At 65.2% G+C, this 115,343-nt stretch carries 85 protein-coding genes and 4 pseudogenes (2 of these 89 only partly in view); 38 read left to right on the top strand and 51 right to left on the bottom strand.

Annotated elements, in window-relative coordinates:
* From RX327_RS12780 to RX327_RS12760, 5 genes are all read right to left on the bottom strand, one after another.
* A protein-coding gene (locus tag RX327_RS12780; RefSeq protein ID WP_317250441.1) for an ABC transporter ATP-binding protein crosses the window boundary here: on the bottom strand, nucleotides 1–741 show its 5' portion. It extends 246 nt beyond the left edge of the window; 741 of the gene's 987 nt are visible here — the first part of the coding sequence; its start codon is at nucleotides 739–741; its stop codon lies off the left edge, out of view.
* Nucleotides 738–1,610: an ABC transporter permease gene (locus RX327_RS12775; RefSeq protein WP_317250440.1), complete on the bottom strand. Its 873-nt coding sequence runs from the start codon at nucleotides 1,608–1,610 to the stop codon at nucleotides 738–740. The genes RX327_RS12780 and RX327_RS12775 overlap by 4 nt, the downstream gene beginning before the upstream one ends.
* Entirely contained in the window at nucleotides 1,597–2,547 is a 951-nt protein-coding gene (locus RX327_RS12770) for an ABC transporter permease (RefSeq protein ID WP_317250439.1), read from the bottom strand. The genes RX327_RS12775 and RX327_RS12770 overlap by 14 nt, the downstream gene beginning before the upstream one ends.
* 6 nt (nucleotides 2,548–2,553) lie before the next feature.
* The gene (locus RX327_RS12765) at nucleotides 2,554–4,095 is read right to left on the bottom strand and encodes an ABC transporter substrate-binding protein (RefSeq protein WP_317250438.1); all 1,542 of its coding nucleotides are present in this window, start codon (nucleotides 4,093–4,095) and stop codon (nucleotides 2,554–2,556) included.
* Between the two features lie 118 nt (nucleotides 4,096–4,213).
* On the bottom strand, nucleotides 4,214–5,446 hold the full coding sequence (locus tag RX327_RS12760; protein WP_317250437.1) for a CoA transferase: 1,233 nt from the start codon (nucleotides 5,444–5,446) through the stop codon (nucleotides 4,214–4,216).
* 153 nt (nucleotides 5,447–5,599) lie between these two features.
* Between RX327_RS12760 and glgA the strand changes: the two genes are divergently transcribed.
* A complete protein-coding gene (gene glgA, locus RX327_RS12755; protein ID WP_317250436.1) occupies nucleotides 5,600–7,027 on the top strand; it encodes a glycogen synthase GlgA in 1,428 nt (475 codons plus the stop codon).
* Nucleotides 7,028–7,207: 180 nt separating this feature from the next.
* A complete protein-coding gene (locus RX327_RS12750; RefSeq protein WP_050385117.1) occupies nucleotides 7,208–8,266 on the top strand; it encodes a class I SAM-dependent methyltransferase in 1,059 nt (352 codons plus the stop codon).
* 109 nt (nucleotides 8,267–8,375) lie between these two features.
* Here the strand turns inward: RX327_RS12750 and RX327_RS12745 are convergent.
* From RX327_RS12745 to RX327_RS12725, 5 genes and pseudogenes are all read right to left on the bottom strand, one after another.
* A pseudogene (locus RX327_RS12745) lies at nucleotides 8,376–9,993 on the bottom strand (L,D-transpeptidase).
* A 264-nt stretch (nucleotides 9,994–10,257) separates the two neighbouring features.
* On the bottom strand, nucleotides 10,258–11,496 hold the full coding sequence (locus tag RX327_RS12740) for an MFS transporter (protein ID WP_317250435.1): 1,239 nt from the start codon (nucleotides 11,494–11,496) through the stop codon (nucleotides 10,258–10,260).
* Nucleotides 11,497–11,584: 88 nt separating this feature from the next.
* On the bottom strand, nucleotides 11,585–12,127 hold the full coding sequence (locus RX327_RS12735) for a PRC-barrel domain-containing protein (RefSeq protein ID WP_317250434.1): 543 nt from the start codon (nucleotides 12,125–12,127) through the stop codon (nucleotides 11,585–11,587).
* A gap of 49 nt (nucleotides 12,128–12,176) precedes the next feature.
* Nucleotides 12,177–14,378 carry an amylo-alpha-1,6-glucosidase gene (locus RX327_RS12730; RefSeq protein WP_317250433.1) on the bottom strand — a complete coding sequence of 734 codons (2,202 nt, stop codon included), beginning with the start codon at nucleotides 14,376–14,378 and terminating at the stop codon, nucleotides 12,177–12,179.
* Between the two features lie 83 nt (nucleotides 14,379–14,461).
* Complete coding sequence (locus RX327_RS12725) at nucleotides 14,462–16,225, bottom strand: ABC transporter ATP-binding protein (protein ID WP_317250432.1); 1,764 nt, start codon at nucleotides 16,223–16,225, stop codon at nucleotides 14,462–14,464.
* Nucleotides 16,226–16,538: 313 nt separating this feature from the next.
* Here RX327_RS12725 and RX327_RS12720 point away from each other — a divergent pair, with 313 nt between their 5' ends.
* The 6 genes from RX327_RS12720 (at nucleotide 16,539) to RX327_RS12695 (ending at nucleotide 22,493) form a co-directional block, all read left to right on the top strand.
* A complete protein-coding gene (locus RX327_RS12720; protein ID WP_317250431.1) occupies nucleotides 16,539–17,606 on the top strand; it encodes a glycosyltransferase family 4 protein in 1,068 nt (355 codons plus the stop codon).
* A 304-nt stretch (nucleotides 17,607–17,910) separates the two neighbouring features.
* Entirely contained in the window at nucleotides 17,911–19,164 is a 1,254-nt protein-coding gene (locus RX327_RS12715) for an ABC transporter substrate-binding protein (RefSeq protein ID WP_050385120.1), read from the top strand.
* A gap of 16 nt (nucleotides 19,165–19,180) precedes the next feature.
* Nucleotides 19,181–20,050 (top strand): branched-chain amino acid ABC transporter permease, encoded by an 870-nt coding sequence (locus tag RX327_RS12710; protein WP_028334343.1) that lies wholly within the window; start codon nucleotides 19,181–19,183, stop codon nucleotides 20,048–20,050.
* Nucleotides 20,050–21,036 carry a branched-chain amino acid ABC transporter permease gene (locus RX327_RS12705; protein ID WP_050385121.1) on the top strand — a complete coding sequence of 329 codons (987 nt, stop codon included), beginning with the start codon at nucleotides 20,050–20,052 and terminating at the stop codon, nucleotides 21,034–21,036. Before RX327_RS12710 ends, RX327_RS12705 begins: the two co-directional genes overlap by 1 nt.
* Nucleotides 21,037–21,046: 10 nt before the next feature.
* A complete protein-coding gene (locus RX327_RS12700) occupies nucleotides 21,047–21,796 on the top strand; it encodes an ABC transporter ATP-binding protein (RefSeq protein ID WP_050385122.1) in 750 nt (249 codons plus the stop codon).
* Nucleotides 21,789–22,493 carry an ABC transporter ATP-binding protein gene (locus RX327_RS12695; protein WP_317250430.1) on the top strand — a complete coding sequence of 235 codons (705 nt, stop codon included), beginning with the start codon at nucleotides 21,789–21,791 and terminating at the stop codon, nucleotides 22,491–22,493. Before RX327_RS12700 ends, RX327_RS12695 begins: the two co-directional genes overlap by 8 nt.
* 226 nt (nucleotides 22,494–22,719) lie before the next feature.
* Here RX327_RS12695 and RX327_RS12690 read toward each other — a convergent pair whose 3' ends face one another.
* Together RX327_RS12690 and RX327_RS12685 are read right to left on the bottom strand one after the other, a co-directional pair.
* On the bottom strand, nucleotides 22,720–24,663 hold the full coding sequence (locus RX327_RS12690) for an alkyl/aryl-sulfatase (protein WP_317250429.1): 1,944 nt from the start codon (nucleotides 24,661–24,663) through the stop codon (nucleotides 22,720–22,722).
* 49 nt (nucleotides 24,664–24,712) lie between these two features.
* A complete protein-coding gene (locus RX327_RS12685) occupies nucleotides 24,713–26,533 on the bottom strand; it encodes an NAD(P)/FAD-dependent oxidoreductase (RefSeq protein WP_317250428.1) in 1,821 nt (606 codons plus the stop codon).
* Nucleotides 26,534–26,655: 122 nt separating this feature from the next.
* On the opposite strand from RX327_RS12685, the gene RX327_RS12680 reads away from it, so the two are divergent.
* Nucleotides 26,656–27,444, top strand: coding sequence for an IclR family transcriptional regulator (locus RX327_RS12680; protein WP_050385125.1), 789 nt, complete (start codon nucleotides 26,656–26,658; stop codon nucleotides 27,442–27,444).
* A gap of 62 nt (nucleotides 27,445–27,506) precedes the next feature.
* Here RX327_RS12680 and RX327_RS12675 read toward each other — a convergent pair whose 3' ends face one another.
* From RX327_RS12675 to RX327_RS12660, 4 genes are all read right to left on the bottom strand, one after another.
* Nucleotides 27,507–28,610 carry an ABC transporter ATP-binding protein gene (locus tag RX327_RS12675; protein WP_050385126.1) on the bottom strand — a complete coding sequence of 368 codons (1,104 nt, stop codon included), beginning with the start codon at nucleotides 28,608–28,610 and terminating at the stop codon, nucleotides 27,507–27,509.
* Nucleotides 28,611–28,625: 15 nt separating this feature from the next.
* Entirely contained in the window at nucleotides 28,626–29,651 is a 1,026-nt protein-coding gene (locus tag RX327_RS12670) for an ABC transporter substrate-binding protein (RefSeq protein ID WP_244482154.1), read from the bottom strand.
* A gap of 23 nt (nucleotides 29,652–29,674) precedes the next feature.
* Entirely contained in the window at nucleotides 29,675–31,417 is a 1,743-nt protein-coding gene (locus RX327_RS12665; protein WP_050385128.1) for an ABC transporter permease, read from the bottom strand.
* Between the two features lie 554 nt (nucleotides 31,418–31,971).
* Nucleotides 31,972–32,334 carry a darcynin family protein gene (locus tag RX327_RS12660; protein ID WP_016846500.1) on the bottom strand — a complete coding sequence of 121 codons (363 nt, stop codon included), beginning with the start codon at nucleotides 32,332–32,334 and terminating at the stop codon, nucleotides 31,972–31,974.
* Nucleotides 32,335–32,411: 77 nt separating this feature from the next.
* Here RX327_RS12660 and RX327_RS12655 point away from each other — a divergent pair, with 77 nt between their 5' ends.
* From RX327_RS12655 to soxA, 9 genes are all read left to right on the top strand, one after another.
* Nucleotides 32,412–33,035, top strand: a complete 624-nt coding sequence (locus RX327_RS12655) for a TetR/AcrR family transcriptional regulator (protein WP_283090103.1) — start codon at nucleotides 32,412–32,414, stop codon at nucleotides 33,033–33,035.
* Nucleotides 33,036–33,135: 100 nt separating this feature from the next.
* The gene (locus tag RX327_RS12650; RefSeq protein ID WP_317250427.1) at nucleotides 33,136–34,545 is read left to right on the top strand and encodes an MFS transporter; all 1,410 of its coding nucleotides are present in this window, start codon (nucleotides 33,136–33,138) and stop codon (nucleotides 34,543–34,545) included.
* Nucleotides 34,546–34,698: 153 nt separating this feature from the next.
* Nucleotides 34,699–35,148, top strand: a complete 450-nt coding sequence (locus RX327_RS12645) for a (2Fe-2S)-binding protein (RefSeq protein ID WP_317250426.1) — start codon at nucleotides 34,699–34,701, stop codon at nucleotides 35,146–35,148.
* Between the two features lie 10 nt (nucleotides 35,149–35,158).
* Complete coding sequence (locus RX327_RS12640) at nucleotides 35,159–37,345, top strand: xanthine dehydrogenase family protein molybdopterin-binding subunit (protein ID WP_317250425.1); 2,187 nt, start codon at nucleotides 35,159–35,161, stop codon at nucleotides 37,343–37,345.
* Nucleotides 37,346–37,401: 56 nt separating this feature from the next.
* The gene (locus RX327_RS12635; RefSeq protein WP_317250424.1) at nucleotides 37,402–38,673 is read left to right on the top strand and encodes an NAD(P)/FAD-dependent oxidoreductase; all 1,272 of its coding nucleotides are present in this window, start codon (nucleotides 37,402–37,404) and stop codon (nucleotides 38,671–38,673) included.
* Between the two features lie 13 nt (nucleotides 38,674–38,686).
* Nucleotides 38,687–39,115 (top strand): sulfur oxidation c-type cytochrome SoxX, encoded by a 429-nt coding sequence (soxX, locus tag RX327_RS12630; protein ID WP_050385133.1) that lies wholly within the window; start codon nucleotides 38,687–38,689, stop codon nucleotides 39,113–39,115.
* A 9-nt stretch (nucleotides 39,116–39,124) separates the two neighbouring features.
* On the top strand, nucleotides 39,125–39,589 hold the full coding sequence (locus tag RX327_RS12625; protein ID WP_317250423.1) for a SoxY-related AACIE arm protein: 465 nt from the start codon (nucleotides 39,125–39,127) through the stop codon (nucleotides 39,587–39,589).
* Entirely contained in the window at nucleotides 39,589–39,909 is a 321-nt protein-coding gene (gene soxZ, locus RX327_RS12620) for a thiosulfate oxidation carrier complex protein SoxZ (RefSeq protein WP_028334359.1), read from the top strand. Before RX327_RS12625 ends, soxZ begins: the two co-directional genes overlap by 1 nt.
* A complete protein-coding gene (soxA, locus tag RX327_RS12615; RefSeq protein WP_317250422.1) occupies nucleotides 39,906–40,679 on the top strand; it encodes a sulfur oxidation c-type cytochrome SoxA in 774 nt (257 codons plus the stop codon). The genes soxZ and soxA overlap by 4 nt, the downstream gene beginning before the upstream one ends.
* Before the next feature lie 127 nt (nucleotides 40,680–40,806).
* On the opposite strand, the gene RX327_RS12610 is transcribed toward soxA, so the two are convergent.
* Nucleotides 40,807–41,580, bottom strand: a complete 774-nt coding sequence (locus RX327_RS12610; RefSeq protein WP_317250421.1) for a ferredoxin--NADP reductase — start codon at nucleotides 41,578–41,580, stop codon at nucleotides 40,807–40,809.
* A gap of 145 nt (nucleotides 41,581–41,725) precedes the next feature.
* Here RX327_RS12610 and RX327_RS12605 point away from each other — a divergent pair, with 145 nt between their 5' ends.
* From RX327_RS12605 to RX327_RS12595, 3 genes are all read left to right on the top strand, one after another.
* Complete coding sequence (locus tag RX327_RS12605) at nucleotides 41,726–42,922, top strand: amidohydrolase family protein (protein ID WP_317250420.1); 1,197 nt, start codon at nucleotides 41,726–41,728, stop codon at nucleotides 42,920–42,922.
* 392 nt (nucleotides 42,923–43,314) lie between these two features.
* On the top strand, nucleotides 43,315–44,715 hold the full coding sequence (locus RX327_RS12600; protein WP_317250419.1) for a selenium-binding protein SBP56-related protein: 1,401 nt from the start codon (nucleotides 43,315–43,317) through the stop codon (nucleotides 44,713–44,715).
* A gap of 102 nt (nucleotides 44,716–44,817) precedes the next feature.
* Nucleotides 44,818–45,486, top strand: a complete 669-nt coding sequence (locus RX327_RS12595; protein WP_050385139.1) for a hypothetical protein — start codon at nucleotides 44,818–44,820, stop codon at nucleotides 45,484–45,486.
* A 113-nt stretch (nucleotides 45,487–45,599) separates the two neighbouring features.
* Here RX327_RS12595 and RX327_RS12590 read toward each other — a convergent pair whose 3' ends face one another.
* From RX327_RS12590 to RX327_RS12555, 8 genes are all read right to left on the bottom strand, one after another.
* Nucleotides 45,600–46,055, bottom strand: a complete 456-nt coding sequence (locus tag RX327_RS12590; RefSeq protein ID WP_317250418.1) for a MarR family winged helix-turn-helix transcriptional regulator — start codon at nucleotides 46,053–46,055, stop codon at nucleotides 45,600–45,602.
* A 14-nt stretch (nucleotides 46,056–46,069) separates the two neighbouring features.
* Nucleotides 46,070–46,774 carry an ABC transporter ATP-binding protein gene (locus RX327_RS12585; RefSeq protein WP_317250417.1) on the bottom strand — a complete coding sequence of 235 codons (705 nt, stop codon included), beginning with the start codon at nucleotides 46,772–46,774 and terminating at the stop codon, nucleotides 46,070–46,072.
* Complete coding sequence (locus RX327_RS12580) at nucleotides 46,771–47,562, bottom strand: ABC transporter ATP-binding protein (protein ID WP_317250416.1); 792 nt, start codon at nucleotides 47,560–47,562, stop codon at nucleotides 46,771–46,773. The genes RX327_RS12585 and RX327_RS12580 overlap by 4 nt, the downstream gene beginning before the upstream one ends.
* Nucleotides 47,559–49,448: an ABC transporter permease gene (locus tag RX327_RS12575; RefSeq protein WP_317250415.1), complete on the bottom strand. Its 1,890-nt coding sequence runs from the start codon at nucleotides 49,446–49,448 to the stop codon at nucleotides 47,559–47,561. Before RX327_RS12575 ends, RX327_RS12580 begins: the two co-directional genes overlap by 4 nt.
* A 198-nt stretch (nucleotides 49,449–49,646) precedes the next feature.
* Nucleotides 49,647–50,858 carry an ABC transporter substrate-binding protein gene (locus RX327_RS12570; RefSeq protein WP_410712157.1) on the bottom strand — a complete coding sequence of 404 codons (1,212 nt, stop codon included), beginning with the start codon at nucleotides 50,856–50,858 and terminating at the stop codon, nucleotides 49,647–49,649.
* A gap of 28 nt (nucleotides 50,859–50,886) precedes the next feature.
* On the bottom strand, nucleotides 50,887–51,471 hold the full coding sequence (locus tag RX327_RS12565; protein ID WP_317250414.1) for an amino acid synthesis family protein: 585 nt from the start codon (nucleotides 51,469–51,471) through the stop codon (nucleotides 50,887–50,889).
* A 16-nt stretch (nucleotides 51,472–51,487) separates the two neighbouring features.
* Nucleotides 51,488–52,498 (bottom strand): UPF0280 family protein, encoded by a 1,011-nt coding sequence (locus tag RX327_RS12560; RefSeq protein ID WP_317250412.1) that lies wholly within the window; start codon nucleotides 52,496–52,498, stop codon nucleotides 51,488–51,490.
* On the bottom strand, nucleotides 52,495–53,943 hold the full coding sequence (locus RX327_RS12555) for a 6-hydroxynicotinate reductase (RefSeq protein WP_317250411.1): 1,449 nt from the start codon (nucleotides 53,941–53,943) through the stop codon (nucleotides 52,495–52,497). The genes RX327_RS12560 and RX327_RS12555 overlap by 4 nt, the downstream gene beginning before the upstream one ends.
* Before the next feature lie 275 nt (nucleotides 53,944–54,218).
* Here RX327_RS12555 and RX327_RS12550 point away from each other — a divergent pair, with 275 nt between their 5' ends.
* The 5 genes from RX327_RS12550 (at nucleotide 54,219) to RX327_RS12530 (ending at nucleotide 61,718) form a co-directional block, all read left to right on the top strand.
* On the top strand, nucleotides 54,219–54,686 hold the full coding sequence (locus RX327_RS12550) for a (2Fe-2S)-binding protein (protein ID WP_317250410.1): 468 nt from the start codon (nucleotides 54,219–54,221) through the stop codon (nucleotides 54,684–54,686).
* A complete protein-coding gene (locus RX327_RS12545; RefSeq protein WP_317250409.1) occupies nucleotides 54,686–58,228 on the top strand; it encodes a molybdopterin cofactor-binding domain-containing protein in 3,543 nt (1,180 codons plus the stop codon). The genes RX327_RS12550 and RX327_RS12545 overlap by 1 nt, the downstream gene beginning before the upstream one ends.
* Nucleotides 58,229–58,289: 61 nt before the next feature.
* The gene (gene pncB, locus RX327_RS12540) at nucleotides 58,290–59,594 is read left to right on the top strand and encodes a nicotinate phosphoribosyltransferase (protein ID WP_317250408.1); all 1,305 of its coding nucleotides are present in this window, start codon (nucleotides 58,290–58,292) and stop codon (nucleotides 59,592–59,594) included.
* Nucleotides 59,595–59,638: 44 nt separating this feature from the next.
* Nucleotides 59,639–60,934 (top strand): O-acetylhomoserine aminocarboxypropyltransferase, encoded by a 1,296-nt coding sequence (locus RX327_RS12535; protein ID WP_317250407.1) that lies wholly within the window; start codon nucleotides 59,639–59,641, stop codon nucleotides 60,932–60,934.
* Nucleotides 60,935–60,938: 4 nt separating this feature from the next.
* Complete coding sequence (locus RX327_RS12530) at nucleotides 60,939–61,718, top strand: alpha/beta hydrolase (protein WP_317250406.1); 780 nt, start codon at nucleotides 60,939–60,941, stop codon at nucleotides 61,716–61,718.
* 674 nt (nucleotides 61,719–62,392) lie between these two features.
* On the opposite strand, the gene RX327_RS12525 is transcribed toward RX327_RS12530, so the two are convergent.
* Nucleotides 62,393–66,367: an autotransporter domain-containing protein gene (locus tag RX327_RS12525; RefSeq protein WP_317250405.1), complete on the bottom strand. Its 3,975-nt coding sequence runs from the start codon at nucleotides 66,365–66,367 to the stop codon at nucleotides 62,393–62,395.
* A gap of 457 nt (nucleotides 66,368–66,824) precedes the next feature.
* Between RX327_RS12525 and RX327_RS12520 the strand changes: the two genes are divergently transcribed.
* On the top strand, nucleotides 66,825–67,868 hold the full coding sequence (locus RX327_RS12520) for a helix-turn-helix domain-containing protein (RefSeq protein ID WP_160321761.1): 1,044 nt from the start codon (nucleotides 66,825–66,827) through the stop codon (nucleotides 67,866–67,868).
* A gap of 900 nt (nucleotides 67,869–68,768) precedes the next feature.
* Here RX327_RS12520 and RX327_RS12510 read toward each other — a convergent pair.
* Nucleotides 68,769–69,656 (bottom strand): VOC family protein, encoded by an 888-nt coding sequence (locus RX327_RS12510; protein WP_028334379.1) that lies wholly within the window; start codon nucleotides 69,654–69,656, stop codon nucleotides 68,769–68,771.
* Between the two features lie 984 nt (nucleotides 69,657–70,640).
* Here RX327_RS12510 and RX327_RS12505 point away from each other — a divergent pair.
* Nucleotides 70,641–72,887: a TOMM precursor leader peptide-binding protein gene (locus RX327_RS12505; RefSeq protein WP_317250404.1), complete on the top strand. Its 2,247-nt coding sequence runs from the start codon at nucleotides 70,641–70,643 to the stop codon at nucleotides 72,885–72,887.
* A 93-nt stretch (nucleotides 72,888–72,980) separates the two neighbouring features.
* Nucleotides 72,981–74,357: a SagB family peptide dehydrogenase gene (locus RX327_RS12500; RefSeq protein WP_317251248.1), complete on the top strand. Its 1,377-nt coding sequence runs from the start codon at nucleotides 72,981–72,983 to the stop codon at nucleotides 74,355–74,357.
* A 210-nt stretch (nucleotides 74,358–74,567) separates the two neighbouring features.
* On the opposite strand, the gene RX327_RS12495 is transcribed toward RX327_RS12500, so the two are convergent.
* The 4 genes from RX327_RS12495 to RX327_RS12480 all read right to left on the bottom strand — a co-directional run bounded on the left by RX327_RS12495 (nucleotide 74,568) and on the right by RX327_RS12480 (nucleotide 79,071).
* The gene (locus RX327_RS12495; protein WP_317250403.1) at nucleotides 74,568–75,602 is read right to left on the bottom strand and encodes a S1C family serine protease; all 1,035 of its coding nucleotides are present in this window, start codon (nucleotides 75,600–75,602) and stop codon (nucleotides 74,568–74,570) included.
* Between the two features lie 71 nt (nucleotides 75,603–75,673).
* Entirely contained in the window at nucleotides 75,674–76,123 is a 450-nt protein-coding gene (locus RX327_RS12490) for a hypothetical protein (protein WP_317250402.1), read from the bottom strand.
* 8 nt (nucleotides 76,124–76,131) lie between these two features.
* Nucleotides 76,132–77,730 carry a GMC family oxidoreductase gene (locus tag RX327_RS12485; protein ID WP_317250401.1) on the bottom strand — a complete coding sequence of 533 codons (1,599 nt, stop codon included), beginning with the start codon at nucleotides 77,728–77,730 and terminating at the stop codon, nucleotides 76,132–76,134.
* Nucleotides 77,731–77,847: 117 nt separating this feature from the next.
* Entirely contained in the window at nucleotides 77,848–79,071 is a 1,224-nt protein-coding gene (locus tag RX327_RS12480) for a cytochrome P450 (protein WP_317250400.1), read from the bottom strand.
* A gap of 234 nt (nucleotides 79,072–79,305) precedes the next feature.
* On the opposite strand from RX327_RS12480, the gene RX327_RS12475 reads away from it, so the two are divergent.
* Nucleotides 79,306–80,940, top strand: coding sequence for an NAD(P)/FAD-dependent oxidoreductase (locus tag RX327_RS12475; RefSeq protein WP_317250399.1), 1,635 nt, complete (start codon nucleotides 79,306–79,308; stop codon nucleotides 80,938–80,940).
* A gap of 212 nt (nucleotides 80,941–81,152) precedes the next feature.
* On the opposite strand, the pseudogene RX327_RS12470 reads toward RX327_RS12475, so the two are convergent.
* The 11 genes and pseudogenes from RX327_RS12470 to RX327_RS12420 all read right to left on the bottom strand — a co-directional run bounded on the left by RX327_RS12470 (nucleotide 81,153) and on the right by RX327_RS12420 (nucleotide 97,002).
* Nucleotides 81,153–84,456: pseudogene (locus tag RX327_RS12470) on the bottom strand (carboxyl transferase domain-containing protein).
* A gap of 210 nt (nucleotides 84,457–84,666) precedes the next feature.
* Nucleotides 84,667–85,551, bottom strand: coding sequence for an ABC transporter permease (locus tag RX327_RS12465; protein ID WP_050385158.1), 885 nt, complete (start codon nucleotides 85,549–85,551; stop codon nucleotides 84,667–84,669).
* Complete coding sequence (locus RX327_RS12460; RefSeq protein ID WP_050385159.1) at nucleotides 85,548–86,504, bottom strand: ABC transporter permease; 957 nt, start codon at nucleotides 86,502–86,504, stop codon at nucleotides 85,548–85,550. The genes RX327_RS12465 and RX327_RS12460 overlap by 4 nt, the downstream gene beginning before the upstream one ends.
* 3 nt (nucleotides 86,505–86,507) lie before the next feature.
* A complete protein-coding gene (locus RX327_RS12455; RefSeq protein ID WP_317250398.1) occupies nucleotides 86,508–88,055 on the bottom strand; it encodes an ABC transporter substrate-binding protein in 1,548 nt (515 codons plus the stop codon).
* A gap of 18 nt (nucleotides 88,056–88,073) precedes the next feature.
* A complete protein-coding gene (locus RX327_RS12450; protein WP_050385161.1) occupies nucleotides 88,074–89,078 on the bottom strand; it encodes an ABC transporter ATP-binding protein in 1,005 nt (334 codons plus the stop codon).
* Entirely contained in the window at nucleotides 89,075–90,151 is a 1,077-nt protein-coding gene (locus RX327_RS12445) for an ABC transporter ATP-binding protein (RefSeq protein ID WP_317250397.1), read from the bottom strand. The genes RX327_RS12450 and RX327_RS12445 overlap by 4 nt, the downstream gene beginning before the upstream one ends.
* Nucleotides 90,151–92,580, bottom strand: a complete 2,430-nt coding sequence (locus tag RX327_RS12440) for a CaiB/BaiF CoA transferase family protein (protein ID WP_050387191.1) — start codon at nucleotides 92,578–92,580, stop codon at nucleotides 90,151–90,153. The genes RX327_RS12445 and RX327_RS12440 overlap by 1 nt, the downstream gene beginning before the upstream one ends.
* Nucleotides 92,581–92,752: 172 nt before the next feature.
* A complete protein-coding gene (locus RX327_RS12435) occupies nucleotides 92,753–94,189 on the bottom strand; it encodes an amidohydrolase family protein (RefSeq protein WP_317250396.1) in 1,437 nt (478 codons plus the stop codon).
* Nucleotides 94,190–94,298: 109 nt separating this feature from the next.
* Nucleotides 94,299–95,324 (bottom strand): ABC transporter substrate-binding protein, encoded by a 1,026-nt coding sequence (locus RX327_RS12430; RefSeq protein ID WP_317250395.1) that lies wholly within the window; start codon nucleotides 95,322–95,324, stop codon nucleotides 94,299–94,301.
* Nucleotides 95,325–95,368: 44 nt separating this feature from the next.
* Nucleotides 95,369–96,145 carry an ABC transporter permease gene (locus RX327_RS12425; protein ID WP_317250394.1) on the bottom strand — a complete coding sequence of 259 codons (777 nt, stop codon included), beginning with the start codon at nucleotides 96,143–96,145 and terminating at the stop codon, nucleotides 95,369–95,371.
* 2 nt (nucleotides 96,146–96,147) lie between these two features.
* Entirely contained in the window at nucleotides 96,148–97,002 is an 855-nt protein-coding gene (locus RX327_RS12420; protein WP_317250393.1) for an ABC transporter ATP-binding protein, read from the bottom strand.
* Here RX327_RS12420 and RX327_RS12415 point away from each other — a divergent pair.
* The gene (locus RX327_RS12415; RefSeq protein WP_160321815.1) at nucleotides 97,001–97,162 is read left to right on the top strand and encodes a hypothetical protein; all 162 of its coding nucleotides are present in this window, start codon (nucleotides 97,001–97,003) and stop codon (nucleotides 97,160–97,162) included. The two genes, RX327_RS12420 and RX327_RS12415, sit on opposite strands and share 2 nt — an antisense overlap.
* A gap of 41 nt (nucleotides 97,163–97,203) precedes the next feature.
* Nucleotides 97,204–97,962, top strand: a complete 759-nt coding sequence (locus RX327_RS12410; RefSeq protein ID WP_317250392.1) for a GntR family transcriptional regulator — start codon at nucleotides 97,204–97,206, stop codon at nucleotides 97,960–97,962.
* Nucleotides 97,963–98,148: 186 nt separating this feature from the next.
* Here the strand turns inward: RX327_RS12410 and RX327_RS12405 are convergent, their stop codons facing one another.
* A complete protein-coding gene (locus tag RX327_RS12405; RefSeq protein WP_317250391.1) occupies nucleotides 98,149–98,568 on the bottom strand; it encodes a nuclear transport factor 2 family protein in 420 nt (139 codons plus the stop codon).
* Between the two features lie 153 nt (nucleotides 98,569–98,721).
* Between RX327_RS12405 and RX327_RS12400 the strand changes: the two are divergent.
* Together RX327_RS12400 and RX327_RS12395 are read left to right on the top strand one after the other, a co-directional pair.
* Nucleotides 98,722–99,977, top strand: a pseudogene (locus RX327_RS12400) (amidohydrolase family protein).
* A 264-nt stretch (nucleotides 99,978–100,241) separates the two neighbouring features.
* Complete coding sequence (locus RX327_RS12395) at nucleotides 100,242–101,456, top strand: mandelate racemase/muconate lactonizing enzyme family protein (RefSeq protein ID WP_317250390.1); 1,215 nt, start codon at nucleotides 100,242–100,244, stop codon at nucleotides 101,454–101,456.
* Between the two features lie 174 nt (nucleotides 101,457–101,630).
* On the opposite strand, the gene RX327_RS12390 is transcribed toward RX327_RS12395, so the two are convergent.
* The 3 genes from RX327_RS12390 to RX327_RS12380 form a co-directional block, all read right to left on the bottom strand.
* A complete protein-coding gene (locus RX327_RS12390; protein WP_050387286.1) occupies nucleotides 101,631–102,863 on the bottom strand; it encodes an ABC transporter substrate-binding protein in 1,233 nt (410 codons plus the stop codon).
* Nucleotides 102,864–102,971: 108 nt separating this feature from the next.
* Complete coding sequence (locus RX327_RS12385; protein WP_317250389.1) at nucleotides 102,972–105,011, bottom strand: hydantoinase/oxoprolinase family protein; 2,040 nt, start codon at nucleotides 105,009–105,011, stop codon at nucleotides 102,972–102,974.
* 6 nt (nucleotides 105,012–105,017) lie between these two features.
* The gene (locus RX327_RS12380) at nucleotides 105,018–106,670 is read right to left on the bottom strand and encodes a hydantoinase B/oxoprolinase family protein (RefSeq protein WP_317250388.1); all 1,653 of its coding nucleotides are present in this window, start codon (nucleotides 106,668–106,670) and stop codon (nucleotides 105,018–105,020) included.
* Between the two features lie 270 nt (nucleotides 106,671–106,940).
* Here RX327_RS12380 and RX327_RS12375 point away from each other — a divergent pair, with 270 nt between their 5' ends.
* The 4 genes from RX327_RS12375 to RX327_RS12360 are packed head-to-tail and all read left to right on the top strand — an operon-like array spanning nucleotide 106,941 to nucleotide 110,163.
* The gene (locus RX327_RS12375) at nucleotides 106,941–107,408 is read left to right on the top strand and encodes a DUF305 domain-containing protein (RefSeq protein WP_317250387.1); all 468 of its coding nucleotides are present in this window, start codon (nucleotides 106,941–106,943) and stop codon (nucleotides 107,406–107,408) included.
* Between the two features lie 12 nt (nucleotides 107,409–107,420).
* A complete protein-coding gene (locus RX327_RS12370; RefSeq protein WP_317250386.1) occupies nucleotides 107,421–108,878 on the top strand; it encodes a YncE family protein in 1,458 nt (485 codons plus the stop codon).
* A complete protein-coding gene (locus tag RX327_RS12365; protein WP_157345701.1) occupies nucleotides 108,875–109,402 on the top strand; it encodes an RNA polymerase sigma factor in 528 nt (175 codons plus the stop codon). Before RX327_RS12370 ends, RX327_RS12365 begins: the two co-directional genes overlap by 4 nt.
* Complete coding sequence (locus RX327_RS12360) at nucleotides 109,399–110,163, top strand: anti-sigma factor family protein (RefSeq protein ID WP_050387184.1); 765 nt, start codon at nucleotides 109,399–109,401, stop codon at nucleotides 110,161–110,163. Before RX327_RS12365 ends, RX327_RS12360 begins: the two co-directional genes overlap by 4 nt.
* Here RX327_RS12360 and RX327_RS12355 read toward each other — a convergent pair.
* From RX327_RS12355 to RX327_RS12335, 5 genes and pseudogenes are all read right to left on the bottom strand, one after another.
* Nucleotides 110,160–111,398, bottom strand: a pseudogene (locus RX327_RS12355) (MFS transporter). The gene RX327_RS12360 and the pseudogene RX327_RS12355 overlap by 4 nt on opposite strands.
* 218 nt (nucleotides 111,399–111,616) lie before the next feature.
* On the bottom strand, nucleotides 111,617–112,462 hold the full coding sequence (locus RX327_RS12350) for a CmcJ/NvfI family oxidoreductase (protein ID WP_050387183.1): 846 nt from the start codon (nucleotides 112,460–112,462) through the stop codon (nucleotides 111,617–111,619).
* Nucleotides 112,463–112,982: 520 nt separating this feature from the next.
* Complete coding sequence (locus RX327_RS12345; protein ID WP_317250385.1) at nucleotides 112,983–113,924, bottom strand: ABC transporter substrate-binding protein; 942 nt, start codon at nucleotides 113,922–113,924, stop codon at nucleotides 112,983–112,985.
* Complete coding sequence (locus RX327_RS12340) at nucleotides 113,921–115,015, bottom strand: LLM class flavin-dependent oxidoreductase (RefSeq protein WP_317250384.1); 1,095 nt, start codon at nucleotides 115,013–115,015, stop codon at nucleotides 113,921–113,923. Before RX327_RS12340 ends, RX327_RS12345 begins: the two co-directional genes overlap by 4 nt.
* A gap of 32 nt (nucleotides 115,016–115,047) precedes the next feature.
* On the bottom strand, nucleotides 115,048–115,343 hold the final stretch of the coding sequence (locus RX327_RS12335; RefSeq protein ID WP_317250383.1) for an acyl-CoA dehydrogenase family protein. It continues 877 nt past the right edge of the window; only the last 296 of its 1,173 coding nucleotides appear in the window; its start codon lies off the right edge, out of view; it ends in the stop codon at nucleotides 115,048–115,050.

Raw genomic sequence — 115,343 nt, 5'->3', positions numbered from 1 at the left:
CCGCATCTGCTTGAACAAGGCAGGCGTCGACGCGCGTTCGACGACGCGCCCGGCATACATCACGGCGACCTCGTCGGCACGGCCGGCGACGACACCGAGATCGTGGGTGATGATGATCATCGCCATGTGCCGGCGGCGCTGCTCGCGCGCCAGCAGATCGAGGATCTGCGCCTGGATCGTGACGTCGAGCGCGGTGGTCGGCTCGTCCGCGATCAGGAGCTTCGGCTCGCAAGATAATGCGATCGCGATCGCGACGCGCTGGCGCATGCCGCCGGAGAGCTGGTGCGGATATTGCGCGAGCCGCTGCTCCGGCGCGGGAATGCCGACGGCCGCCAGCAGCTCGATGCTCCGCTGCCGGGCCTCGGCAAGATCGAGCTCGAGATGTTCCACAATCGTCTCCATCAACTGCGTGCCGATCGTCAGCACCGGATTGAGCGAGGTCATGGGATCCTGGAACACCACCGCGAGGGAGCGGCCGCGCAGCTTGCGCAATTTCTCGGCCGGCAGTTTCGTCAGATCCTGGCCGTCGAACATCACGCGCCCCGTCAGCTTTGCCTTCTTCGGCAGCAGCTGAAGCACCGCGCGCGACAGCATGGTCTTGCCGCAACCGGATTCGCCGACGATGCCGAGCGTGCGGCCGGCCTCCAGCGACAGATCGACATGATCCACGGCGCGCAGATTGCCGCGCGGGGTCGGCAGCTCGACCACCGCACTCTCGACCGATAGCAGCGTCCGGCTCATAGCGCGCCCTGCCTGGGATCGGTCAGCGCACGCATCGTATCGCCGATCAGGTTGAACGAGAGCACGGTCAGGAACATCGCGATCGCCGGAAGGAAGGCGAGCCGCGGCGCGACGTCGAGGCTCTCGCGGCCCTCGCCGATCATGCTGCCCCAGCTCGCCATCGGCGGCGGCACGCCGAGACCGAGGAAGGACAGCGCCCCCTCGACCACGATGGTGACGGCGACGCCGAGCAGGAAGAAGGCGAGCAGCGGCAGGATCACGTTGGGCAGCAGCTCGCGCAGGAGGATACGCGCGTGGCTGGCGCCGAGCGCTTCGGCGGCGATCACGAACTCGCGCCGCGCCAGGGTCAGCGTCGCAGCGCGCGCCACGCGCATGAAGGCGGGAATGCCGAGCACGCCGAGGATCAAGGTGAGATTGGGAATGGACTGGCCGAGATAGGCCGTTACGGCAAGCGCGAAGATCAGCGGCGGAAAGGCGAGCAGCACGTCCATGCTGCCGACCACCAGCGTCTCGAACCTGCCGCGGAAATAGCCGGCGAGCATGCCGAGCGCGCCGCCGATGGTAACCCCGATCATCGGTGCGCAGAGGCCGACGATCAGCGAGATGCGCGCGCCATAGATCAGCCGCGACAGCTCGTCACGGCCGAGACCGTCGGTGCCGAGCCAATGCTCGGCGGAGGTGGGCGCCCGCCGCTCCAGCATGTCCATGTCGGTCGGGCTCGGAAGCGGCAGCAGGTCGGCAAAGATCGCGACCGCGAACACCAGCGTCATCCAGCCGATCGCGATCCAGAACAACATGCCGAGCCCGCGGCGGCGCCGGGCCGGCGTCGCACCGGCCTCTTCCTCGAGGCTGAGCTCAAGCGTGGCCATGGCGAATCCTCGGGTCGAGCACGGCGTAGAGCATGTCGACGATGAAATTGACGATGACGAAGCCGCAGGCGACCAGCAGCACCACGCCCTGGAGGATGACGAGGTCGCGGGTGTAGATCGCGCCGACCAGCAGCCGGCCGATGCCCGGCAAGGCGAAAATCGACTCGACGATGACGGCGCCGCCGAGCAGACGGCCGATATTGATGCCTGTCACCGTCACCAGGGTCAGCGACGAAGGCTTGAGCGCATGCACGAACAGGATGCGGGATGGCTTGAGGCCTTTTGCTTTGGCGAGTGCGATATAGTCCTCCTGCAAGGTCGCGATCATGTCGGAGCGCAGCACCCGCATGATGCCCGGCCATTCCGCGAGCGCGAGCGTCAGGGCCGGCAGCACGAAGAAGCGCAGATTGCTGAGCGGCTCCTCGGAGAACGGCACATAGCCGGTCGCGGGCAACCAGTGCAGCTCGACCGCGAACAGATAGATCAGCAGGATCGCGGTGAGAAAAGACGGCATCGACAGCATGGCGAAGGCGCTGCCGGTCATGAGGCGGTCGAAGGCGCCGCCGGCCTTGGCCGCGCAGGCGATTGCGAGCGGCACGCCGATCGCAAGCCCGATCAGCTCGGCCAGGATCATCAGCTCGAACGAGACCGGGATGCGTTCGCTGACGGCCTGCAACACGGTCTGCCCGGTGCGGAAGGATCGCCCGAAATCGCCCTGCAGGATATGCCACAGCCAGCCGAGATAGCGCAGCCAGAGCGGCTGATCCAGGCCCATGTCACGCCGCAGCGCCGCGACATTCTCCGGCGTCGCCTGATCGCCGAGGATGACGAAGGCGAGATCGCCTGGCAGCAGCGAGGCGATCAGGAAGGTGAGCAGCGAGACCGCGATCAGCACCGGTACCAGGTACAGGAGCCGGCGCGCGACGAAGAACAGCATGAAAGGCTATTCCTTCCAGGCGTAGGAGACGTCGATCACGCCGTTGTAGATCTTCGGAAAGCCCTTCAGCTTCGAGCTTGACAGCGCGTAATACGTGTTCTGGAAGGTCCAGAACCAGATCGCCTCCTTGTTGATCAGGCGGCTGATGGCGCAGTAATCCTCGGTGCGTTTGGCGGTATCGGCGGTGGTTCGCGCATGCTCCAGCAGGCGGTCGAGTTCCGGGTCGGAGAAGTTCGCCAGCGCCAGCGGGCTGCCGCTGCGGAAATTCGCGTACATCTGCGGATCGGGATCGGCGAGATCGACGATGCGCCACGGCGTCAGCTGGAATTGTCGGGTGAAGGCGCGCGACGGAATGGTGGCCTGATCGACCTGCTCGATCTCCATGTTGGCCCCGACGCGCTTCCAGAACTGCTGGAGCACCTGGCCGATGGTACGGCCGCGCGGCGTCGCCGAGACGATCATCTTGAAATCAACCGGCTTGCCGTAGTCCTTGAGCAGCGCCTTGGCCTTCGCAGTGTCCTCCGGCAGCGCGCCGTCGTCCTTGCACTTGACCCAGGAGCCGTCGCCATAAGGATTGCTCGCGGGCCGGCTCAGACCGTTGCTGATCGCCTGCGACATCTTCGGACGATCGATCGCCATCACCAGCGCCTGGCGCACGCGGACGTCGTCGAACGGCGCGACCTTGGTGTTGAAGGCGTAGACCTGCGCGCCGGAGCCGGCATAGGAGTGAACCGTCAGGCTCTTGTCCTTCTGCGCCTTCATGATGTTGTCGGCGTCGTTCTCGTCGTCCCAGATGATGTCGGCCTCGCCCGATTGCAGCGAGGCGAAGCGCGACTGCGCGTCAGGCAGCGGTTTCAGGATGATGCGGTCGAGATAGGGACGGCTCTTGTCCCAGTAATTGGGATTCTTCTCAAGTACCATGCGATCGCCCGCGGTCCAGGATTTCAGGATATAGGGACCGGTGCCCACGGGATTGCGATTGTAGTCGTCACCCCTGGTCTTCCAGGCGGTCGGAGAATGCATAACATTGTTGGAGCTCTGAATGGATTGCGTCGCCGGGAAGTTCACCGCCGGGTCGCTGAAATTATAGCGCACCGTGAGGTCATCGATGACGTCCACGCTCTTGACGTTGGTGATGTAGAACGCACAGCGGCACTTGTTGGCGGGATCCTTCTGCCGGTCGAAGTTCTCCTTGACGGCCTGCGCGTTGAACGGCGTGCCGTCGTGGAATTTCACGCCCTGGCGCAGCTTGAAGGTCCAGCTCTTGTAGTCGTCGGAATGGGTCCAGGACACCGCGAGCTTTGGCGCGGCCTCGCCCTTGTCGTCGAGGGTGGTCAGCGTGTCGAAGATCGCGGCGGCCGCGGTGTTGGCCGAGGTATCGTAAACGCCGACCTTGAGCGGATCGAAGCCCGGAATGTCCAGTTCCTGGCCGACGGTGAGCGTGCCGCCCTGCTTCTGCGCATGGGCCGGTGCAGCGAACGCCGCTGCACCCAATCCCGCCACAAGAAATATGCGCGCAACCGTGTGCGCGCGCCCGACCGGCTTCATCAATGCTCCCTCCCAGGTGGGCGACGTCCGGTGTTCCGGATCGTCGTGTGTTGGGCGGCAGATTGTCCGGAATCGCCGCGCGCGACAAGACCGTAATACGGATGAAAAAGCCGCAGGCTTAATGACGCGCCGTCTTTGCCGGTTGCGCTGCGAAGCCCGCGATCTGATCCTCGGAGAGCCCGATCTCCTTCAGATAGGACAGCGTGTGCTCGCCGAGCGTCGACATCCGCTTGCGCGCACCGACCGTGGCGCCGGACATGCGGAACGGCAGATTGAGCACCTTGAAGCTGCCGCCGCCGTCCGCAACCTCGGCCAGCGCGCCGCGATGGGCGATTTGTGGATCGGCGAGCGCCTCGCGCACAGTGCGATAGGCCGATGACGGCACGCCATACTCGTTGAGCGCGGCAAGGCAGGCCTGCGTGCTGACCGAGCGCGACCACGCCTCAACGCCCTCCATCAGGCCCGCCCAGTTCTCCCGCCGATCGGAATATTTGGCGAAGCGCGGATCGGATACCCAATCGGGACGGCCGATCACCTGCATCAGGTTCTGGAACGTCTTCTCGCTGGCGATCGCCACCATCACGTAGCCGTCGGTGGTTTCGATCGGACCGAACATCGGGCGCTGGGTTTGCTTCACCTCGAATTGCGACCACTGCAACTCGTTCAGGGTCAGGCTGAGCATCGATTCCAGCATCGAGACGTCGATGTGCTGGCCCTTGCCGGTGCGCGTGCGCTGATAGAGCGCCGAGGCGATCGCGCCGAAGCCGTAGACGCCGGTGACGACGTCGGCATGGTAGATGCCGCAATAATCGGGACGGTTGCGGCCCGGCTGGTAGGCCAGATGCGCCATGTCGTAGCCGGAGGCCGCATGGATCACGGGCGCGTAGGCCGGCAGCTCGGCCGAGGGGCCGGTCTGGCCGTAGCCGGAGATCGAGCAGTAGATCAGCCTCGGATTGATGTCGCGGATAGAGGCGTAATCGAGCTTCAGCCGCCGCATCACGCCGGGACGGAAATTCTCCACCAGCACGTCGGCGGTGGCGATCAGCCGGCGCACGGCTTCGACGCCGGCCGGCGACTTCAGGTCGAGCACCAGGCTGTTCTTGCCGATATTGAGCTGGCCGAACGCCGTCGAGCAATTGTTGCGCAGCGGTGGCCGGGTCCGCATCGTCTCTCCGCCGTCCGTCTCGATCTTGATGACCTCGGCGCCCATGTCGGCGAGCATCCGCGTGCAATGGGGGCCGGCGATGGTGGTCGAGAAATCCAGCACACGAAGGCCGTCGAAGCTCCGTGTCAAATTCCCCTCATCGTCAGCGGCTATGGTCGTCGGCAAGGCTTCCTCCACCTTCGTCATTGGTTGTTCGGCGTCGCGTGACCCTAAAGTGAGCCGCCCTGGCAGGAAAGCGTCTCGTCCAGACCGGGAGCGCGGGCCGTCTTGCATTTTACTCAAAGGCAGATTGGACCCGATCTTGCATAGCCATGTCACGGGCTGGAACGAGGGCGCTTGTTGAAGGTCTTATTCGTCACGACGGAGATGGACGATTTCGTCCGCGTGGGCGGGCTCGCCGCCGTTTCCGCTGCCCTTCCGCGGGCGCTCCGCCCCTGGAGCGACGTCCGGATCATGCTTCCCGGCTACCGGGATGTGGTCGAACAGTTCACGCATATTGAAATCGTTGGACAATGCCGAGCGCTCGCGGAGATGCCGGCCTGCTCGCTCGGCCGGGCCGCGACTAAGGACGGCCTGCCGGTCTATGTGCTGTTGTGCTCACAGCTCTACGACCGGCCCGGCAATCCCTATGGCGACGAGGCCGGACGCGACTGGCCCGACAACGACATCCGCTTCGGCCGCTTTGCCTCCGCCGCTGCCGAACTTGCAGCCGGGATGCTGGACAAGAATTGGGCAGCGGACCTCGTACACGCCAACGATTGGCAGGCCGCGCTCACACCGGCCTACCTCGCCTGGCGCAACGCGCGGATTCCGTCGATCCTGACCATTCACAACCTCGCCTATCAGGGCCTCTTCCCGAAGGACTCGCTGCGGCGGATCGGCGCACCGGAGAGCTCCTTCCACATCGACGGCGTCGAGTTCTACGACCAGGTCTCCTTCCTCAAGGCCGGGCTGGTCTACGCCTCGCACCTCACCACGGTAAGCGCGACCTATGCCAGGGAGATCACGACCGCGGAGCTCGGCTGCGGCCTCGAAGGCCTGCTTCGCGTGCGCTCGGATGCAGCCGAGCTCACCGGCATCCTCAACGGCATCGACGAGAGCTGGGACCCGCGCTCCTGCGCCCAGCTCGCCCAGCAGTTCGGCGCCGGCGACTGGAAGGGCAAGCAGGCCAACGCCGACTATGTCCGCCGCCAGTTCGGGCTTGCGGTCTCGCGCGGCCCGATGTTCGGCATCGTCGCGCGGCTCGTGCACCAGAAGGGCATCGACCTCGTGCTGTCCGCGGCCGACGAGATCGTCGACGCCGGCGGGCAGATCGTGGTCACCGGCTCCGGCGAGCCCGCCATCGAGGATGCGCTGGTGGCCGCGCATCGCCGCCGGCCCGATGCGATCGGCGTGATCATCGGCTTCAACGACGCCCAGGCTCGCCGCATCTTCGCCGGCAGCGACTTCACGCTGATGCCGTCGCGCTTCGAGCCGTGCGGCCTCAGCCAGATGTATGCCCAGCGCTTCGGCTCGCTGCCGATCGGGCACCAGACCGGCGGCCTCGCCGAGACCATCACCGACGGCGAGACCGGATTCCTGTTTTCGAAGCCGTCGGCGGAATCCTTCCTTGGCGGCGTCAGGCGCGCCTTCGACGCCTACCGCGCCAAGGACCGGCTCAACGCCATGCGCTCCAGCGCGATGGCCAAATCCTACAGCTGGGACCTGTCGGCCGCCTGCTACGGTACGCTGTACAAACGGCTGGTCATGCCGCGCGTGATGGCGTAGGCGGCCCGCCTCGCGGGCTTGTGAAGCCCGGCGGCTGTGGGATCCCACCGGCCCAGTAACAATCGGGTCATTGCACCGAACCTTTCAGGCGATCACATCGCCCCACGACTGGACGACGACGCATGCGTGAAATTGCGAATGATGACTTTTGGCCAAACGCGATTGCGATGGAGGAACATCATGGACGTCAACGAAGAGCGCCTCAATTCATTCATGGGAAAGATGATCGGCGATGTCGGCGCGGCGATGAACGCCTCGCTGATGCTCCTGGGCGACAAGCTCGGGCTCTACAGGGCTCTCGCGCAGGGCGGGCCGATGAATGCCGCGGCCCTGGCCAAGGCGACGGGAACATCCGAGCGCTACATCCAGGAGTGGCTGTCGGCGCAGGCGGCCTCCGGCTACATCGAGTACGACAAGGCATCCGGAAAATTCTCGATGCTGCCCGAGCAGGCGCTCGCGCTGGCCGACGAGGACAGCCCGGTCTTCCTCGGCGCCGTCGGAAGCCTGGTCGGCGCGACCTTTCTCGATGAGCCAAAGATTACCGACGCCTTCAAGACCGGCAAGGGCGTCGGCTGGAACAGGCGCAGCGAGTGCCTGTTCTGCGGCACCGCCCGCTTCTTCCGTACCAGCTACAAGCACTATCTGGTGCAGGAATGGCTGCCGGCGCTCGAGGGCGTCGTCGACAAGCTGAAGAAAGGCGCTGTCGTCGCCGACGTCGGCTGCGGGCACGGCGTCTCGACGCGATTGATGGCGGAGGCGTTTCCGAAATCAACCTTCTACGGCTTCGACTATCACGACGGATCGATCGAGGCGGCGCGGAAGTCCGCGCGGGAAGCGGGACTGTCGGACCGCGTTCATTTCGAAACGCACTCCGCCAAGACATTCCCGGCCAAGGGCTATGACCTGGTGTGCTTCTTCGACTGCCTGCACGACATGGGCGATCCGGTCGGCGCCCTCAAGCACACCCGCTCCACCCTCGCCGACGACGGCACCTGCATGCTGATCGAGCCGTTCGCCAACGACCGGCTGGAGGACAACCTCAATCCGATCGGGCGCGTCTACTACGCCGCCTCGACGATGATCTGCACGCCGGCGTCGCTGGACCAGGAGGTCGGGCTCGCGCTCGGCGCGCAGGCTGGAGAGGCAAGGCTGCGCGAGGTGGCGCGCCAAGGCGGCTTCTCGCGGTTCCGCCGCGCCGCGGAAACGCCGTTCAACCTGATCTTGGAAGCCCGCCCGTAAGACGTGGCAACCGCGCAATGCGATTGGGCGGCGGCACCACGCCGCCCAACGCTGCAATGCTGATGTGGCCCCGCGGCCGCTCATTGCGGCCTACGTCCTCGCCGCTCTGCTACCAGTCCTGTTGCGATTGCCAGAAGTACTGGCCGCCGCGCCGGCGCGGATTGGCGGCTTGCGGATTACCGTAAATCTGGGGATTGCTGTATTGGGGACTGCCATACGGGGTGCCGTATTGGGTGCCCGACTGGGGATTCCAGCTGCGCTGACTGAAGAAGCCGAAGCCGTCGTCCCCGCTCGCCACCATGTCGTCGTTCATCATGGGCCGGGTCGGCTTGCGCGTGATGAAACCGCCCTGCGGCTCGTTGCTCAGCACCGCGACGAACTCGGTGCGGTAATTGGTCTCGCTGCTCAGGGGCTCATCCGAGACGACGATCGACGAGCGCGGCAACGGCAGTCGGCGCGATGCGATCCAGCACATCCTGCGGGATGGTGACACGGTCGAGCGCATTCCTGGCGTTGTCGCCGTCGTCGATCGACACCTCGGTCCAGCGCAGGCCGCCCGCGTTGTTGCGCGCCATCGCCGTGAAGATATGCGTGCCGAGCGGCTGGTCGGGATTGCGGATCGTGACGGGAACCTCGATGCTGGTGTCGAACACCTCGCCGCCGCCATCGGGCGCCGGCTTGTGCGTGTTCCGCCGCACGTAGAGCTTCTGCGTCGCGCGGCTGATGTAGACCGAGACCGGCTCGCCTGCGAGCTTCGCGTCGGTCGCCGCCTTCTGGCTATCCGCTTTCTTGGTCTCGGCCGCCTTGGCGGCGTCCTTGGCGGCGGCTGCGGCGTCGAGCTTCGGCTTGGCGTCGCCCTGGGCGGCCTCGAACTGCGTGGTCGCTTCCGCGGCCTTGGCCACCGCCTTCTGCTTAAGATCCTCGGCGCGCGCCTTGGCCTGGTCGGTCTTGGCCGCGGCGAGCGTCTTGTCGGCCAACGCAACCGCAGCGTCGGCACGGGTCTTGATCTGTTGCAATTTGCGCAGCGACGCCGGCGTGAACAGTGCGGCTTCCTTGGTCGCGGCCACCGAGGCCTTCTTCGCCTCGTCGGCCGCCTTGGCGGCATCCGCGGCTTCGCGGCTGAGCTTATCGGCGCGCGCCGGCGCGGCCGCGATGGCTTGCGCGTTCGGCACGAACAGCGCCGGATGGGTGAAATCGACCGGGGCCGCGTCGTGCGGCGAGATGATCACACGCATCCCGATATTCGTCTTGTCGAACAGATTCTCGGCAAAGCCGAACGGCATGCGCACGCAGCCGTGCGAGGCGGCATAGCCGGGCAGCGGTCCGCCATGCAGGGCAATGCCGTTCCAGGTGATGCGCAGCATGTTCGGCATCCAGGCATCGTCATACATGGTCGAGCGATGGTCCTTGTCCTTCTCGACGATGGCGAACACGCCGGCCGGCGTCTCGCGGCCCGTGGTGCCGGTCGACACCGGCGCGCGCATGATCCAGCCGTCGGCGTCGTAGAAAGTGACCTGCTGGCTCTTGATCGACACGATCGCCATGATCGGATCGCCGGCGGTGCGCGGCGCGGTCGCCTCGACGGCCGCCGCGGTACGCTGCTCTTTCGCCGCGACGCCACCGGTCAGTGACGCAAGTGTGACCATCGCTGCGAAAGTCACAAAGGCGGGTTGGCCCCAACGCCGCATCGCTCCGGTGGTTTGCGCCGTCGTCGTTCGATGTACCATGCCGCTCCTCGGTCGAAATGCCTGCCCGCGCTCCGTCAATCCCGTACCAGACCGCGATTTTGGATTGATTAATCGCCGCCACGGTCCAACGCGCGAACTCGCTCCTGGGGACCATCGGACTCGTTCCAGCAGCAAATCACTTATGTATTCACTCATATATGACGGCACATGCAGGAGGAAGGGTGCCGCGCAGCAAAACGGGCCCGTAGCCGCATCCCGGGTCTGGTCGGCGGCGGCCAATGGTGCCGCGGTTGCGCCCTGCCATCATGCCGTCCGCCGCGTCTCCGGCATCACCAGCCAGATCACGAACAGCCCGAACGCGGCGATCCCGGCTAGCCCCATGAAGGCCGTGCTGCTGCCGAACTTGTCGCTGACATAGCCGCCGAGCACCGTGCTCAGCGATGCGCCGATGCCGGTCGCAGTCCCCACGATCCCCTGCGCCAGGTTGAAATGACCGCTGCCGAAGGCGACGTCGGCCACGATCAGCGGAACCATTACGCTGAAGATCGCCGCGGTGATGCCGTCGAAAATCTGCACGATGACCAGCAGATAGGGATCACGCACGGTTGCAAACAAAAGGCCGCGGACCGCCAGCGCGACGAATGCGATCAGGAGCAGCGGCCGCCGGCCCCGGATCTGGGCTATGCGGCCGACCGAGGGCGAGGACAAAGCGACGATGGCCTGCGGCACAATGATGCAGGCCGCGATCAGGACCGGCGCCCATTGGCTCGACCGGGTCGTCACCACGCCCGCCATCAAGGGCAGCATCGCGGCATTGGCAAGCTGGAACAGCATCATCGCGCCGGCGAAGATCAGCAGCGGCCGCTGCCGCACCAGCGCGAACACGCTGGTGGCGCGCTTGTCGGGGACTTCCCGTTTCACCTCGCCATGGGCCTGGGCGATGTCGATCTCGCGCTCGCGGATCCGGGCCAGCGACAACAGCGTCGGGATCGCGAGCAGGAAGGTGACCAGGAACACCGAGCGGCTCGACAGGAGATAGCCCGCGGTGCCCATCACCGCCGCCGCGACGCCGTTGCCCAGCGAGGCGAACCGCGCGTTGCGGCCGAGCCGCTCGCCGATCGCGAGCGGGCCGACGAGGCCAAGGCTGATCGCGGCGATCGCCGGCCCGAGCACGCAGCTCGCGAGCGCGTGCAGCGTCGCGGCGAGCGTCACCACGGGAAAGATCGGCCAGAGCGCGTAGGCCAGCGCGCTGGCGCCGATCGCGGCCACCGCGCAGCCCGCGACGACCCGCTCCGAGCGCGCCGCATCGACGATCGCCCCGCCGGGCATCTGGCCCAAGAGGCCGATGATGCCGCCGATTGACAGCACGAGGCCGATCTCGACCTGGGTCCATTTCTGCGTCGTCAGATAGACTGCGATGAAGGGACCGAAGCCGGTCTGCACGTCGGCGAGGAAGAAGATGAACCAGTCGAGGCCGCGCTGACTTTCCCGCGACGGCCCGCGCGATTCCTCCGGAGTGGGCTGATCGGGGACAATTGACACAACGTTGGTGCTGCCGGCTGATCGCTCGCCACGACCGTCGCCAACCGTCTCTAAAGAAGAGTTCGGACGCGCGACCAGCTCTACCCCCCTAATGTTCGTAATCCCATGGATGCAGGCTTCCCGCCGCGCCCAGCACGATCAGCGGCGTATCTTCCTTGTACTCGGGCGCAGCGCTCACCTGCTGCTTGTTGAGGTCCAGCGTGATGCTGTCGCTCTTGCTGGAAACACCGGCGAAGCGCAGCGCGTTCCAGTCCACCACGATCTTGCGGCTGCCGACGCCGAGAAAGCCGCCGAAATCGATCGCCGCGGCCCGCACATGGCCGGTGCGATCGACGATGACGTCGACGATGCGGCCCATGTCCTCGCCGGCGGCGCTGCGAACGTCGCGGCCGAGCACGCCGTGCGCATCGCGCGCGCCGATCACGGTCACCGACGGCGGCGGCGACGGTTCCTTGGACGATTCCTTTGAGGGTTCCTTGGCTTGCTCCTTCGGCGCCGCAGAGGCTGCTGGCGGCGCTTGGGCTGCCGGCGGCGATGGTGCAGGCGCCGGTGCTTCGTCATCGGCGGCACGGACACCAGCGCATGCCAGCAGCGCCGCTGCGACCAGCATCATGATAATCCTCGGACGCATGTTACTCTCCCCGCGATTTCCCTAGCGCACGCATGTCGCGTGACGACGCTCAATGCGTCAGCACGATCGACACCTGGATCTGGCCGCGCGTGCGCAACACTTCCAGCGACACCTCGTCGCCATGGCGGCGCAGCCTCAGATCGACGCTGGAAGCGCCAAGCCTGAGGTCGCGCAGCATCACCTCGTTGAGGAACGCCGGCAGATGCGGATTGCGCAGGCGAATCTCGCCGCGCGCCACGTCGAACTCGAGGCCGAGCGCCGCCTCCAGCAGCGTGAACGGCGTCGCGCTGGCCCAGGCCTGCGGCGCGCAGGCGACCGGATAGAGCGTCGGGCCGCGCCGCTTCTCGCGCCGGAAGCCGCAGAACAATTCGGGCAGCCGGCGCAGATCCATATAGGTCGCGGCATCGAACAGCCCCTTGAAGACATGCGCCACCGAATGCTTGAGGCCGTAGCGCGCGAGCCCGAGCGCAATCAGCGCATTGTCGTGCGGCCAGATCGACCCGTCATGATAGGACATCGGATTGTAGCGCACCTCGCCCTGCGCGACGGTGCGGATGCCCCAGCCGGAAAAGAACTTCTGGCTCATCAGGTCGGCGGCGACCCGTCGCGCGCGGTCTTCCCGCACCATGCCGGAAAATAACGTCTGGCCGGCATTCGAGGTTCGCACCTTGCAGGGCCGCTTCTCGCCGTCCAGCGCAAGCGCATAGGTGCCAAGCTCCTCGCACCAGAATGCTTGCTCGAACCGCTCGCGCAGCCGCTCGGCCTCGGCGTCCAGCTTCGCGGCCTTGTCGGCAAAGCCGAGCTTGCGCGCCGCGCGCGCGGCAAGCTGCTTGGCAGCAAAGACGTAGCCCTGGACTTCCGCAAGCGCGATATTGCCCTCAGCAAGCTGTCCGTCGGCATGGAAGATCGCGTCGTAGGAATCCTTCCAACCCTGGTTCGCCAGCCCCTTCTCGGTCGCGCGCTGATATTCGACGAACCCGTCCTGGTCAGGATCACCAGGGCCGTCGATCCATTGCAAGCCGGCCTCGACCGCGGGCCACAGCTCGCGCAGCGTGTCCAGATCGCCGGTGCGCTCCAGATAGAGCCCGGCGAGCAGCACGAACAGCGCGGTCGAATCGACGCTGCCGTAATAATGCGCGAAGGGCACCTCACCGAGCGCCGCCATCTCGCCGCCCCGCATCTCGTGCAGGATCTTTCCGGGCGCTGCGTCCGCGAGCGGATCGACCGCCGTGGCCTGGAAATGCGCGAGCCGGCGCAGGACGCCCTTGGCGACCCGCGGATCGACCCAGAGCATCTGGAGCGCGGTGATGAGGCCGTCGCGACCGAACGTCGTCGAGTACCAGGGAATGCCGGCATAGGGGTATCGCCCCTGCGGCGTCTCGGTCATCAGCATGTTGAGGTCGGCCATGGCCTGGCACAGCACCTCGTTGAAGATGTTGTTGGAGGTCTCGATGCTGGCCGCGCCCATGGTCAACTGCCGCATCTCGCGGCGGTGCGCCAGCAGCCCCGGGAAGAACCGCACCGGCTTCTGCATGATCGGCTTGTTGCAGGAGACCGCTACGAACAGCGACGTCACCCGTCCGGGCTCGAGATCGAAATGATAGGTCGCCGCGTTGACCGACAACCGTGTCGGCCGCGGATCGAAATGCAGCGCGGTGATCCGCGATTGCTCGTCGAGCCCGACATATTCCAGCACGACGTCGGTCGGGCCGAGCAGCTTGCTCGAGCCGATCCCGCGGCGCGGCCGCCGCTCGCCGCGGACCTCGAACAAGTCGGCGAAGTCGTTGCCGAACAACAGCGTCAGGTCGACGCTGCTGCGCTGGTCGCCATGGTTCTGCACGCCGATGCGCTGATAGGCCGTGCCGCGCCACAGGAAGATCGTGCGCACGATGTGCAGCAGGTCCTTCTGCAGGGTCAGACGGTCGTCGCGATAGATGTCCGGATTGGTGAGATCGACGGTCAACGCCGAATTGTCGTCGCGCAGGTTCGAGCCGAGCAGCAGCGGCTGGAGATCGTCGAGCACGAGTTCGAGTCGCGCGAGGTAGCGCGTATCGTGATGGAACAGGCCGTCCGGCCCGCCGGCGGATGCGCCGATGTCGCCATGGCTGTCGAGCACGATGAAAGTGTCGTCGTGCTTGAGCGAACGCCGTGGCCGCGCCGACGGCCCCGTCATCGGGATATAGAACGGCGATTCGGCGACGTGCTCCGTGATGCGAGCGGTGATGATCTGCGTAACGACGTCAGCTGCCATCTGAACCTCTGGCGACTTGCTTGGCCCGTATCCTGGTTCGAACGAACGCACCGGAACGCACAAACGCACTTGACGACGCGGGGTCAGGCCGCGCTGGTGGAAAGGCGGCCCATCTCACGCGCGACCAGATCGCGGTAGGGGCCCCTTCCCTTCACGAGGATGTCGGGCGGACCGTCCTCGACGATCCGGCCGCCCTGCAGCACAACCACGCGGTCGAAATTGCGCAGCGTCGCCAGCCGATGCGCGATCGCGATCACGGTGCGGCCGCGCATCAGGCGCGACAGCGCCTCGCGGATCGCCTCCTCGGACTCGCTGTCGAGCGCGGCAGTCGCCTCGTCCAGCAGCAGGATCGGCGCATCCTTCAGGAAAGCGCGCGCGATCGCGATGCGCTGGCGCTGGCCGCCGGACATCTTGACACCGCGGTCGCCGACCATGGTGTCGAGGCCGTCAGGCAGGCTCTCGACGAAGTCGCAGCGCGCAGCGATCGCCGCGCGCAGCACCTCGTCGTCGGTCGCGTTCGGCCGGCCGTAGCGGATGTTCTCCAGGATCGAACGGTGGAACAGCGAGATATCCTGCGGCACGACCGAAATTGCCGCGCGCAGGCTCTGCTGGGTGACGCGCGAGATGTCCTGGCCGTCGATGGTGACGCTGCCCTCGTCGACGTCGTAGAAGCGCTGGAGCAGCGTGAACAGCGTCGACTTGCCGCCGCCGGACTGCCCGACGAGGCCGACGCGCTGGCCCGGCTGGAGGCGCAGGCTGAACCGCTCGAAGATCTTCTCGCCGCCGGGATAGCCGAAGGTGACGTTGTTGAAGGCGATCGCGGCGCCGCTCTTCACCAGCGCCTCGGCCTCCGGATGGTCCTTCAGCTCGTGCGGCTGCAGCAGCGTCGCCAGCGCCTCGGTCAGCCGCGCGACATGCTGGGTGACGTCGACCAGCGCGACCGCGAGATCACGGGTGGCGCTGAGGATCGAGATGCCGAGCGTGCAGACCAGCACGACGTCGCCGGTGGTCGCCGCGCCCTGCTGCCAGAGACTGAGCGCCCAGGCCAGCATTGCGATGGTCAGAATCACGGTCACGCCGGCGTGAATGAGACGAAGCTTCTCGAGGTAGCGCAGGGAACGGCCGCGCGCGACGAGTTCCCGATTGACGGTCGCATCGAAGCGTTCGTGCTCATAGCCGAGGCCGCAGAACGCGCGTACCAGCGGCAGGTTGTTGATGACGTCGACCATTTCGCCGTCCACGGCAGCCGCCCTGTTGGCGAAATCGTCATGCAGCGGCCGGCCGGCGGCGGCGATGCGGAACATGGCCACCACCATGGTTCCCGCGATCAGTATCAGCACTGCTGACATTGTCACGCTGACTGTTCCAACCAGGGTGATCGCCGCGAAGGTCGCAATGCAGGGCGGCAACACGTTCCAGACGAACATGTTCTCGACGGTGAACACCGCATTCGACGTCGCCGTGATGCGGCTCGTCAGCATGCCGGGCATCCGGTCCGAGAAGTAGCTCGGCGCATGCCCGGTCAGATGACGAAATATGTCCCGGCGAAGATCGCCGGTGATGCTGACAAAGGTAAAGCTCGCCGTCCAGCTCGCGATCCGCCACAGGAAGTTGTCGGCCGCGATCAGCGACATGAGCAGAATGAATGCCAGCCATACGCCGTTCGCAGCCGACGGCCCCGCCGACAACGCATCGACCAGATTCTTCACGCCGTATTGCGTGCCTACCGAACAGGCAACCGCCGCAACCACGGCTGACAAAATCACAACATGCGACGGCAGACGCCGGCGCAGATAGCGCAACACAAAGGGAAACGGACGATGCGCGTATCCTGACAGATGGTCCATGACGTCCTGCAAAGCTGTTGAAGGTGAACGAGAAAGTTTTAGTCGAAGCTCTCGCGCACGATGACGTGAAGGGCGGCGGTGGGATTCCTTGATGCAGCCATCACTGCGCAACAATTTTGCAACGCTGGCATAGGCAAAAACCTGTTGGAGCGTGATGGCATCAGCAAGACCACAGTGTGATGGAAGAAAGAAGCGACAGATCTCCCACATCTAAGGAACCTCGCACGTGCGAGAACGTTCCCGTCTTTGGCATGTCGGTGCCATCTGAGGGCTGAGGGTAGTTCATTCCACATTACAAAGAGGAGATGGTGAGATGCGCATCGCGCAGGTAGCTCCGTTGACGGAGGCTGTTCCACCCAAGCTGTATGGCGGCACCGAGCGGGTGGTGCATTGGTTGACGGAGGAGCTGGTAGCCCTTGGACACGACGTGACATTGTTTGCCAGCGGCGACTCTCAAACCTCCGCGAAGCTCGATGCGACCTGGCCGAAGGCACTGCGGCTCGACGGCTCGGTCCGCGATCCCAATGCGCTCCACATGGTGCTGCTGGAGCGGGTGCGGCAGAAATGTGACGACGAGGAGTTCGATTTCCTCCACTTCCATCTCGACTATTATCCTTGGTCGCTGTTCCACCGGCAGCCGACGCCATTCGTGACCACGCTGCACGGACGGCTCGACCTGCCGGAGCATCAGCCGGTCTTCAACACCTTCTCCAAGATGCCCGTCATCTCGATCTCCAACGCGCAGCGGCGGCCGGTGCCGCAGGCGAACTGGGTGACGACCATCCATCACGGCCTGCCGGAGACCCTGCTGACGCCGAAGCCGGCGAAACAGGAATATCTCGCCGTGCTCGGCCGCATCGCGCCGGAGAAAGGCGTCGACCGCGCCATCAAGATCGCGACCCATTGCGGCATTCCGCTCAAGATCGCGGCCAAGGTCGATCGCGCCGACCAGGATTATTACGACGAGCTGATCCGGCCGATGATCGAGAACAATCCGCTGGTCGAGTTCATCGGCGAGATCAGCGATCACGAGAAGTCGGACTTCCTCAGCGGCGCGCTGGGCCTCCTGCTGCCGATCGACTGGCCGGAGCCGTTCGGCCTCGTCATGATCGAATCCATGGCCTGTGGGACGCCGGTGGTCGCCTTCAACCGCGGCTCGGTTCCGGAGATCATCGACGATGGGCTGACCGGCTTCATCGTCGAGGACGTGATCAGCGCGATCTCCTCCGTCGGCCGCCTTGGAACGCTCGACCGCGCCGCGATCCGCAAGCAGTTCGAGACGCGCTTCACGGCGCGGCGCATGGCGCTGGACTATCTTGCGGCCTATCGCAGCCTGATGGAAGCCGAGCCGCGCTTCAAGCTGGTGGCCAGCGCGGAGTAGCAGTTGCAGCGGCCGATCGAATGATCCGGCGGGCCGGCCGGCACCATCCGTGCCGGTCCGTCGGGTCGTTCGATTGTCAATAATACCGTCGTGTGCGGCGGCAACTCTCACGCAGCAAAACAATCCGCTTGCGCGCGTCGCGCGATTGCTGCGACGCACCAGCGATGACAAGGATTCCCCATAAGTTCGGCTGATATCGCCTTTGCGAACGCCGAATTACGTGCTCTTATGCGCCGCGCTTGAGCAAAAATAATAAGCGAGCGGACGGAGCAACCGTGCCGTGATCGCGCAGGGGGGGAACGCCATGACAGGGGACCGCAAGCCGTCGGCCATTAATAATGCCGCATCGTCCAAAGCCTCACCAAAGAAGCTGAACCGCCGCAAATTCCTCGCCAAGACCGGCGGCGTGCTGGCGGCAGGCGCGTTCGGCGCCGTTCCGCTGCGCGGCTGGGCGGCCGACCCGATCAACATCGGCGCACTCTATCCGACCACCGGCAGCATGGCGCAGATCGGCGTCGGCTGCGTGGCTGCGGCCAAGCTCGCGGTCGACATGGTCAACGAGGCCGGCGGCATCAAGTCGCTCGGCGGCGCCAAGCTCAACCTCATCGTCTCGGACGTGCAGAGCGACACCACGGTGACGCGCACCGAGACCGACCGCCTGATCACGGGCAACAAGCTGTCGGCGATCCACGGCTGCTATGCCAGCGCGCTGACCTTGATCGCGAGCGAAGTCTGCGAACGGGCGAAGGTCCCGATCATCACCGGATCGAGCTCCGACCAGCTCAACAAGGGGCGCACCTACACCTTCACGCCGTTCGCGCGCGCCTCGCAGTTTGCCAAGGCGCAGCTGCAGATGGCCAAGCTGGTCAGCGAGCAGGCCAAGGTCGCCGTCATTTTCGAGAACACCGCGTTCGGCACCTCGACCTCGAACGGGCTGAAGGAGCTGGCGCCGGGCGAAGGCGTCGAGATCGTGATGTTCGAGCCCTACTCGGCCGGCTTCACCGACGCGAGCCCGCTGATCAACAAGGTCAAGGCCTCCGGCGCCAACACGCTGTTCTCACTGTCCTATCTCAATGACCTCATCCTGATCGTGCGCACCGTGAAGCAGGTCGGGCTCAACATCGCGATCAACGGCGGCTCCGGCGGCTTCGTGATGCCGGACTTCTACAAGAATGTCGGCAATGCCGCCGAGGGCCTGCAGGGCGTCGCGCACTGGAACCACGACGTCAGCGACGACGCGCAGAAGGTGAATGTCGAATTCAAGAAGCGCACCGGCGAGTTCGCGTTCGAATATGCCGGCGGCCTGGTCGCGCAGACCTTCATGCTGGCCGACGCGCTGGAGCGCGCCGCCTCCGCCGACCCCAAGAAGGTGCGCGAGGCGCTCTCGACGCTGGATGTCTCCTCGGGCTTTGCTGCGATGGCGCCGGGCGGCAAGGTGAAGTTCGGGCCGGACGGCAAGAACGTCTACGGCCGCCCGGTCGGCGTGCAGTGGCAGAACACCGATCTCGTCAGCGTCTTCCCGAAGGAAGACGCCCGCGCCCCGCTGATGAAGACCTGAACCGCGGTCGCATCGCATGTGGGAGACACTGGCCCAGGCCGTGATCAACGGCCTGCTCATCGGCGGCATCTACGCGCTTGTCAGCATCGGCGTCACGCTGATCTTCGGCGTGGTCAAGATCGTCAACTTCGCCCAGGGCGAGTTCGTGATGATCGGGATGTATATCTCGTTCTTCCTCGCCACCCAGTTCGGCATCGATCCGCTGGTTTCGCTCGTGGTCTCGATGCCGGTACTGTTCCTCGCCGGCGTCCTGATCCAGCATTTCCTAATCCGCAGGGTGCTGGGGCCGAACGACATGCCGCAGATCTTCCTGACCTTCGCGCTGTCGCTGTTGCTGCTCAATCTCTCGCTGATGTTGTTCAGCGCCAACTACCGCACCGTCCACACGTCTTATTCGGATGCGGCGTGGCACATCGGCGGGCTGTACATACCGGTAGCGAAACTGATCGCCTTCGCGGTCGCAATGGCGCTGAGCGGGCTGCTGTGGGTGTTCCTGCACACCACCGATCTCGGCCGCGCCATGCGCGCCGCATCGCAGAACCGCGACGTCGCGATGCTGATGGGGATCAATCCGAACCGCGTGTTCGCGGTGGCGTTCGGCACCGCGCTGGCGCTCGCGGGCGCCGCCGGCTCGCTGCTGATGCCGTTCTATTCAGCCTATCCATTCGTCGGCCAGGTGTTCGTGCTGATGGCGTTCGTCGCCGTCGTGATGGGCACGCTCGGCAACGTGATGGGCGCGCTGATCGCAAGCCTGATGATGGGCGTCGCGGAATCGCTCGGCATCCAGTTCGTCGGCGCCGATTCCGGCCTGATCGTGGTGTTCGCGCTGCTGCTGCTGACGCTCGCGTTCAGGCCGAGCGGGCTCGGCGCCAGGAGGGGCCGGTGATGCAGACGTCCAGCAACATGAAATGGCTGTGGCTCGCGATCGGGGCCGTCGTCATGCTCGCCATGCCCCAGCTCGTCACCTCATCATTCGCGATCGACATCTTCATCCGCATCCTGCTGTTCTCCTTCATCGGCGTCGCCTGGAACCTGATGGGCGGTTACGCCAAGCAGCTGTCGCTCGGCCACGCCGCCTATTTCGGGCTCGGCGCCTACACCTCGACCATCATGCAGGTGAACTACGGCATCTCGCCCTGGATCGGGATGATCGCGGGCGGCGTGGTCGCGATGCTCGCAAGCCTGCCGATCGGCTGGCTCTGCTTCCGCCTGCGCGGCCCCTATTTCACCATCGCCACCATCGCGACCGCCCAGGTGCTGATGCTGATCTTCCTCAAGTTCCGCGACTTCGCCTGGGGCGCCGAAGGCACCACGATCCCGAACCTCGGCAGCGCGCCGCTGATGATGCAGTTCGAGGAGAAGTCGTCTTACTATTACGTCGTGCTCGGCCTGCTCGTGGTCGGGCTGTGGATCACCCACAGAATCGAGAAATCCTGGATCGGCTACTATCTCGTCGCGATCGGCGAGGATGAGGACGCGGCCGAGGCGATCGGCGTCAACGCGCCGAAGGTCAAGCGCGACATCTACATGATCAGCGCGTTCCTGACCGCGCTCGCCGGCACCTTCTACACGCAATACATCTACTTCATCGATCCTGCGACCGCGTTCAGCTTCAACGTCTCGATCGAGGCGGCGCTGGTGTCGATCGTCGGCGGCATCGGCACGCTGTGGGGTCCGGTGATCGGCACCGTGCTGCTGGAGACCACCTCTGCGCTGCTGCAGAGCTGGCTCGGCAGCTCGGTCGGCGGCATCCAGCTCACGGTCTACAGCCTGATCCTGATGGCTGTCATCCTGTGGCGGCCGACCGGACTGATCGGGTTCGCGACCGACATCTATCACCGCACCGCCCGGCGCAAGCCGGCGCGCGCCTGAGGTCGTCGCGATGGCAGAAGCACTGGTCATCAAGGGTCTCAGCAAGCGCTTCGGCGGCCTGCGCGCCGTGCAGGACGTCAGCTTCACGGTGCAGGAGAACGAGACGGTCGCGCTGATCGGGCCGAACGGCGCCGGCAAGACCACGAGCTTTCATTTGATCACGGGATTTCACCGGCCGGATTCCGGCTCGGTGCTCGCCTTCGGTCACGAGGTCGTGGGGCTCAAGCCGCATGATGTCTGCGCGCTGGGCCTTGCCCGCACCTTCCAGGTGGCAAAGCCGTTCGGCGCGATGACCGTGCTCGCCAATGTGATGACCGGCGCGTTCCTGCGCGACCGGCATATCGCGGCCGCGCGCAACAAGGCGCTCGAGGCGATCGAGTTCGTCGGCCTCTCCGCCAAGGAGCAGACCCCGGCCAAGGACCTCACCACCATCGACCAGCGCCGGCTGGAGATGGCCCGCGCGCTGGCAACGCAGCCCAAGATCCTGCTGCTCGACGAGGTGATGGCCGGACTCAACCCGGCCGAGATCGACCAGGCGGTGGCGCTGGTGAAGAAGCTCTCTGCCAGCGGCCTCACAATCGTGATCGTCGAGCATGTGATGCGCGCGATCATGGCGGTGGCCCGCCACATCGTGGTGCTCGACCACGGCCAGAAGATCGCCGAGGGCGCGCCGAAGGAGATCGTGGAGAATCCGGAAGTGATCCGCGCCTATCTTGGCTCCTATGTGCATCCGCCGGCGCAGGGAGACGCCCATGCTTGAGCTCTCCCGCATCAGCGCCAGCTACGGCTCGGTCCCTGCCATCACCGATGTCAGCATCTCCATTGGCGAAGGCGAAGCCGTCGGCCTGTTAGGCGCCAACGGCGCCGGCAAGAGCACGACGCTGCGCGCGATCTCCGGCCTCGTCAAGCTGTTCGGCGGCAAGGTCACGTTCGACGGCGTCGACCTCGCCACGCTGCCACCCTACCGAATTCCCGAGCTCGGCATCGCGCATGTCCCGGAAGGCCGCCAGGTGTTTCCGGAAATGACGGTGCAGGAGAATCTCGAGATCGGCGCCTACACGCCGAAGGCCAAGGCGGATCGCGGGCGCACGATGGAGCTCGTTTACAGCATCTTCCCGCGGCTCGCCGACCGCAGAAAACAGCTCGCCGGCACCATGAGCGGCGGCGAGCAGCAGATGGTCGCGATCGGCCGCGGGCTGATGCTGAAGCCCCGCCTGCTGATGCTGGACGAGCCCTCGCTCGGCTTAGCTCCCGTGATGACCGACGTGACCTTCGAGAAGATCGGCGAGATCCACAAGATGGGCACCTCGATCCTCTTGGTCGAACAGAACGTCAGCCGCGCGCTGTCGCTGGTGCAGCGCGCCTATGTGCTGGAAAGCGGCAACGTGATCTTGCAGGGCACCAGCGCCGAGCTCGCCAACAATAAGCAAGTGCAGGCGGCGTATCTCGGGATTTGAGACCGCGCCCGAGGGCGCCCCCTCCTGTCATTGCGAGCGAAGCGAAGCAATCTGCTTCGTCGTTCCGCTTCCTCGCAATGACGCAAGCACATCTGGCCATCCCGTCATCCCGAGGTGCGAGCGCGCCTCGAAGGATGCACGGCCACCAGCCGGGCGGTCGATCCTTCGAGACGCGCGCAAGAGCGCGCTCCTCAGGATGAGGGGTGTCGTTCTGAGTATTTGTCCGTTACGTCACCGCCGCCCGCTTCGGCTCCACGATCTCGAACATCCGCGGGAATTCGTCCATCAGTCCCATCAGCTCGGCGAGGCGCATCGGCTCGCCGGCTACCATGATCTCGCCGGCGCCGACGGCGTCCGCGAACGTGGTCAGCTTGGCGATGACCTCATCCAGCACGCTGCGCGCCAGCGTGAAGCTTGCCTGCGCATCGGCCGCCTGCGCACCCCTAACGTAGGTCAGGGCTGAATTCTCCAGATTGAGCACGAACGTCTCGCCGGTGTCGGAAAAGCGCCAGTTCAGGACGATGTGCTTGCCTTCCGCCTTGGGACCGTTGAGGCGGATGCCGAGCACGTCCCAGAGCTGGGAGGTGCGGAGCGCGGCCAGCGTTTCGCGCGGCATCGACGGACGCGCCGGCACCTTCGGCATGCCCTGGCGCAATTCCTGCGCGCCGAACAGATAGGCATTGCGCCAGGTCGCGCTCTCGGCGGCATAACCGAGCTGCTCCAGCGTGTCGGCGAGGAGCGAACGCGCGGCCTGATTATCAGGCTCGGCGAACACGAGATGGCTGACGGCCTGCGCCACGAAGCGGAACTCGCCCTTGGCAAAATCCGCCGCGGCGCGTTTCAGGATCGCGTCCGCGCCGCCCATGTACTCGACATACTTCCTGCCCGACTCGACCGGCGGCAGCGGATCGAGATTGACCGGATTGGCATCGTACCAGCCGAGATATTTCTGGTAGATCGCCTTCACATTGTGCCGGATGTGGCCGTAATAGCCGCGGCCGTGCCAGGCGCCTTCCAGGCTCTTCGGCAGCTGGATCGTCTCGGCGATTTCGGCCGCGGTCAGGCCGTGGTTCATCAGGCGGATGGTCTGGTCATGCGCGAACTTGTAGAGGTCGCGCTGCTGCCGGATCATCGTGCCGATGCGCTCGCGTCCCCACACCGGCCAATGGTGCTGGCCGCACATCGCCTCGGCCTTGCCGTCCCAGAGCCGCAAGGCCTCGCCGAGATATTTCGACCAGGCCAGCGCGTCACGCACGTCGGCGCCGCGGAACGGCAGCAGATTGTGGAAATTGTGCGTGCAGTTCTCGGCGAGGTTCAACAGCCCATAGCGCGGAACGAAGAAGTGCATCTCCGCCGGTGCCTCGCTGTTCGGCGCCATCTGGAATTCGAATGCGACGCCGTCGATCACACGCGTATCGCCGGTCGCCATGATCAGGTCCGTTGGACGCAGCAGCGCGACGGAGCCCGCCGCCATCGACTTGCCGAGGCCGCAATCGACCTGCCCGCGCGCGCCCTTGGCCAGAAGGGGTCCGAACTGATATTGCGCCCGGCGCAGCATCGCAGGTCCTGCGATGATGTTCTCGGAGACGGCGTGCTCCATGAACAGGTTCGGCGCGATGATTGGCACGCTCGCCGCCAGCATGGCGTCGTCCAGCACGCCGCGCGCGCCGCCCCAATGGTCGGTGTGAGTATGGGTGAAGATGATCGCCGCGACCGGCCGCGTGCCGCGGTGCTTGAAGTAGAGATCGAGCGCGGCGCGGGCGCCTTCGATCGAGGTCAGGGTGTCGACGACGATGACGCCGCTGTCGCCCTCGATCAGCGTCATGTTGGCGATGTCGAGCCCGCGTACCTGATAGACGCCGGGCACGACCTCGAACAGGCCGTGCTGCATGTTGAGGCGCGACTGCCGCCACAGGCTCGGATCAACGGTCGCGGGCGCTTTCTCCTCGGACAGGAATCCGTAAGGCTCGAGACTCCAGACCACCCTGCCCTGGGCCGAAGTGACGCGTGCGTTCTCGAGGGTGCCGAGAAAGCCGCGCGCGGCGTCGTCGAAGTCCCTGGTGTCGGCGAACGGCAGCGCCTTCAGCGTCGCCGCGTGCTGCGCGATGACCGGCGCGGATGCCGCCTTCGGACCTTCGTGCGACGTTTCGCTTGCGGTTGTCTGGGCCATACTCAAGCACTCCCTCGATTGGCGGAAATCGGTTCCGATCGCGCTTCCCTCAGCGGAATTGCACGCCCTCGAACTGGCCGCTGCGGCGCCAGCCGTCGATATATTTGAAGTAGGCCAGCGCGCCCGAGGGATGGCCGACATTGAGCTTGGCCGCGGGACCGGGCTCACGGCCCTCATTGTTGTAGTAGCCGGGCGTGCAATCCGGCCCGCCGATCATCCGGCCGACGCCGGTCAGCAGCAGCTCGACCCAGCGATCCTCGGCTTCCCTGCTGACCTCGATTTCCTTGAAGCCGTTGTCCTGCGCGTGGCCGACCATCAGCGCGATGGTGCGCGCCGCTTCGGTCAGATTGTGCGGCACGTTGGAGATCAGATTGGCACCTTGCGTCGGCTGCACGAAGAATACGTTGGGGAAACCGTGCACGTGGATGCCGTGCTTGGTGCGCATGCCCTCGGCCCAATGCTCCGACAGCTTGACGCCATCGCGGCCGTTCAGATCGAAGCCCGCGCGACGCTTGTACTCGGTACCGACCTCGAAGCCGGACGCATAGATGATGCAGTCGAGCGCGTATTCCTTGCCGGCGACGACGATCCCGTTCTCGGTGATCTCCTCGACGCCCTTGCCGTCGGTATCGACCAGATGGGTGCCCGCCGTGTTGAACGCCTGCAGATAGGCGTCGTGGAAGCAAGGGCGCTTGCAGAGCTGGCCGTACCAGGCCTTGAGATTCCTGGCGGTGTCGACGTCGCGGACGATGGTGTCGACCCGGTTGCGGATTTCCTCCATCTTTTCGAAGTCGGAATCCTCAAACGCGGCCCGCATGTTTTCCACGCTGCGCTGCTCGCGCGGCAGCAGCATGATCTTGGCGCGAATCCGCTTCGACAGGTCGGTCCAGCCGTCCTGCACCAGATCTTCCTCGGCCGATCCGCCGGCCTGGTTGGCGGTGAAATTCTCCAGCCAGCGCTGTTGCCAGCCCGGCGTCGCGATCTCGGCAAACCAGTCGGGATCGATCGGCCCGTTGCCGCGCACATCGACCGACGATGGCGTGCGCTGGTATACGTAGAGCTCCTTGCAGGCGCGCGCGAGGTGCGGAATGCACTGCACCGCGGTAGCGCCGGTGCCGATGATGCCGACGCGCTTGTCGGCGAGCTTCTCCATCAGCGCGCCTTTGGGATCGCCGCCGGTGTAGTCGTAATCCCAGCGGCTGGTGTGGAACGAGTGGCCCTTGAAGCGCTCGATACCGGGAATGCCGGGCAGTTTCGGCACGTGCAGCGGGCCGGTACCGATGCCGACATATTGCGCCGTGAACGCGTCGCCCCGCGTGGTGCGGATGATCCAGCGCGATTGCGCGGCGTCCCAATCGAGGCTCGTCACTTCGGTATGGAATAGCGCGTTGTCGTAGAGATTGAATTGCCGGCCGATCCGCTGGCAGTGCGCGAGGATCTCGGGCGCATGCGCGTATTTCTCGGACGGCATGTGGCCGGTCTCTTCGAGCAGCGGCATGTAGACCATCGACGCCGTGTCGCATTGCGCGCCGGGATACCGGTTCCAGTACCAGGTGCCGCCGAAATCGCCGCCCTTCTCGACAATGCGGACGTCCTTGATCCCGGCCTCGGTCAGCCGCGCCGCGGTGGCGAGCCCGGCAAAGCCGCCGCCGATGAAGGCGAAGGTGACGTGATCGGTCTTCGGCGCGCGCTCTGTGACCGGCGTGTAGGGATCATCGAGATAATGCGCGAGCTGGCCCTTGATCTGGAGATACTGGTCGTTGCCGTCGGGACGCAGCCGCTTGTTGCGCTCCTCCTGATACTTCAGGCGCAGCCGCTCCTTGTCGATCGCGGCGGGCTTCGCGTCTCGGGCTTGCTCGGTCATCGTCATCGGAAGGCGCCTCGCTCCAGCGGTTCCTTGTCCTATTCCCGGCAGATAAACCGATATCAACACGATTTGCAAATTCATTCCGATATATTGACAAATATGGCAGTCTGAGACCAATATTCCGTATGACAGCATCTTCCCATGCCGAGGCTCAGGCGGACCCGTCCTTTGCGACCACCCTGGCGCATGGCCTCGACGTGCTGGCGGCGTTTCGCCGTCATCCCGGCTCATTGTCGAACGCCGAACTCGCGTTGCATACCGGCCTGTCGCGGCCGACGGTGTCGCGGCTGACCTACACGCTCGAGCAACTCGGCTATCTCAGGCGCGACAGCAAGGGCCGCTTCGTGCTCGGGCTGGGCGCGCTCGCCGCCGCCTATCCTGTGTTGTCGGCGCTGAAGGTGCGTCAGCTGGCACGTCCGCTGATGCGCGACTTCGCGACCTATGCCGGCGGCACGGTGTCGATCGCGATGCCGTTCGGGATCGACTTCATCTATGTCGAGACGTTGCGCACGACGGATACAGCGCCGCACGTGCCCGACGTCGGCTTTGTCAGCACGCTGGCGCCGACCGCGGTCGGGCGTGCACTGCTGTCGCTGTTCACCGAGGACGAGCTCGGCGCCTATGTCGCGCGCGTCAAGGCCGAGCGCCCCGACGAGTTCGACTACGTGCAGAAGCGCACCTTGCCCGACATCGAATTGTGCCGCGAGCGCGGCTTTGCCGTCTCGCTCGGCGAATGGCGGCGCGAGATATTCGGCGTCGCCGCCCCGCTCTATCGCACGCCGACCGGAGAATGCCTGTCGGTCAATTGCGGCGTTCCCTCCTTCCGCTTCAGCGCCGAGCAGATCGAGCGCGAATGCGGGCCGCGCATCCTCGGACTCGCCCGCAGCATCCGCGCGCTGGTGGAGGAAGGTTAGGCGGCGCGCTGGCGGCACGGGCCGCCTCGCATCATTGCGAACCGACGACGGCCGCGGTCACGCTAATCATGCGATGCCGGCCCGCTGTCGCGATAGGCCCACAGGCATTCGCGCGGCAGCGCGACCTGTGCCTCGACGCCGACCTGATGGCGCGCGGCGGTGCCGAGCTCGATCGCCTCCAGCCGTTTGCCGAACAGCTCGATGCCGTAGGCGGTCTGGGTGCCCTGATATCTGCGGTCGAGCACCTTGGCCGAGAACGTGTTGGCGCCGTCGGGGCGGCCGATCGCGATGTTCTCGGGCCGCAGCGCGATCCGCACTTTCTCGTCGGGCTTGAGCGTCTGGCACAGCGCGACTTCCCCCTGCCGGCCGTTACCGAAGTCGACCACGCCATAGCGGCCGTTGCATGTGACGAGCGTGCCTGCGAGCTCGTTGGTGGCGCCGGTGAAATTGGCGACGAACAGATCGGCCGGACGATTGTAGATCACGTCGGGCGTGTCCATCTGCAACAGCTTGCCGTCGCGCATCACCCCGATCCGGTCGCCGAGCACGACCGCCTCGGCCTGGTCATGGGTGACGTAGAGCGCGGTCATCCCGGTCTGCTTGAGGATGACGCGAAGGTCGTCGCGCAGCCGCAGGCGCAATTTGGCATCGAGGTTCGACAGCGGCTCGTCGAGCAGCAACAGTTGCGGCCGGTACACCATGCTGCGCGCCAGCGCGACGCGCTGCATCTGGCCGCCCGACAACGCCACCACCGGCCGGTCGGCATAGTCGGACAGTCCGACCAGCGCCAGCGCCTCCTCGACCATGCGGGCGGCATCGGTGCGCCCGATCTTGCGGTGCTTCAGCGGATAGATCACGTTCTGCCGCACCGTCATATGCGGCCACACCGCGTAGGACTGGAACACCATGCCGAGATCGCGCGAACGCGGCGGCACGAGGATGCCGCTTGCCGGCGACGAGACCACGCGCCCGGAAATGCTGATCTCGCCGCCGGTCGGATGCTCGAGCCCGGCGACGCAGCGCAGCGTCGTGGTCTTGCCGCAGCCCGACGGCCCCAGCAGCACCACGATCTCCCCGGCCGGCACGCCAAAGCTGACGCCGTCGATGGCCGGGAGGCCGATCGAGAACTGCTTCCTGAGATCGGTGACTTCGAGCGTCGCCGTCATCGCTGCACCATCAGCCTATTGCCGGTAGCCAAACGTCTTGTCCCAGTCCGCGACCCACGCCGCATGCAGCTTCACATACTCGTCGAACTTCGGATACCAGAGCTTGACCACCTTTGGATCGAACCCCTCCGGATATGCCGGCGGCGTCTTCAGGGATGTGAGATTGCCGAGCTCCTTGATCATGAAGGTCTGCCCTTCCTTCGACAGACACCAGTTCAGGAACAGCTTTGCTGCATTGGGATGAGCCGCCGTCTTCGGAATGCCGGTCGCGTAGGGATTGACCGGAGCGCCTTCAGGCGGAAAGAAGATCTCGATCGGCGCGCCGTCCTTCTTCTTTTGGTAGATCACATTGTAGAGCAGCGGCGCGATCGCGATCTCGCCGCGCACCAGCGCATCGGCCGTCGGCGCGCCGGAGGGATACAGCACCGGATGGGTCGCGGCCTGCTTGGCCCAGTAGTCTTCGCCGAGCACCTGGCGCTCGAACATGATCCGCGTCCAGGTGGTGCCGCCGGACTGCGCGAACACCTGCCCGATCAGCTTGTCATATTGCGGCTTGGTCAGGTCCATCCAGGATTTCGGCGGGTCCTTCACCAGCTCGGTATTGTAGGCGATCGACCAGGCGATCGTCGCGCGCGGCCAGTATTTCGGCGAGATCAGCGCGTGCGGATCGTAATCGGCCGCGTTCGGCGGCGCGTAATCCTGGAACAGGTCTTCCAGCGGCTGCATCAGCGCGCGGTCGGAATGGTCGACGACGTCGGCGATCAGCTTGCCGGCCGCGGCCTCCGTCTTGACGCGGGTGATCAGCTGGCCGCCGGGCGCGCGAACCATCTCGACCTTGATCTCGGGGAAGCGCTTGTTGAAGGCCTTGATGACCTGCTGCTCGATCTCGGCGAAGTTCGCGGTGTAGTAAACGAGCTTGCCTTCGGACTTGGCCGCCGCGATCAACTCCGCCGAGCCGAACTCCTGCGCCTGTGCCGCAGGCGCCAATGCAAGCGTCGCCACGCTTGCCAAGGCCAATGTGGTGAAGGTTCGTCTATCCATCGCAATCCTCCCCTTATTCGTTGTTATCCGGTCCGCGCCACGTTGCCCTGCGCTGATCCGCGCGACAGCCAGTTGGCGCCGCCGATCAGGACACCGAGCAGCACCGTCTGCACCAGGCTGAAGGCCGCGGTCTTGCCGATATTGCCGCCTTCGTAATAGTCGAGCAGCAGCACCGACATCACCATGGTGTTGCTGGTGTAGAGGAACAGCGACGAGCCGAGCTCGCGGATCGCCAGCACGAACAGCAGCGTCATCGACGCCAGCACGCCCGGCCGCGCCAGCGGCAAAACGATCGTCCTGATGGTGCCGAGCATGCCCTTGCCGCAGACCCAGGCCGCCTCCTCGAGCTCGCGGTGGATTTGCAGGAACGAGGTCGACAGCGCCTTCACGGTGTCCGGCATGAAGCGCGCAATGAAGGCCAGCGCGAGAATCCAGATCGTGCCGTAGAGCCCGCCCGGCACGCCGATCCAGGCCCAGAGATAGGCGACGCCGACCACCAGCCCGGGAATCGCGACCGGCAGCGTCGAGATCAGGTCGATGGCACCGCGGCCGCTGACGCGGGTGCGATGGATGGTGTAGCCGATCGCAAAGGCAAGCGCGCCGCCGACAACAGCCGTGATCACGCCGACCTCGACCGCATTGTAGATCGACCGCATCGTCAACGGATTGTCGAAGATGCTCTCGAAATGCGTCAGCGAATATTGCCGCATGTCGAACAGGCTCGCGACATCGCGGATGAACATGAACTTGCGGAACGCCGCGACGATCAGCGCCAGCGACGGCAGCACCACGACGATGAGGAGGTAGACGATCCCGATCGCGAAAGTGAGCCAGCGCCATGGACCGAGATCGAGGCTGCGCGGCCGGAACGCCTTGCCCGCGACGGTGGTATAGCTGCGTCCGCTCAGCAATTTCTGCTGCAGATAGACCAAGAGCCCCGTGACCACCATCAGAATGATCGCGACCGCCGCTGCGGTGTTGTAGAGCGGCGGCGACCAGTTGGTGAGCTTGAAGATGTAGGTGGTGAGCACGTTCAGGTTGGTCGGCGCGCCGAGCACGGCCGGGATGCCGTAGATGCCGAGCATCACGATGAACGACAGCAGCATGCCCGAGACAATCGCCGGCATGATCAGCGGGAACGTCACCGTGAACAGGGTCGCGACCGGGCTCGCGCCGGAGATTTCCGCGGCCTCCTCCAGGCTCGGGTCCATGTTGCGCAGCGCCGACGAGGTGAACATGTAGACATAGGGCGCGTAGTAGATGCCGAACACGAACACCAGGCCCCACATCGAATAGAGATCGACGCGCAGGTCGGAGCCCATCCACTTGAACATCGTGTTGATCAAGCCGGTCTTCGGCGAGCCGAGAATGGCCCAGGCCACGCCCGCGACCAGCGGCGGCGCGAACAGCGGCAGGATGCTGGCCGCCGCGATGAAGCCCTTGAATGGCGTGTTGGTGCGCACCACGATCCAGGAGAACAGGAGCCCGATCGCGACCGCGATCACCGTGCCGCCGCCGCAGGCGATCAGCGTGTTGAGCAGCGCTTCGGCGACGTTCGGATTGGCCAGCACGGCGAGGAAATTGGCGATCGACAAATGGCTCAGGCTGAGACGGATACCGTCGACCACCGGATTGGTGTCGGTGAGCGCGCCGAGCAGCAGCATGAAGACGGGATAGATGACCAGGAAGGTCAGGATCGCCAGCAATGCCGCGACCCAGAGGCCGGTGAACGCGCGGCGGCGAGTTCCCTCGCTGGCGCTTCGCATGGCTTCGCTGCGCCGGTCGGCCTGTCCGTGCAATGCGCGTTCCCTCTTGCGGCCCGATCTGACGCCGGGCCTGCTTGTATACCAAGGGTAGTCGATCGGGACTGTGACGCAAGCTATCCGAAAGTCGCTTCCGTGCGATTGTGTGACACACCACGGGAACACGAATTCGGACTGATCGCGCTCGCACGCTGCATCCACCGCCGTCGTCCCGGCGAAGGCCGGGACCCATAGTCCGCGGCGGATGTCTTGAACGGGACTCGTCGTTCCAGCATTGCCCGACAAACAGCATCGGTGATTATGGGTCCGGCCTGCGCCGGGACGACGATGCGGGTGGGCGCAATTCGAGATGCCAAAACAGCCACTCGGTGTCATCACCGCGAAAGCGAAAGCGGGTGATCCAGCATTCCAGAGACGCCAGTGCTTGAGCCGATGGGCCGCGGCGTACTGGATCGCCCGGTCGAGCCGGACGATGACAGATGTGGATGGGAACGCAGTTGCGTCGCCACAGGCTGCCGGAACGCCGGCCCTGAACGATCCGGGCCGGCGTCGGCATCCTAGGCAAGGTAATTGCCTTCGAGTGCCGGCATGATGTCGAGCACTTCGAAATAGTGGTCCCAGAACCTCGTCTCGCGCAGGTGGTCGCAGAACCACGCCCAGGCCGAGAGGTCATCGGTCTCGCAGATCATGACGTCGGTCGCCCTGGTCGAGAAGGCCTCCGGCTCGAACCAGCGCACCTTCAGCTCCGGACGGCGCCGGAGCAAAGGAATGACCTCCTCGTGCAGGAAGGCGAGGCGCTGCTCGGTCTTCAGATCGAGCCAGTGCCGCGTGGTCTTGACCATGACGAAGATATGAAACCTGTGCGGATCGTCCTCGTGCTCGGGAAGCACGGGAGACGAGGTCGTTTGCAGTGTCACCATTGATCGGTTCTCCTTTCACGGCCATAATGTGAGTAATTGCTCATATTCCACAACTCGCGTTTTGGGAGATGCCCGCCATGCCGCCGAAGCGGCGCACAAAGGCCCGCAAACAGCCGCTTCAGCAGCGTTCGCGGGAAACCGTGGCGGTGATTCTGGAAGCGGCGGCTCGCGTTTTGGAAGCGCGCGGGCTCGAGGGATACAACACCAACGCGGTCGCCGAGCGCGGCGGGATCAGCGTCGGCTCGGTGTACCAGTACTTCCCGAACAAGGACGCCCTGACGCTGGCTTTGATCACGAGGTTCGAGGACGCGCTGCTGGCGAAAGTACGAGATGCGGTTGCGGCATCCGAGGGCAAGAGCCTGACGGCGTCGCTCAACCTGATCGTTCGGGCGCAGCTCGAGGCGCATGCCGAGCGGGCCGGGCTCAATCGCATTCTGGAGGCCGAGGAGGATCGCCTGCGCCCGGCGTCATCGGGCACGTCAGCGGCCGGCGAATTGAAGGAACTGGTCGCCGACCTGCTGGCGCGGCATCGTCGTGAGATCGCAAGGCCAGTCGACGACGACGCCGTCGAGGATCTGATCGTGATCAGCCGCGCCATGGTCGACCACGCGCTTCAAAACGACCTCTCGCAGGCTGCGGCCACCCGGCGGGTGCTGCGCGCCATCGAGGGATATCTGTTCGGTCCGCGGCCGGACTCTTGACGCTTCCGGCAAGGCCGCTTCGCATACGCATCATGCAATGCCGCGGCTGGGGAACGGGATGCCGGCGTAGTACATGGCGGTCCCGGAGACATTTTCAGGCATGCTCGAGAAGACCCCGACCACCGCGGCAGCGACGCCGATCACCGATGGACTGCCGGATGGATTGCCTTGGGAACGCCGCCGCTGGGCGGTGGCCGCGATCTTCACCGCGCTGGCGATGGCCTCGCTCGATACCGCGATCGCCAACATCGCCCTGCCCGCGATCGCGAGCGATCTGCATGTCAGCCCTGCGGAAGTGGTCTGGGTGGTCAACGTCTATCAGATCGCGCTGGTAGCGACGCTGCTGCCGCTCGGCGCGCTCGGTGAAATCGTCGGCCATCAGCGGATCTATCTCGGCGGCCTGCTGCTGTTCACATTGGCGTCACTCGGCTGCGCGCTGGCATGGTCGCTGCCGAGCCTCTTGGTCGCACGCACCTTGCAGGGCCTGGGCGCGAGCGGCATCATGAGCGTCAACACCGCGCTGGTGCGCTTCGTCTATCCCGGACGGCTGCAGGGCCGCGGTTTCGGCCACAACGCGCTGGTGGTCGCAACCGCCTTCACCTTCGGTCCCTCGATCGCCTCCGCCATCCTGGCGATCGGCCCGTGGCCCTGGCTGTTCGCCGTCAACATTCCCTTTGGCGTCGTCGCGTTGCTGATCGGCATGAAGACGCTGCCGACGACGCCGCGCGCCACCCACGCTTTCGATTTCACCGGCGCGGCGCTGGCCTGCGCCTGCCTCGGCCTGTTCATCACCGGCATCGGCAGCGCCGCGCACAAGGCCGCGCCGGTGCTTGTCATCGCCGAGCTTGTCGGCGCGCTGGTGATCGGCTGGATACTGACCCGGCGGCACGCCGACCATCCCGCGCCGATGCTGCCGATCGACCTGTTCAGCCGGCCGATGTTCGCGCTGTCGGCGGGGACCGCGGTGTGCTCCTTCGCCGTGCAGGGCCTCGCCTTCGTCTCGCTGCCGTTCTACTTCGAGGATGTGCTCGGCCGCTCTCAGGTCGAGACCGGCTTCTTCATGACGCCCTGGCCGCTGGTGGTCGGCATCATGGCGCCGATCGCCGGCCGGCTGTCGGACCGCTATCCAGCCGGCATCCTCGGCGGCATCGGCATGCTGCTGCTGGGACTTGGTATGGTGCTGCTCGCGACCCTGCCGGCCGAGCCCAGCGTCACCAACATCGTCTGGCGCACGATGATCTGCGGCATCGGCTTCGGCTTCTTCCAGACCCCGAACATGAAGGCGATCATGTCGAGCGCGCCGTCGCATCGCAGCGGCAGCGCCAGCGGCATCGTCGCGACCGCGCGGTTGACCGGGCAGACCACCGGCGCCGCCCTCGCCGCGCTCTGCTTCGCGCTGGCCGATCGTGAGGGCGCCACTGTAGCGCTGGCGCTGGGTGCCGGATTTGCCGCGGTCGGCAGCGTCATGAGCTTCCTGCGTTTGGCGGTCGCTTCGCCGCAAAAGTCATGACAGGTATGCAGCGCGCACAGTCCGCGGCCAAACACCACAGCATCAACTTTCTTTCGCGCTGCGAGCGCATTTTCTTGATTTGAACCGTTCCAGTTTCAAGGCCAACATCGTGCTGCAGTCCGGTCGGAGGATCGGACCATTCAGGGGATCGCGATGGCAAACCTCAAGATTAACGGCAAGACAATCACTGTAGACGTCGAGGACGACACGCCACTGTTGTGGGCTATCAGAGAGAACGTCGGACTGACGGGGACCAAATACGGCTGCGGCATTGCCCAATGCGGCGCCTGCACCGTGCATATCGACGGGGTCGCGATGCGCTCCTGTGGCGTGACGGTGAGCGAAGCGGCGGGCAAGAAGATCACCACGATCGAGGGGCTCGCCTCGGGCGATACGCTGCACAAGGTGCAGGAGGCCTGGATCGCCCAGGACGTGCCGCAATGCGGCTATTGCCAGAGCGGCATGATCATGGCGGTCGCGGCGCTGCTGAACGAGAAGCCGAAGCCGACCGACGCCGACATCGACGAGGCCATCACCAACATCTGCCGCTGCGGCACCTTCCAGCAGGTGCGCGAGGCGATCCACGCTGCCGCGAACGCATAAGGACGCAGCGATGAACCAGCACGTCATGCCAAAGCTCAATCGCCGCGCCTTCGTGATCGGCACCGCAACCGCCAGCGCCGGCCTCGCGCTCGGCCTCGATCTGCCCTTCGGCGGCCCCGCCGTGGTGCGCGCCGCCGACGGCTCGCCCGAGATCGGCGCCTGGGTCGTGGTCAGGCCCGACGACACCGTGGTGATCCGCATCGCCCGCTCCGAGATGGGCCAGGGCTCGCTCACCGGTCTCGCCCAGCTCGTCGCCGAGGAGCTCGAATGCGACTGGACCAAGGTCACGACCGAATACCCGACCCCGGGCCAGAGCGTCGCGCGCAAGCGCGTCTGGGGCGATTTCTCGACCGGCGGCAGCCGCGGCATCCGTTCGTCGCAGGACTATGTCCGCAAGGGCGGCGCCACCGCGCGCGTGATGCTGATCCAGGCGGCCGCCGATGCGTGGAAAGTGCCGGCCACCGAATGCACGGCCGCGAACAGCGTCATCACCCATACACGCTCGGGCCGGACCACGAGCTACGGCAAGGTCGCCGAGGCTGCGGCGAAGCTGACGCCGCCAGCGGACGTCAAGCTGAAGGATCCGAAGGACTGGAAGCTGATCGGCAAGGGCGTGAAGCGGCTCGACACCGTCGACAAGACCACCGGCGCCATGATCTACGGCATCGACGTCAAGCTGCCGGGCATGCTGAACGCCGCGATCAAGGACTGCCCCGTGTTCGGCGGCAAGCTCAAGAGCTTCGACGAAGCCAAGATCGCCGGCATGAAAGGCGTCAAGAAGGTGGTCAAGGTCGGCGACACCGCGGTCGCCGTCGTCGCCGACACCTGGTGGCACGCCAAGACCGCGCTGGAGGCGTTGCCGATCGTCTGGGACGAGGGCGACAATGCCAAGGTCTCCAGTGCGTCGATTGCGAAGTGGCTGGCCGAGGGGCTCGACGACGCGCAGCCGGCCTATGTCGGCAACAAGAACGGCGACGCCAAGGCGGCGATCGCTGGTGCTGCGAAAAAGGTCGAGGCCGTCTACAGCTATCCCTACCAGAACCACGCCACCATGGAGCCGATGAACGCCACCGCGATCTACACGGCGGACAAATGCGAGGTCTGGTGCGGCACGCAGAATGGCGAGGCGGCCTTTGCTGCCGTGCTGGAGGCTTCCGGCCTGCCGGCCGAGAAGTGCGACGTGCACAAGGTGATGCCAGGCGGCGGCTTCGGCCGGCGCGGTCAGACCGACTATGTGCGCCAGGCGGTCATGATCGCCAAGCAGATGCCGGGCACGCCGATCAAGCTGTTGTGGTCGCGCGAAGAGGACATGGCGCAGGGCAGGTATCACCCGATCACCCAGTGCAAGATGACCGGCGCGTTCGATGCCGACAACAATCTGATCGCGCTGCACTACCGCCTGTCCGGCCAGTCGATCCTGTTCTCGCTTCGCCCCGAAGCGCTGCAGAACGGCATGGATCCCGTCGCGTTCCAGGGCGTCGCCCAGTCCGGAGACGCCGCGTTCGGCTATTCGGTGCCGAACCTGTTGATCGAGCATGCGATGCGCAACCCGCACGTTCCGCCGGGCTTCTGGCGCGGCGTCAACGTCAATCACAATGCGATCTACATGGAATGTTTCATGGACGAGCTGGCTCAGGCCGCAGGCCAGGACCCGCTCGAATTCCGTCGCAAGCTGATGGGCAATCACCCCAAGCACCTCGCGGTGCTCAATGCCGTGGCCGAGAAGATCGGCTGGGACACGCCGGCGCCGCAGGGCGTCTATCGCGGCATCGCGCAGGTCATGGGCTACGGCAGCTATGTCGCGGGCGCCGCCGAGATCTCGGTGACCGACGGCAGCAAGATCAAGGTGCATCGCATCGTCGCCTCCACCGATCCCGGCTACATCGTCAATCCGGCGCAGGTGGAGCGGCAGATCGCGGGCTCTTTCGTCTATGGCCTCTCCGCGCTGTTCTATGGCGGCTGCACCGTCAAGGACGGCAAGATCGAGCAGACCAACTTCGACACCTACAACTCGATGCGCATCAACGAGATGCCGAAGGTGGAATCGGTGATGGTGCCGAGCGGCGGGTTCTGGGGCGGCGTCGGCGAGCCGACCATCGGCGTCGCGGCGCCGGCCGTGCTCAATGCGTACTTCGCCGCGACCGGCAAGCGCATCCGCAGCTTCCCGCTGCGCAACCAGAACATCAGCTTCGCCTGATCAAACCGGAAGCGGCGGCCCGACCGGCCGCCGCTTCCCTTTACGGATTCTCGTGCATGGCCGTCACGCGTCATCGGACGCGCAGGGATGTGATCCGTGGCGCCGCTGCCGTCGCAGCGGCTGCCTTGGCGCGTCCGGCGTTGGCGCAGGCGGCGCCGCGCATCGCGGTGATCGGCGGCGGCTTCGGCGGCGCGGCCTGCGCGCGGGCGCTGCGGCGGCTCGACACAAAGCTTCAGGTCACCCTGATCGAGCCGAACAAGACCTACATCTCCTGCCCCTTCAGCAACGAGGTGATCGCAGGCCTGCGCGAGCTTCCCGCACAGCAATTCAGCTATGACAAGGTTGCTGCCGACGGCATCACGGTCGCCGCACAGGCGGCCACTAAGGTCGATGCCCAGGCGCGCAGCATCGCGCTCGCTGACGGCACGACGCTGTCCTATGACCGGCTGGTGCTGGCCCCCGGCATCGACATGCGCTTCGACGCCCTCTCCGGCTATGACGAGGCAGCGGCCGAGAAGATGCCGCACGCCTGGAAGGCCGGCGCGCAAACGCTTTTGCTGCGCAGGCAACTCGAAGCGATGGACGATGGCGGCCTCGTCGTGATCGCGGTGCCGGCTGCGCCGCTGCGCTGCCCGCCCGCGCCTTACGAGCGCGCAGGCCTGATCGCGCATTACCTGAAGACGAAGAAGCCGAAGTCGAAGATCCTGGTGCTCGACGCCAAGGACAATTACTCGCAGCAGAAGCTGTTCGAGAAAGCCTGGGCGGAGCTCTATCCCGGCATGATCGAACGGATCGCGCTGTCGCAAGGCGGACGGGTGACGTCGGTCGATCCGGCGACCAATGAGATCGTCACCGACTTCGGCAACTACACCGCCGCGGTCGCCAATGTGATCCCGCCGCAAAGGGCCGGCCGCATCGCTGACATCGCCGGAGCCGCCGACCACACCGGCTGGTGCCCGATCGATCCCGTCACCTTTGCTTCAAAGCTCGTGCCCAACATCCACGTCATCGGTGATGCCGCGATCGCCGGCGGCATCCCGAAATCCGCCTCCGCGGCGGCGGCGCAAGGCCGCGCCTGCGCGGCGGCGATCGTGAGCGCGCTGGCCGGCAAGGCGCCGGAGACGCCGCGGCTCGATGGTGCCTGTTACAACACGGTCGCGCCGGGCTACGCCTTCTCGTTGAGGGGCATCTATCAGCCCAAGGAAGATCAGTACGCCGAGGCGGAGGTGACCACGAGCCCGGTCGACGCGCCGCGCGAGGTGCGCCAGCAAGAAGCTCACCAAGCGCTCGACTGGTTCAAGAGGATCACGGGAGATGCCTTTGGCTAGGCTCGCCCTCACAATGCTTCTCGCCGCGGGACTGTTCGCGGCGTGCTGGCCCGCCGACGCCGAGGAGCTACGGCCCTACACCGTCGTGGGCGATGCGATTCCAGCCTCGCTGACGGGAACCAAGGGCGATGTCGCGCGCGGCCGCGCGCTGATCGTCGAGCGTTCCTCCACTTGCATCCTCTGTCACAGCGGCCCATTTCCCGAGCAGGCGTTCCAGGGCGACCTCGCGCCGAACCTCGCCGGCAGCGGCAGCCGCTGGTCGGAAGGACAGTTGCGGCTCCGTCTGGTCGATGCGTCGCATCTCAACGCGGCGACGATCATGCCGTCCTACTATCACGTCGAAGGGCTCGTGCGGGTCGGCACCTCCTGGCGCGGCAGGCCGATCCTGTCGGCGGAGCAGATCGAGGATATCGTGGCTTACTTGACGACACTGCGGAACTAGGACCAAGCGATGGCGAATTCGGACCACACCACACGCCGGACGTTTCTGAGCCTGACTAGCGGCGCCGCCGCGCTGGTGATCGTGCGCCCCGTGGACGCAACGCCGGCGATGCTGTCGGCCGCGGTCCGCAATGTCGTCGGCGAGGCCGATGTGCACAGCGGCAGGGTGAAGCTCGACATTCCGCCGCTGGTCGAGAACGGCAACACGGTGCCGATGACGGTGAGCGTTGCAAGCCCGATGACGGCCGACGACCACGTCAAGAGCATCCACGTCTTCAACGAAAAGAACCCGCAGCCGAACATCGGCAATTTCTATCTCGGCCCCTCCTCCGGCCGGGCCCAGGTCTCGACCCGGATCCGGCTCGCCGATACCCAGAAGGTCGTCGCGATCGCGCATCTCTCCGACGACACGTTCTGGTCGGCAACCGCCGACGTCGTGGTGACGCTCGCCGCCTGCACCGAGGAGGCGATCTGATGCCGTCGGCCCTGATCAATGTTCCGGCCAAGGCCAAGCGCGGCAGCGTCATCGAGATCAAGACGCTGATGTCGCACATCATGGAAACCGGCTACCGCCACACGGCCTCAGGCAGCGTTGTGCCGCGCGACATCATCACGAGCTTCATTTGCCGCTTCAATGGCAAGGAAGTGTTCCGCGCCGATCTTTATCCCGCGATCGCGGCCAATCCGTTCATCACCTTCTTCACGACGGTAACCGAGAGCGGCAAGTTCGAATTCGAATGGATCGGCGACAAGGGATTTTCGGAGACCACGCAGGCTTCGATCACGGTCGAATGAAGATTGCCGTCTGCATCGCGCTGCTGACGGCGATGGCGGGCGCCGCGCTCGCGACCGAGATCCCGCGATCCGAACGCCGCTCCGGCTACAGCTTCATGAGCGCGGACAGCAAGGCAATGCAGGACGACGACACCGCCAATCCCGGCATGCTGTTCGTGCTCGACGGCGAAGCGCTGTGGATGCGCAAGGCCGGCGCCGCCAACAAGGCCTGCGCCGACTGCCACAACGACGCCCGCGTCAGCATGAAGGGCGTCGCGGCGCACTATCCGGCCTTCGACAAGGCGCTGGGCAAGCCGGTCGACCTCGAGGGACGGATCAACCTCTGCCGGACCAACCACCAGCAGGCCACGCCCTTCGCCTATGAAAGCCGTGAGCTGCTGGCGCTGACCGCCTATGTCGCACGGCAATCGCGCGGCATGCCGATTACGGCCGGCGGCGATCCGGAGCTCGCGCCCTTCGTCGAACAGGGCCACGCGCTGTTCATGCAACGGCAGGGCCAGCTCAATCTCGGCTGCACCAGTTGCCACGATGATAACTGGGACAAGAAGCTCGCGGGCAGCGCGATCACGCAAGGACAGCCGACCGGCTATCCGCTCTACCGCCTGGAATGGCAGACGCTGGGATCGCTCGAGCGGCGGCTGCGCAGCTGCATGACCGGCGTCCGCGCCCAGGCCTATGACTACGGCTCGCCCGAGCTGGTTGCGCTCGAGCTCTATCTGATGTCGCGGGCGCGTGGCCTGCCGATGGAGACGCCGGCGGTCAGGCCCTAGCGCCAACCCTCAGGGTGAGGAGCGCGAAAGCGCGTCTCGAACCATGAGGCCCCAGTCGGGCCTCGCCCTTCGAGACGCTTGCTGCGCAAGCTCCTCAGGGTGAGGAGATGGAGTTACTGCGTAGCGGTCAGCGCTCGGCGAAGGCCTTTTCGACCACGAACTGGGCCGGCTCGCCATGGTTGCCCTCGGCGAATCCGCGTTCGCCCAGGAGCACGCGGGTGTCCGCGACCAGCGCCGGGCTGCCGCAGATCATGACGCGGTCATGCGCGGCTTCCAGCACCGGCAGGCCGATATCGCTGAACAGCTTGCCTGACGTGATGAGGTCGGTGATGCGGCCGCGGTTGCGGAACGGATCGCGGGTCACGGTCGGGTAGTAGATCAGCTGATTGCGAATGTACTCGCCGAGCAGCTCGTCCTTCGGCAGATGCTCGGTGATCATCTCGCCATAGGCGAGCTCCTTCACGTGCCGGCAGCCGTGCAGCAGCACGACCTTCTCAAACCGCTCATAGGTCTCGGGATCCTTGATCACGCTCAGGAAAGGCGCAAGGCCCGTGCCGGTGCCGATCAGGTAGAGGTTGCGCCCCTCTTCCAGATTGTCGATCACCAGCGTGCCGGTGGCCTTGCGGCTGACGATGATCTCGTCGCCTTCCTTCAAATGCTGGAGACGCGAGGTCAGCGGGCCGTCCGGGACCTTGATCGAGAAGAACTCCAGCGTGTCCTCGTAATTGGCACTGGCGACGCTGTAGGCCCGCAGCAGCGGCTTCTCGCCGACCTTGAGCCCGATCATGGTGAATTCGCCGTTGCGGAAGCGGAAGGTCGGGCTGCGGGTGGTCCTGAACGAGAACAGCGTGTCGGTCCAGTGGTGGACGCTCAAAACGCTTTCCTGATTGAAATTGCTCATCTCAGTTTCCTTGACGCGCGGGCCAGATTGGCAGCAAAATCGTTTGTACACGATCATTCGTATACTAATGAATAATCCTGCTTGATCCCGCGGTCAAGCCACGGGCACAATGGCCGGCGAAGGCGTTGAACCAAAAGGAAAAACCATGGCGCACGATGCACCTCAGGCGACCGGTCCGAGCAAGCTCGTGATCCGGAATATCGGCCTGATCCTGTCCGGCGCCTTGGAAAAGCCGATCCTGGACGGCGACACCATCGTCGCCGAGAACGGCAAGATCACCGCGATCGGCCGCTTCAAGGACGTCAACACCGAGGGCGCGACCACCATCGTCGATGCCCAGGGCACCACGGTCGCGCCGGGCCTGATCGACAGCCACGTCCACCCCGTCGCGGGCGACTGGACGCCGCGCCAGAACCAGACCAACTGGATCGACAGCTACCTCCATGGCGGCGTCACCACCATGATCTCCGCCGGCGAGGTTCACATGCCCGGCCGGCCCCGCGACGTCGTCGGCCTGAAGGCCATGGCGGTGTTCGCCCAGCGCGCGTTCTGGACCTTGCGTCCCGGTGGCGTGAAGGTTCACGCCGGCGCGCCGGTGATCGAATGCGAGATGGTCGAGGAGGATTTCAAGGAGATGGCTGCCAACGGCGTCAAGCTGCTCGGCGAAGTCGGCCTCGGCGGCGTCAAGGACGGCCCGACAGCACGCAAGATGGTCGGCTGGGCCCGCAAATACGGCATTCAGAGCACGATCCACACCGGCGGCCCGTCGATCCCCGGCTCCGGCCTGATCGACAAGGACGTGGTGCTGGAGGCCGACACCGACGTCGTCGGCCATATCAATGGCGGCCATACCGCCCTGCCCGATGACCAGATCCGCTGCATCTGCGAGGGCTGCAAGCGCGGCCTCGAGCTCGTGCACAACGGCAATGAGCGCTCGGCCTTGTTCACGCTGCGCACCGCGCGCGAGATGGGCGATCTGCACCGCGTCATCCTCGGCACCGATGCGCCGGCCGGCTCCGGCGTGCAGCCGCTCGGCATTTTGCGCATGGTCTCGATGCTGTCCTCGCTCGGCGATCTGCCGGCCGAGATCGCGTTCTGCCTTGCCACCGGCAACACTGCGCGGATGCGGCAGCTCGATTGCGGCCTGATCGAGGTCGGCCGTTCCGCCGATTTCGTCATCATGGACAAGGCGCAGCACTCGCCGGGCAAGAACATCCTGGAGAGCGTGCAGCTCGGCGACCTCCCCGGCATCGGCATGACCATCATCGACGGCATCGTGCGAACGCAACGCAGCCGCAATACCCCGCCGGCCGGGAAGGTGCCGGAGTTGGTGGCGAAGTGAGGTGCGCCAAGCCGTTGCGCGCGGGTGACGGGATGAACAGCGGTGCAACATATCCGGTGTCGTCCCGGCGAAAGCCGGGACGACACTGAGTGTTTGGTGCCGCTCGTGGGTCATACGTTCACTTGCTCTCAGGGCGATAAGATAACTGGATCGGTGCTTGCTCAACCCCTTGAGCGGGCTGCCAGATCGCGCGCCCGGCGCCGCGCGGCTTTGCCGCGCCGGCGCCGTCACCGAACCTTGTTTTCAGCTGTCACCGTTGAGGTGTAGTCTGCCCGCAAGCGAACCTTAGCCGGCAGCACTCGCAAGAGGCATTTTTCGATCCGGATTTAAGTTCTTGCTGCTGTATGCCGCCGTGCCGTGTCGATCCACATCACACAATCTGGAGGCAGCCGATGACGATGAGGCCAGATCCTACGTTCCACGCGTCGCCGAAGCTCGCGATGGAAGCACCTGCGGAGAACTTTGCCTACACGTTGCTGCTCAGTCCGGACTTCTCGAAGCCGGATGCTCTCGCGGTCATCGACGTCAAGCCGGGATCGCCGACCTATAGCCAGATCGTCCACACCGTGACGATGCCCAACAAGGGCGATGAGTTTCATCATTTCGGCTGGAATGCGTGCTCCTCCGCCTTGTCGCCGCTCGCCGGACACGCCTTCATCGAGCGGCGCTATCTCATCATTCCCGGGCTGCGCTCGTCGCGCATCTACATCATCGATACCAAGCCCGATCCGACCAAAGCCAAGATCCACAAGATCATCGAGCCAGAGGAAGTCTTCAAGAAGACCGGCTACTCGCGGCCACACACGATCCATTGCGGGCCGGACGGCATCTACGTGAGCACGCTCGGCGGCGGCGGCAAGGACGGTACCGACGGCCCTCCCGGCATTTTCATCATGGATTGCGAGACCTTCGAGGTCCTCGGACGATGGGAGATCGACCGCGGTCCACAGACGCTGCATTATGATTTCTGGTGGAATCTGCCGCGCGACTACATGGTGACGAGCGAATGGGCCTTGCCGCCGCAGTTCGAGAACGGGATCGTCCCGGAAGATCTGCTCGCGAACAAATACGGACATCGTCTCCACTTCTGGGATCTTCGCGCACGTCGCAACTTCCAGACCATCGACCTCGGCGCCAATCACCAAATGGCGCTGGAGGTACGACCGGCGCACGATCCGGTTCGCGAGTACGGCTTCGTCGGCGTCGTGGTCGACACCACGAATCTCGAAGCATCGATCTGGACGTGGTGGCGAGAAGGCGGGAAGTTTCACATCGAGAAGACGGTGACGATCCCGCCCGAGCCTGCATCGAAAGACCAACTCCCGCCGCTGCTCCAGGGATTTGGCGCCGTGCCGCCGCTGGTGTCCGACATCGACCTGTCGATGGATGACCGGTTTCTCTATGTCTCGTGCTGGGGCACGGGTGAAATGCGCCAGTACGACGTCAGTGATCCGCGCAAGCCGAAGCTTGCGGGTTCGGTCCACATCGGCGGTATCGCGCGCCGCACGCCTCATCCGAACGGCAAGGCATTTGCGGCGGGTCCGCAGATGGTCGAGATCAGCCGCGACGGCAGGCGCGTTTTCTGGACCAACTCGCTCTATTCCACCTGGGATGACCAGTTCTATCCGCAAGGCATTCCCGGCGCCGAGGTGATGGCGAATGCAAGCCCGGGCGGTGGGCTCGAACTGGCGAAGGACTACTGGGTCAGCTTCCCCGACGGCTACCGGGCGCACCAGATCCGGCTCGATGGCGGCGACTGCTCCACCGACTCGTTCTGCTATCCGTCGGTCTAGAGCGTTTTCAAGCGAAGTAGGTACCGGTTCGCGTGAAGAATACGCGTCAAAACAAGAATCCAGAGCCCGTTCCGATTCGATCGGAACGGAAAAGGCCCTGACGTGGGCCCGGCCGACTGGACTCCGGCCTGGCTGTGGCTGGCGGTCATCGCGAGCGGCCTCTACCACGGGATCAACCCGGGCATGGGCTGGCCGCTCGCCGTTTCTGCGGGATTGATGCAGAGGAGTTCGCGCGCACTGGTGACCGCGCTTGGCCCGCTCGCGATCGGTCATTTGCTGGCGATGCTGCTGGTGATCCTTCCGTTCGCGCTGCTGATCACCCTCGTCGAATGGCAGCGCACGATCCGGATCGGCGCCAGCCTGCTCGTCATCCTGTTTGGCATCTATCGGCTGATCGACCGGCGCCATCCGCGGGCCCTGGCCCGAATACCGCCGACGCAACTTGTCCTGTGGTCATTCGCGGTGGCGATCGCCCATGGCGCGGCGCTGATGCTGGTGCCGATCTATCTGGGGCTGTGCCGCGAGGCTGAAGCCGACCAAGGCCATGCGGCTGCCAACAGCCTGATCGATACCAGCCTCACCATGGCCGTGCTGGTCTCGATCGTCCATGCCGGCGCGATGATCGCCGCCGGCGGATGCCTGGCATGGCTGGTCTACCGCTACCTCGGCCTGAAATTCGTATCCCGGAGCTGGTTCAACCTCGACACGGTTTGGGCGCTCAGCCTGGTGCTGGTGGGCGCCGTCGCGCTGGCGCTTGGCCTGGAATCGTAGGGTGGGTAGAGCGAAGCGAAACCCACCATCTCGATCCGCGGAACGAAAGCCGATGCGTTTCGCTGCGCTCTACCCCATCCGACAATCTGCCTGCGTAACGCTGATAGATTGCTTCACCGCAACTTGCCGAGCAGCGCGATCAGCGTCTCGCGCTCCTTGGCGTCGAGCGGCGCCAGCGTCTCCCTGGAGATCACCAGCGCATTGGGCGCGGCCTTGTCGGCCATCTGCTGGCCGGCGCGTGTCAGGCTCACCAGCAGGCGGCGGCCGTCGTCGGGATCGGGCGAGGTCTCGGTCAGGCCGCGCGCGGTGAGACGATCGATCACGCCCTTGATGGTAGCGACGTCCATCGCCGTCAGCCGCCCGAGCTGGTTCTGCGAGCACGGCCCGGTCTCGGCCAGTTTCGACAATGCCGCCCATTGTGTCGGCGTCAAATTGGTGCCGATGTCGCGGGCGAAGATCACGGCGTGGCGCTGCGACACCTGGCGCAGGATGAAGCCGATCTGCTCGTCCAGCACGTATCCCGGCTTGGTCGCCTTCCCGTTTCGCTTCGGTGCCGCACTCCTCGCCATTGTCCACCCCGCCCTCACAACGACAGATGCGCGTCGCGGATATCAGGACGCGCGTCGAGCTCGGCCATGGTGCCGCCGAAGCAGATCCGGCCGCGCTCGATGATGTAGGCGCGGTCGGAGATCAATCGCGCGAAATGCAGGTTCTGCTCGGAAACGACGATGCTGACGCCCTCCTTCTTCATGGTCAGGATGGCATCCACCATCTGCTCCACGATCTTCGGCGACAGGCCTTCCGAGGGCTCGTCGAGCAGTACCAGCGAGGGATTGCCCATCAGCGTGCGCGCGATCGTCAGCATCTGCTGCTCGCCGCCGCTCATGCGGCCGCCCGGACGGTTCTTCATCTCACCCAGATTGGGAAACAGCGCGAACAGCTTTTCGCGATCCCATTGCGGCGCGGCTGCCCGCTTCGGCTGCTTGCCGACTTCGAGATTCTCTTCAACCGTCAAATCGGTGAAGATGCGCCGCTCCTCCGGAACGTAGCCGAGCCCCTCGCGCACGATCTCGTGCGTCGGCAGATCAGAGACGTCCCGGCCCTCGAACATCACGCGGCCGGAGCGGTTCTGGACGAGGCCGACGATCGAGCGGAAGGTCGTCGACTTGCCCGCGCCGTTGCGCCCAAGCAATGCCACGACCTCGCCGTCACCGACCTCGAAGCCGATGTCGAACAGGATATGGGCCGGACCATAGAAGCTGTTGAGGTCCTTTACCGTCAGCTTCATGCCGATGTTCCCTCGCGGTGGCGGGCATCGTAGACGAGGCCCTCGCCGAGATAGACTGCCTGCACCTGCGGATTGCCGCGCACCTCCGCCGGCGAGCCCTCGGCGATCAACGTCCCGCGGTTGAGCACGATGATGCGGTCGGCATGCTCGAACACCACGTCCATGTCGTGCTCGGTGAAGAGCACGCCGATGGATTTCTCGCGCGCAATGCTCGCGGTCAGCCGCATCAGATCGACGCGCTCGCGCGGCGCCATGCCCGCGGTCGGCTCGTCCATCAGCAGCAGCTTCGGCTGGTTGGCGAGCGCGACCGCAAGCTCGAGCCGCTTGAGATCGCCATAGGCCAGCTCGCCGCAGGGACGGTCCGCGTAGCCGCCCATGCCGACCAGCTCGAGCAGGCGGCCGGCCTCGTCTCGAGCGTGGCGGGCGGTCGAGGCCCACAGATTGAACAACTGCCCGCCATGCGAGACCAGCGCGACCTGCACGTTCTCGCGTACCGTCATGGTTGGGAACGTCGCCGCGATCTGAAAGGTGCGGCCGACGCCCATGCGCCAGATCACGCGCGGCTTCTTGCCGGTGGTCTCCGCGCCCAGCACGCGGATGCGGCCGCTGTCGGGAATGTTCTGGCCGTTGAGCATGTCGAAGCAGGTGCTCTTGCCGGCGCCGTTCGGACCGATCAGCGCCAGGATCTCGCCCGCGCGCAGCGAGAACGAGACGCCGCGCACCGCATGGATGCCGCCATAGGATTTGGTCAGGCCTTCGACCGCCAGCAATGTGGGAACCATGCTCATTCGGCGCTCTCGATGCGGGAGGTCAGCAAGGGCGATACCGACGACGAGGATTTGCGCCGGCGATGCATCAAGGCTTCGAGCATGCCGACGATCCCCTTCGGGAAGACGACGACGATCAGCATGATGAAGCCGCCGAGCACGAGCTTCGACAGATCGGTCTGGCTCACCAGCCAGATGTTCAACGCCTTGTAGACGATGGCGCCGATCACGGCGCCGGACACCGTCTCGACACCGCCGAGCAGCACCATGACGAGTGCGTCGACCGACAGCGAGATGCCGAGATTGTCGGGGAACACGCTGCCCTTGAGGTAGGCGAACAGCGCGCCGCCGATGCCGGCGGTCGTGCCGGCAATCACGAAAGCGGTCCACTGGATCCGCTTGGCATCGATGCCGATCGCTTCGCTGCGAAGAAGCGAGTCGCGCGTCGCGCGCAGCGCGTAACCGAACGGCGAGAACACCATGATGCGGAGAATCACCACCGCAAGCGCGGCGATGCCGAGCGCAAGCCAGTAGAAATGCGACGGGCTCGCCGCCCAGCTCGACGGCCAGAGACCCAGAATGCCGTTGTCGCCGCCGGTCACGCTCACCCATTGGAATGCGATCGACCACACGATCTGCGCGAAGGCGAGCGTCAGCATCGCGAAATAGACGCCCGAGAGCTGCACCGCGAAGAAGCCGAACACGGCGGCCCCCATGCAGCCGAGCAGCGGGCCGAGCAACAGACACACGATCATCGGCAGCCCCGCCATCTTGGCGAGGAAGGCGATGCCATAGGCGCCGAGCCCGAAATAGGCCGCATGACCGAAGGACGCGAGGCCGCCGACCGACATCAGGAAGTGCAGGCTGACGGCGAAGATCACGAAGATCGCGATCTCCGAGCCCACGGTCAGCAGATAATTGCCCGCGACGAAGGGCAGCGCAGCGGCGAGGACGAGCACGGCAATCGCGGCGAACCGTTCGTTCGACGTCAGCGGGCGCCAGGGATTGACGGTGAGGCCAGGCGTCTTGCGCGCGGCCGCCTCCGGCTTGCCGAACAGGCCCCAGGGCCGCACGATCAGCACCACCGCCATCACCAGGAAGACGAGAATGATGGAGATCTTCGGGAAGATCAGGATGCCGAAGGCGTTCAGCTCGGAGACCAGCACGGCAGCGACGAAGGCACCGACGATGCTGCCGAGGCCGCCAATCACGACCACGACGAACACCTCGACGATGATGCGCAGATCCATGGCGTGATGCACGGCATCGCGCGGGATCTGAAGCGCGCCGCCGAGGGCTGCGAGGAAGACGCCGACCGCGAACACTGACGTGAACAGCCATTTCTGGTTGACGCCGAGCGCCGCGACCATGTCGCGGTCCTGCGTCGCGGCGCGCACCAAGACGCCCCATCGCGTGCGCTGGAACAGCAGCCAGAGAATGCCGAGCACGACGGGGCCCAGCACGATCAGAAACAGATCATAGCTCGGAATGTTCTGGCCGAAGAAATCGATGGCGCCCCTGAAGCCCGGCGCACGGCGGCCGACGAGATCGTCGGGTCCCCAGATCAGCACCACGAGGTCCTCGACCATCAAGGTCAGGCCGAAGGTCGCGAGCAGCTGGAACAGCTCCGGCGAATGATAGATCCGGCGCAGCAGCACCATCTCGACGATCACGCCGATCATCGCCACGGCCAGCGCGGCCAGCACGATGCTGCCCCAGAACCCAAACGCACCCGAAAGCCGCTCGGTGAGCGTAAAGGCGATGTAGGCGCCGATCATGTAGAAGGCGCCATGCGCGAAATTCACGATCCGGGTCACGCCGAAGATGATCGACAGGCCCGAGGCCACCAGGAACAGCGACGCTGCGCTGGCGAGACCGGTCAGAAACTGTACGACATAAAAGGCCATCGGCGGTCCGGGTTGGAGTTTCTGTTCACCTCGCCCCGCCTGCGGGGAGAGGTCGAAACTCAAGCACCAGCTTGAGTTTCGGGTGAGGGGGGACTCTCCGCAAGCACGCTTGTGGAGACAGCCCCTCACCCCGCCCCTCTAAGAGCGAGCTTCGCTCGTCTCGACCCCGCAAGCGCGGGGAGAGGGAGAAGAAGGACATCAATCCTTCGGGCGCAGCTTCGCGACTTCGGCATCGCTGGGCAGATAGTCCGCACCCTTGCGATAGGCGGTGTCGACCATCACGCCCTTGCCGTCCTTCAGCGCGGTCTTGCCGACATAGGCACCGAGCGTGGACTGGTGGTCGATCTTGCGGAAGGTGATCTCGCCGAATGGCGACGGCACGGACAGCCCTTCCGCCGCGGCAATCAGCTTCTCCGGATCGGTCGAGCCGGCCTTCGCGAGAATGGCGGCCGCCGACTTGATGGTCTGGTAGCCGACGATCGAGCCGAGACGCGGATAGTCGTTGTATTTGGCCTGATAGGCCTTGAGGAACGCGTCATGCTCGGGCGTCTTGATCGAGTACCAGGGATAGCCGGTGACGATCCAGCCCTCCGGCGTCTCGTCCTTGAGCGGGTCGAGATATTCGGGCTCGCCCGTGAGGAACGAGACGACCTCGCGCCCCTTGAACAGGCCGCGGGTGTTGCCTTCGCGCACGAGCTTCACGAGGTCGGCGCCGAAGGTGACGTTGAGGATCGCTTCGGGATTGGCGGCCGCAACCGCCTGCACCACCGGACCTGCGTCGATCTTGCCCTGCGGCGGCCATTGTTCGTCGACCCACTGGATGTCGGGACGCTTCTCCGACATCAGCTTCTTGAACACGGCGACCGCCGACTGGCCGTATTCGTAGTTCGGCGCGATCGTGGCCCAGCGCTTGGCCGGCAGCTTCGCCGCCGCCTCGACCAGCATCGCCGCCTGCATGTAGTTGGAGGGACGCAGGCGGAAGGTGTACTTGTTGCCCTTGGACCACGTGATGGCGTCCGTCAGCGGCTCGGCCGCGAGGAAGAACACCTTCTTCTGGTTGGCGAAGTCCGAGACCGCAAGGCCGATGTTGGACAGGAAGGTGCCTGCGAGCATCGCAACGCCCTCGCTCGAGACGAGTTCGTTCGCCGCGGTCTGCGCGTCCGCCGGCTTGCCGCCATCATCCTTGGAAATGACGACGAGCTTCTTGCCGTTGATGCCGCCTGCCGCATTGATCTCCTCGACCGCAAGCTGCCAGCCCTTGCGATAGGGCTCGGTGAACGCCGGCAGCAGCGAGTAGCTGTTGATCTCGCCGATCTTGATGTCCTGCGCCATGGCCTGCGTCGTCATGGCGCTCGTTGCCATGGTCGCGACCGCGATCGCCAATCCCGCCCCTACGAAATAACCACGCATCCCGTCCTCCAGTTTTTCTTCAAAGAGATTATCGCAAACCGTCTTCGCCCTTGATCTCCGCGACCGTCAGCCCGCCGACGCGCGGCAGCGGACGGCCGCTGTCGGTGACGGCGACCGCGACCATGATCTCGTTGGCGCGCGGCGCGTCGTTGATCTGCACTTCCATGCCGTCGAAGTGACTGCGCACGAAGGCAGCATCCTTGTGCCCGAGCGGAATGTCCAGCGTCGTGCCCGGCCCGCTACGCTTCTTCGAGGATGGAATCAGAGCGGCGCCCTTGCCCAGCACTTTGCGCACCGGCGCGCCCATCTTGGGGTGGAGGATGGCGGCGGCATGCTCCAGCTCGCCGTTCTCGCCGACCGCGGCTGCCTTGCCGTAGCTCTGCGCCTTGGCGCCATCGATGCCGAGCGCGGCCACCGCGCGCTTCGAGAGCAGTTCGCCGAGTTCCTCGCCGATCACGATCAGCGGCGACAGGTCCTCGACATAGCGGCCGGCAAAGGGGTTTTCGATCACGGCGATCGCGGCAGCACGCCTTGTCGGCGGTGCGATGGTCTTGCCCATCTCCAGATGGGTCTCCTCGACCACGGTGACGATCTTGCGAATGACGGCGCTCATCTTGCCTTGCTCCCGGTCATGCCCGCAGCATGTGTTCTGTCGTTCTTCTCTGTAGCGCGTGCGACGCCGGCGCTCCGTTCCCAATTGCACCGACAAGCCGCGTTTCGCCCAGTAGACGCAATGCCGCGCCCTCGATCAATCCCGACATCAGGAGGTCGCGCGCCCGCGCCGCCCCCGCCTCGAGCGCCTGTTCGACCTCGTGTTCCGCCAGCCGCCCGACATCGCGGGTCACCAGCCGCGCGCCGAGGTCGCTGTCGGGCTGCAGCTCGCTCGCCTGAACGCGCAGGATCGCGGGATGATTGGGCAGATCGACGGCATTCGCGATCACCGTCGCCGCCGCATCGGCCTGCGATGCGGTCGCCGCCAGCACCGTCACGGCATCGGCGATGCCGAGCGAAAAGCTGCGGCCGTGGCGGCCGCGGGTCGCGATGCCGCGGACCGGCGTGTCGGCATCGACCGTCATGGTGCGCATCACGCCATGGCGGTCCGGCCGGTCCATCAAACCGACGGTGAATTGTTCGCCGTCGCCGAGATGCAGGGCAATGTCGCCGCCGTTGTTGACATAGGCACTGTCGAGCGTTGCGGCCTCAAGCATCGCGCCCAAAATTTCCTCGGCGACCGAGCCCGCAACCGCTGCCATCGGCGTGATGAAGCAATCGGCGGCAAACGGCGCGACCGCCGCATGCATGCGCTGTGCGACCACACCTTTCAGCGTGCACCCGCCCGGAGCGGCTGCGCTGCGCAGTTCGGCCAGTTCCGCGCAGAGTTCGTCGAGCAAGCCGGTGAAGCGCTCGACCGCGGCCTGATACGCGGTACGAATGTCAGCATCGCCGCCCTTGGCCTCGATAACCAGATCAATCGGACCGTCCTGCAAATGCAGCCGCTTGCCGTCAGGAAGAAGCGCGATTTGCGGGAGCCTGGAGCGTCTTCCGTTCCGATGGAATCGGAACGGGGCTCCAGATTCCTGTTTTGACGCGTTTTCTTTGCGCGAACCGGTATCCACTTCGCTGGAAAACGCTCTGGTCATGCGCGCCGCCCGGGGAGATACGGCATCGGCCGGACCTCGGCGCTGTCCCGCAGCGACGACAGCGGCCGGACATAATCCATGTGGCCGCCGAGCGCGGCGTAGTCGGACAGCTTCATCGTGAATTCGATCGGCGCGACCAGCGCCGGCGTCGGCACATAGCCGAACGCGCCTGACGGCATCTGCGTCACATCGACCATGTAGGTGATGCCGCCGCCGGGCCAGACATAGACCGGCGCGCCGCCGCTGGTGACGCGCGTCAGCGCATCCTTCACCGAACGCGTCAGCCGCACCGGATTGTCGGTGACGCCGGCGCGCAAGGAGCCGCCGGCCCCGGCCATGAACAGCACGGTGCACAGCGCGGGCTCGCAGTTTTCCTGGATACGTTCGACCGAGAACTTCAACTCGGCCGGCATCTCTGTCTCGATTGGCTTCAAGGCTTCGTCGAGCACGTAATACGACGAATGCTCGCCCGTGGTGGAGACCATCAGCATGGTCAGACCGGGCTTCGCTTCCTTGGCATCGAACGGCCCGAGGATCGACAAGGGATCCGAAATGTTGGTACCGCCCCAGCCCGTGCCGGGATCGGCGACCTGGAAATAGCGGCCGGGCGTCGAGCGCCGTCCCTTCATCTTGATGCCGGTGTCGGCGATGTCGAGCAGCTTGCCGGCCTGATGCTCCGAGAGCACGCCGGTGATGTGGTCGTCGACAACGACGACCTCGTCGACCTTGCCGTGCCATTGCTTGGCGAACATGCCGATCGTCGCCGAGCCGCAGCCGACGCGCATGCGCTCTTCTTTCATGCCGTTGACGATCGGCGGCCGCCCGGCCTGCACCACCACGGTGGCGCCACCGTCAATGGTGAGCTCGACCGCCTTGCAGTTGGCGAGGTCCATCAGCGTGTCGCAAGTGACGCGGCCTTCCTTCTTGGAGCCGCCGGTCAGATGATGCACCCCGCCGAGCGAGAGCATCTGTGAGCCATATTCGCTGGTCGTGACGTGGCCAACCGCCTCGCCCTGCGCGCGGACGGTCGCGGTCTCCGGACCAAGATAGCGATCGGTATCGATCTTCACCTTGATCCCGCAATAGGAGAAGATGCCCTCGGTGACCACGGTCACCATGTCGACGCCGTCGACCTCAGCGGAGACGATGAACGGCGCCGGCTTGTAGTCGGGATAGGTCGTACCCGCGCCGATCGCGGTCACGAAGGTCGAGGGTTCGTGGACGATCTTGCCGTCCCAGTCTCCGCTCACCTGGAACGGGACGAGCTTGCCGCCATGCGAGACCGTGCGCTCCAGGATCACATGCGGATCGACACGGACGAGCTTGCCGTCGTGATTGGCGTAGCGGTCGCAAGCACCCGCTGCGCCCGGCTTGATGTAGCACATCACCGGACAAGCATCGCAGCGGATCTTGTCGCCGGCGGCGACGGTCATTGTGTCAGCCATCGTGACCAAGCCTGGACTTGTTGCGGCGGTCGATCATACTGCCCTCCGCCTCCCATGCATATCGTTCGTATACGAATGATCCTGCGCGCGAGCCCGGGAGCTGTCAAGCGGCCTTTGCAATCAAACCCTGCCCTTCGCTTGCGCACCCTGTTCATAAAGCGGGCACGCGCTGCAGCGCGGCATGCCGCCGCTTGCACGTTTGTATACAAACGTTATCCTCGTCAGCGATCCGACGCTGACGTTGCAGCGCAAAACATCAGGGGAGAACCGGGGCAATGCGCCTGACCGTGAACGGCAGGAATCATGATGTCGACGCCGCTCCCGACACCGCATTGCTTTACGTGCTGCGCAACGACCTCGAATTGAACGGACCGAAATATGGCTGCGGGCTCGGCGAATGCGGCGCTTGCGCGGTGCTGATCGACGGCGTCGCCGCGCGCGCCTGCGTGATTCCGATCGAAGGCTGCGCGGGGCGCAGCATCGTCACGCTCGAAGGCCTCGGCAGCCGCGAGCATCCCGATCCCGTGCAGGATGCCTTCATCGACGAGCAGGCCGCACAATGCGGCTATTGCCTCAACGGCATGATCATGACCACCAAGGCCTTGCTGGCGCGCAATCCAACTCCGTCCGAGCATGAGGTACTGGAGGCGCTGCGCTACAACCTCTGCCGCTGCGGCGCGCATATCGAGATCGTCCGCGCGGCGATGCGCGCGGCCGGTCACGCGCTCGAGGCGCGCGATTGATGGTCGACGCACGGGCTCCCGAGCAACGCCGGCGCGGCTCGCTGTCGGTCGTCCGCCCTGCGGTGCTGGGCGCGGAAGGCGCGTTCGAGACCTTCATCACCATCACGGCCGACGGCACGATCAATGCCTATAACGGCCATGTCGATCTCGGCACCGGCATCCGCACCGCCCTTGGCCAGATCGTCGCCGAGGAGCTCGACGTTTCCTTTGCGCGCGTCGTGGTCGTGCTCGGCGACACATCGGTGGTGCCGAACCAGGGCGCGACGATCGCCAGCGAAACCATCCAGATCACCGCCGTGCCCCTGCGCAAGGCCGCGGCGCAGGCGAGGCACTTCCTGATTGCGCGCGCTGCCGAGCAGCTGGAGCTGCCGGCGAGTAACCTCACGATCGAGGACGGCCTGATCCGCGGCCACGACAACCGCAGCATCACCTATGGCGAGCTGATCGCGGACGAGACCATCCGGCTCGAGCTCGCGGAAAACGTTCCGGTCAAGGCCGTGAGCGCCTATTCGGTCGTCGGCAAGTCGGTGCCGCGCGTCGACGTGCCGGCGAAGGCCACCGGCGAGCTCGTCTATGTCCACGATGTGCGCTTGCCCGGCATGCTGCACGGCCGCGTGGTGCGGCCGCCCTATGCCGGCGTCGATGCCGGACCATTCGTCGGCACCAGCCTGCTCGCGGTCGATGAATCCTCGGTGCGTGACATTCCCGGCCTCATCGCCGTGGTGCGCATCGGCGACTTCGTCGGCATCGTCGCCGAGCGCGAGGAGAATGCGATCCGCGCGGCAGAGCAGCTCGAGGTGAGCTGGAAGCCGACGCCAACCCTCACCGACCTTGCCGACGTCGAAACCGCGCTGCGCGCCAATCCATCGACACCGCGCACGCTGATCGACAGGGGCGACGTCGACGCCGCGATCAAGGCGGCCGACAAGCCGATGCAGCGGACTTATCTCTGGCCCTACCAGATGCACGGCTCGATCGGCCCGTCCTGCGCGGTTGCCGATTACACCGAGGGCGCGATCCGGGTCTGGTCGGGCACGCAGAACCCGCACGTGCTGCGCAGCGATCTTGCGCTCCTGATCGAACGTCCCGAGAGCGAGATCGAGGTGATCCGGCTGGAAGCCGCCGGCTGCTACGGCCGCAACTGCGCCGACGACGTCACCGCCGACGCGCTGCTGCTGTCACGCGCGGTCGGCCGGCCCGTGCGCGTGCAATTGACACGCGAGCAGGAGCACGCCTGGGAGCCCAAAGGCACCGCGCAGCTCATCGACGTCAATGGCGGGCTCGATGCCGACGGCGGCATTGCCGGTTACGATCTCGCAACGCGCTATCCCTCGAACGCCGCGCCGACTCTGGCGCTGCTGCTGACCGGCCGCATCTCGCCCGAGCCCGCCGTGCTTCAGATGGGCGACCGCACCGCGATCCCGCCCTACGACTACGACCACATGCGTGTCGTTGCCCACGACATGCCGCCGATCGTGCGCGCCTCCTGGTTCCGCGGCGTCTCGGCACTGCCGAACACCTTTGCGCATGAATCCTACATCGACGAGCTTGCGGCGGAGGCCGAGGTCGATCCGATCGAGTACCGGCTGCGCTATCTCAGGGATAAGCGCGCGATTGATCTCGTCAACGCGGTCGCCGAGCGCGCCGGCTGGACACCGCGCCCGGTGTGGAAAGAGCCTGAGGCGGACGGCGATATCGTGCGCGGCCGCGGCTTTGCCTATGCGCTCTACGTGCACAGCAAGTTTCCCGGTTACGGCGCGGCATGGTCGGCATGGATCGCCGATGTCGCCGTCAACAAGGCGACCGGCGATGTCAGCGTGACCCGCGTCGTCGCCGGCCAGGATTCCGGATTGATGATCAATCCGGAGGGCGTACGGCACCAGATCGAAGGCAACGTGATCCAGTCGACCAGCCGCGCGCTGATGGAGGAAGTGTCCTTCGAGCGCGGCGCGGTGACGGCGCGGGAATGGGGTGCCTACCCCATCATCAAGTTTCCTGAGCTGCCCAAGATCGACGTCCTGATGTTGCCGCGTCAGGATCAGCCGCCGCTCGGCGTAGGCGAATCCGCCTCGGTGCCGAGCGCGGCGGCGATCGCCAACGCGATCTTCGATGCCACCGGCGTGCGCTTTCGCGAGCCGCCGTTCACGCCCGAGCGCATCCTGAAGGGATTGCGCGGCGAGCAACCGGTCGCGCCCGCCCCGCTCTCGCCGCCTGCGCAAACCGCTGACCGCAACAGATGGCAGAATCCGTTTGCAAAGCGCGGCGGCGTGCTCGCCGGCATTGCCGCACTCTGCGCAGCGGCGATCGGCATCGGCGCGGCCGTGCTGCCGTGGCGCGCGATCGCACCGATCGCCCGGCCCGACGCCTCGGTCTATTCCGCTGCGACGATCGCCCGTGGCAAGGAGCTTGCAGCGCTCGGCGCCTGCGCCGTCTGCCACACCTCGGAGCACGGTGTCCTGAACGTCGGCGGTCGGCCGCTGCAGACACCGTTCGGCACGATCTACGCGACCAACATCACGCCCGACGTCGAGACCGGTATCGGCGCCTGGTCCTATCCGGCCTTCGAGCGCGCCATGCGCGACGGCATCCATCGCGACGGACACCACCTCTATCCGGCGTTTCCGTACACGCACTTCGCCAGGACCAGTGATGCCGACCTGCAGGCGCTCTATGCCTATCTGATGGCGCAGGCGCCGCGGCGCGCCGAGACGCCGGCGAATACGCTTGCCTTCCCGTTCAATTTTCGGCCGCTGCTCGCCGGCTGGAATGCGCTGTTCCATCAGAGGCAGGCATTCCAGCCCGATCCATCGAAGTCAGCGATCTGGAATCGCGGCGCCTACCTGGTCGAGAGCCTCGGCCATTGCAGCGCCTGCCATTCGCCGCGCAACGCGCTCGGCGCCGAGCAGCGCGAAGCCTATCTCGCCGGCGGCTTTGCCGAAGGCTGGGAGGCGCCGGCGCTGACCGCGCTCTCGCAGGCGCCGATCCCGTGGAGCGAGGATGAGCTTTTCGCCTATTTGCGCACCGGCGAGTCCCGCCTGCACGGCGTCGCCGCGGGCCCGATGGCGCCGGTCGTGCAGGAGCTCGCCGCGCTGCCCGACCAGGACATCCGTGCGATGGCGGTCTACCTCAACTCGTTCAACGACACCACCGATCGGCCGGCCCACGATGCCATTGCCGCGAAGCTCGAAGCCGGCACCGTCGTCACCACCGCGGCCTCGGCGGGGGCGCGGATCTATCAAGGCGCCTGCGCGGTCTGCCATGAGGTCGGCGGCCCGCCGCTGTTCGGCAGCCGGCCGTCGCTGGCGCTGAACAGCAATCTGCACAGCAACGTGCCTGATAACCTGATCCAGGTGATCCTGCACGGCATCGCCAAGCCGGCCGTGACCGATCTGGGCTACATGCCGGCATTCAAGGACAGCATGAGCGACCGCCAGGTCGCCGAGCTCGTCACCTTCCTCCGGCGGCAATTTGCGCCTGATAAGCCGGCCTGGGTCGATGTCACCGCCACCGTCGGCCGTATACGGCAGACCATAGCGCGCTGACCTGCCATGTTCCGCCCGATACCCACTGGGCGGGCGGCGCCCGGCAGGCTAAGGTTCCCGCATGACCGTGACAGATATCGCGACCCGGACCTACAACCACGGCTGGCGGCTCGACCCGATCGTGCGCAGCCTGCTGGACACCGATTTCTACAAGCTGTTGATGCAGCAGATGATCCGGGAATGCTATCCGGACACCCGCACGACCTTCTCGGTCATCAACCGCTCGCGCCATGTGCGACTCGCCGAGATCATCGACGAGGGCGAGCTGCGCGCCCAGCTCGATCACGCCCGCACCATCCGCTTCAGCAAGAAAGAGCTGATCTGGCTTGCCGGTAATACCTTCTACGGCAAGACCCACATGTTCTCGGCGGACTTCATCCGCTGGCTGGCGGAATTCCGCCTGCCCGAATACGAGCTGCGGAAGGTCGACGGCCAGTACGAGCTGCATTTCCACGGCCCCTGGACCCACACCACGATGTGGGAAATTCCGGCGCTGGCCATCCTCAACGAGCTGCGCTCGCGCGCGGCGATGAAAGACCGCGGCCGTTTCGAGCTCGACGTGCTCTACGCCCGCGCCAAGGCCAAGCTTTGGACCAAGGTGGAACGGCTGCGCAAGCTCGAGAACCTGCGGCTCTCCGACTTCGGCACCCGCCGCCGTCACGGCTTCCTCTGGCAGCGCTGGTGCGTGGAGGCGGTGAAGGAAGGCCTGGGCTCGTCCTTCATCGGCACGTCCAACGTGCTGCTCGCGATGGACAACGATCTCGAAGCGATCGGCACCAACGCGCATGAGCTGCCGATGGTCGCGGCCGCGCTCGCCAGGGACGACGAGGAATTGCGCTGGGCGCCCTACCGCATTCTCGACCAGTGGCGCCAGACCTATGGCGGCAATCTCCTGATCGCACTGCCCGACGCCTTCGGCACCAAGGCCTTCCTGCGCGATGCGCCCGAATGGGTCGCCGACTGGACCGGCTTCCGCCCCGACAGCGCGCCGCCGATCCAGGCCGGCGAGGAGATCATCGCCTGGTGGGACAAGAAGGGCCGCAACCCCAGGGACAAGCTGCTCGTCTTTTCCGACGCGATGGACGTCGGCTCGATCGAGGAGACCTATCACCACTTCACCGGGCGCGTGCGACTCTCCTTCGGCTGGGGCACCAACCTCACCAACGACTTCGTCGGCTGCACGCCGGACGGCTCGTTCAACCTCGATCCGATCTCGCTGGTCTGCAAGGTCTCGTCGGTCGACGGTCATCCGGCCGTCAAGCTCTCCGACAATCCGGAGAAGGCGACCGGCCTTCCCTCGGAGATCGAGCGTTACCTGCGCGTGTTCGGCAATGTCGGCCGTGTTCGCACCGCAGTTCACGTCTAAACCGGCACAGATATCACTCCATCGACTGACCTGACGAGTTTCGCATGCCCGCGCCAAAACCGCCTGCTTTCGAGACCCTGAGCCTGCATGCGGGCCAGCATCCGGATCCCGTGACCGGCGCCCGGGCGGTGCCGATCTACCAGACCACGTCCTACGTGTTCCAGGATTCCGATCACGCTGCAGCGCTGTTCAACCTGGAGCGCGCCGGCCACATCTATACCCGCATCTCCAATCCGACCACGGGCGTGCTCGAGGAGCGGCTTGCGGCCCTGGAAGGCGGCGTCGGCGCCATCTGCACCGCGAGCGGCATGGCCGCGCTGCATCTGGCGATCGCGACGCTGCTCAATGCCGGCGACCACATCGTGGCGTCGAGCTCGCTCTATGGCGGCACCATCAACCTCTTGGCGCACACGCTGCCGCGCTTCGGCATCACCACCACTTTCGTCAAGCCGCGCGATCTCGACGCGTTCCGCAGCGCCATCAAGCCGAACACCAAGCTCGTGATCGGTGAGACCATCGGCAATCCCGGGCTGGAGGTGCTCGACATTCCCAAGGTCGCTTCGATCGCGCATGACGCAAAGATTCCGCTGCTGATCGACAACACCTTTGCCACGCCCTATCTCAGCCGCCCGATCGGGCTGGGCGCCGACATCGTCATGCATTCGGCGACCAAATGGATCGGCGGCCACGGCATCGCGATCGGCGGCGCGATCGTCGACGGCGGCCGCTTCGACTGGCGGGCGTCCTCCAAGTTCGGCGTGCTGACCGAGCCCTATGGCGGCTATCACGGCATCGTCTTCGACGAGCAGTTCGGCACGGCGGCCTTCATCATGCGCGCGCGCACAGAGGGCTTGCGCGATTTCGGCGCCTGCCTGTCGCCGACCAACGCGTTCCAGCTGCTGCAGGGCGTGGAGACGCTACCCGTGCGCATGGACCGTCACGTCAGCAACACCCATGCGGTGCTGGACGCCCTCGCCGCCAACAAGGCCGTCGACTGGGTGCTGCACCCCTCGCTGGAGACGCATCCCGACTATCAGCTCGCAAAGACCCTGCTGCCGCGCGGCGCCGGCTCAATCGTCTCCTTCGGCATCAAGGGCGGCCGACCGGCGGGGCGCAAGTTCATCGAATCGCTCCGCATGATCAGCCATCTCGCCAATGTCGGAGACGCCAAGACGCTGGTGATCCACCCGGCCTCGACCACGCATCAGCAGATGGATGCCGAGCAGCTCAAGGCCGCCGGCATCGGCGAGGAGCTGGTGCGGCTGTCGGTCGGCATCGAGACGGCAAGCGACATCATCGACGATCTCGCCCAAGCGCTGCGCGCCTCGCAAAGGACTTAGGGCCATGCAGCTTTCCGTGAACGGATCAGACACCTTCATCGCGACCGGCGGCAAGCCGTTCGATCCGTCGCTGCCGGCGGTGGTGATCATCCACGGCGCCGGCTTCGACCATTCCACCTGGGCGCTGCACACGCGCTGGTTCGCCCATCACGGTTTTGCCGTTCTCGCGCCCGACCTGCCCGGCCACGGCCGCTCCGCCGGCAAGCCGCTGCCGACCATCGCGGAGATGGCTGACTGGATCGCCGCGTTGATCACGGCCGCCGGCGCATCGAAGGCCCGGCTGATCGGCCACTCGATGGGCTCGCTGATCGCGATCGAAACCTCGGCGCGGCATCCCGACAAAGTTTCAGGCATCGCGCTGATCGGCACCGCCGCGACCATGACGGTCGGCCCGGATCTCTTGAAGGCGGCCGAAGCCAACGCGCAGGATGCAAACGACATGGTCTCGATCTGGGGTCTCGGCTTCAAGGCCGAGCTCGGCGGCAGCCTCGCACCGGGCCTGTGGATGCATCAGGGCGCGCAGCGGGTACTGCAGGAGGCGAAGCCGGGCGTGCTGTACAACGACCTCAACGCCTGCAACGCCTACCAGAACGCACTCACGGCTGCTGCCGCGGTCAAGGTGCCCGCGACCTTCGTCCTCGGCGAACGCGACATGATGACGCCGGCCAAGGCCGGCAAGACACTCGCTGCCGCGACGCCGAACGCCCGCACCGTCGTGCTGCCGGGTGCCGGCCACATGATGATGGTCGAGCAGCCCGACGAACTGCTGGCGGCGTTGCGGTAATATCCTCGCGCTCAACGCTCACCCCTCATCCTGAGGAGCGCGGAACGCGCGTCTCGAAGGATGAGGCCACAGTCGGGGCCTCATCCTTCGAGACGCCGCGGAGCCTGTCATCGGGCCGCGCTTTGCGCGGACCCGTTGGCGGCTCCTCACCATGAGGGTCTGATATCAAGGCGCACCCCTCAGCCGGCTCCGATGCTCTCGCATTCGAAGTGCCCTTTGCTGCCATCACCCCAAAATATCGAAAACAACCCCATGCAAAGGAGCAGGGCGGCCGCCGGCACCCGGACAAGCAACTTGACGTGTCGGGCAAATCAGCGATATCTTCTATTATTCCGAATTTCTGCGAGCGTCCCGCTGCCTGCGCAACAGTGTACGCGTCCGTCGCGATCGCGGCCGAAAATTCTCACCCACCATGCCACTGCAAGGCGACTTGGCGGATAAGCACGCGAACCGTATCAATGACCAATGGCGGGCCGCGTTCCGGTGAATCGACGCGGGTCCGGAGGACGTGGAGATGATCGACAATCACGAGCCAGGGCGTGTACTCATAAATCGAAGCGGCTCGGATCACACGCGTTGGGTGTCTGCTATGGCCCTGACAGGAGCGCGAAAGCGGACATTGTCGAAAGTCCGAGAGGGGCCATGAGCAGAACTGCAAGTAGCTGCCGTTACGCTCACCACGTGTAGCGCACGACGCCCTTGCCGGCGTAGCTGCGGGTGACGTTGGAGAACTCACCCTCGAAGGTCGCCGCCGCCGACCAGCCGTTCAGCCATTTCTTCTCGACCGCGGCGGTCACCAGTGCGGAGTCGGACGCCATCGCTGCGCCGTTCACGACAAAGCTGGCGCCCGGCAGCGTCTGGAATGTCGCGGCGATGCTCCGATCCGGATTGAAGCCGTGTGCCCAGGCGGCGCGGCCGCGCAAGGTGAGGATGCCGTCCGGCATGGCGAAGGATTTGTCGGCGCGCAGGCCGAGCTCGCTGCGCGTATCGGTGACGCTCTTCGAATTATAGGCCAGCGCAAAGGTGTTGCTGCCGACGATCGCCTGCTCGGAGTAGGTCGGCAGGTCGAAGGTGGTGAACTGCCCGGCCGCATATGGCGTGATGCCAAAACCCTGCGCGACGAAGCGATAGCCGCTCTCGACACGCCCCGACCAGGCATTGGCATTGAACTGCGCGCGCAACTGATCGACGCCGGCCACCGTGACGAAACGATCGGTGGTGATGTCCTGCCAGCCATAGGCAAGCGCGCCGGTGATATAGGCCGGCCCGACATTGTGCCGGATGAAGCCGCCGGCCTGGAACAGATCGGACCGCCCGGTGCCGCCATTGGCGACGCTGAAATTGGTGCCGCCGCCGGCGAGTGCGAAGCCCGCAACGGTGTTCGGCGAGAACCGGTAGTCGGCACCGACGGCCACGCCATAGACGCTGCTCCGGGTATCGTTGGAGCCGACGACCGTATTGCCGTCGGTCCGTTGCGATCCGCCGAAGCCGGCCGCCCACACGCTCCAGCGCTGCTCGAAGGAAGGCTGCAGCGGTGGCGCCTTGGTGTAGAGCGCAGCGTAAGCGTCGCGCTCGCTCCTGGCGCGGCCACTGCCCTTGGCGGCATAGGCCATGCTCTCGTCGGCATAGGCATTCGGACTTCCGCCCCCACTGATGGGATCGCCGCGCCCGGTGATGAAAGGATCGCTGATCACGCCCATGAACTGGTTCATGGCGTTGAACGTCGTCTGCTGCGCGCCGGTGCCGATCTCGCCGGACAGCTGCGTCAGGCCTGCCGGCGTTAATGCGCCAAACACCAGCGGAATGCCGCCGGTGGTATTGAAGAAATTGATCAGCGCGTTGCCGACGTTCCGCTGGTTGACGTTCAAGCCGCTGCCGAAGTCCGGCGGCGTTGGACCGTTCGGCGGCGTAAAATTGAGCGCAAGATCGAGATAGGCGTTGTTGCCGTCGTAGCTCAGGCTCGGGGTAAAGCCCGACGGAAGGTTGGTGTTCACCAGCGAACTGAATGTGCCGATCACGCCGCCGGTGGCATTGACGATCGTGTATTGTTTGGCGACGTAGGTGCCAGCCGCAAACGTCGCGCGCACGGTGGCGCCACCGAGCGTCGCCGTGCCTGCCACATTGGTGCGGTCGGCGCTCGCCGGCGAGACCTCGACCAGGTAGCTCGCAGCCGACGTGAACACCAGATTGCCCTGCACGGTCAGCGTGCCGATCGAGTTGCCGGGCGCCAGCGTGCCGCCATTGATCGTGGTATTGCCCACCGTGCCGCTGCCGCCGAGCGTAGCACCGGCGTTCACCGTCAGGGCCGAACTGGCGATCGAGCCGTCCACGATCAAGGTGCCGCCGTCGACGGCGGTCGCACCGGTATAGGTGTTGACGCCCGCGAGCGTCAGTGTGCCCGTCCCGGTCTTGGTGAGCGAGCCGCCGCTGCCGCCGCCGAAACCTCCATCCTGCAGAACGCCGGAGAATGTGGTCGCCAGGTTGTTGCCGCCCGCCTGCAGGTTCTTCGAGCCGAGGCTGATGGTGCCCGCACCCTCGATCGAGCCCGCCGTGATGCCGGCACTGGTGAGCAACGACAGATCGATGCTCCCGCCCGCGCCGTTGATGAGCCGCGCCGTGCCGCCCGTGCTCGTATTGACGAACCGAAGGCTGCCATTGTTGGTGATGGTGGCGTTGCCGGCCGTGCTGGTGTCGAAAAAGCGGAGGAAGGAGTTGCTGGTGATGGTGGCGTTGTCCGCCGTGCTTGTGTCGGAGAAGAGCACGACGAAGCTGCTGGTGATGGCGGCGCTGCCCGCCGTGCTGCTGTTGGAGAATGTCAGGCTGCCGTAGCTGGTGACGGTGGCCTTGCCGGCGCCGCTGGTGTTGAGGAAATTGACCATGGCGCCGGCGTTGTTGGTGATGGCGGCGTTGCCGGCAGTGCTGGTGCCGTTAAAATTGAGGCGGCCGTTATTGGTGATGCTGCCGCTACCTGCCGTGCTGGTGTTGAAGAACTGGGTGAGGTTATTGTTGGTGACGGTGGCGTTGTCGGCCGTGCTGGTGTCGCGGAATCCCAGGGTACCGCTGTTGGTGATGGTGGCGCCGCCGGCCGTACTGCTGTTCCTGAAATTCAGGAGGGAGCCGTTGGTGATGGTGGCGCTGCCCGCCGTGCTGCCGTTGCGGAATTCCACAATTCCCAGGGTGTTGGCGATCGTGGCGCTGCCCGCCGTGCTGGTGTCGGCGAAAAACAGGACGCCGCTGTTGGTGATGGTGTTGGCGATGGAGGCGCTGCCCGCCGTGCTGGTGTTGAAGAAACCAACGGTGCCCTGGTTGGTGATGGTGGCATTTCCGGCGCTGCCGGTGCTGGCGAAATTGACCGTTGCGCCGGTGTCGTTGATGATGGTGGCGCTGCCGGCCGAGCTGGCGCCGGCGAAACCGACGCTGCCGGTAACTGTGTTGGTGATGGCGGCGCTGCCGGCAGTGCTGGCGCCGTTGAAGTTGAGGCTGCCGTTGTTGGTGATGCCGGCGCTGCCTGCCGTGCTGGTGTCGAAAAACTGCGTAAGGGCGTTGTTGGTGAGAGTGGCGTTGCCAACGGTGCTGGTGCCGTGGAAGTTGAGTACGCCCGCGCCGTTGTTGGTGATGACCGCGGTGCCGGCCGTGCTGCTGTCGTTGAACTCGATACCGAAGTTGTTGGTGATGGTGGCACTGCCGGCCGAGCTGTTGTTGAAGAAGGACAGGTTGGCGAGGGAGTTATTGATGGTGGCGGTGCCGGCCGTGCTGGTGCCGAAGAACTGGATGATGCTGTTGTTGGTGATGCCGGCGTTACCAGCAGTGCTGGTGCCGTTGAAGTTGAGGGTGCCACCGCCGTTGTTGATGATGGTGGCGTTGCCGGCGCTGCTCGAGCCGTTGAAGTTGAGAATGGTGTTGTTGGTGATGCTGGCGCTGCCGGCCGTGCTCGTGTTTGCAAACGAAAGGCCGCCGGCGTTGTTGGTGATCGTGGCGTTGCCGGCGGTGCTCGTATCGGCGAATCGAAAATTGTAGTTGTTGATGATGGTGGCGTTGCCAGCGCTGCTCGAGTTGAAGAAGTCGAGGTTGCTGTTGTTGGTGATGGTGGCGTTGCCGCCCGTGCTCGTGTTGAAGAATTGAAGTTGGGCGCCGCTGTTGATGTTGATGGCGGCGTTGCCGGCGGTGCTCGTATCGAGGAACCGAACGGTGCCGTTGTCGGTGATAGTGGCGTTGCCGGCGGTGCTCGTGCCGGAGAAAAGAAAGATGGCGTTGTTGGTGAAGCTCGGTGCAGATGCGGAATTGTTGACGATGCCGGTGCCGGTGACGGTCAACGTAGTACCATTCCCCTGAAGGATAAAACTGTAGGCCGGCACGCCTGCGCCGAACTGGATCGTGTTGATCGATGTACTGGCGCTGATGGTCACCGAGGTGGGGGCGCCATTGTTGGCGAAGGTCGCGCTGCCGTCAGGAACGGTCGGCGTGGAGCTCCAGTTGACGCCCGTGGTCCACTCACCCCCGGGGCCGTTCCAGGTGCCGTCGACGGCTTGCGCGGCGTCCGGGGCAAACATCGCGATGACGCCGAGGCACGTCGATGCGAGCAGCGCAGCGCGCAATGCACGCCTGCACGCCCGGCGCTCCGATCGCAGCATCCTGCCGTGGTCGGCCACCGGCAGATCCTGAGCTGACGCCCGCCCCCTGAAAACGACAACCCTTGAGGAGACCACGATGGAAATGAACGCGGACAATTGACGCTCAAGCATTCTCGCTTCCCCGAGCAAACTTTTGAAAAACCAGCCAACGCGGGAAATATAGGCAAGGCGACAGACTCGGGATGTAGCCGGGTTGCAACAGCAACCGATGACACCATTTGCTGAGCGACGCTTGCTCCCAGCGCGGACCGCGAAACGACCTGAACAAATCTCCAATTCCCCCAGCCAATCCGCGACTTGCAATCTTTGGCGCGACCGCACTGAGGTCTGCGGCCGGAGAGGTTGAGCCGCGGGAATGAGACACTGGATCAACAGAATGAGACGCCTTGCAAACCGAGAGCTCGCGCGGCACGCTGAGCACAGAAATCAAATGGAGAGTTCCTTGAAGCGGTCGGCGACTCGGATGCGTGGCAGGATGCCGTCTCAATTCCGCTTGGACCTGTCAGTCGCGCCGGGCAACGCGCGCGAATTCGATCTCTGGCGCGGCGGCATGTCTCCTCTATTCGCGCTGGACGCCGCGGATGCTGAGGCGCGCTCCTCCTTCGCGGTCCAAATGACCAGCTATCAGTTTGCGGACGTCGCCATCGTCTCCGGCCGTTCGTCGGCCGCCACGTTTGAACGGACGGCGCCGTTGATCGCGCGTAGCGGCGTCGACAACATCTCGCTCGTTGTCTACGCGGAAGGCGGATGTGCGTTCGACGCCGAGGGACGCGCCGCCGAGGTTCGCGCCGGAGACGTTTGTTTTCTCGACCTGTCGCGCCCCAGTTCCCTGCGCTCTCCCAACTACGAGAGCCTCACACTCATACTGCCGCGCGATGCGCTTCAACCGTACCTCGCCGACCTCGACGGCCTTCACGGACGGGTGCTGCAAAAGAAGAATCCGCTGAACGCGATGCTGGTCGGTCATCTTCAGACGTTGTTCGCGGAAGCCTCGGCGCTGAGTCTGGCGGATGGCCGCGCGGCGGTGAACGGAACCGCGGCGCTCATTGCCGCGTTCGCGGGACCGTCGGCCAACGGTCGGGACGTGATCGCGCGGTCCGAATCCGCCGCATCGATGGTTAGCTTCCGGCGATTTATCGAGGCGAACCTGCATGACCCGGAACTGGGACCGGAGTTCATATGCCGCAAGCTTGGCGTATCGCGCGCGAAACTTTATCGAACGTTCGAACCGATGGGCGGCGTTAGCTCTTATATCCAACAGCGTCGATTGGGGCGCGCGCATCAATTGATCACAGATCCGGCGCACGCCCACCAGCGCATCGGCGTCATCGCTGCTCGGTGCGGTTTCGGCAGCATCTCGGTGTTCAGCCGCGCTTTTCGCCAGGCCTTTGGCCTGCCTCCCACGGAAATGCGCGAAGCACTTGAACGCGCCGAATTTGCCGATGTCGTGTTTTCCGGCGAGGCCGGTTTCGGGACCATGAGCCGCTGGCTTCTCGGCCTCGACACAGGTGGGCGCTGAACCGCCCTCGCTTTCCGCTTCCAGCGGCGCGGTTGCCAGCCCGAAAAGTTCGGCGTCCGCTCCAGGGTCACAAGCGGTAAAGCTCAGGACGACCACAAGATTTCCGCTTCGCCCCCCAAGACCCGACATTTTGCGCGTTTATGGGCACACGCCCGGCCTGGTCGGTCCACACGGATCGTGCAGCCAAAAGCGCTTACGCGCACGGCCACGCAGGCGATCGGAAAGAATTTCCAAACGGCTGCTTGCGGCACGCGTCGGACGGCGAAGGCGCTGTTTGGCGGAAGATGCCGCGACGCCGAACGCCCGCACCGTGGTGCTCGCTGGTGTCGGCCACATGATGACGGACGAGCAGCCCGACGAGCTGCTGGCGGCGCTGCGGTAATATCCTCGCGCTCAACGCTCACCCCTCATCTTGAGGAGCGCGTAGCGCGTCTCGAAGGATGAGGCCACAGTCGGGGCCTCGTGGTTCGAGACGACCGCGGAGCCTGTCATCGGACCGCGCTATGCGCGGACCCGGTGGCGGTCTCCTCACCATGAGGGTCTGATATCATTCGAAGTGCCCTCGGCCGCCACGGCCGCTGGGACGTCGGAGACCTTCCTTGGAAGGTGAGCGCCCCCAAAATGTCGAAAACAACCCCATGCAAAGGAGCAGGGCGGCCGCCGACACTCGGACAAACCACTTGACGCGTCGGGCAAATCAGCGATATCTTCTATTATTCCGAAATCCCACGAACGCCCCGGCGCCACCGCAGCAGCGCACGCCTCCGTCGCGATTGCGGCCGAAAATTCTCACCCACCATGCCACTGCAAGGCCGATCGGATATCTGCCTCGAACGCGGTATCGGCGCGTACCCATTCCGCCTGTCCCGCCTTCAGGCCGCAAGCAGCAAACGCTTCGGCCTAGCGCTTCGTCTTGTGAAGCACCATCCTGCCCTTTGAAGCAATGCCACCCCACCTGGCAGACCAGCCGACTTCCGAGGTCGAGGGGCGTTCGGTGCGCGTCTGATCCCAGGCGCCCTGCAACGCAAACAGGGCGCCCTGGGGATCGGCACATCGAACGATCCAGCAACCATCGGGCAACTCGATCGGACCCTGGAGGACCCGGCCTCCGCCGGCATGAACGCGCTTGGCGGCCGCGCCGATGTCGTCGACATTGAAGTAGTAGAGCCAACAGGGCTGCGACACGCTCGGAAGCTTGGTGAGCATGCCGCCGATCGTCTGTCCGGCCACCGAAAACAATTCATACATATCTGCCGGATCGGCTCCAGCATGGGCCTTCTGCCAGCCAAGAAGCTCGTCGTAAAAAGCAAAGATCCTGTTCCGGTCTTCGGCCAGCAACTCGTGCCAGCCCACGCGCCCGGGCTCGTCCAATCCGCCGGGTTGCGGTTGGCCATATGTCAGTCCCGTGACCAGCGCAAACGTCGCTCCTTGCGGATCGGCGACCACTGAAATTCGGCCGATATTGCTGTCGGTCGGCGATACCAGGATGGCGCCGCCAAGACGGCGGATCTGCGCGGCCTTCGCATCCATGTCATCGACGGCGACATAGCCGACCCATCTCGGCGTTGCACCCAATCGCAGCCCCTCTTCGGGGAGCTCCATGAGACCAACCACCGGCGTGTCGCCTGCAGCAAGCACCGTATAGGCCAGCTCCGGCATCGACGCATCTTTCGTCGCCCAGCCGACGACCTTGCCATAGAAGGCAGCTGCCGCCCGCATGTCCGTCGTCAGGAGTTCATACCAGGCGAAGCGTCCGGGCTGATCGACCAAGCTAATTTCCCTGTTCAAGCGGGCCGGCAATTGCGCACTGCATCAAACCGCCCCCGCGCAATCCGCTCACGGGCGCAGATATTCGGCGCCTTCGATGAAATTGCAGCGATATTGTTCATGAAGGTGAATGCAACCCAGCCCCATTACATGCAACCCAGCCCCATGACATTTCGTGTACCCCCAAATCTTGCCTGCCTTGTTCGCTCGGGGTAGGATCACGGCTTACGGAGATCCTTCTTCCAACATTGGAGGATGCGGCCATGCAGCGGGCGAAGCAAGCTTCGAAAAAGAAGCGAATGACCAAAGCCGCCATGCCGGCGCTGGGAGTAGCCGGTCTAACCTTTTCGCTGGCGGGAAGTGCATCGGCTTCGGCCGTACCGACCGTGGACGTTCAACACAGGCCGAGCTTCGCGCCCGGCCAAGTGACCGCGCTCAGCGAGGAAGAACTCGCCGACGTCAACCTCGCCACCTTCCATCTCAATCTCATCGACCATGGAAGCGTCGCGGGCGGTGTGCTGCTCGCGCGGGGATGCGGTGGTTGTCATGGCTGCGGAGGCGCCAGAGGTTGCGGAGGCGCCAGAGGTTGCGGAGGCTGCAGAGGCTGCGGCGGCTGCAGAGCGTGCAGAGGCTGCCGCTGCGGCGTCGGTTGCGGTGGATGTGGCGGCTGCGGCGTTGGTTGGATCGGGGTAGGCGTGCCATTGGTGTCATGCGCAGGGTGCTGTGCATCGTGGGGCCGCTGCCGCTGGTGCTAGGACGCAGCGCTCCCTGACTAGGTATGGACACGTCGCGATTTCATCGGCCGGGCCCGCGAACGACCCGGCCATTTTCTTGCCTTCGTTGCAACGTTCGGCGCGCCTGGCTGGTCAGCTTGCCGATGGCGGGCGAGTGTGATCCAACTTATTTCGAAGAATGGTCGAGCTCGGCGCACAAGTTGGGCGGGGCGGCGGTTTGTCGTGCGCCGGCAACCGGCAGTGACGGGAACAGGATCGGCGTGCTGACCCGATGACAGTCAATCGCAAGAGCCGCGCCGCGAGGCAGACCCGCAAGGGCGTTTTGCGCTTCGCGCCGAACTTCACCGCCTATGTCATTCCTCCCAATGTGGTCTGTCTCTATTCCGAGAATCGCAAGTTCTTCCTGCACGGCGAACTGTATTGTGCGGTAGCCACGGCGATCGGAAAAAATGGAAAGGCTGCGCCAGAGATCGTTCGCCAGCTTTCAAAGAGTTTTCCCGCCGACAAGATCGAGGAAGCGATCAGGCGGTTGTTGGAGCGCCGATACGTCGTTGGTGGAGCATCGCATACATTCGCAGGCGCCGTTGATGGGTATTGGGCGAGCCTCGGCCTGCCTCCCGAGGTTGCGGAACAGAATCTCCGCGATTGTCCCGTGCGAGTGGAATCGATCGATGTCAAAGGCGCCAGGGAACTGAGCACGGCCTTGAGCAAGCTTGGCGTTCAGATCGCCAAGCGGTCGCCGAGGCTCATCATCACGCTGGTGAATGACTATCTCGATCGAGGGCTCGCCGAGCTGAACGGGGTGCGCGTCGCCGATGGGACGCCGTGGCTCCTGGTGCAGCCGTCCGGTGTGATTCCGCTGGTGGGACCTGTGTTCAAGCCGGGCGAGAGCGCCTGCTGGACCTGCCTGTTCGATCGCATGATACGCAATCGGGAGATCAAGGGATTTCTCGACCGCGGACCGGCGCAAGCGGTCGCCGTATCGCCCCTGGTCCACGACACCGTTGGACAGACCGCAGTTCACTTCGCTGCCGTGGAGATCACGAAGGCGATTGCCTCGGGTTTTCGCACCGACCTGCGCGATCACATTGCAAGCTTCGACCTGACTGGTGCCGTCATCGCCAAGCACTATGTCGCGAAACGCCCGCAATGTCCCACTTGCGGCAGCAAGAAGCTGCAGAGCGCGCGCCGGGCGGCAACCCCGATCGAGATTGCCGAGGGCAGAAAGCTCATAGCCACCAGCGGCGGATACCGCACCGTGACGTCGCGAACCACCGTCGCGCGGTTCCGCAAACACGTCAGTCCGCTGACCGGCGTCGTTTCGCGGCTCGAGCGGATCGAGGCCGATCTGCCGATGAATACGAATTTTTTCGCCTACCACAACTTCTCCGCGCCGGCCTGGAACGTTGACCAGCTCAGATCCGGACTGAGCGGCGGCAGCTTCGGCAAGGGCTCGACAGCCGAGCAGGGCGAGGCCAGCGCGCTGATGGAGGCGATCGAGCGCTATTCGGGCATTTTCCAGGGTGACGAGATCAGGACGAACCGCCGCTTTGCCGATTTCGCTCCCGGTGACGCTCTTCTTCCCAACGACGTCCAGCTTTTCAGCGACACGCAGTTTCGGAACAGACATGCCCCGCAGCCGGACAATTCACACCCGGTTCCCGAGCCGTTCGATCCCTCGACAAAAAACGAGTGGTCGCCGGTCTGGTCGTTACGCGACAAGCGCTTCAAATTTCTTCCGACCGGCCTGCTGTATTTTTTCTATGGCGGCTTCCACACGGATTCCAACGGATGTGCGGCCGGCAACACCCGTGAGGAAGCCATCGTTCAAGGCTTCCTCGAACTGGTCGAACGCGATGCCTACGCCATCTGGTGGTACAATCGGCTGCAGCGGGCCGAAGTCGACCTCACGCAATTCGACGATTCCTATGTGCGGGATCTGCAAGCCCAGCTTGCCGATGCGGGGCGCAGGCTTTGGGTGCTCGACATCACCAGCGATCTCGGCATTCCCTCCTACGTGGCGATCACGCACTGGATGCAGAACGGACACGAAAATATCGAGTTCGGCTCCGGCTCGCATTTCGATCGCCGCATAGCCCTGCTGCGTTCCCTGACGGAGCTGACCCAATTCATGTCGATTGGCATGATGGGCGGCGGAAGCGGCGAGAAGCCGACGCTTGACGGCGTTACGCCGCTGCGACTTGACGATTATCCCTTCCTGATCCCCAGCGACGATCCGATCGTCCCGCCGGCACCGGGCCTCAAGGTTCACGACAATACGAGCGACCAGGTCAATGCCTGCATCGAGATTGCCACCGGTGCCGGACATGATTTCCTCGTGCTCGACCAGACGCGGCCCGACGTCGAAGTCCCCGTCGTCAGGGTGCTCGTTCCGGGCTTGCGGCATTTCTATCGCCGCTTCGCGCCCGGCCGGCTTTACGATGTTCCGGTGAAGCTTGGATTATTGGACCGGCCACGACCGGAAAGCGAACTCACTCCGTTCCTTCCACACACCTGAAGGTTGGCCTCCGTGCGCGTGCTCCGGAAAAAGCCGACCAGGAAGATCGCACCAGTCATCACCGCCCGATTGAACGGTCGCTTTTCCCTTCATATGCAGGCGGACGGAAGCATCGCCGCTGCCCTCGGCCACTATACGGTCAATCTGGGACAATTCAGCACGGCGGCGATCGACCGTGCGGGACATCTCGCCTCCGGCCTGCCGCTCGCCTCCTTTGCCGGCAAAAGCGCCCTCGCGAGGCAGGTTCATGCCCTGGTGCAGCGACTGGCGCGGCACGGGCTTCTCGAATACCGCCTATCCTCTCCGCGCGAAAAGCAGGACCTCGTGGTCATCGAGCCGCAGGTCGCCGAATACTGGCCGCAACCTGCAAAGCTGGGGAACGGTGATACCATCGTGTTGTCGCGCTTCGCCTATCTGCGCCGGCGCGGCAACGAGATGGTGCTGGAATTGCCGCGCGCCGGGGCACTGTTCCGGATTTGCGATCCCGCCATCGCTGCCACCCTCGCGGCCCTGTCGCAGCCCCAGAAGATCAGCAAGCTTCGCCGCCACGCGACCTCCTTGAACCTCGATCTGCTCGGATTGCTGCTCGACAGCCAGATGCTGATCAAGCTCAATGCGAAAGACGGCGACGGCCTTCGGGTGAATGAAGGCGACGGCAATCTCGTTCTCTGGGATTTTCACGATCTCGTGTTTCACACGCGGAGCACGGAGGGCCGGCATGCCGATCCAGTTGGCGGCGCGTTCACCCATGCGGGCGTCGTTCCACCGCTGCCTGCGATACGTCCGCGTTGGCCAGGCGAGAAGTTCGCCCTCCACAAGCTCTCCACGCCGGAGCCGATCTCGCCCTTCGCGAAGCTGTTGCGTGAACGCCATTCGATACGGGATTTCGACGACCAGCACCCCGTCACGCTCGCCGAACTCGCACAGTTTCTCGACACCACCGCCCGCGTGCTATCGGAATGGAAGAACGGCGCGAATTTTGACGGCGGTCCTGAAGTCACCTACAGCGCGAGGCCTTATCCATCGGCGGGCAGCGCTTACGAGCTGGAATTGTACCTGGCAGTCTCGAACTGCGAGGGGCTTGCGCGCGGATTTTACCACTACGATGCGGGTGGTCACGCACTGGTCGCGATCGGCGCTTCCGCCCAGCAGCTCCAGGCGCTCTCGACGGCGGCCGAGTTTGCCATGGACGCGCCCGGCCCGCCGCAGGTCCTGATCACGATCGCTGCGCGTTTTGGGCGGGTATCCTGGAAATACAGCTCAATCGCATATTCGCTGATCCTGAAGGATGTCGGCACCATGATCCAGACATTCTATCTGGCGGCGACCGATATGGGCCTTGGCGGCTGCGCCATCGGCACGACCAACATCGATCTGTTTGCGAAAATCACCGAGCTCGAATTTCATGTCGAGAGCCCGGTCGGTCAATTTGCACTCGGACGCGGAAAGGCACCGCCGGCCGCAAGCTAGAAGGCCAGCCGCGTTTTTGGGGGCTACGGTAATAGCCTCGCGCTCAACGCTCACCCTCATCCTGACGAGCGCGGAACGCGCGTCTCGAAGGATGAGGCCACAGTCAGGGCCTCGTGGTTCGAGACGCCGCGGAGCCTGTCATCGGGCCGCGCTTTGCGCGGACCCGTTGGCGGCTCCTCACCATGAGGGTCTGATATCTGCGCGCGCCGCTCACTGCTTTGCGGGCTTGCGCTCGATCGGGTGGATGTCGATCGCGCGCAGGCGGCCGAGACGGAGCACGTCCATCGACAGCGTGCGGTCGATGCGGCTGTGATCGAGCACGCGGATCAGATCGTCGACGCCGTTGATCTCGACGCCGTCGAGCCTGATCACGACGTCGCCGGGCAACAGGCCCGCCTTGGCCGCAGGTCCATCCGGCTCGATCTGCATCAAGAGCGCGCCCATCTTGTTCTCGACGCCGGCCAGCACCGCATGCCGCCGCGGGACCGGCGCGGTCTGGCCGGCAACGCCGATATAGGCGCGGCGGACATAGCCGTGCCGGATGATCTCCGACAGCACGAACTGCGCGGTGTTGCTGGCGACCGCAAAGCAGATGCCTTGCGCGCCATTGATGATGGCGGTGTTGATGCCGATCACCTCGGCATTCGACGATACCAGCGGGCCACCCGAATTGCCCGGATTGAGCGCAGCATCGGTCTGGATCACGTCCTCGATGGTGCGTCCGCTCACCGAACGGATCGAGCGCCCGAGCGCCGACACGACGCCGGCCGTCACGGTCGATTCGAAGCCGAGCGGATTGCCGATCGCGATCACCAGCTGGCCACGGCGCAGGCTCTTGGAGTTGCCCAGCGCGGCATAAGGCAGGTGGCGCACGCCGTTGGCGCGCAGGAGCGCAAGATCGGTGTCGGGATCGACGCCGAGCACCTGCGCGTCGCCGACATGGCCCTCGACGTCGCGCAGCCGAATTTCCTTCGAACTGCCGACCACATGGCTGTTGGTGAGAACGAGCCCATCGGGCGAGATCACGATACCCGAGCCGAGCCCGCCGCGCTCGCGGCCGTTAGGCACCTTCGGCCCGGTCTCGACGCGCACGACCGCGGGACCGACACGGTCGGTCACGTCGATCACGGCATTGGAATAGGCATCCAGCAGAGCCCGGTCATCGACCTGGGTTGCGACTTGGGCAGCGTCAGCCGTTCGCGGCGACGGCGTGTCACCGGCGGTATCTGAGGTAAAATCCAGCATGGCGAGAGTCCTTTGGTCTCCAAAGATGGTGACCGGCTCCCGGCGCCGCAAGTGGTTACCTGCCCTGTCGGCTAGGTTGCCCGCCGTAACGTGCCGCCGCGCGCCTTGACCGGATCGAGCAGCGACCAGTCTCCATCCGGAAGGACGTGGCCCTTCGGAAATGGCGCGCGCAGCTCGAGCCCAAGCGAGCTCAGCACGCGGTCGTCACGGTAGTAACATTGCAGCACGACGCGAACGAGCGTTGCTGCGGCGACGCCGCCGCCGGTACGAAACTCCTGCGCCACCGCATCGCGCCTGGCATCGTCGAGCTCGGCGAGCGGCTTGCCCGCGAGATCAGCCAGATGATCCAGCGCCTGCGCGACCAGCGCGGTATCGCGGCCGAGCGTTGCCAGCACGTCGGCCTGGATCGCGGGGTCGTCGGCGCCGGGCACCTTGTACTCGTCGCTGGCGGGAATCATCATTGCGGCGACGGCGCGGAGGTCATCGCGCTGGGCCGCGGTCAGTTGTTTTGCATCGGACATGGACGGTCTCAATCGAACAAATTGGCGAGGCGCTGCTTCATCTGGTCGGCGATGTAGAGCGCGAGGGCCTGAATGGTCGACGTCGGGTTCACGCCGCCCGAGGTGACGAAGATGCTGCCGTCGACGATGAAGAGGTTCTTCACGTCGTGCGAGCGGCCCCATTCGTTGACCACGGAACGTTCGGGGTCGGTGCCCATCCGCGCGGTGCCGAGCAGATGCCAGCCGCCCCAGGGAATCGGATTGTTGATGCAGATGTCGGTCGCGCCGGCGGCCTCGAGAATCTCCCGGCCGCGCGCCAACCCGTGCTCCATCATTTTCCGGCTGTTCTCGCTGATCATATAGTCGACCTTCGGCGCGGGGATGCCGTGGCTGTCCTTCAGCACCGGATCGAGCGTGACGCGGTTGTGCTCCTCGGGTAGATCCTCGCAGATTGCCGACACCGCGAGCCGATGACCGTTGAGCTTACGGAATACGCGATGATGGTCGGCGCCCCATGGCAGAATGCCCTTTTGCTCGCTCGCGACCGCCTCGAACACCGGCCCCGCGCCGCGGCCGAACTGGATGCCGTAGCCGCGCACGAAGCCGCGCGACAGGTCAGTGTCGTAAAACTCCTTGCTCCACAGACAGGTCGGCGGCGCGCGATTGCTGTCGGTCGGCTCCTTCACAAATCCGTAGATTTGAGCATAGGGATGGAACATCAGGTTCTTTCCGACGAGGCCGGACGAATTTGCAAGCCCGTTCGGGAATTTGCCCGACACCGAATTGAGAAGCAGGCGCGGCGTGCCCACGCCGTTGCAGGCGATGATGACGACATGCGCGGGCTGAAACTGCTCGACGCCCTCCTTGTCGTAGTAAACGACGCCCGAAGCCATGCCGTTCTCGTCGGTGCGGATCTCGCGCACGCGGCAATGGGTGCGCAGCTCGACGCCGGCGCGGACCGCATGCGGCCAGTAGGTGATGTCGGTGGAGGACTTTGCGCCTTGCGCGCAGGCCGGCGTGCAATGGCCGAGATTGATGCAGCGTGCCCGGCCCTCATAGTCCATGGTCGCGACCGTCGTGTCGGACGGCCACCAGTGCCAGCCGAGCTTGTTCATGGCCTTGCCGATGATGGCGCCGGACAATCCGAGCGGCTGTTGCGGCATCGGCGGATGCGTCAGCGGCGAGAGTGGATCGCCTGACAGGCCGGACGTCCCCATCATGCGGTCGTTCTCTTCGAAGAACGGGGTCAGCGCGTCGTAATCGATCGGCCAGTCGTCGGCGACGCCGTCCAGCGTCTTCACCTTGAAATCGGAGGGATGCAGCCGCGGCCAGTGCGCGGTGTACATCACGGTCGAGCCGCCGACCGCATTGTAATTGACGACCTTGATCGGGGAGTTGTCGTCGTTGATCGGGTAGTCCTCGGGCCGGCCCCGGACGTTGGGGCTCGACGACCATTCGCCGTAGAATTTGGCCTCCCAATCCCGGCCGGTGCTGGGATATTCCGCCGGATTCATCCAGCCGCCCTGCTCCAGGCAGAGGATGTGCATCTTGGTCTCGGCCAGCGACCACGCCACCGCCGCGCCGGACGCGCCGGCGCCGATGATCAGGACGTCCACGGGCTCTTTCATTCGGATTCCTTGTTCTTATGTTCCCGTCATTCCGGGGCGATGCGCAGCATCGAACCCGGAATCTCGAGATTCCGGGTCTGGTGCTACGCACCATCCCCGAATGACAAACCCACAACTTCAATTGACAATTCTCACCGGCAAGCTTCGTATACCGCGGATGAAATTGGAATAGAGCCTTTGCGGCGGGCCCATCATCTCAAAACGCAGATCGCGCGCCAGGACCTCCTCCCAGAGGATGCGCAGTTGCTGCTCGGCCAGGCGATCGCCGACGCAGCGATGGACGCCGGCGCCGAAGGCGAGATGCTGGCGCGGCTTGGCGCGGTTGATGATGAATTCGTCGGCGCGCTCGATCTTGTCCTCGTCGCGGTTGCCGGAGATGTACCACATCACGACCTTGTCGCCCTTCTTGATCCGGCGGCCGGCAAGCTCGACATCGTTGCGTGCGGTGCGGCGCATGTGCAGCACCGGCGTGTGGTAGCGGATGGTCTCGGACACCAGGTTCGGGATCAGCTCGCGCCTCGCGCGGACCAGCTCGAACTGCTCCGGGTTCTCGCACAGCGCCATCAGCCCGGCCGACATTGAATTGCGCGTGGTGTCATTGCCGCCGACGATCAACAGCCCGATCGTGCCGATGAACTCGCGCGGCTCCAGATTCCGCGTCGCTTCAGAATGCGCCAGCATCGAGATCAAATCGAAGGTCGGCGGCGCATCGACCCGCGCGTCCCACAGCTTGCGGAAATATTCTCCCATCTTGACCAGCTCGGCGGTGCGTTCAGCCTCCGAATGCACCACCGCGTCGGGAGATTCGACGTTGGCGATCGCGACATCCGACCACCAGGTCAGCTTGGCGCGGTCTTCAGAAGGGAAATCGAACAGCGTCGCCAGCATCATGTTGGTGAGGTCGACCGAAACCCGCTCAGCCCAGTCGAAGGTCTCGTTGCGCGGCAGCGCATCGAGCACGGCTGCGGTGCGCTTGCGGATCAGGGCGTCGAAATTGGCAAGGTTCGACGGCGCCACGATCGGCGCCACGGTGCGGCGCTGCGCGGTGTGGCCGGGCGGATCCATGCGGATGAAGCTCGGCCGCTCCTGCCCCTTCGGCTGGTCCGCGACCTGGATACCGCCAAGCTCGGAGGCCGACGAATAGTTCTGGTGATCCAGCTCGACCGCGAAGATGTCGTCGTAGCGCGTCACCGACCAGAAAGAACCGTAGGCCGACGCCTCGCAATAATGCACGGGATCGTCGCGGCGGAGCTGCGCAAACAGCGGCCGCCAGGTGTCATCCTGATAAAGCCGGGGATTGCTGACGTCTGTCGACGTCGGCCTGCGCAGCGCCTCTCCCATCGCTTCACTCCCGCTGGTTCCGTCGCCGCTTGGCGGGCGATCGTTGTGTCGGACCGACGATAGAGGGAATCCCGCGGCCGAGTAAAGCCGCGGGGCGGACAGTCCGCCGCGCGGAATGCGCGCGGGCCGACGCACCCGGCAAATCCCGATAGCTGCCCCGCTGTTCGATGTTTGTCGGCAGCAGGAAGACCGGTTAGCCTTGCCGGCAATCAATCCATCAGGGAGCAACGACAGGTGGCCGCATCGCGCCAGGACAACAGCCCCGAGACGGCTGCGCCGGACTACGACGTCATCATCATCGGCGCCGGCCTGTCCGGCATGTACCAGCTCTACCGGCTGCGCGAGCTTGGCCTTAGCGCGCGCGTGTTCGAGGCCGGCACCGGCGTCGGCGGCACCTGGTACTGGAACCGCTATCCCGGCGCACGCTTCGATTCCGAGAGCTATTCCTACGGCTACTCGTTCTCGAAGGAGCTGCTCGAGGAATGGGAATGGTCGGAACATTTCGCCGGCCAGCCCGAGACCTTGCGCTACTGCAACTATGTCGCCGACAAGTTCGACCTGCGCCGCGACATCCAGTTCGAGAGCCGCGTCACGTCCGCGATCTACCAGGACGACAGGCGAAGCTGGCGGATCACGCTGGAGAGCGGCGCGCAGCACTCCTGCCGCTTCCTGATCACCGCGATCGGCCCGTTGTCGACGCCGACCCTGCCGCGGATCGAGGGCCGCGATGATTTCAGGGGCCGATCGTTCCACACCGCGCGCTGGCCGAAGGACAAGGTGGATTTCACCGGCAAGCGCGTCGCCGTGATCGGCACCGGCGCGACCGGCATCCAGGTCATCCAGACCATCGCCGGCGAGGTCGGTCATCTCAAGGTGTTCCAGCGCACCGCCAACTGGGCGGCGCCGCTGCACAACGGCAACATCGACTCCGCGACGCAAGCCAGGATCAAGGCCGGCTATCCCGAGATCTTCGCGCGTTGCAAGGAGACCTTCGCCTGCTTCGTGCATACGCCCGATCCGCGCGGCGCGTTCGAGGTGAGCGAGGCGGAGCGCGAGGCGTTCTACGAGAAGCTCTATGGCGAGCGCGGCTTCGGCATCTGGCAGGGCAACTTCAAGGACATCCTGATCGACCGCAAGGCGAATGCCACCATCAGCGATTTCGTCGCGCGCAAGATCCGCGAGCGCGTGAAGAACCAGGCGGTCGCGGAGATGCTGATCCCGAAGAACCACGGGTTTGGCACGCGGCGGCTCCCGCTCGAGACCTTCTACTACGAAGTCTACAATCGCGACAATGTCGAGCTCGTCGACATCAAGGCGACGCCGATCGAGCGGATCACGCCGGAAGGCATCCGCACCAGCGACAGGGATTATGCCTTCGACATCATCATCTACGCCACCGGCTTCGATGCCATTACCGGCAGCTTTGACAAAATCGATTTCCGCGGCGCGCACGGTGCACGGCTGAAGGAGAAATGGACGCACGGCCCGGAAACCTATCTCGGGCTGATGGTCGATGGCTTCCCCAACATGATGATGCTGATGGGCCCGCACACCGCGCTTGGCAACATCCCGCGCAGCATCGAATACAGCGTGGACTGGGTCACCGGGCTGATCCGCTTCGCGAAAGCGAAAGGCCTGACCTTCCTCGATGCCACGCCTGAGGGCACCGCCGACTGGACCGAGCATGTCAAAGCGCTCGGCGTCGGCCTGCTCTCCAACGAGGTCGATTCCTGGATGACCGGCATCAACCGCAACGTCGAGGGCAAGCAGACCCGCATCGTCGCCCGCTACAGCGGCAGCGCACCGGCGTATCGTGAGAGATGCGACGCGGTGGCGACGAAGGGGTATGCGGAGTTGCGATTGGGCTGAGCTTGGGGTCGCTCTCTCGGTGACGCGAGGCGCCTGCCCCATCCACCACTGTCGTCCTGGCGAAAGCCAGGACCCATAACCACCGCATTCGATGATGAACGGGATCGCGGCCCCAGCGTCGCACGGTAATTGAGATTTGGGGTAATGGGTCCTGGCTTTCGCCAGGACGACATCAAGTTTACGGCTCGTGGATTGAAGCGCCCTGCGCAGCCCTACCACGCATCGATACATGGTCGCTTGCGGTGGGTCCTCGGCTCGGGCTTCGGCACCGAACGCAGGCCCGCCATGATCCACCGCCGGGTCTCGGCGGGGTCGATGACGTTGTCGATCTCGAACACGGAGGCGATCGAGACCGCCTTGCCGTTGGCATAGAGCTCGGCGACCTTGTTGCGGTAGTAGGTCTCGCGCTCCGCGGGATCGACGATCGCCTCCATCTCCTTGCGGAAGCCGAGGCGGACATAGCCCTCGAGCCCCATGCCGCCGAACTCGCCGGTCGGCCAGGCCGCGGTGAAGAACGAGGCGTGGAAGCCACCGCCGATCATGGACTGCGCCCCGAGCCCATAGCCCTTGCGCAGCACGATGCCGAACAGTGGCACCGTGAGGCTGGCGCCCGTGACGAACATGCGCGAGACGTGGCGCACGATCGCGGTCTTCTCGGCCTCCGGGCCGACCATGAAGCCGGGCGTGTCACAGAGCGAGACGATCGGCAGATCGAAGGCGTCGCAGAGCTGGAGGAATCGCGCGGCCTTGTCGCCGGCATCGGCATCGATCGCGCCGCCGAGATGGCGCGGATTGTTGGCGATCAGGCCGAACGGCTTGCCCTCGATACGGATCAGCGCGGTGATCATGCCGACGCCGTAGTCGCGGCGCAGCTCCAGCACGGAGTCCTTGTCGGCGACGAGGTCGATCACGCTGCGGATATCGTAGACGCGCAGCCGGTTTTCCGGAATCGCACGGCGCAAGAGCCGCTGGTCCGGCGCCTTCCAGTCCTGCACCGCGCCCTGGAAATAAGACAGGTATTTCTGCGCGACGGACGTCGCTTCCTCCTCGTCCTCGACCAGGATGTCGATGACGCCGTTCGGCGCCTGGAACGAGACCGGGCCGACCTCGGCCGGATGATAGACGCCGAGCCCGCCGCCCTCGATCATGGCCGGACCGCCCATGCCGATCGAGGCGTTCTTGGTGGCGATGATGACGTCGCAGCAGCCGAGCATCGCGGCATTGCCGGCGAAGCAATAGCCGGAGACCACGCCAACCACCGGCACGAGGCCCGAGAGCCTCGCGAACTGCACGAAGGACGGACCGTCGAGCCCGGTCATGCCGAGCCGGTCGGTATCGCCGGGCCGGCCCCCACCGCCTTCGGCATAGAACACCAGCGGCACGCGCCAGTCTTCCGCCAGCGTCAGCATGCGGTCGATCTTCTTGTGGTTCATGTGGCCCTGCGTGCCCGCGAGCACGGTGTAATCATAGGAGATCACCATGCAGCGCGCACCATCGGCGCCGAAATCCTTGGCGTTGACGGTGGCGACGCCTGATATGAGGCCGTCGGCCGGCGTGTTCTTGATGAGGTCGTCCAGCTTGCGCCGGCGGCGCTGTGCCGCAATCGCAAGGCTGCCGTACTCCATGAACGAGCCGTCGTCGACGAGCTGGGCGACGTTCTCGCGCGCGGTGCGCTGGTTGGTGTTGCGGCGGCGCTCGACCGAGGCCGGACGGTTCTCGTCGAGCGTATTGGCCTGGCGCGCGATCAGCTCGGCGAGATCGGGACGGATGTGGTCGAGATCGATCGCGGCCTCCTCCGCCGCGTGATGGCCGTCGACCTCGACCGGTTCGAGGAACAGGATCGGCTCGCCATGCATCAGGGTGACGCCGATGCCGCCCGCGATCCTGGTCACCCGGCCGCCATGGGGCGCGGTGACGAGATGCTCCATCTTCATCGATTCCAGCACCGCGATCTGCTGGCCGGGACGGACCAGATCGCCCTCCGCGACCTCGATCGCCACGATGGTGCCCTGCAGCGGCGCGGGCACCGGGAGCGATCCTTCGGGGGCTGCTTCGACAGCAACGGCCTTGGTCGCAGCCGCCTCGCTCACTGCGATCAAGGGTGCGGCGAGCTCCTGCGCAGCGCCGACTAGCGCCGCCACATGCGTATCGATGAAATTGGTGCTGATCTTGTTCCGCCCAAAGCTCTGATGCGCCAGGATGGCACCGAGGAACGGGATGTTGGTGGCGACGCCGCCGATCCGGAATTCGCGCAAGGCGCGCGATGCCTTGTGCACCACGTCGGTCCATTTTGAACTCGGCGAATAGACGATGACTTTTGCCAGCAACGAGTTCGAACGCGGCAGAGGTCCGGTAGCCGGAATAGCCGAAGGTATCGACGCGAACGCCGGGGCCGGACGGCAGGTCGAACACGGCGAGCGTGCCGCCGGTCGGTTTCGTGATGCCCTTCTCGTCCATCACCTCCATGTTGACGCGGAGCTGCATCGCATAGCCGCGCGGCAGGGGCACCGCTGATTGCGCGAGGCCGAGCGAGGCCAGCGTGGCACCGGCGGCGACCGCGAGCTGGGCGCGGACGAGGTCGAGCCCGAGCACCTCTTCGGTCACGGTGTGCTCGACCTGGAGCCGCGGGTTCGCCTCGATGAAGGCAAACGCGCCCTCACCTTCGCCGGCTTCGTCGTCGACCAGGAATTCGAAGGTGCCGAGATTATCGTACCGCGCGGCGGTCGCGAGCTGCTTCGCTGCCTCGATGATGCGCGCACGCATGCCGTCGCTCAGCGAGGGGCTCGGCGCCACCTCGATCAGCTTCTGGTGACGGCGCTGGATGGTGCATTCGCGCTCCCAGAGATGGGAGATCGCACCATGGCGGTCGCCGATGATCTGCACCTCGATGTGGCGCGCCTGCCGGATCAGCCGCTCGGCATAGACGCCGTCGAAGCCGAACGCCGCCCTGGCCTCGGACTGGCAGCGCGCATAGGCTTCCGCGAGATCGGGCGCGTTCTCCACCACGCGCATGCCGCGACCGCCGCCGCCGGCCATCGCCTTGATCATCACGGCGGCGCCGGCGCCGAGCGCGGCGAAGAACGCCTTTGCCTCGTCCAGACTGGTCGCGCCCGAAGTGCCGGCAATGATCGGGACGCCGCATTTTTTTGCCAGCGCCTTTGCCTTGGCCTTGTCGCCGAACAGGTCGAGCGCCTCCGGTGACGGGCCGACGAAGGTGATCTTCTCCTCGGCGCAGCGCCGCGCGAGCTGCGTGTTCTCGCTGAGGAAGCCGTAGCCCGGATGTAGCGCGTCGCAGCTTGCGGCCTTGGCCGCCGCAATCACCGCCTCGATGTCGAGATAGGCCCGCGCGCCATGGCCGGGAATCTCGCGCGCCTCGTCGGCGGCGCGGACATGGAGCGAAGCCGCATCATCGGCGGGATAGATCGCGACCGTGGCAAGGCCGCTTTCGCCGGCGGCGCGGGCAATCCGGATCGCGATCTCACCACGGTTGGCAATCAGCAATTTCTTGAAGGACATGATCGGTTCCGTAAGTTGCTTACCTCGCCCCGCTTGCGGGGAGAGGTCGAAGCCGAAGCGAAGCGTAGGCTTCGGGTGAGGGGGACTCTCCGCAGGCTCGCTCGTGGAGACTCCCCCTCACCCGAAATTCGCGCTGCGCGCAAATTTCGACCTCTCCCCGCAAGCGGGGCGAGGTGAACACAGCGCGGCATCCCGTCAGCATTTGTACCCCTAGCGATCCTTCATGGTCGGATCGAGCACGACACGCAAGGACTCCCCGAGCGCATTGAACGCCAGGGAGACGACGAGAATGGCAAGGCCCGGCGCATACATCTGCTCCGGCGCAATTTCCATGTATTGATAGGCGCGCGCCAGCATGGCGCCCCAGCTCGGGTCCGGCGGCTGGATGCCGAGGCCGAGGAACGACAGGCTCGCTTCGGCCAGCAGCGCAGCGGCGAGCAAGAGCGTCACCTGCACGATGACCGGTTGCAGCGTGTTCGGCAGCACGTGGCGCCACAGCACATGCCAGGTCGGCGCGCCAAATCCCCTGGAGGCATCGACATAGAGCTCCTGCCGCACGATCAGCGTGCGGGCGCGGACGATGCGCGCCAGCGCCGGAAACATCGTGATGCCGACCGCGATCATGCCGTTGGTGAGCCCGATGCCGAGCGCGCCGGTGACGGCGATCGCCAGCACGATGGCGGGGAACGACAGGAAGGTGTCGATGATGCGGCTGATGATGTCGTCGATCCAGCCGCCGAAATAGCCGGCGATGAGGCCGACCGGCAGCCCGATCAGGACCGCGACGCCGACCGCAAGCAGGCTGGCATAGACGGTGGCCGGCGCGCCGTAGATCAAACGGGAGAAGATGTCGCGACCGAGATCGTCGGTGCCGAGCAGATGGGCCGGCCCCGGCGGCGCCAGCATGTTGTTGACGTCCTGCGCGGTCGGCGCATAGGGCGCGATCCAGGGCGCGCCGATTGCGACGACGACGAGCACCACGAGCACCAGAATCGACAGCGCGGCGCGGAGGTCGCCGGCGAGCCAGCGCACAAAGCGCCGCAGCCGCGTCGGCCGCGCCGGTGCCTTCAGGGGAGCGAGCGCCATGTCGGTCATTGCTCGATCCTCGGATCGACCGCGGCGCACAGCAAATCGGTGATCAGGTTCACCGCGATGACAACGACCACCATGGTGAAGACGACGCCCTGCACGATCGGGAAATCGCGCTGGATCGCGCCGCGCACAATCAGGCTGCCCAGACCGGGAATGGCGAACACCGCCTCGATCACCACGGTCGCCGCCAGCATGCGGTTGACTAAAAGGCTGATGATGGTGAGCAGATTGACGCCGACATTCTTCAGGCCGTGTTGCCAGAGGATGCGGGACATCGACAGCCCCTTGGCATGCAGGGTGCGGACATATTGCGACGACAGCACCTCCAGCAGCGCCCCGCGCAGCTGGCGCGCGACCTCGGCCATGCCGTAGGCCGCGATCGCGACGCCAGGCAGCAGCGCATGCCTGATCGCATCGACCGGCGAGGCGCTGAAGGATTTTGCGCCGGTCGCCGGCAGCCAGTTCAGCTTCAACGAGAATTCCGCCACCAGGATCATCGCCAGCCAGAAGCCGGGCACCGCGACGCCGAGTGAGGCCAGCATGCTGATCAGCTTGTCGATCCAGCCGCTCGGCTTGATCGCGGCCATCACGCCCATCGGGATGCCCGTGACCAGCGCCAGCGCCAGCGCGATCACGACGATCAGCAGCGTGTTCGGAAACGCGCGGCCGATCGAGTCGGCGACCTTCTCGCCGGTCAACAACGATTGCGAGAGATCGCCTTGCGCGACGTTGCCGAGCCAGGCGCCATATTGCACCAGGAACGGGCGGTCGAGACCGTAGATCTTCCTGATCTCCGTGATCCGTGCGTCGGTCGCGTTGTCGCCCGCCAGCGTCACGGCGATGTCGCCGGGCACCAGCTTGAGCAGCGCGAACACCATGAAGGTCGCGAGCAGGATCACGGGCAGCGCCTGCACGAGGCGGCTGCCGACGACCTTGACCGGTGACCGTCGCGCCATCGCCTAACTCCCGAGCCAGACGTCGTCGTATTTCGGCTTGCCGAGCAGGTTCGGCCGATAGCCCTGCACCTTCTTGTTCATGGCGACCAGTTCGAACTGGAACGCCAGCGGCGCGACGAAGGCGTTCTCCATCACCAGCCGCTGCACGGTGGAGAACGCCTTGCGCCTGGTGTCGATGTCCTCCGAGGCGCGCGATTCCTTGATCGCGGCCTCGAGCTCGGCCGGCACCGGCGCGCGGCCGCCATTGTAATAGGCGTCCTTGGTGAACATCAGCGAATAGGTCAGGCTCGGGTCGGGCCGGCCGGTCCAGGCCGAGAGCAACCCGGCGCCCTTCTTCTCCGGACCGAAGAAGGCGGCAGAGGCCTCCGCGACCGGGGCGTTGACGAAGCGCGCGTTGATGCCGGCCTTGCGCAGCTGCTCGATCAGGATCTCCTGGCGCTGCACCGAATCCTGGTCCGGATAGCCGCCGAACTCGATTGGAGTGCCCTCCTTGAAGCCGGCCTCGGCGAGCAGCTTGCGTGCCTTGTCGGGATCGTAGGGATAGAGCTTTGCGACCTCGGCGTCATAGGCCCAATGCGCCCTCGGCAGGTTCATGTAGGCCGGCTCGGCGAGGCCGGCGAGCGCGGCCTTGACGAAGGATTCGCGGTCGATCGCGAAATTCAGCGCCTGGCGGACCTTGATATTGTCGAACGGCGGCTTCGCCCAGTTCAGGAAGATCTGGAACACGTACAGCGTCGGGCCATGCACCACCTTGACGCTGGAGGCGCGCTCGATGATCACCTTCTGCCGCGGCGGCAGCTGGTAGATCAGGTCGTTCTGCCCGGCGGTGACCGAGCGGGCGCCGGTGGTGAGCTCGGGAATGATCGAGATCTCGATGCCGTCGGGAAGCGGCCGTTCCGGCTTCCAGTATTTCTCGTTGCGCTTGACCATGATCTTCTCGCCGTCGGCCCAGCTGACGAACGAATAGGCGCCGGCGCCGACCGGCTTGCGCGTCACGACGCCGCCCTCGGCCGCCTTCAGCGCGGTCGGCGACACCATCATGCCGGCGCGGTCGGAGAGAATCCCGGGCAGCGCGGTATCGGGCGTTTTCAGCTTCAACGTCACCTGCTGCGGGCCAGTGACCTCGACCGCGGCAACCGACAGCAGGTCGGCCTTGATGTTCGACTTCGCATCGCTGCGGTTGCGCTCGAGATTGAACTTGACGGCTTCCGCATCGAGCGGCGTGCCGTCATGGAAGGTGACGCCGGCGCGGATGTTGAGCACCAGCGTGGTGGGGTCGGTGAACTTCCAACTCTCGGCAAGGCCGGGCTTCGGCTTCAGCGTGTCGAACTCCCATTCGGTCAGCGTGTCGTACATCGTGAACAGGAAGGCGTGGTCGGAGCCGGCGCCGCCGGTCGCGGGATCCAGGCTCGACGGATTGGCGGGCGCCGAGATGCGCAAGGTGCCGCCCTTCTTCGGCGCGCCTTCCGCGAAGGCGCGGCCGCCGAGCGTGGTGGTGGCGAGTGCGCCCGAGATCAGCGCCATAACCTCGCGTCGTGTCGTCATCATCATGGCGTTTCTCCGGTGTTCTTAGTTCGATGAAAAATTCGGGCGGTCGGCGAAATGGCAGGCCACCCAGTGATCAGGCTTCAGCTCGCGCCACTCCGGCACGCGGTCGGTGCAGAGCGGCTGCGCGTGCGGGCAGCGGGTGCGGAAGCGGCAGCCCGAGGGCGGATCGATCGGGCTCGGCACCTCGCCCTGCAGCACGATACGGCCCTCCTGCCGCATCGTGGACGGCAGCGGCCGCGGCTCGGCCGACAGCAGCGCGATCGTGTAAGGATGCAGCGGCCGCTCGGCGACCTCTTCGGTCGGCCCGAGCTCGACGAACTGGCCGAGATACATCACCGCAACGCGCTCGCTGATGTGCGAGACAACGGCGAGATCATGGGTGATGAAGACATAGGTCAGCCCGAGATCGCGCTGCAGATCGGCAAACAGATTGAGCACGTCGCCGCGGATCGACATGTCGAGCGCGGCCACCACCTCGTCGCAGACGATCAGTTTGGGTTTCAGCGTCAGCGCGCGGGCGATCACGACGCGCTGCTTCTGGCCGCCGGACAGCTGATGCGGGTAGCGCGCGCCGAATTCCTGCGGCAAGCCGACGCGCTCGAGCGCCTGCCGTGCCTGCCGCTCGCGCTCGGCACGGCTGCCGACACGTGCGAGCTCCAGCGGTTCCAGCACCGAGGCCAGAATGGTCATGCGCGGATTCAGCGCGGCGTTCGGGTCCTGGAAGATGATCTGGTAGTCGCGGCGATGGTTTTGAAACTCCCGGCGCGGCAGCGCCAGCGGATCGATGCCGTCATGCAGGATGGCGCCGGCGCTGGGATTGAGCAGGAACACCAGCGCGCGGCCGATCGTGGTCTTGCCCGATCCGGACTCCCCGATGATGCCGAAGGTCTCGCCGCGGCGGACGTCGAAATTGACGCCGTCGACCGCCTTCACGGTGGCGCGGCGGTCCGAGGTCTGGAAGCGGACCTGAAGGTCGCGCACCGAGACGATGGCGTTGCGGCGGGGCTCGGCACCGGCTGTGGTCATTGCGTCGCGACCTTCGCAGCAACCGGCGCCGAGGGCGGATGCAGCGCGCCCGGCAGATTGAGCTCGGCAAAGCGCCAGCAGCGCACTCTTCTGCCGCCGCCGGCGTCCTGCAATTTCTGCTCGGCCTCGCAGCCTTTCGTGGCATGCGCGCAGCGGGCCCGGAAGCGGCAACCGTTCGGCATCTCCGCGATCGACGGCACCCGGCCCGGGATCGACGGCAGCCGACCGTGGCGCGGGCTCAAATGCGGCAGCGAGCGCAACAGTCCCGACGTATAGGGATGCAGCGGCCGCACCAGCGCCTCGTCGACGGTGGCGTCCTCGATCACCTCGCCGGCATACATCGTGATCATCCGCGTGCAGATCTCGGCGACGACGCCGAGATCGTGGCTGATCAGCACCAGCGCGGTCTTCGAGGTCTCGCTGATGTCGCGCAGCAGCTCGAGGATCTGCGCCTGCACGGTGACGTCGAGCGCCGTGGTCGGCTCATCCGCGATCAAAAGCTGGGGCCCGCAGATCAAACTCGCCGCGATCATGACGCGCTGGCGCATGCCGCCGGAGAGCTTGTGCGGATACTCGTCGATGCGCCGCTCGGGCGAGGCGATGCCGACCCGGCGGAGCATCTCCAGCGTTTTGGCGCGTGCCTCCTCATGGGAAACGTCGGTATGGACGCGCAACGTCTCGGCGATCTGGTGGCCGACGGTGAAGACCGGGTCGAGCGCGCTCATCGGCTCCTGGAAGATCATCGCGACCCGCTTGCCCCGGATCGCGCGCATCTGCCGCGCGCTACAGGAGGCGAGATCGACGCCGTCGAACAGGATCTTGCCGTCGAGGCCGGCAAAATTGCCCGGCAACAGCCGCAGGATCGACAGGCCGGTGATGGTCTTGCCGCAGCCGCTCTCGCCGACGATGCCGACGCGCTCGCCGGGCGCGATGTCAAAGTCGATGCGGCGCGTCGCCTGCCAGACGCCCTGCGCGGTCTTGAAGCGGATGCCGAGCCCCCGCACGGACAGCAGCGGCCGCGCGCCGTCGCGCGCCCCCTCCGCCCTGCGCTGTGCCGGCTGGCCTGCCTCCATCAGCCCGCCGCCCGCTTCTTTTCTTTCACCAGTTCCTCCTCCATCAGCATCTCGGTGCCGATGATGCCCTCGCGGGTGAGCTCATCGAGCTCGGCGTCGGAGAGCCCGAGCATGCCGCCGAGGATCTCGCGGTTGTGCTCGCCGAGCGTCGGCGGCACCGAGCGGATCGCGAACGGCGCATCGCTCTCGCGAAATGGCATCGACGGCTGCGGATGCCGTCCGATGAACGCACGGTCGACCTGCTGGATGAAGCCGCGGGCGTGGAGCTGCGGATCCTCCAGGAGATCGATCGGCAGCCGCGCCACGCCGGAGGCGACACCTTCGGTCTGCAGCGCGGTCATCGCCGCATCGGCATCGCGCGCCGCGGTCCAGGCCGTGATCGCAGCCTCGATCTCGGCCTCGATGGCGCGGCGGCCCGCGGCCGTCTTGAGCGCCTCGTCCGCTGCCCAGTCCTCGCGGCCGAGCAGCCGGGCGAGCTTTGGCCACATCGCGTCGTCGGACACCGCGACGACGATCCAGTTGTCTTCTCCGGCGCAGCGAAAGCAGCCATGCGGCACGAAATCGGGATGGCGGTTGCCGTATTTGGTCGGCGGCCTGCCACTGGTCGAATGCGCCACGATCCAGGGCGCGGCGAACGGCATCATGCATTCGATCTGCGCCAGATCGATGAACTGCCCCTGCCCGGTCAGTTTGGCGTGGATCAGCGCGGTCAGCACCGCGGCGGCGCCGTTAAGCCCGCCCACGGCGTCGCCGAACGCGGTATGGCTCATGACCGGCGGACCATCGGGATCGCCGACCACGCTGGGCAGGCCGGAGCCCTGCTCCAGGGTCGAGCCGTAAGCGCGGCAGTCGCGATGCACGCTGCCGGCGCCGAACGCCGACATCGACATCATCACCAGCTTGGGATTGATCTTGCTCAGCACGTCGTAGCCGAGGCCGAGCTTGGGCAGCACCTCGACCGAATAATTGTCGACCACGAGGTCGGCATCGGCGAGCAGGCGCTTCGCCAATTCAAGCCCCTTCGGCCGGGTCAGATCGAGCGTGATGCCGCGCTTGTTGCGGTTCATGATGCAGTAGCGCACCGACTTCTCGTACATCTGCTCCAGCACATAGGCCGGACGGCGGTCGACGCCGCGCCACCAGTCCGGATACTGGGTCGCCTCGATCTTGATGACGTCGGCGCCGAGATCGGCGAGCGTGCGGGTACAGATCGGCCCGGCCCAGCCCATCGAAAAGTCGACGACGCGGATGCCCTCGAGCGGCAAGCGATCGGTTGCAGCGGGCTTGGGCGCCGGCACGCGCGGCGCCGCCTCGCGCCTCGCCTGCTGCTCGCCGAGATCAGGCACCCGGCCGCCGCGCAGCGGCGGCGTTGCCGTCAGCCGCTGCATGGTGCCGGCGGAAAAGCCGGTCTCGTCACCGAGGGTGATCGGGACGATCGCACCGCGGGCGCGCTTCTCCTCATCGGCGATGAGATCGGAGATCTCCGGCACCGGCACGATCGGGATCTTGCGCCTGAGGCCTTCGGCAAACCACTCCTGCGCGGTGCGCTGCTTCAGCTTCGGCAATATCCTGTCTTCGATCTCGGCGACATGGCGCAGCCGGTCGACCCCCATGACCAGTGTCGGATCGTCGCGCAGTTCGTTGAGCCCGAGCATCTCGCAGAACGCGCGCCACTGCGCCGGGGTCACCGTGGTGACGCCGAGCCAGCCCTGCTTGGTCTCGTAGATGCCGACCGGAAAAGTCGGCCAGAACCGGTTGACGCCGATCCGCCGCATGATGTCGCCGCGCTGGAACGCCTCGAACATGATGTATTCGGTGACGGCGATAGAGGCCTCGAACAGGCTGAGATGGTTTTCCCGCCCGCGCCCGTCCTGCATACGGCCGAGCACCGACGATGCGGCGGCGATGAAACCCCACAGCCCGCCCAGAATGCCGATCTGGAAATCCGGCGCGTGCATCGGCGGCCCCTGCTCCGGACCGACCAGCTTCACCAGTCCGGTCAGCGCGCGGATCGTGGAGTCCGTCGCCGCGAAATTGGCGTAGGGACCGCGATCGCCGAACCAGGCGAGGTCGAGATGGATCAGGCCAGGATTATCCCGCTTGATCGCGTCGAGATCGATCTCGGGACAATCCGCCGCGGCGATGCCGCGCCCGTCGAGCAGGATGTCGCAGCCGACAATCAGCTCCCGCAGCGATGCCGCGCCCGCATCGCCCGTGCCGAGCACGACACTCGACTTGTTGAAGTTGAGAAACGCGAACCACGCGCTCCGGCCTTTGGGCGTCAGCGGCGCGGTGCGGCGAAGCGGATCGCCGTGCGGCGGCTCGACCTTCTGCACATCGGCGCCGAAATCGGCAAACAGCCGCGCGCAATAGCTCGTCGCCGCAGCACTTCCGATCTCGACAATCCGCAGATGCGACAACGCGCCCATCAGGCTTCCTCGCGACACATGACCAGCCGGTGACAGCGGCTGATTCAGTTTTTTGTTGAATGAACTTGAAGCCGCGCGACGAGTGTGATGCAAGTGGAATTTTCTTCCGCTTGACGGAATTAGCGAGCGTATGACCGAAGTTGCTGCTCGGCGCTAAGCGAAGATTGTGCAGCTAATTGCAGGTGAGCTGCGCTTCGAACCAGTGTTGCACTGAGTTCGACAGTCGCGGCCATGCGCGCAAGACATGCGCGTATGAGGCAGCGCCCGCGCGGGTGATGCCGCGCAGTTCCTGCTCAATGGCGGGAAGATCAACACCGAGGCACCGGCCGGCCTTGGCGACGGTGCGACCATCGACCACAAGCTCTGACATCAGCGACGCATTGCCGCGTGCGAACAAGAGGTCGAGCGGATCGGCATCGAGAATCTGATCACGCTCGAGGCGGTCGAGATCGATGCTGACGAAATCGGCCGGCGCACCGACCGCGAGCTCGCCGGTGCCCGGCGCGCCGGTGGCGCGGCGGCCGTTGCGGATCGCGAGCGTGAAGAATTCCTGAGCAGTCCATGTGCGCTTGAAGCCGAGACCACCGTGCATCATCTGCACCAGCCGCATCTCGCGCAGGATGTCGTCGTCCTCGTCCAGCGCCAGCCCGTCGACGCCGACAGCGATGGCGCAGCCGCATTCGTGCGCGGCGGCAATCGGAGCGAGCCCCGAGCGCAGATGCATGTTCGAGCTGAAATTGGTGACAATGCGCGCACCCGACGCCGCGATCATCTCGAGCTCGTCAGGCCGAGCGTGGATGCAATGCGCAAGCGTCAACCGCTCCGAGAGGAAACCGATGTCGCAGAGATAGCGGACGATGCCGCCGGGGAAATTCCGATCGGCCCAGGCGCGCTGGTACACGGTCTCCAGCAGATGCATGTGGATCCGGCGGCCGGTCCGCGCCGAATTCTCCGCCACCGCTTCCAGCAGCGGCTTCGAGCACCATTGCACGCCGGCAGGCCCGAGCTGCACGTCCACCATCGGCCCGCCAATCGCCGCAGCGATCGCGTCGGTCAGCTCGATATAGGCCTGCGGCGACATCCGGGCGCGCACGAACAGCTGTTCGATCGTCTTGCGGTCATCGGCCGGAAGACCTGACAGCACCGCTTCGCTGTCGCCATAGACAATCGGGTTCTGGTCGCGCACGGCGATGGCAAAGGCGATGCGGATGCCGACATCGCCGGCGGCGCGCGCGATCGCCCTGGCTTCATCGAGCAACGGCATGGTCCCGCTCGGGCGCGTGTAGTGCACCATCATCGCCGCGCAGCCGGCCCTGGCGGAACGCGCCAATGCGGAGGCCGCGGTCAGATAGGGATCAACAGGCGTGCCCAGCGCGGTGCGCAGGATCCAGCTCTCCAGGGGCATGCCGACCGCACCGAAGGACGATGCGGTGGCGCGGGCGTGGTCGTGGGCGTTGACGAAGGCCGGGAGGATGAGGGAACGCGGGCCTGTCGCCGGGCGCGCGGTTTCGGAAATATCGGCGATGATGCCGGCGTCGTGACGGAGCAGGACGTCGTTGCGGATCTCGAGGTCAGAAGCGGAGAACAGACGGGTTGCTGTGACGTCCATCGACCTTCTCCACTTGGTCGTCATTGCGAGCTCAGCGAAGCAATCCCCCTCTCCGCTAGGGGAAAGCTGGATTGCTTCGTCGCTTCGCTCCTCGCAATGACGCGTAACCTCAATTGGCCGTATACACCAGCTCCCGCTCCGCGCGGGGCGGCAGGAACTCGCGCGAGAACACCTCCGCCGGCGTCGGCGTCCGGGTGAGCTGATAGCCCTCGACCACGATGCCGATGGCGCGTGCCATGCGGTCATCCTTGATGTCGCCGATGCCGATCTCCTTCATCTCCGGCGAGACGATCAGCTTCTCGAAGGAATATTGCAGCCGGCGCTTCTCGACGTCGGCGTTGATGAGGTTGTCGTAGTTCATCGCCGCCTTCATGCCGGCATTCTGGTCCTTGGCAACCGCGATCGCGCCCTTGTTGATGGCACGCACCAGGCCCGCGACCGCCTTCGGGTTCGAGGCGATCAGCTTGCGGGAGACCATCACGCCATTCGAATAGAGATCGAGGCCGTACTCACCGAACGAGAACCATTTGAAATCCTTGTCCGGATCCTGGCGGTTCAGCACCAGGTTGAAATAGCTGGTGATGTTGAAGACGAGGGCTGCATCGATGTCGCCCTTGATCAGCATCGGCTCCTGCAGGTTCGGCGCCATGTTGGAGATCTTGATCTTCTCGCCATCGAGACCGTTCTTGCGCGTGAACACCGGCAGGAGGCGCGTCGTCGGCGTGCCCTGCGCGCCGCCGAGCGTGTGGCCTTCGAAATCCTTGATGGTGTTGATGCCGCTGGTCTTCTTGGCGACGATCGCGAACGGCGGCTGATTCCACATCATGTAGACCATGACGGGCGCCTCCTGCGGCTTGCTCGAGGCATTCTGGATGATGGCATTGACGTCGCCGAAGCCGGCGTCATAGGCCCCAGACATCACGCGCGTGACGGTGGCGCCGGAGCCCTCGCCCTGGTCGATGATGACGTTGAGGCCTTCTTCCTTGAAGAAGCCGTTGTCCTTGGCATAGAAGAACGCCGCGTCGCTGCCCTGCGTCTTCCAGCCCAGCGTGAACTTGATCGTGGTTTCCTCGGCGCGCGCGGGACCGGCGACCAGGGCCAATCCCAACAGCGCGGCGCTTACTTTTCTCAGCATCGAGATCTCCTTAAGCTTCATTGCTTGACGGTTGACGAAGTGTCTCAAGTGGCGATCACGTCGTTCTTGCGCGTCGCCCAGCCGGTGACCCGCCCCTCGATCAGCGAGAACACCACATAGAGTGCGACGCCGAGCCCGGCGAGCACGAACAGGCCGGCGAACACCAGCGGCACGTTGAAATTGGAGGACGCGGTCATCATGACGTTGCCGATGCCGCGGTTCGAGGCGACGGTCTCCGACAGCACCGCACCGACGAAAGCGTATGAGATCGCGACCTTCAGCGAGGCGAAGAAGAAGGGCATGGTCCTGGGCAGGCCGACGTTCCAGAGGATGTCGAGCTTGCTGGCGCCGAGCGCCTTCAGCACGTCTTCAAGCTCGGGCTCGGTGGTCGCAAGGCCCGTGGCGATATTCACGACGATCGGGAAGAAGCAGATCGACAGCGCGGTCAGCACCGCCGGCACCGTGCCGGAGCCGAACCACAGCACGAAGATCGGCACCACCGCGACCTTGGGGATGGAGGAGAAGCCGATCAACAGCGGATAGCAGGTGTCATAGGCCGTCTTCGACACGCCGATGATCGCACCGAGGGCGACGCCGAGCGCGACACCGAGGACGAAGCCGAACATGGTGGTCGCCAGCGTCTGCACGATGTGCGGCCACAGCACCGGGAAGCGCTGGTACAACGTCAAGAACACCTGCGAGGGTCGCGGCAGCACGAGATCCGACATGCCGGTCATCAGGCAGAACAGCTCCCAGGCGACGAAGAACAACACGATCAGCCCCGCCGACCACGCTTTCTGCCTGATGTCTGACGTGGACATGGTCAGGCTCCCTCTCGAGCCGCGCTGCGCGCATCCTCGATGAAGGTCCGCAGCTTCTGGTTCAGCGCGACGAATTCCGGCTCGAAGGTCATGGCGACGGTGCGCGGGCGCGCAAACTCGACACGGCTGTCGTCGAGGATGCGGCCGGGACGCGCGCTCATCACGCAGATGCGGCTGGCGAGAAAGCCGGCCTCGCGCAGATCGTGGGTGACCAGCAGCACAGTCGGCTTGTGCGTCATCCAGAGGTTCTGCAGGATCGCCCATAGCTCTTCGCGGGTGAACTGGTCGAGCGCGCCGAACGGCTCGTCGAGCAGCAGCATGCGCGGTTCGTGGATCAAGGCGCGGCAGAGATTGGCGCGCTGGAGCATGCCGCCGGAGAGCTGCCAGGGGTAATTGCTGCCAAAACCCTTGAGGCCGACCTGCTCCAGCAGCGCGTTGGCCTTGTCGCGGAATTCGGTCTTGCGCAGCTTCCGGAAATTCGCGCGGAACGGCTCGACGATCTTCAGCGGCAACATGATGTTCCGCTCGATGGTCATCCATGGCAGCATGGTCGGATTCTGGAAGGCCATGCCGACCCGCATCGCGCGCGCCGCGACTTCGCGGCCGCCCACGATGACGACGCCGCTGGTCGGCTGCACGAGGCCGCTGACGAGACGCAGAATGGTCGATTTGCCGCATCCTGATGGGCCAACCAGTGCGACAAACTCGCCGTCGGCGATCCGCAGCGTGGTTGTCGACAGTGCCGGCACGGCGCGGGCGCCGCGGCCGAAGGTCACGGAGGCGTCCGACAGCTCGATCGCGGTCGGCGCGGATCCGGCGGCCATCGGCTCGCCGGCAAATTCGGAGTTTGGTTGCATGCGCATCACGAGCAAAGTGCATGCAAACTGGATGCCAGCGGCCGCCGCGTTGAAAATCAAGGGGATCGCGCATTCCGCGCCCAAATGGCCGGATTCCTTTTGGGCAATCCGTGGCTCAAACTGCATGCAATTCGAGCGCCCGATTGCTTTGGCGGTATGATAAAGAGGCGTTCGAAGCAGCTTCGAGAGGGATTCGCGGCAATGGCGGGGCGCGCCGACAGCGGCAAGACTTCTGAATCGTCGGACAAGGTCAGCGTGATCTGCCGCGCGCTCAGGCGCGCGATCATCGAGCAGGCGCTGGAGCCCGGCGCAAAGCTGCCGGAGGATGCGCTCGGCGAGCGTTTCGGCGTCAGCCGCACCATTGCCCGCCATGCCCTGGGCCAGCTCGCAGCGGAAGGTCTCGTCGAGCTGCGCCGCAACCGGATCGCGGTGGTGGCGACGCCGAGCTGGCAGGAGGCGCGCGATGCCTTCGACATCCGTATCGAGCTCGAACGGCTCGTCGTGCGCCAGCTTGCGGGCAAGCTGACCAAGGCGCAGATCGCCGAGCTGAACGCCCATGTCGACGCCGAGGATCGCGCGCGCGGCGGCACGGATGCGGTGTCGATCCGGCTCGCCACCGAATTCCACATCCTGCTCGCGCACATGACGAACAGCCCGATCCTGGTGCGCTATGTCAGCGAGGTCGCCTATCGCTGCTGCCTGACGCTGTCGCTCTACAGCCGGCCGCATTCCAGCGAATGTGCCATCAACGAGCACCGCGCCATCATCGCCGCGCTCGCGAAAGGCGACGTCGACAAGGTGATGGGGCTGATGCACAGCCACCTGGATTCCGTGGCGACCCGCGCGCTGGTCGCGCCAAGCCCGCAGCGCGGGCGCGATCTGCTGGATATTCTGGCGCCCTATGCCGACGAGGCAAGCGGCGAAAAGATGGTGAAGCTGCCGAAGGCGGCGCGGCGCTGATGCTCTCACCTCGCCCCGCCTGCGGGGAGAGGCCGGAGCGCATCGCAGATGCGATCCGGGTGAGGGAATACAGGTCCATCCGCGGCCGATACTCGCGGATGCAGCCCTTCACCCCGACCCTCTAAGAGCGAGCTTCGCTCGTCTCGACCCCGCAAGAGCGGGGCGAGGGAGAACTGGCACCGCTCCCTACGCCTCGATCCCCCGCTGCACCAAAATCCGCTCGGCGCTGTCGTTCCACACGTCCATCTTCACGATCTGGCCGCCCCGGACGACGAAGCGATCGACATAGCGATTGCCCTCGAATGGCGTGCCGTCCAGCCACTCGCCGTAGAGCGTGCCGACGCTGTAGACGATTGTCTCGTCCGCACCGGGGCAGACATCAAAGCGGTCCATCTTCTTCTTCACCCAGCGATAGCGCCTGGCGTTGAAGCCGGTCGGCCCGCGCGGATGGTCGAATTCGCGCCCGCCGGTGAACGTAATCACGGTGCCCGGCTTCATATAGGCCGCCGCGGCATCGGGATCGGGGATCATCGACGCCGTGAGATAGGCTTCTACGATCTCGGCGTCGGTCATCGGGCGGGCATCGGCTTTGGCGGGTGCGGACATGGGGGCCTCCGGAGATAATCAGGACTCTACAATCTGACCGCCAAAGTGTATGCATATTTTTTAGACAATCGAACCATAGAACTGCACACAATCTGGTGCTGCTGGTTCCCTGCCCTTCCGCTAGGCTCAGACCATCCTGATGTTTCCTGACCGATGATCGCGACACCTGCCTTCGACCTGGTCTTCCGCAATGCCGTGACGCGCAGCTCTGCCGCCGCGGTCGATATCGGCATCGCCGGCGGCAGGATTGCCGCGATCGCGCCGCGCCTCGTGTGCGAGGCGGTCGACGTCGACCTCAACGGCCGCCTTGCCTTGCCCGGTTTCGTCGATACCCACATCCATCTCGACAAGGCCTGCCTGCTCGGCCGCTGCGGGCACGATCACGGCAGCCTCGGCGAGGCGATCCGCGCGGTGTCGGCGATGAAGCGCGACTTCACGGTCGAGGATGTCTATGCGCGTGGCGGCAGGGTGATCGAGCGCGCGATCACGGCGGGCACCACGCGCATGCGCACGCATGTCGAGATCGACCCGCGCATCGGCTTGCGCGGATTCGAGGCGGTGAAGGCGCTCAAGCGCGACTACGCCTGGGCGGTCGACCTCGAACTCTGTGTCTTCCCGCAGGAGGGCCTGACCAACGATCGCGGGGCCGAGGAGCTCTTGGTCGCGGCGCTGCACGACGGTGCCGAGGCGGTCGGCGGCTGCCCCTATGTCGACTGCGACCCGAACGCGCATCTCGGGCGCATCTTCGATCTCGCTGAGGAATTCGACGTCGACGTCGACCTTCATCTCGATTTCGATCTCGACCCCTCCTGGTGGCACCTCGACGAGGTGTGCCGCCAGACCGAGCGGCGCAACTATCACGGGCGCGTTGCGATCGGGCATGCGACCAAACTTTCCGCGCTGCCGCCCGAGCGGCTGAAGGCGGCGAGCGCGCGCCTCGCCGAGGCCGGCGTTGCCGTCACCGTGCTGCCCGCGACCGATCTCTATCTGATGGGGCGCGAGGCCACCCACAACGCGCCGCGCGGGCTGACCGCCGCGCACCGGCTCGTCGCCGATGGCGTGCTGTGCTCGGTCGCGACCAACAACGTGCTCAATCCCTTCACGCCGTTCGGCGACGCCTCGCTGCTGCGGATGGCAAATTTCTACGCCAATGTCGCGCACGCCTCGGCGATTTCGACACCTGCCTCGATCTGGTGACCGAGTTGCCGGCCCGGCTGATGAACCTTGGCGATTACGGCATCAAGGTCGGCAATCCCGCCGACCTCATCGTGCTCGATACCGACAGCGGAACCAACGCGATCGCCGAGCTGCCCGACGTGCTGATGGGCTTCAAGCGCGGCCGCAAGACGTTCGAACGGCAGCGGCCGACGCTGTTCCGGCCTGACACAAGGTTCTCCCCGTCACCCTGAGGAGCCGCGAAGCGGCGTCTCGAAGGGTCACGGTTTGTGCATGCGTTCCCTCCCCGTCATTGCGAGCGTAGCGAAGCAATCCAGCGCACCACTCGGGGAAAGATGGATTGCTTCGTCGCTTCAGCGCAAAATTGCTACGCAATTTAGTCGCGAGCTCCTCGCAATGACGGGGCTGCATTGTCGCCTTGCCCTGGCGCGAATTGACGTCTTCGCCGATCCGTTGTTGGTACTCCCCAACAGCAACAAAGAGCCGGGCAGGAAACCATGAGCAAATCCACCACAATCAAAAGCGTCGAGACGCTCGCCTGCGATGCCGGCTGGCGGAATTATCACTTCGTCAAGGTGACGACCACGGACGGGCTGGTCGGATGGAGCGAATATGACGAGGGCTTCGGCGCGCCCGGCGTGACGGCGGCGATCGAGCGGCTGTCGGCGCGGGTGGTCGGCAAGAACGCGTTCGAGCACGAGCGGATCTATGTCGAGTTGTTCGCGGCGACGCGTCCCGCCGCCGGCGGCGTGGTGGCGCAAGCCCTCGGTGCGATCGAGAATGCGCTGCTCGATGCCAAGGCGAAGTCTCTCGGCGTCCCTTGCTACGAGTTGCTCGGCGGCAAGATCCGCGACCGTATCCGGGTTTACTGGTCGCATTGCGCCACCTGGCGCATCAACCACCCATCCTGGTACAAGCCGCCGATCGAAAGTCTCGACGGCGTCAAGGCCATGGGGCGCGAGGTCCGCGAGAAGAAGTTCACCGCGATGAAGACCAACATCTTCGTCTACACCGACGGCAAGCCGCAAGGCTGGCGCCCCGGCTTCGGCTCGCCGTTCCAGCCCGAGATCAATATCGATCGCACCGTGCTGCGCAATCTCTGCATGCATCTGGAGGCGATCCGCGACGGCGCGGGTCCTGACGTCGACATCCTGCTGGACTGCAACTTCAACGCCAAGACCGAAGGCTATCTGAAGATCCTGCGCGCCATTGCCGACCTCGACATGTTCTGGGTCGAGATCGACAGCTTCAATCCGCAGGCACTCGGCTATATCCGAAGGCAGAGCCCGCACCCGATCTCATCTTGCGAGACGCTGCTGGGCCTGCGGGAATTCCTGCCCTATTTCCACGAGCAGGCGATGGACGTCGCGATCATCGACACGCCCTGGAACGGCGTCTGGCAATCGATGAAGATCGCGAGCGCTGCGGAAGCCTTCGAGGTCAACGTCGCCCCGCACAATTTCTACGGCCATCTCTGCTCGATGATGAACGCACATTTCTGTGCCGCGGTGCCGAACCTGCGCATCATGGAGATCGACATCGATCGTCTGTCCTGGGACCGCGAGCTGTTCACGCACGTGCCTGAATTCGTCGACGGCCATCTCGTGATCCCGGATCGGCCGGGCTGGGGCACCGAGCCGAACGAGGAAGGCCTGCGCGCGCATCCGCCGAAGAACAAGGGCGGGCTGTTGAATTATGGATTGAAGAAGTAGGTCTCTCTACACCGTAGTCCCGGCCTAGTGCGCAATGGCGCACGGGAGCCGGGACCCATAACCACCGCTGCGTGGTGTGTTAAGGATTATCGCCCCAGCGGAGCAAAACAATGCGCAGCTGGGGTAATGGGTCCCGGCCTTCGCCGGGACGACGCTTCCTCAATCACCGCGACCTCAATTATCCTCCCGCACGGCCGTGAACGCGCTGTCGATCACGTCGCCGATCGGCTGCCAGGCATTGCCGTCGAACTGCACCAGGCGCATCTGCTTAATCGGGCGGAAGTCTTTCGGGCCGGTATTGATCACGATCCCGGGCAGCGCGATCGGGCTCTGGTAGTCCTTCAGCGACGCCGCCTGCCGCATGATGTTCTCGCGCGACAGATCGTCGCCGCACTGGCGCAGCACCTGCATCAGCGTGTCCGCGGCGGCGTAGCCGAACACGGCGTAGATGTCGTCCTTGTCGCCGTCGGGATAATACTTGTCCATGAAGGCGAGCCACGCCTTGATCTGCGGATCGTCCTTCCAGGAGGCATCGCCGGCATCCTTGAGGAACGAGGTCGAGATCACGCCGAGCGAATTCTGCAGACCTGCTGGCCGCAAGGCGCTGGCGATCGAAGCCGACGCATTGTCGAGGATGAACACCGGATGCCAGTCTAGGTCCGCGGCGACGCGGATCGCGCGCGCCGCGATCGCCGGCGCGCCGTCGAACACCAGGATGTCGGCGCCGGAGTTCTTCAGGATTCCGATCTGGTTCTGGATCGCGGTCTCCGACGCGTCGAAGGCGAGATCGGCGACGATCATCCCGGCGGTGTCGCCGAGCCCTTCCTGCAATCCCTTGAACAGGTCGCGACCGAACTGATCGTTCTGCCAGAGCACCGCGATCTTGCGGGAGGGATAGGCCGCTTGAATGTAATTGGCGTAGATCCGCCCCTCGGCGCGGAAGGTCGGCTGCCAGCCCATGGTCCAGGGAAAGGTCACAGGATGCGCCCACGCCTCGTCGCCGGAAGCGACGAACAGCTGCGGGACCTTGTTCTCGTTGAGGTACTTCCGGACCGCGAGATTGCTCGGCGTGCCGAACGAGCCGAACATCAACAGCACGCCCTGCTTCTCGACGAGATCGCGGGTCTGCTCCATCGCGATCTTCGGATTGGAACTGTCATCGACCGAGACGAACCTGACCTTGCGGCCGTTGATGCCGCCATGCTCGTTGACCATGTCGAAATAGGCCGCCTCCGCCCGCCCGATGGTCGCGAACGCCGCGAGCGGCCCGGTATAGGGCATGACGTTGCCGATGCGGATCTCGTTGCCGGCCGCCGTCTGCGCCTGCTGCGCGCGCAACGGCGCCGCCGCAAGGACAGCTGCGAGGACGAGGGATATCGAAAGCGCCGTTTGTCTTTTTGTTTGCATCAACATCGCCACAAACGCCGGTAGCGGGCCGGCGCTCCTCCCGAGCGAGCGGAGTTTATCGCCCAAGCCAATGCCGGAAAAATGAAATGTTGATGGCGGAGGCCGGCCTCAGCGCAATGTTATGTCGAGCCAGCCCAGCGGGTTGACCGCGACGCGGTCGCCGCTGTCGACCAGGACGGTCGTGGTTTCGGCCTCAATGATCGCGGGACCGGCCAGCGAATGGCCCGGCCTGAGATCGTCGAGCGCGTAGACCGGCACCTCGCGCCAGGCACCGAACCAGGCCTGCCGCTTGCCGCGCGGCGCGCAAGGTGCATCCGAGCTGGCCTTTCCGGCATCAACGCTGCCGCGCGCCACCTTGCCGACCGCGGCGACGCGGGCGTTGACGAACACCACCTCCTGCCCGCGCGAGGCATAGGTGTAGAGCTCCTCGTGGCGGCGATGGAAGCGCTCCTCGATCTGCGCCACCAGGTCCGCGGCGCCGAGATCGAGGTCGCCGAGCGGCACGTCGATCTCGAACACCTGCTCGCCGTAGCGCATCTCGGCCGAACGCTCGATGGCGATGTCGCCCTTGAACCAGTCGCGCAGCCGCCCCGCGGCCTGCTGTTCTAACCCTGCGAACAGCGCCCGGACTTCGTCGGCGGAAATCCGGCCGGTGCCGTAATGGGTGCGGCTGACCTCGTAGCGCAAATCGCTGGTCAGCATGCCCCAGGCCGATAGGACGGAGGCGACCGTCGGCACGATGATACGCTTGATCTCGAGCTCACGCGCGACCTCGGCGGCGTGCATGCCGGCGGCGCCGCCGAAGCTGAGCAGCGCGAATTTGCGGGGATCGACGCCGCGACGCAGCGTCATCAGGCGGATGCCGTCGGCCATTTTCAGATTGATCATCTTGTAGATGCCGGCGGCGGCCTCGATCCGCGACAGCTCGAGCGCTGCGGCGATACGATCGACCGCAGCCTCCGACGCTGCGCGATCGAGCGGGCGCGCGCCGCCCATGAAGGCGGCGGCATCGAGATAGCCAAGCACGACATTGGCATCGGTGACCGTGGCAGCCGTGCCGCCATTGCCGTAGCAGGCCGGGCCCGGCACCGAGCCCGCACTCTCCGGCCCGACCCGCAGCGTGCGGCCGCCGTCAACGCTCCCGATCGAGCCGCCGCCGGCCGCGATGCTGGCGATGTCGAGGCTGCGCAGCGCGATGCGCTGGCCGGCGAGCATGCCGTCCGCCGACAGCGAGGCCTGGCCATCAGCGATCAGCGAAATATCGGTCGAGGTGCCGCCCATGTCGAACGGCACGAGATCGGGAATCCCCAGAAGATCCGCGCAGCGGCGGCTGCCGGAGATGCCGCCGGCCGGCCCCGACAGCACGGTGCCCGCGGCGAGCCGCGAGGCCTCCTCCACCGGCGCCATGCCGCCATGCGACAGCACCACGAACAGCGAGCCCTTGAAGCCGGCCTCATGCAGGCTGCGCTCCAGATTGGTGAGATAGCGCCGCACCGTCGGCGCGACATAAGCGTTCACGATCGTGGTCGAGACACGCTCGTATTCCTTGATCTGCGGCAGCACGTCGCTCGAGCGCGACACGCTGACGTCGGGCAGCTCCTTCGCCAGCTGCTCGACGGCGGCAAGCTCATGTGCCGGGTTGAGATAGGCGTGCAGAAAGCAGACCGCGACGGAATTCGCACCCGAACGTTTCACCTCGGCGATGACGTCGCCGAGCGCGGCGGCATCGAGCGCAACCGCGGCGCTGCCGTCGGCCTTCAGCCGCTCGCGCACGCCAAAGCGACGCTCGCGCGGCACCAGCGGCTCGGGCGGCGGCGTGCGCAGATCGTAGCGGTCCGGCTTCAGCCCCTCGCGCATCTCGACGACATCGCGGTGTCCGTCGGTGGTCAAGAGCGCAACCTTCGCGCCCTTGCGCTCGAGCAGCGCATTGGTCGCGACCGTCGTGCCGTGCACCAGGCGATCGGTCGCGGCGAGCATCGCTGCGCGCGTCACGCCGAGGCGGCGCGCCAGCTCTTCCAGTCCCGCCATGACGCCGATCGACTGATCGGCCGGCGTGGACGGCGATTTCGCGAAAACGGTTCGCCCGGTTTGATCCGTCGCAACCAGGTCGGTGTAAGTGCCGCCGACGTCGACCCCAATCGTGTACATCGCTGCCTACACCGCTTTCGAAACCAAACCTTGCGCAAGATCGCGCGCCCGCGCTTCCGCCGAGCGCTTCTCTGGCGGCCCCCAGCCGCCGCCGCCGGAAGAGCGGATCTCGAGGCAATCGCCGGGGCACAGCTCGATGCCGACTTCCTTGGTCTTCAGCACGCGCGGCGCGCGGCCTTCCGAGAGCAGCCGGTAATGATGCGGCTCGCCGTCCTTGCCGCCGAGCATGCCGCAGGGACCATGGCGCGCGCCATCACCGGCGGTGTTGCCCTTGGCAGGCTTTTGCGTCTCCAGCACCATGTCGAGCGCGACGCCAAGGCCGCCGCGATGCTGGCCGTCGCCGCCGGAATCCGGCCGGAATTCGTGCTGGCGGAAATGTAGGGGAAAGCGCACTTCGGCAACCTCGATGCTGCCGAATTTCAGCCCGCCGACCGAATGCCACTCGCCGATCGACGAATAGCCGTCGCCGCCGGGCGAGGCGCCGCCGCCGGGCCGGGCCTGGAACATGTGCCAGATGAAATTGCGTCCGGTGCGCGGATCCTCACCCTGGATCGCGATGCGGAAGCGGCGCCCCCAGCCGCCCATCACGCGATCCGGACAGGACGCCGACATCGCCTTGATGATGGCTTCGACGATCTCGTTAGATGGATGGCTGGTGCACAAGGTGACGGGACGGCCGGGATCGGCCCAGACAATCGTGCCCTGCTTCGCCACCACCTTCAGCGGCCGCAGCGCGCCGGTGTTCTTGGGAATGTCGGCGTCGATCAGATAGGCGAAGGCCATCGCGACCGCTGCCTGCATGTTGGCGTGCGAGGAATTGACGAAGCTGGTCGACTGCGGATCGGAGCCGGTGAGATCGACCTCGATGTCGCTGCCCTTCTTGGTCACCTTGGCGGCGATCTTGATGTCGGTGCGGCCGTGGCCGTCATCGTCGAGCAGGGCTTCGCCGTAGAACACGCCGTCCTTCCAGGTCGACACCACGGCGCGGGTCTGCTGCTCGGTCGCGTCCAGAATCGCCTCGATCGCGGCTTCGACCGTGTCCGCGCCGAATTCGCTGAACAGCTTTGCGACACGGCGCTCGCCGAGATGCGCGGCCCCGAGCATCGCCGCGAGGTCGCCGCGGAATTCCCTGGGATTGCGGATGTTGAGCGCCAGCAAGTCGAGCAGATCCTCGCGCGGCTTGCCGGCCTCGTAGAGCTTGATCGGCGGAATGCGAATGCCTTCCTGATAGATCTCGGTGGCGGCCGGATTGTAGGCGCCGTGGGTGGCGCCGCCGATGTCGCTCTGATGCGCGCGTACGATGGTCCAGAGCAGCCGCTTGCCGCCATCGAAGACCGGCACGAACGCGGTCAGGTCGGGCAAGTGACTGCCGCCATGATAGGGGTCGTTGAGCAGCAGAACGTCGCCGGGTTTGATGTCCTTGAAGCGCTCCTCGATAGCAAGCGTCGCCCAGGACAGCGCGCCGACATGAACCGGAATATGGTCCGCCTGCGCAATCAACCGCCCGTCGGTGTCGCAGATCGCCAGCGAAAAATCGCGGCTGGAATTGAGGATCTGCGAATAGGAAGTGCGAAGCATGGCTTCGCCCATCTCCTTCACGATCGACGACAGGCGGTGCTGGACGACGGAGCGGGTGATCGGATCGATCTTGGCGGACATCTTGGCCTTCTTGGCGCGAGCGACTTGCGCAGGGAGGATCGAGGAACCGGTCGACCGGAACCGGAATTCCCTCTTATAGCCAGTGGCTTGCCGATCGCAAATCGGCTGGCTCGGCCGAAACGGATCATTCCATCGATCAGCAAGTCGTGATCGACGAGAATCTTCGCCCCTGCGACGGAATAGAACTCACGCTGCTGCGTCCCACCCATGCAAGCCGGCCCCCGAGGCCGGACCGTTCGGCTTTCCCGACAACTCCCAGGGTGAACGCAAATGCCTCCTCGATTCCTTAAGTCCGTCCTCGCCCCGCTCGGCGCGTCCGTCGTGCTCGCCCTCGCCGCCGCAGCGGCCGCGTCCGCACATGACGACCATCATCCGGCGCAGGGCGCGCAGACCGCAGAGGAGAGCGCCTTCCTCGCCGAAAACGATGCCGCCATGACGAAGATGATGAACGACATGGCGGTGAAGCCGACCGGCGACATCGATCGCGATTTCGTTGCCATGATGAACCCGCATCATCAGGGCGCCATCGACATGGCCGTGCTTGAACTGCGCTACGGCAAGAACGAGCAGCTTCGGCGAATCGCGCAGGAGATCATCGTCGACCAGATGCAGGAGATCGCGGCCATGAAGCTCGCGATCGGCGACCCGATTACGGCGTCCGTGCCGGCCCCGACGCAGCAGACCCCGGCGCCCGCCGCTCACGATCATATGAACATGTCCCACGGAATGAAGAACTAGGAGTTTCGAGCGATGAACCGTCAAATCCTCAAGAGCCTGCTGGCCACGACCGTGCTGGCGATGTCGAGCCCTGCTTTCGCCGGACAGGCGCCGGGCGCTGCGTCCTCGCCCGACATTCCGGTCGGCCATCATGACCGTGTCTACGCGGCCGAGCAGTTCTCGAACACGGTCTCCGTGACGGATCCCGTCGACAACAAACTGCTCGGCGTGATCAGGCTCGGTGATCCTCAGCCCGGCAACTTCAGCCCGCTCTACAAGGGCCAGGTGCTCGTCCACGGCATGGGCTATTCGCCCGATCACCGCACACTCGCAGTGGTCTCGATCGGCTCGAATTCGGTGACCTTCATCGATACGGCGAGCAATGCCATCAAGCATGTCACCTATATCGGCCGCTCGCCGCATGAGGCGTTCTTCACGCCTGACGGCAAGGAAGTATGGGTCACGGTGCGCGGCGAGAATTACATCTCGGTCATCGACGCGCAGAGCTTCAAGGAAACGACGCGCATCGAGGTGCCCGCGGGACCCGGCATGCAGATGTTCTCGCCGGACGGCAAGTACGGCTATATATGTTCCTCCTTCAATCCGGAGACCGACGTCGTCTCGGTCGCCGAGCACAAGATCATCGCCAAGGTGAAGCAGGAAAGCCCATTCTGTCCGAACATCGCGGTGACGCCGGAAGGCGACCAGGTCTGGTTCACGCTCAAGGACATCGGCAAGACCCAGGTATTCAACGCCAGGCCGCCGTTCGATCCAATCAAGACGATCGACACCGGACCGATTACCAATCATGTCAATTTCGCGAAGACGCCTAAAGGCACGCTCGCCTATGTCACGATCGGCGGCACCAACGAGGTCAAGGTGTGCCGAACCGACGACTTCTCGCAAGTCGCGACCATCCCCGTCGGCAATCTGCCGCACGGCGTCTGGCCGTCCGGCGACGGCACGCGGGTCTATGTCGGGCTGGAGAACGCAGATGCGCTGGCCGCGATCGATACTGCGACCAACAAGGTCATCGCCAATGTCCCAATCGGGCAAGCGCCGCAGGCGATCGCCTATGTGCCGAATGCCGCGCCCGATCCCGATGACCGCCAGAACCTGCAGGCCCTCGGCGTCGCCGGCCAGGTCGCGCACCTCGCGCTGGCACCGAAAAAGGAAGCCAAGGGCGAGAAGCCGCCGACCAGCGTATCGCTGTTCGATCAAGGGCTGATCCAGGTGCTGCAGGCTTCCGTGACCGGGCTCGAGCCGAAGCAGCGCTACGTGTTGGGATTGGCCGAACACGCCGACGGTGGCGGCATGGTGGAGCCGCTGGCAGCCTTCATGACCAATCCGGCCGGCTCCGCCATCGTCAACGCGGCCGGTCCGATCCGGCAGATCGTGCAGAGCGCGGCCAGGACCGAGCGGCGTTACCTCGTCATCGCATCCGGCGAGCCGGCGAAACTCGGCGCGGTCGTGCAGGTACAAGCGCCATGAGCGACATGCTGCACCTGGTCGAGCCGCTGATACCAGCCTTGCGGCGTTATGCGCGGGCCCTGGTCCGCGATCACGCCGCGGCCGACGACCTGGTGCAGGACTGCCTGGAACGTGCCGTCATCCACTGGGAGCAGCGGCGGTCGGACAATCCGCGCCCGTGGCTGTTCGCGATCCTGCATAATCTCGCCATCAACCAATTTCGCCGCGCAACGGTGCGCGGCGTTCATGTCGCGATCGACGAAACCAACGAGGATGCATTCGGTCAGGAAGCGGCGCAGGAGCACAAGGTGATGTATCGCGACGTCATGGCGAAGCTCGCCAGGCTTCCGCATGACCAACGTGCGGTGCTGCTGCTCGTCGGCGTCGAGGATTTGTCCTACGCCGATGCCGCGAAGGTGCTCGGCGTGCCTGTTGGCACGGTGATGTCCCGCCTCGCGCGCGCCCGCGAGCGGCTGCATCACGAACTGGAGGAGACGCCGGGCGACCTGGATCATAATATCGTGCAATTGCGGAACAAGACATGAGCAACCGACCCATTACAGAAGACGATCTGCATGCCTATGTCGATCGCGCGCTCGAGCCGGAACGCGAGGCTGAGGTCCGCGTCTATCTGGACAAGCATCCGGACGTGGCCAAGCGCATCGCCGCCTACTCCGATGAGCGTAACCTTTTGCGATCGGTGCTGCTGCCGATCGCCGAGGAGCCACTGCCGCCGCGGCTCAACCTCGCCAGGATGATCGAGAGCCCACGCCGCCGCCCCTCGTCGTTGCGCTGGGCCATCGCAGCGATGCTGATGCTCTCGCTCGGCGGCCTCGGCGGATGGGTGATCCGTGGCGCGACACAGGCACCGGTCGGCGGAATTGTGGCGCTCGCCGAGGAGGCCAGCGATTCCTACAGAGTGTACGCCTCCGATCGCACGCGGCCGGTCGAGCTGCGCGACAGCACCGAGCTTGTGCAATGGGTCTCCAACCGGTTGCATCAACCGGTGAAGCTGCCAGATCTCACCAAGTCGGGATATCGTTTGATGGGCGGACGGGTAGTGCCGACCGCACATGGTCCTGCGGCCATGTTCATGTACGACGACGATCGCGGCGAGCGGCTTGTGGTTCTCACCCGCCCGATGACGTCGGACCAGAACGCACCGATGGCGCCGCATTCGGGCAGTGACGTCGCGGGCTTCTCGTGGGCTGACGGCGGTACGGGCTACTCCCTGGTGGGGCCACGCGGAGTGGATTCCCTGCGGCCGCTCGCCAACGAAATTCGCAAGCAGGCGCAGACGATCTAGGCAGGCCTGGTGTAGATCAGGAACAGCACGGTCCCGATCGCCAGCGCGCCGGCGATGAACAGCAGCACCGCGGGCAGCCCGAACAGCGCCGCGACGCCCGCGGTGCTCGATTGCAGCAGCGCTGCGCCAAGGAAGAACGCGAGGTTGACCGAGGACAGCGCCTTGCCGGTGTTCTGCGCGGCGACAAGCTGGCGCGTCATGCCGTAAATCAGCGGCTGCGCCGAGGTCGCGAGCCCGATCAGGATCAACAGCACCAGGTCATATTGCGTCGGCATCACGGCAACGCCGAAGAGGTTCGAGACCGGGAAATGCGGCGCACCGGCCGCCATCAAGACGAGCAGCAGCGCGGCGATGGCGTGCGTCACCGCCACCATGGCGCGGCGGTGCCCGAACTTGCGATCGAAGGCGCCGATGCAGGCCGGGCCGACGATCATCGCCAGCGTGAACAGGCCGAGCACATTGCCGGCCTCGATCCGGCTCAGCCCCTTCTCGTCCATCAGCCACGGGCCACCCCACAAGCCGCGCAAGGTCAGCGACGCGCCGAGCGACACCAGCGACAGCGCGATCAAGCCGCGCAGCCCGCGCGACATGCCGAGCCGCAGCACCTCGGCCATCTGGTGCAGCGGCGAGGAATCATCCGCATGCGCCGCCGGCTGCCGCGGCACCAGCGCGAACACCGCGATCAGCACCACGATGCCGAAGCCGGCCGAAACCCAGAAACCGGCGCGCCAGCCGAACTGGTCGACGACGAAGGCGAGCGGGCTCGACGACAGCAGCATGCCGATATTGCCGATCGAGAGGATCGCGCCCGACCACAGCCCGAACCGGGCCGCCGACAATTGCTTGGCCGCCAGCGTCATCGGGCACATCAGCATGCCCGAGGTGGCAACGCCCAGCAGCAGCTGGCCAAGCACAAAGCTCGCAGGCCCCATCGCCAGCGCCGAGACCAGCGTTCCGAACACGGTCCCCGCGAGCAGGCTCAGCGACACCGGCCGCACGCCAAACCGGTCCATCGCCGCCCCGACCGGAATCTGCGCCGCCGCAAAGGCGAAAGGATAAATCGAGGTGAGGCTGGCGAGGGCCTGCGGCTAGGTGCCGAAATCCGACGCCATCAGATCGAGGCTGATCGCCGGGATGGTCCGCAGCAGCGTCGACAGCATGTGGCCGGAGGCCAATGCCAGAAGCGCAAGCACCAGGGCGCGGAACCCGATCCCCGCCTCTTCCTTCGTCACCACGCCGTCCACGAATTGCCTCTTCCCCGAGCGGTTTGGCGACGGGCGTAACATTATTGGGCAGCGCGTGCCAACTTTGGCGGCAACGCGATCTTGGCACCCCAGACGCCGTCATGGCCGGGCTTGTCCCGGCCATCCACGTCTTGCTTCACGCAGGGCCGAAGACGTGGATGCTCGGGACGAGCCCAGGCATGACGAGTTCGCTGAGATTTTCGTCGCCCTTACTGCTTATGGAACACCAGCGTGCGCAGCTCGATGCTCTCGCGCGGCGCGGCGTCCGCGGGCGTGGTGGGATCGACGAACGCGGTATGCGGCCCGAACCGCGTGCGGCCGTCGGTGGCAGAGTCGTAGCATTTCAGCAGGATCGCCTCGTCCGGCGTCATCTCGGGAATGTAGAACCAGCGATGGTTCGGATTGTACTTCACCGAGTAGGTCTCGCCGCTGCGGTTGGGATAGATCAGGTCCGAAGCAATGAGATCCTCCGGCGCGACGGTGGTGCCGTCGGCCATCGCGAGCGGTGAATCGCGCAGCGGGCCGCGGATCGGACGCCACAGATTGATCACCTGGATGCGGCCCTTGACCAGCTGCTCGGCCTCGTCGGGCAGGTGCTCGAACACGCGGTTGCGGCCGGAGACGGCGGTCTGGTCGACATGGACGCGGGTCGCGGGCTGGCGCGGTCCGCCGCCGCGGATGTCCGCCGCACCCTCGACGCGCTTGCGCACGGTGTGATCGAAGATGAAGACACGATCCGCCTTCAGCGTCGCCTTCAGGAAGGCTTCGACGGCGGGATAGTAGACGTTGCGGACTTCGTTCTCGTCGTAATAATCCTTCACGCTGGTCGGATGCTTGACCAGCGCAAAGCCCTCGCGATCGAGCGAGAAGCTGTCGGCGATCAGGCGTCCGTCAAAGATCGGAACATTGTGGGCTTCGGGCAGCGCGGTGGATTTGGGTTCGCCGGGCGGCGGATCGAAGGCGTAGGTCCGGGGCTTGCCCGGCGTCGGCGCGAGATAGTTCAGTTCAGCGGTCACAAACGGCAGCGACTCGATGCGAGTTTGTTGAAGGCCCATGGTGATCTCCCGGACTCGATTGTTCGTCTGTTTGATCTTGGCGGCGCCGGGCGGGGTGGCAAGGCCGTGGCGAAAATAGCAACGTTGCGGTTTTGGAATATGCCAAACGGGGAAAATCCTTGCCGCGCGGCGGCCCGCGGACGAATGGATATTTTGAATCACGGGTTCGTTAGCGGTGCAATGGTGCGGAGTTGAATCGCTTCCGCGCAGACGGTCCACGTCTACCGCTTGCAGGGCCGCCGCAGGTGCGCTGGCAAAATATCGAAAACAACCCCATGCAAAGGAGCTCGCGGCTGCAGGCCTTCGACAGGGTAGCTTGACACGTCGGGCAAATCAGGAATATATTTCCAGTATTCCGAAATCTTGTAAGCACCGTCGTCCTGGCGAAAGCCAGGACCCATTACCATTAAATTTGATAATGAGCAGGATCGCGGCCCCGGCGTCGTGCAACAACTGCCATCCGGGGTAATGGGTCCTGGCTTTCGCCAGGACGACGTTGAATGTATCGCTTGCAAATTGCCTACAGTCCCGCGCCCTTCCCGACGGCCGCACCAAACGAGCGGTCGACGATGTCGGCGGCGTTGATCTTCTGCCGGATCAGGCCCCAGCGGTCGTAGAGGTCGATGGTCTTCTGCTCGTCGGCGACCACGCTGTCGTCGATCGGCGCGATGCGGATCTTGGCCCGCGTCAGCCAGTTCAGCGGCACCGCGGGCGGGATGTTCATCAGCCTGCCCCAGGTGGCGGCGTAGCCCTCGACATTGTTCTGCGACCATGCGCGCGCGGCCGCCAACCGCCGCACGAAATCCTCGAGCTCGGCGCGCTTGCCCTTGATCGCATCGGGGGTTGCGACCTGGAAGCCGAGGCCGGGCGTGATGCCGTCGGCCGTGATGATGCGGCGCGATTTGAACAGCACCTCTTCCTGGCTGACGTACGGCTCCCAGGTCGACCAAGCATCGACCGAACCTTGCGTGTAGGCGATTTTGGCATCGGACGGCGCCAGGAATGCGATCTGCACGTCGCTCGCCTGCCAACCCCTGGATTCCAGCGCCGCCAGGATCAGCTGATGGCCGATCGAACCGCGGCCGGTTGCGATCTTCCTGCCGCGCAGATCGTCAAAGCTCTTGATCGCGGAGTTTTCCGGCACCACGACCGCGAGCCCGTCGCGCGACTGCCGCACCGCCGCGATCGCCTTGACCGGAATTTTGGCGGCCGCCGCGAAGGTGAACGGCGCGTCGCCGACCAGGCCGGTATCGATCGCGCCTGCCGCAAGCGCCTCCAGCAGCGGCGCGGCTGCGGCGAACTCCTTCCACTCGATCGTGTAGGGGACGTCCTTGAGCACACCGGCCGCTTCCATCACGGCCTGCGAATTGCCTTTCTGGTCGCCGACGCGCAGCGTGGTCTGCGCGAAGGCCGCGTCGATGGCGGCGAGCGCAAGCGCTGCCGCAACAATGAGACGGATCATTCGGCGGCAATTCCCCGCTGCTGGTCCCGCGCTTCGATCAGCTTGCGCGTCAGCGGGATCAGCTCGCGGCCGTAGTCGATGGCATCGGGCAGCGGATCGAAGCCGCGGATCAGGAAATGGCTGACGCCAAGATCATAATAATCGGCGAAGACCTCGGCGACCTGCTCGGGCGTGCCGACCAGCGCGGTGGTGTTGCTGTTGGCGCCGGTGAGCTTTGCGATCTCGGTCCACAGCCGCTTGTCAATGCGCGCGCCCTGGTCAGCCAGCGCCAGGAGCCGCTTGGCGCCGTCGGTGGCGTGGTTTGGCCGGCGATAGCCGGTCTGGTCCTGGAGCGCAGTTGCGCGTTCGAGGATGTGCTCCGCCTTCTGCCAGGCCTTCTCCTCGGTCTCAGCGAGGATCGGCCGCACCGACAGGCTGAAGCGCGGACTCGGCCGCCCGTGTTTCGCAGCCGCTGCGCGCACCCGCGCCGTGACGTCGCGCACCTGCGCATAGGACTCGCCCCAGAGCGCAAACGTGTCGGCATACTTGCCCGAGACCTCGATCGCGGCATCCGAGCCGCCGCCGACGAAGGTGTAGATGCCGCCCTTCTGCAGCGGCTTCACCTGGGAGAAACCGTTCTCGACGGTGTAATATTTGCCGCTGTAGTTGAACGGCTTTTCGCTGGTCCATTCCAGCCTGACCACGTCGAGGAATTCGCTGGTGCGGGCGTAGCGTTCGTCCTTGTCGTCGAAGGTGTTGCCGTCCTGACGCAGCTCGGCGGCATTGCCGCCGGTGATGACGTGCAGCGAGACGCGGCCGCCATAGAGCTGGTCGAGCGTGGCGAGCTGGCGCGCCAGCAACGTCGGCGCGGTGAAGCCCGGCCGCTGCGCAATCATCACCTTGAGCTGTTTGGTGATGGTCAGCACATGCTGGGCAACTTGCAGCGCATCCGGCGTGGTGGAATGAAACGCGAGCAGCGCGCGGTCGAAACCGGCAAGCTCATGTGCTTTTGCCACCGTCTCGATATAAGCGGGATCGAGGATCGGTCCCTGGCGCACGATGGTCTCGGAAGCATTGCTGTTGGCGATAAAGCCGATGAACTCGACCGACATGACGGGAACTCCGTTGTTGTTGGCTGTTGTTTTCAGACGCCCAGCGCGGAGCGTCCGGCGGAGACACGGGTGGCATCGTCCTGCGGCGTGTGCACGCGCCCGCACAGGACATCGCGATAATGCCGCTCCAGCGGATTGCTGCGGGATAGGCCGTGATTGCCGGTCAGCGACAAGGCATCCTCCACCACTGCCGCGGCGTTGTTGGTCACCGTCAGCTTGATGATGTTAGACTCGATCGCAGAAAGCGGGAAGCCGTTATCGAAATCGGCGGCGAAGCTGTCGATCAGGCGCGCATTGACCGCAAGCCGCGCCTCGATCGCGCCGACCA

The organism is Bradyrhizobium sp. BEA-2-5 (assembly GCF_032918025.1).
GTDB lineage: Bacteria > Pseudomonadota > Alphaproteobacteria > Rhizobiales > Xanthobacteraceae > Bradyrhizobium > Bradyrhizobium pachyrhizi.
This window is presented reverse-complemented; position numbering and strand designations above follow the sequence as displayed.

Coding starts and splice junctions, on each gene's coding strand:
- RX327_RS12775 (WP_317250440.1), bottom strand. CDS start 1,610: ATGGCCACGCTTGAGCTCAGCCTCGAGGAAGAGGCCGGTGCGACGCCG.
- RX327_RS12770 (WP_317250439.1), bottom strand. CDS start 2,547: ATGCTGTTCTTCGTCGCGCGCCGGCTCCTGTACCTGGTACCGGTGCTG.
- RX327_RS12765 (WP_317250438.1), bottom strand. CDS start 4,095: ATGAAGCCGGTCGGGCGCGCGCACACGGTTGCGCGCATATTTCTTGTG.
- RX327_RS12760 (WP_317250437.1), bottom strand. CDS start 5,446: ATGACGAAGGTGGAGGAAGCCTTGCCGACGACCATAGCCGCTGACGAT.
- RX327_RS12750 (WP_050385117.1), top strand. CDS start 7,208: ATGGACGTCAACGAAGAGCGCCTCAATTCATTCATGGGAAAGATGATC.
- RX327_RS12735 (WP_317250434.1), bottom strand. CDS start 12,127: ATGCGTCCGAGGATTATCATGATGCTGGTCGCAGCGGCGCTGCTGGCA.
- RX327_RS12730 (WP_317250433.1), bottom strand. CDS start 14,378: ATGGCAGCTGACGTCGTTACGCAGATCATCACCGCTCGCATCACGGAG.
- RX327_RS12725 (WP_317250432.1), bottom strand. CDS start 16,225: ATGGACCATCTGTCAGGATACGCGCATCGTCCGTTTCCCTTTGTGTTG.
- RX327_RS12720 (WP_317250431.1), top strand. CDS start 16,539: ATGCGCATCGCGCAGGTAGCTCCGTTGACGGAGGCTGTTCCACCCAAG.
- RX327_RS12715 (WP_050385120.1), top strand. CDS start 17,911: ATGACAGGGGACCGCAAGCCGTCGGCCATTAATAATGCCGCATCGTCC.
- RX327_RS12710 (WP_028334343.1), top strand. CDS start 19,181: ATGTGGGAGACACTGGCCCAGGCCGTGATCAACGGCCTGCTCATCGGC.
- RX327_RS12705 (WP_050385121.1), top strand. CDS start 20,050: ATGCAGACGTCCAGCAACATGAAATGGCTGTGGCTCGCGATCGGGGCC.
- RX327_RS12700 (WP_050385122.1), top strand. CDS start 21,047: ATGGCAGAAGCACTGGTCATCAAGGGTCTCAGCAAGCGCTTCGGCGGC.
- RX327_RS12695 (WP_317250430.1), top strand. CDS start 21,789: ATGCTTGAGCTCTCCCGCATCAGCGCCAGCTACGGCTCGGTCCCTGCC.
- RX327_RS12690 (WP_317250429.1), bottom strand. CDS start 24,663: ATGGCCCAGACAACCGCAAGCGAAACGTCGCACGAAGGTCCGAAGGCG.
- RX327_RS12685 (WP_317250428.1), bottom strand. CDS start 26,533: ATGACGATGACCGAGCAAGCCCGAGACGCGAAGCCCGCCGCGATCGAC.
- RX327_RS12680 (WP_050385125.1), top strand. CDS start 26,656: ATGACAGCATCTTCCCATGCCGAGGCTCAGGCGGACCCGTCCTTTGCG.
- RX327_RS12675 (WP_050385126.1), bottom strand. CDS start 28,610: ATGACGGCGACGCTCGAAGTCACCGATCTCAGGAAGCAGTTCTCGATC.
- RX327_RS12670 (WP_244482154.1), bottom strand. CDS start 29,651: ATGGATAGACGAACCTTCACCACATTGGCCTTGGCAAGCGTGGCGACG.
- RX327_RS12665 (WP_050385128.1), bottom strand. CDS start 31,417: ATGCGAAGCGCCAGCGAGGGAACTCGCCGCCGCGCGTTCACCGGCCTC.
- RX327_RS12660 (WP_016846500.1), bottom strand. CDS start 32,334: ATGGTGACACTGCAAACGACCTCGTCTCCCGTGCTTCCCGAGCACGAG.
- RX327_RS12655 (WP_283090103.1), top strand. CDS start 32,412: ATGCCGCCGAAGCGGCGCACAAAGGCCCGCAAACAGCCGCTTCAGCAG.
- RX327_RS12650 (WP_317250427.1), top strand. CDS start 33,136: ATGCTCGAGAAGACCCCGACCACCGCGGCAGCGACGCCGATCACCGAT.
- RX327_RS12645 (WP_317250426.1), top strand. CDS start 34,699: ATGGCAAACCTCAAGATTAACGGCAAGACAATCACTGTAGACGTCGAG.
- RX327_RS12640 (WP_317250425.1), top strand. CDS start 35,159: ATGAACCAGCACGTCATGCCAAAGCTCAATCGCCGCGCCTTCGTGATC.
- RX327_RS12635 (WP_317250424.1), top strand. CDS start 37,402: ATGGCCGTCACGCGTCATCGGACGCGCAGGGATGTGATCCGTGGCGCC.
- soxX (WP_050385133.1), top strand. CDS start 38,687: ATGCTTCTCGCCGCGGGACTGTTCGCGGCGTGCTGGCCCGCCGACGCC.
- RX327_RS12625 (WP_317250423.1), top strand. CDS start 39,125: ATGGCGAATTCGGACCACACCACACGCCGGACGTTTCTGAGCCTGACT.
- soxZ (WP_028334359.1), top strand. CDS start 39,589: ATGCCGTCGGCCCTGATCAATGTTCCGGCCAAGGCCAAGCGCGGCAGC.
- soxA (WP_317250422.1), top strand. CDS start 39,906: ATGAAGATTGCCGTCTGCATCGCGCTGCTGACGGCGATGGCGGGCGCC.
- RX327_RS12610 (WP_317250421.1), bottom strand. CDS start 41,580: ATGAGCAATTTCAATCAGGAAAGCGTTTTGAGCGTCCACCACTGGACC.
- RX327_RS12605 (WP_317250420.1), top strand. CDS start 41,726: ATGGCGCACGATGCACCTCAGGCGACCGGTCCGAGCAAGCTCGTGATC.
- RX327_RS12600 (WP_317250419.1), top strand. CDS start 43,315: ATGACGATGAGGCCAGATCCTACGTTCCACGCGTCGCCGAAGCTCGCG.
- RX327_RS12590 (WP_317250418.1), bottom strand. CDS start 46,055: ATGGCGAGGAGTGCGGCACCGAAGCGAAACGGGAAGGCGACCAAGCCG.
- RX327_RS12585 (WP_317250417.1), bottom strand. CDS start 46,774: ATGAAGCTGACGGTAAAGGACCTCAACAGCTTCTATGGTCCGGCCCAT.
- RX327_RS12580 (WP_317250416.1), bottom strand. CDS start 47,562: ATGAGCATGGTTCCCACATTGCTGGCGGTCGAAGGCCTGACCAAATCC.
- RX327_RS12575 (WP_317250415.1), bottom strand. CDS start 49,448: ATGGCCTTTTATGTCGTACAGTTTCTGACCGGTCTCGCCAGCGCAGCG.
- RX327_RS12570 (WP_410712157.1), bottom strand. CDS start 50,858: ATGCGTGGTTATTTCGTAGGGGCGGGATTGGCGATCGCGGTCGCGACC.
- RX327_RS12565 (WP_317250414.1), bottom strand. CDS start 51,471: ATGAGCGCCGTCATTCGCAAGATCGTCACCGTGGTCGAGGAGACCCAT.
- RX327_RS12560 (WP_317250412.1), bottom strand. CDS start 52,498: ATGACCAGAGCGTTTTCCAGCGAAGTGGATACCGGTTCGCGCAAAGAA.
- RX327_RS12555 (WP_317250411.1), bottom strand. CDS start 53,943: ATGGCTGACACAATGACCGTCGCCGCCGGCGACAAGATCCGCTGCGAT.
- RX327_RS12550 (WP_317250410.1), top strand. CDS start 54,219: ATGCGCCTGACCGTGAACGGCAGGAATCATGATGTCGACGCCGCTCCC.
- RX327_RS12545 (WP_317250409.1), top strand. CDS start 54,686: ATGGTCGACGCACGGGCTCCCGAGCAACGCCGGCGCGGCTCGCTGTCG.
- pncB (WP_317250408.1), top strand. CDS start 58,290: ATGACCGTGACAGATATCGCGACCCGGACCTACAACCACGGCTGGCGG.
- RX327_RS12535 (WP_317250407.1), top strand. CDS start 59,639: ATGCCCGCGCCAAAACCGCCTGCTTTCGAGACCCTGAGCCTGCATGCG.
- RX327_RS12530 (WP_317250406.1), top strand. CDS start 60,939: ATGCAGCTTTCCGTGAACGGATCAGACACCTTCATCGCGACCGGCGGC.
- RX327_RS12520 (WP_160321761.1), top strand. CDS start 66,825: ATGCCGTCTCAATTCCGCTTGGACCTGTCAGTCGCGCCGGGCAACGCG.
- RX327_RS12505 (WP_317250404.1), top strand. CDS start 70,641: ATGACAGTCAATCGCAAGAGCCGCGCCGCGAGGCAGACCCGCAAGGGC.
- RX327_RS12500 (WP_317251248.1), top strand. CDS start 72,981: ATGCAGGCGGACGGAAGCATCGCCGCTGCCCTCGGCCACTATACGGTC.
- RX327_RS12495 (WP_317250403.1), bottom strand. CDS start 75,602: ATGCTGGATTTTACCTCAGATACCGCCGGTGACACGCCGTCGCCGCGA.
- RX327_RS12490 (WP_317250402.1), bottom strand. CDS start 76,123: ATGTCCGATGCAAAACAACTGACCGCGGCCCAGCGCGATGACCTCCGC.
- RX327_RS12485 (WP_317250401.1), bottom strand. CDS start 77,730: ATGAAAGAGCCCGTGGACGTCCTGATCATCGGCGCCGGCGCGTCCGGC.
- RX327_RS12480 (WP_317250400.1), bottom strand. CDS start 79,071: ATGGGAGAGGCGCTGCGCAGGCCGACGTCGACAGACGTCAGCAATCCC.
- RX327_RS12465 (WP_050385158.1), bottom strand. CDS start 85,551: ATGACCGACATGGCGCTCGCTCCCCTGAAGGCACCGGCGCGGCCGACG.
- RX327_RS12460 (WP_050385159.1), bottom strand. CDS start 86,504: ATGGCGCGACGGTCACCGGTCAAGGTCGTCGGCAGCCGCCTCGTGCAG.
- RX327_RS12455 (WP_317250398.1), bottom strand. CDS start 88,055: ATGATGATGACGACACGACGCGAGGTTATGGCGCTGATCTCGGGCGCA.
- RX327_RS12450 (WP_050385161.1), bottom strand. CDS start 89,078: ATGACCACAGCCGGTGCCGAGCCCCGCCGCAACGCCATCGTCTCGGTG.
- RX327_RS12445 (WP_317250397.1), bottom strand. CDS start 90,151: ATGGAGGCAGGCCAGCCGGCACAGCGCAGGGCGGAGGGGGCGCGCGAC.
- RX327_RS12440 (WP_050387191.1), bottom strand. CDS start 92,580: ATGGGCGCGTTGTCGCATCTGCGGATTGTCGAGATCGGAAGTGCTGCG.
- RX327_RS12435 (WP_317250396.1), bottom strand. CDS start 94,189: ATGGACGTCACAGCAACCCGTCTGTTCTCCGCTTCTGACCTCGAGATC.
- RX327_RS12430 (WP_317250395.1), bottom strand. CDS start 95,324: ATGCTGAGAAAAGTAAGCGCCGCGCTGTTGGGATTGGCCCTGGTCGCC.
- RX327_RS12425 (WP_317250394.1), bottom strand. CDS start 96,145: ATGTCCACGTCAGACATCAGGCAGAAAGCGTGGTCGGCGGGGCTGATC.
- RX327_RS12415 (WP_160321815.1), top strand. CDS start 97,001: ATGCGCATCACGAGCAAAGTGCATGCAAACTGGATGCCAGCGGCCGCC.
- RX327_RS12420 (WP_317250393.1), bottom strand. CDS start 97,002: ATGCAACCAAACTCCGAATTTGCCGGCGAGCCGATGGCCGCCGGATCC.
- RX327_RS12410 (WP_317250392.1), top strand. CDS start 97,204: ATGGCGGGGCGCGCCGACAGCGGCAAGACTTCTGAATCGTCGGACAAG.
- RX327_RS12405 (WP_317250391.1), bottom strand. CDS start 98,568: ATGTCCGCACCCGCCAAAGCCGATGCCCGCCCGATGACCGACGCCGAG.
- RX327_RS12395 (WP_317250390.1), top strand. CDS start 100,242: ATGAGCAAATCCACCACAATCAAAAGCGTCGAGACGCTCGCCTGCGAT.
- RX327_RS12390 (WP_050387286.1), bottom strand. CDS start 102,863: ATGCAAACAAAAAGACAAACGGCGCTTTCGATATCCCTCGTCCTCGCA.
- RX327_RS12385 (WP_317250389.1), bottom strand. CDS start 105,011: ATGTACACGATTGGGGTCGACGTCGGCGGCACTTACACCGACCTGGTT.
- RX327_RS12380 (WP_317250388.1), bottom strand. CDS start 106,670: ATGTCCGCCAAGATCGATCCGATCACCCGCTCCGTCGTCCAGCACCGC.
- RX327_RS12375 (WP_317250387.1), top strand. CDS start 106,941: ATGCCTCCTCGATTCCTTAAGTCCGTCCTCGCCCCGCTCGGCGCGTCC.
- RX327_RS12370 (WP_317250386.1), top strand. CDS start 107,421: ATGAACCGTCAAATCCTCAAGAGCCTGCTGGCCACGACCGTGCTGGCG.
- RX327_RS12365 (WP_157345701.1), top strand. CDS start 108,875: ATGAGCGACATGCTGCACCTGGTCGAGCCGCTGATACCAGCCTTGCGG.
- RX327_RS12360 (WP_050387184.1), top strand. CDS start 109,399: ATGAGCAACCGACCCATTACAGAAGACGATCTGCATGCCTATGTCGAT.
- RX327_RS12350 (WP_050387183.1), bottom strand. CDS start 112,462: ATGGGCCTTCAACAAACTCGCATCGAGTCGCTGCCGTTTGTGACCGCT.
- RX327_RS12345 (WP_317250385.1), bottom strand. CDS start 113,924: ATGATCCGTCTCATTGTTGCGGCAGCGCTTGCGCTCGCCGCCATCGAC.
- RX327_RS12340 (WP_317250384.1), bottom strand. CDS start 115,015: ATGTCGGTCGAGTTCATCGGCTTTATCGCCAACAGCAATGCTTCCGAG.